Origin of the sequence: Sorangium sp. So ce381, assembly GCF_051473845.1 — a bacterium.
In the GTDB taxonomy this organism is placed as follows: Bacteria; Myxococcota_A; Polyangia; order Polyangiales; family Polyangiaceae; genus Sorangium; species Sorangium atrum.
Genome location: NZ_CP150336.1, coordinates 2821231 through 2936573 on the forward strand (window position 1 = coordinate 2821231; position 115343 = coordinate 2936573).

Consider the following 115343-nt stretch of genomic DNA (forward strand, 5'->3'; position numbering starts at 1 on the left):
TCGATCCGGACGAGCGTCGCCGCCAGTGCGGGGGAAAACCTATCGGAAGACGTCGGCGCGTCGTCTGCTGCGCCGCGGGAGGGAGAGGTCGCGATGGAAGCAAGGGAAGACGAAATGCCTGAAGAGATCTCTGTCGTGGGAGCGGACGCAGCGCTTGGTGAGGCTGCTGAGAAGGACGCTTTCCAGCACGCCAACGATGTCGCGGATGAACAGCGCGACGAGGATGAAGACGACGAAGACGAGGAGGAGGACGACGAGGACGAAGACGAGGACGACGAAGATGACGAGGAGGGCGACGAAGACGACGAAGACGAGGAGGAGGGCGACGAAGACGAGGAGGAGGACGACGAGGACGAAGATGAGGACGACGAAGCAGAGGACGACGAGGACGAGGACGAGGACGACGAAGATGATGAAGACGAGGACGACGAAGATGACGAGGACGATGACTGAACGTTCATCCTCGTCCGAGCGTTCAGCGCGTCGCCCCGTCGCTCACGGCGGTGGGGCATCCGTCGGATCGGGATAGGCCTCGGCCAGCTTCGTTGCGGCGCTCCTCAGCTCGGGGTGGGCGAGGAGCTTGCGGAAGAGCCGCCAGAGCTCGGGATCGGCGAGCATCTGGAGCGGCGAGGCGGCGACCTGTTTCCTCTTCTTGCGGGGGATCGCCTCCGGACCTCTTCGTCGCAGATCCTCCATCATTCCCACGAAGCGCTTCGTGGGGAAGAGATCTCCGTGCTCCCACGCGAGCACGGTCTCCTGCTCGATGCCCAGCGCTCCGGCGAGCTCGCGGGCCGTGCAGCCGAGCTCCTGCCGGAGCTTCTTGATGTCCTCGGGGGCCATGCGGGGCGAGGGTAGCGGCCTCGAAAAAAGAAAGCGACGTCGAGCAACCGGCCGCGAGCTCCCGCCGAACTCCGCGTCATGACCCATCGTTGCCCGATTCACCCGTCGTGGACCTCCCGCGCGTTACGCGCACTGCCGCTTGCGCTCGCGCCGCTCGTGGCCTCACCCCTGTCCTGCGCGCCGGAGCTCGTCGTCCCCCCGCAGCTCGATGAGGGCGGTGACGAAGAGGACGCCGACGTCGCTGGCCCCGCAGACGCCGGCCCGGAGCTCCAGATCGAGCCCCCCGCGCCGCTGGACGCCGCGCCTCCGGTGCTGCGGGCGCGCGTGCTCCTCCCCGGCGCCGCTCTCGAGAGCGTCGATCCCGCCCGTGCGCTGGTCGTCCGCGGCAAGCTCAGCGCGGCGCATCTCCGGCAGATTGAGCGAGGCGAGCTGTCGACGGCGCTGTCGGAGCGCGTCGTCCCCTCGATCGCCTGGCTGAACGGGACGCCCCCTGGCGACCTCTCGCTGACCGTGGCGCCGCTCGCCCCGCTCGCGCCCGGGGAGACCTACGCCATCGCGAGCGGCAGCCCTGTGTTCTCGCACCACATCCAGATCGCCACCGAGGGCTCGCCGCCCGTGCTCTCACGGCTCTGGCCGCCGCCCGACGCCGGCGCGACCCTCGGCCTGGGGGTGTGGTGCGGCGACGCGCCCCTCCCGGAGGTGGTCGCCGCGGCGACACTCGCGCCTGGCGGACCGACGGGCGAGCTGCGCCGCGGCGCCGTCGACGACATCGGCGCGCGCTGCCTGCGCTTCGAAGGGGAGCCAACCGCCACGGCGCCGCCCGACACCGACGGCCTGCGCCTCGTGGGGCCTCCGGTCGCGCTCCCGGGAGAGCCGGCGGCGGTGAGCCTCGATCCGCGTCCGTTTGTGCTGGAATCGGATCCGCTTCCAGCCATCGCGACGGTGTGCGCGCCGGACGAGCTCGCGCTCGGGCCGGGCTGTGCTCAGATCGCCGACGATCGGATCCTCGTTCGTTCGGCGGATGCGCCGCTGCTCTGGGCGATCGCGGGCGCGGGGCTCGACGAAGTCCTCGCGGTGCCGCCGGGCGAGCCGTTCGTCCTCGCTCCACTGCCGCCCTTGAGCCCCGTCGAGCTCGCCATTGCGACCGTCGACAACGCCGGGGTCGTGGAGCGCCGGACGTTCTCGGCCATGACGCTCGCCCCCATGCCCCATGTGATCATCAACGAGGTGCTGGCAAACCCCGTCGGGCCGGAGCCAGGACAGGAGTGGGTCGAGCTCTACAATGACGGTGACGTCCCTGCTGAGCTCACAGGGGTTGTACTCGCCGATGTGGGTGGTGAGACCGAATTGCCCCCTATTTCCCTCATGCCCGGCGCGTACGCTCTGGTCGTCAACGAGGACTACGTTTCTGATGATGAGCTCGACCCTCCGTCTGCTCCCGAGACGCTTCTTCTCCGCGTGCCAAAACTTGGCAACCACGGGCTGTCGAACTCGGGAGAACCGCTCAAATTGAAGGATCAAGGAGGTGCTGTCTTGTCCAGGTCGCCCGCCGCGCCCACGCCAAAGCCGGGAATGAGCCTGGCCCGCGTCGCTCCGCACGCTCCAGACGGCTCGGCTGGCTCCTTCACGACCAGCTGGCCGACGCCCGGTCGCGTGAACATAATGAACCAGGAGATCCCCTGAAGGATGGGGAGTTTGCCTCCGCGCGGGGCGAACTCGCCCCGGGGCCGAGAAAATTCGAGCAAAGCGGGTGACGGACCCGTCTATGAGAGCTAGGTTTCAATCGAGTAGACAGACGGGTGGGGGGGCCGCCACCTGAGGAGACGCTGCCGCGCTGTGAACGCGAGCTGTGCGGCAGGTGCCTTTCGCGTGGAGTTCGGCGATGGCTGGTGTTCGTGAAAAGCTGTTGACGGCATCGGACCTCGCAGCCTTGTGCGAGGTCGACTTGAAGACAATCCATAACTGGGTAGATCGAGGGAGGATTGCCCATTTCCGTACGCCGGGGAGACACTTGCGCTTCAAGGCTGCGGACGTGGCCGAGTTCCTCCGGGCATGGGGCTATTCGGTGCCCCGGGAGCTCGCCAAGGCGACCTCCAAGTCGATGATGGCCATCGGCACCAAGGATACGATGGCCCACGTGGCGCGAGCCCTCGGGGAAGGCGTGCCCATCCGGCACGCGAGCCACCCGTATGACGCGCTGATCTTCGCGGGGGCGGACCCCGCGGACGTGTACATCGTCGACGTGCGGGCGGTGTCCAGCGACGTGGACGTCCCCTCCCTCTTCGAGGCGCTCCATCGAGCGAACTCGCAGGGGACGTTCGTCGCTTTATCGGATGAGCCGATCAGCCTGCCGTCGTTCGTCGGCCGGATCGGCCGAAGCGACGCGCAGCAGCTGAAGGGCTTCCTCATGCCCGAAGCGGCCGCGCAGACGGCGACGCCGCTCCAGGCGGCGAGCGGTCCGGCGTCGGAAGAGCCGCCGCGGAGCCTCGCCGCAGGCGGGTCTTCACGCTGAGCCAGGGCCCCGGCCGTCCTACGCCCGGCAGAAGAGGCTGGGCTAGGACGGCCGGTCGCGCCCGAGGAGACTCCGCCAGGAGCCGCAGCACGGCCGTAGCAGCGCAGAGCGAGCCGCTGAGGTCAGAACCCCCCTCCCGCAGCACAACCCGGGGCCGGTTGATGGGTCGCTCGCAACCCCGCTGCAGAGTCCGCGTCGGCGTCTCCTGGAGGAAGACGCGCTCGAGGAGCATGGCTCCTCGGGCGGAGGCGCTTCAGCTTCCAGCGATGGTCATGGAGGAGACCCGGAACGTCGGCGAGCACGTCGACGTCCGGAGATCGAGGTCGTCCCCGACGGCGTCGATCCGCTGCAAGAGCTCGTCGAGGTTCAGCGAGATGGTTACCTCGCTCACGGGGTAAGCGAGCTCTCCGTTCTCGATCCAGAAGCCGGACGCACCCCGGGAGAAGTCGCCGGTCACGGCGTTGAAGCCGAAGCCCATCATCTCGGTGACGTACAGCCCGCGCGGCGTGGAACGCACGATCTCCGCCGCTGGCGTGGAGGTGGGCTGGAGGAGGAAGTTCGACGTGGACGGCCCGACCCCGCCGCCAGCGCCGCGCGAGGCGCTGGCGGTCGGCGGGCGCTTGAGCTTCCGGCCGCTGTAGCTGTCGCAGAGGTAAGTCTTCAGGACGCCTTGCTCGACCACGACGTTGCGCCGGGCGAGGAGGCCCTCGCCGTCGAACGGGCGCGAGCCGGGCGCGCGCGGGATCAGCGGATCGTCGACGATCGTGATGAGATCGCTGGCGATGCGCGTCTCCTCGCGGCCGACGAGGTAGCTCGACTTGCGCCAGATCGAGCTGCCCATGATGCAGGAGCCGAGCAACCCGAGCATCGACCGGGCGACGTCCGGGTCGAAGACGACGGGCGCCTCACAGGTCGGCACCTTGCGGGCGCCGAGCTTGCGCAGCGTCCGGCGCGCCGCCTCGCGGCCCACGGCGTCCGGGGCGTCCAGATCGGCGAGGTGGCGCCGGCCGGTGAAGTAGAAGCCGCGGCGCTTCTTGTCGCCGCTGTCGTCGGCGACCGGGGAGACAACGAGCTGCGCGTACGAGCCGGCGAAGCCGCCGCGGAACCCGCCGGACAGGACGAGGGCGAAGGCGCCCGCGCTCCGCGAGAACGTCGCGCCCTCGCTGTTCGTGATGCGCGGGTCGGCGTCGCGCGCGGCCTGCTCGCCTCGGCGCGCGATGTCGATCGCCTGCGCGGCCGTGACCTCCCCGCCGGAGGGATCGTAGAGATCGAGCGCGGGGAAGGGTCCCTTGGCGATGAGCTCCGGATCGGCGGGGCCGGCGAACGCGTCCTCCTGGGAAATGTCGGCGAGCTCCAGCGCGTCCGCCACGAAGCGATCGATGCCGCGGGGCGTGAGGTCGGACGTCGAGGTCAGCGCGACGCGCTGCTTCTTGATGATCCTCATGCCGAGGCCCTTGTGGACGGCCTCCTCGACGAGCTCGGGCTCGCCGAGGCGCACCTTGGTGGTGAGCTCGGAGCCGGAGCGGGCGATCGCCTCCGCGACGTCGGCGCCGCCCTTCCTGGCGCGCGTCACGACCTGCTCGGCGAGCTCCATGAGTTCCTCGACCTGCTGCTCCACGCGGGCTCGTTCGGACATGGGGCGACAGGGTGGTGGAGCGGGCTGGCTCCGTCAACGCGGTGACGCGGCCTCCTGCCCGCGCGGCGAGAGGCGTCTCAGCCCGGCCGGTTGGAGCGCCCTCCGCTACCGACGCCGAGCCGCCGCTGAGGGCGTGCCGAGGCGGGCCGGGGCGGAACGACCTCAGGCGCTGGCTCGCTCGGGATGGCGCGGGGGCGCGCGCCGGGGGAGGGCGCGGCCTTCGGCCCGCCGCCCGCGGGCTCGCGCCGGAGGAGGGCGCTCACGGTGACCGCGAAGCCGGCGGCCAGCATGGTGTACATCCAGAGGAGCGCATAGCCGAGCGGGCCGCCGGCGACCGGGTGGACGCCGAAGTCGCCCTCGACCTGCCGGTAGGTGCCGTCGAGCGCGAGCCGTCGCGACAGGGCTATGACGGCAAGCAGGGCGATCGACAGCGGCGCGCCGGCGAGGACGGCGAGCGCGCGGACCGCGCGCTGGGCGGTCCACCTGCCGCCAGCGCTCCCGGCGAAGCGATTCGCGGCGGCGAAGCCGGCGGGCACCGAGGCGGCATTGACGAGGACGACCACGAGGTCGACGGCGGACGGGATGCGGCGCGTGTCGACGAGGTACGCGAAGCTCCAGTCAGGGGCGAACACGAGGAAGTACGCGCAGACCGGCGCGAAGACGAGGCAAGCGAACAGGGAGACGAGCGCGAGCGGCCGAGCGCGCGCGCCCGGCGCTAGCCGAGGCTCCGCCGCGCGCAGCGCGCCCAGGCGGTGAGGGGCTGCAGCGCTGAACCAGGCGAGCAGCGCGCCGAGAGCAAAGCCGACGAGGGGAGCGACGAAGGCGGGCACGCGGCGCCGAAAGTAGTCCTGTCGCCCCCTCCTGAGCAAAGTGCCTGGACCTTTTCCTGACCAGGACGGCTCGAGCGGCCCACGCCAGGGCTCTTCCGGGCGCGGCTGGGCAGGCGGGGCGGAACGTTTGCCCTGGGGACGCCGCCGCGCTAAGCGGCTGCGCACATGGAGCCGCGCCTCGTCCGGGAGATGCTTGAGCGCGTTCGGACCGGCGAGCTTGCCGTCGAGGAGGCGCTCGATGCCCTCCGGGGGCTGCCTTTCCGGGACCTGGGCGTCGCGACCGTCGATCACCACCGCGCGCTCAGGCAGGGCGTCCCCGAGGTGATCTTCGGCGAAGGGAAGACACCCGAGCAGATCGCCCTGATCGCCGGGGAGATCTCGGGGGCAGGCCAGAACGTGCTCGTGACCCGGGTCGACGCTGCGAAGGGCGCGGCGGTCACGGCGCTCGTGCCTGCGTTCCGTTATGTGCCCCTCGCGCGGACCGGCAGCATCGAGGTCGCGCCGCCGCCGAAGCGCGCCGCCGGGACGGTCGCCGTCGTGACGGCGGGCACGAGCGATCTCCCGGTCGCCGAGGAGGCCATCGAGACGCTTCGCGCCGTGGGCCTCGAGGCGAAGCGGCTGTACGACGTGGGGGTTGCGGGGCTGCACCGCTTCCTCCATCGCGTCGAGGAGCTGCGCAAGGCGTCGGCGGTGATCGTTGTCGCGGGCATGGAAGGCGCGCTGCCGAGCGTGGTCGGCGGGCTCGTGGCGGCGCCGGTCATCGCGGTGCCGACGTCGGTCGGCTACGGCGCTGCCCTGGGCGGCTTCACCGCGCTCTTCGGCATGCTCACGTCGTGTGCCTCTGGCGTCGCCGTGGTCAACATCGACAGCGGCTTCGGCGCGGCGATGGTGGTGCATCGCATGTTGCCGAAGGAGTAGCGCGGAACGAGCGCGACCGCGGGAGCGCCGCGCCGCGAAGGCGCCCGGGGAACGGAGAAGGCGAGAGATGGGACACGGGCACGATCACGACCACGCGCACGGGGATGTGCACGGAGGCCATCACCACCACGAGCACGCGCACGGAGACGAGCACGCGCACGGAGGCCATCCCGACCACGGGCACGCGCACGGAGACGAGCACGCGCACGGAGGCCATCACCACGAGCACGCGCACGGAGACGAGCACGCGCACGGAGGCCATCACCACCACGCGCACGGAGACGAGCACGACCACGGGCACGCGCACGGAGGGCACCACCACCACGGGCACGACCATCCGCGCGCGCCGCTCCTCGAGGAGGGCGCGGGCGCGGGCAAGGTCCTGTTCTTCGACGCGTTCAGCGGGATCGCGGGCGACATGACCATCGCCGCGCTGCTCGATCTCGGGGTGCCCCTCCTCGTCATCGAGCGCGCCGTCGCCGCGCTGCCGCTCGACGGGTTCCACCTGCACCGCGGGCACGCCCATCGGAGCGGCATCGTGGCGACCTCGTTCGACGTGCACGTCGAGGCGCAGCAGCCGGAGCGCACCTACGGATCCATCGACGCCATGCTCGCCGCCGCGCCGCTCGATCCACCGGTCGCCGCGCTGGCACGCCGGATCTTCCGGCGCCTCGGCGAGGCGGAGGCCGCCGTGCACCGGATCCGCCTCGAGGACGTGCACTTCCACGAGGTCGGCGCCGTCGACGCGATCGTCGACATCGTGGGCTCCGCCGCGGCGATCGTGCACATCGGGGCGGAGGTCGTCGGATCGCCGCTGCCCATGGGGCGCGGGTTCGTGAAGGCGCGGCACGGGATCCTCCCGCTGCCGCCGCCCGCGGCGGTCGCGTGCCTCCGCGGCGTCCCGACCTACGGCGTCGAGCTCGACGCCGAGCTGGTCACGCCCACCGGCGCGGCCATCATCGCCACGCTGGCGACCCGGTTCGAGCGCTGGCCGACGTTCGCCCCCGATCGGATCGGCTTCGGCGCCGGTCAGCGCGAGCTGCCGGACCGCCCCAACCTGCTGCGGGTCGTGCTCGGGACGCGCACCGGCGGCGAGGAGAGCGTCGGCAGCGCGTCGCACGTGCTCGTCGAGGCGAACGTCGACGATCTGACGGGCGAGGTGGCAGGGCACGCGATCGAGGCGCTGTTCGCGGCGGGCGCGCTCGACGCCTGGGCGGTGCCGATCACCATGAAGAAAGGGCGCCCCGCCCTGACGATCGCCGCGCTCGCGGCCGCCCCCCAGGCCGACGCCGTCGCGACGGCGCTGCTCCGCGAGACGACCAGCATCGGGCTACGGAAGATCCCTGTCGCGCGCACCGAGCGGCCGCGGCGGATCACCACCGTGCAGACGGCGTACGGAGCCATCCGGGTGAAGATCAGCGAGGGGCCGTTCGGGCCGCCGCAGATCAAGCCGGAGTTCGACGATTGCGCCGCGGCGGCGAGGACACACGGCGTGCCGGTGCGCGAGGTCGTCTCGGCGGCGCTGTCGGCCGCCAAGGGGTAACGCCGCGCCGCGCAGGTGCCGCCGCGAGGCGCCGTGCTCGCCGAGCGGCGCAGCGTGCGGCAGCGGTCAGTCGGGGCGCTGGATCGGGAGCGCCTCGGCCTCCCACGAGAGGAAGCCGCCCTCGAGGAACGCGACGGGCACGCCCTCCTCGGCGAGCTTCGCGGCGACGTCCTTCGACTTGTCGCCGGAGCGGCAGTAGAGCACCGGCGCGCCGGCCAGCATGTGGAGCTCGGCGAGCCGGCCTTCGATCTCCTCGATCGGGATGTGCACAGCGCCCGGGATGTGGGCGCGGCCGTAGGCGGGGGTCTCGCGCGTGTCCACGGGGACCACCTGGCCCTCCCGGATCAGCTGCGCCAGCTCGGCCGCCCGGATGGCGCCCTCGGCGCGCGGGAGGAACGGATCGAGCAGCTCGCGGAGCTGCTTTCGGTTGAGGACGCCCTGCTCGGCGGCCACCGGGCGGCCTCGATGAAAGACCATGAACGTCGGGACGGCCTGGATGCGCAGCGTGGTGGCGATGCGCTTCGACCGGTCGATGTCGACCTTGACCACCTTGGCCTTGCCCTCGAGCTCGCGCGCGATGGCGTCGACCTCGGGCGCGACCGTCTTGCACGGCCCGCACCAGGTGGCGGTGAAATCGATGAGCACGGGCAACTCGCTGCGGAGCACCTCGCGCTCGAACTCCTGCTCGTTGATCTCGGGAACGGCCATGGCGGGCGAATTCATAGCGGGCCTTTCCTGCGAGATCGAGCGGCGCGAGGGCTCCGCCGCCGAGATCGCGGAGATGAAGGGGATTTCGCGCAATTTCGGCGCGCGAGAGCGCTGCACGGCCGGCGGCTGGCGCGCGGACGTACGGCCCCCGCGCCGTCAGCGCGGGACGCGCGCGCGCACGGTGCGTGCGTCGATGGAGTCGCGCAGCGCGTCGGCGATGAGGTAAGAGCCGCCGACCGTCGCCAGGAGCAGCACGCCGGGGAAGACGAGCAGCCGGATCTCGCTCGGGTGCCGCGCCGCCTGGCCCAGCGTCTCCCCCCACGAGGCGACGCGCGCGGGCGCCCCCATCCCGAGGAACGAGATCGCCGCCTCGAGCAGGACCACGGACGCCACGCCGAGCACCGAGCTCACGATCACGGGGCCGAGCGCGTTCGGGAGGATGTGGCGGTAGAAGACGCGCAGCCGGGTGCTGCCGAGCGCGCGCGCGGCCATCACGTACTCCTCGCTCGACGCGCGCAGCACCTCGGCGCGCACGAGGCGCGCGATCTCCGCCCAGCGGACGAAGGCGACCGCGAGCACCAGCGACAGCGCGGAGGGCTCGCGCTCGATCGCCCGCACGATGGCCACGACGAGGATCGCGGGGAAGGTGTCGACCGTCTCGACGAGGCGGACGAGGCCGTCGTTCCAGACGCCGCGCAGCGTGCCCGCGAGCCCGCCGAGCACGACGCCGAGGAACATGCCCACGAGCACCGCGCTGAGCGACAGGCCGAGCGCCGTGCGCGCGCCGTAGATCAGCCGCGCGGCGAGATCGCGGCTCTCGAAGTCCGTGCCGAGCGGGTGGTCGAGCGACGGCGACGCGTTCGGGCCGGCGTCGGTGCGCTGCTCCGGGCCGTAGCGGATGGGCGGCCAGATCGCGAAGCCCTCGAAGCGCACCCTGAGCTCGGCCTCGGTGAGCGAATCGAGCGTGGCGCCCTCGGTGACCGCGGGCAGGATCTCCGCGCCTTCCGGCCCGAAGCAGGCGATGGGCGCGGGGGCGGCGAGGAGCTCGGCGAAGATGGCCAGCAGGGCGAGGACGCCGAGCAGCACGGCGCCGATGGCGACGCGCTTGCTGCCGACCATCCGGCGGAGGAACGCCGTCGCGTGGGTCACGCCTCGCTCCTCCGCGAGAGCACCGCCGGGCCGAGCCGCGGATCGACGAGCACATAGGCGAGGTCGGTCGCGATCACGCCGAGCGCGGCGATGGCCGCGGCGCCGATCGAGATGGCCATGAGCCAGCTCACGTCGCGCGCCTGCACGGCGAGGAGCGTGAGCTCGCCGAGCCCGTGGAGCTCGAAGACGCGCTCGACGACGAACGCGCCGCCGAGCGCCATCGGCGGCTCGAGCATGGCGAGCGTCACGACCGGGAGCACGGCGTTGCGGAGCCCGTGGACGGCGATGGCGCGCGCGGTGCCGGCGCCGCGCGCCCGCGCGGCCCGGACGAAGTCCTGCGCGAGGATCGCGACGAGCGCGGCGCGCTGCTGCCGCGTCGGCGCGGCGACGAGCGAGAGCGCGATGAGGCCCGTCGGCAGGAGCAGGGATCGCGCGCCGCCCGAGAGGAGCACGGCGGCCACGGCCACGACGGCGGTCGGGAGGACGGCGGCGGTGAGCACGGCGGCCGCGATCGCCGAGTCGCTCCGCCGGCCCTGCGAGGCCGCGCTGAGCGCGCCGAGCGGGATCGCCACGGCGTAGGCCAGCGCGATCGCCCCGAAGACGAGCGCGAGGGTGACGGGCGCGCGCCGCGCGAGCTCGTCGAGCACCGGCTCGCCGGTCGCCGCGACGCCGAGCCGGTGGGTGACCGCGCCGAGCGCCCACTTGCCGTAGCGGGTCTCGAGCACGGTCGCCGCGAGCTGCGCCGGGCCGGTGAACACCTCGAAGTCGCTGCGGTACACGTTCCAGAACGACCTCCACCGCGTGACGCACGCGCGGGCCTCCGCGAGGTCGTCGCCCGGGGCGATCCGGTCGTCGATCTCCGCGATGTGGGCCGCGACGTCGACGAGGGCGCGCGCCTGCTCGAGCGACTCGGCGTCGCGCGGCGGCTGCAGCGCGGCGATCACCGCCTGCAGGGCGAACGTGTCGAGCTCCAGCAGCTCGGCGGCGCGCGACGCCGAGCCGTAGCGGACCAGGCGCCGCACGGCGCTCCGCACCGACGCGCTCCGGAACTCGATGCCGCGGTCGTCCCAGAAGCGCGTCCAGAACGCGACAGCGTGCGCCGGGTCCGCGGCGTCGTCGGCCCGCGGCAGGCCCATCCGCGCCGCGACGGGCGCGAGCGCGAGCGCGACGCGGGTGCGCGGCTCGGGCGCGAGCGCGTCGAGCGGCAGGATGTGCGGCAGCGCGGCGCCGCCGAGGCGACGCAGCTCGTCGGCGGCGGCCGCGGCGTCGTCGCCGCCGGCCGCGATGGCCTGCGCGGCCGCGAGGGCCCGCAGGCGCACGTCGCGCGGCTCCAGGTTGATGAAGCGCGGCAGGTCGAGGAAGCGCTCCCGGCGGAGCCGCGCGAGCTCCGCGCTGGAGAGCGAGCTGGCGAGGAGCGGGTCGTCCGTCGGATCCGGGACGAAGGAGAGCACGAAGAAGGTCAGCAGCGAGACGCCGACGAGGGTCGGCAGCGTCCAGAGGAGCCTGCGGAGCGCGTGGCGGAGCATCTCTCTCGGCCGGGAGTCAGCGCAGGATGGCGTCGAGCAGGTCGATGCGCATCCCGAACTTGTAGGGGGAGGCCTTTACCACCTCCATCTTCTGGCCAGAGATCGTCTCGTCGTTGCCCTCGAGGTAACCGCCGGCGTTGATGCCGATGACCTTGCCCTGGCCGTTGAAGATGGGGCTCCCGTTCATGCCGCTCGTGCTGCGGGCGTCGTGCTGGATCAGCCATGCCTCCGCCGCGGGCGCGGGCCGGCCGTTCGCGCCCGTGATCCGGCCGATGTTGGCGGCGAGAAACGTGGCGACGGGGTTCGCGGTGTCCGTGAGCCGCTCCGGGAAGCCGATCAGGTACACGTCGTCGCCGGCGCCCGCCGCGGCGAGCTCCTCCCGCGTCGCGAGCTCGAGCACGGCGGCCGCGCGCCCCGCGATCGTCACGGTGCCGATGTCCGGGGTGAGCTGATCCGCGCTGTCGCGGTACTGCGGGTGCGTCCGCATGCCGGTCACGGCGAAGCTTATCTGGCCCCGGCCCTCGTTCTCGAGCGCCACGATCGCGCCGCCGCGGCGCTTGGCCGCGGTGATGCAGTGGGCGTTCGTCACGAGGACGGAGGGCCGCACCGCGAACGCCGTGCAGAACCCCTCGCGCCCGGCGGCGAGCATGAAGATCCCCTTCCTGGAGCGGTCGTGGAGGTTGCGCCCGAAGTTGGCGTTCGAGGGGTGGAGCGTCCCGAGGCGGCGCTCGATCTCCTTGCGCCGGGGGTCCTCCGGCGAGAGGCCCGCGAGCTCCTCCCGCAGCTGGCTGATCTCGTCGTGGGAGGAGCGGTTGTAGACGATGAGCGCGGCGAGGCTGGCGAGCGCGATCACGAGGAGCGCGGCGAGGATGTAGGTCGTGCGCCGCTGGCCTGCCGTCGCGGCGTGCACCTCCTTGTGGAGCATGGCGTTGATCTCGACGGTGCCGCGGGGCTTCGCGCGCCCCGTGGCGGCCGCGACGGCGGAGGAGATCATCATGGCGATCGTCCGCTCGCCGACCCGCCGCGCGCCGGCCGGCGGCGCGGCCGGGACGTGTCCATGGGGGGCGGCAGCGGGCGCGGGGTACGCAGCGGGCGCGGGGTACGCGGCGGGCGCGGGGTAGCCCGCAGTCGGCACGGGGTACGCAGCGGGCGCGGGATGGCCCGTCACTTGCGCAGGGTAAGCCGCGGCGGGAGAGACGTGAGGCGCCACGGCGTGCGCCGGCGGCGGACCCGACGTGCGGCGCTCGATGAGCTCCAGCCGCACCCGCGGGCCCTTGGCGCCGAACGTGATCTCGTCGCCCGACGCGATCGGGTGCCGCTTGACCCGCTGCCCGCCCGCGTAGGTCCCGTTGCGGCTGTCGAGGTCGTAGAGCACCCAGCCCGTCGCCTCGAGGCGCGCCTCGGCGTGGTGGCTGCTCGCGTCGCGATCGTGGTTCGGGTCGAAGACGACGTCGTTGTCCGGCGCTCGACCGAAGCGCACCGCGCGCCGGTCGTGGAGCTCCACAGACCCGGCGTTGCGCCCGAAGGTGTGCACGACGCGCAGCATCACGGCGCGGGGACCCCCTTCAGCAGATCGATCCGCATCCCGATGCGGAACGGCGAGCTCTGCGTCACCGTCGCCTTCCGGCCGTCGATCGTGACGTCGTCCTCGTCGTCGATGTGCGCCGCGTGGACGCCGATGACGTGCCCGTACTGGTTGAAGATGGGGCTCCCGCTGTTGCCCCCGCGCGTGACCGCGTCATGCTGGATCAGGACGGCGCGGTCCGGCGTCGTCGCCTCCTCGTCGATGCCGGTCACGCGCCCGATGCGGCCCTGCAGGAACGTCGCCGAGGGGCTCAGCGGGTCCATCAGGCGACCAGGGAAGCCGATGACGTAGGCGTCGTCGCCCGGCCCGATGGCCCGCAGCTCGGCGTCGTTCGCGAGCTTCACCGTGTGCGTCGCCTTGCCGGCTATCCGGAGCAGGGCGACGTCCGGCGAGCCGGCGCCCGCCTGCCCCGGCTTGTACGCGGGGTGGGCCGACATCGCGACGATGGGGAAGCGGACCTTCCCCATCGAGTCGTTCTGCGTGACGATCGAGGTGCCGCCGCGGGCGCGGCAGTCGCGGACGCAGTGAGCGTTCGTCGCGAGCAGATCGGGCGCGATGGCGAACGCCGAGCAGCAACCGCCGATGCGGTTGTCCACCTTGTAGCCCATCACGTAGAGCGCCAGCCTGTTCTGCTCGAAGATGGCGCGCCCCGAGAGCACCTGCTCCGGGATCGCGCCCGACGGGCGCGCCGCGGGCGCGATCCCGAGGCCGACCTCGCGCGCCAGCGCGTCGGCCGCCCGGCGCGACCGGTACGTGACCACGGACGCCACCGCCACGGCGACGAGCGCCGCGGCGACGCCTAGCCCGAGGAGCAGGTTGTGGCGCGACACCTTGCGCCTCGCGTCGTCCGCCTTGGCGCGCACGAGCGCGAGCGCCTTCTCCTCGCGCCGCATCGCCTGCACGACGGCATCCTTGACGATGCGCTGCGCGGTCTCGACGTCGACGCGGCCGTCCGCGTCGGGGCGCCCGGGGGGCCACTCTTCCTGCGGGGCGGCCGGCGTCTGCCGGCCGCGCTTGTCGTTGCTGCGCAGCATCGCGGTGGAAGGCGCGCGCACGTGCGCCGCGCGCACCCTAACGAAGCAGGTAGTAGCCGGCGATGGTAACGCACGCGACGGCGCTCACGATCATCAAGATCACCAGCCACTGCGGCGCGCCGTCGGTCGGGATCATGATCGGCTCGTCGCCCTGGACGGGCGCGCGGGCGTTGCGCTCGTCCAGCGCGTCGTCGGCCGGCAGCGGCGAGGCGACCTGGTCGTAGTCGTCCCCGTCGTCGTCCATGTCGCTGTCGGCGCTGCTGCTGAGCCACGACTTCGGCGAGGGGGGGCGCTGCGAGATCTTCTTCTCGTCGAGCTCCTTCACCTTGCGCGCCGGCTCGGACGCGGCGGCGTTCTGCGCCAGGAGGTGCTCGGGCAGCGCGTACTTCTGGTAGCGGAGATCCTCGATGTCCTCGAGCTCCGGCGGGGCGAGCCCGTCGCCGTCGAACTTCGCGACCACCACCGTGATGTTGTCGTGCCCGCCGGCCTGGTTGGCCCGATCCGTCAGCACCTTGCAGGCCTCGATCGGATCGTCGACGGTCCGCAGCACCTCACGGATCTCCTCGTTCCGCACCATGCCCGAGAGCCCGTCGGAACAGAGCATCAGCGTGTCGCCCCGCTTGAGCTCCACGAAGGTGAGGTCGACCTGCACCGAGTCCGCGGTGCCGAGCGCCTGGAGGATGATGTTGTTGTGCTCGAAGGTCTCGGCCTCCTCCTCGGTGAGCTGGCCCGCCTCGATGAGCTGGTTCACGAGCGACTGGTCGCGCGTCACCTGCACGAGCCGATCGCCGCGGAGGACGTACGCGCGGCTGTCGCCGACCTGCCCGAGGAACAGGTGATCGTCCATGAGCGCGGCGATGGTCGAGGTGGTCCCCATCCCTCGCCGGGTCCGATCGAGCTTCGCCTCGCTGAAGATCCGGAGGCCCGCCGCCTCGATCGACTGCACCAGCCGCGCCGCGAGCTCGTCGTGGTTCTCCGGGGGACCGGCGGCGCTCATCCGCTGGTAGATGATGTCGACCGCGAGCTGGCTCGCGACCTCGCCGGCCGCGGCGCCGCCCATGCCGTCGCACACGCCGAGCAGCGCGCCCCGCTCGCCGACGACCTGGTAGCGGTCCATCTCCATCAGGCCGCGGCTCGCGTTCGTGAGATCCGCGACGATGAAGTTGTCCTCGTTGTGCTCGCGGACCTGGCCCACGTCGGTGCGGCCGAACAGCCGCAGCACGACCTCGGGGCGGCGCGGCTCGTCGGGCGGTGTCGCCGCGCCGTCCATGCCGTCGGGGCGCTGCCCGCCCTCGTCCGGCTCGCCGACCCCCGGCGCCTCGCCCGCGAAGCGCCCGGCCGCGCCGCCATGATGGGCGGCCTCCGCGGCGGGGGTCTCGTCGAGCGCGCCGTCGTACGACGCAGCCGCGAGGGAGGCGTGCGCTTGAGCGGCTGCCGGCGGCGCGTCGGGGGTCATCGCGTCTCCGAGGTCGTCCGACCGCGTCGTGCTTCCATCCGCGTCTTCCTCGCGCGACCCGCCCGCGGTGAGCCGCACCCGCGGCGGTGGAGGGAGCTTCCGCCCGACCTTCTCCGGGCTCGATGCGCTGGGCGCCTTCACGGGCTTCACGGCGATGCCAGCCTTCTGCGCGGCGTTCGCGGCCGGGCGCGTCTTGGGCGGCGGGGGCTTCCAGTTCACGGGCTTGCCTGCTTCCACAGACCCCGCCTTGCCGGACTCGAGCGACGCGGCGCCGTGCGGGGAGTCATGAAGCGCCTTGCCGGCGTGGCTGCTCGAGTCGGTTCCTGCCGACGCCGCGCCGGGGAGCCCCTCGACTTCCAGCGCCTCGGTCGGCGTTTCGCGGACGGTCTGGTCGCTCATCGGGTGAGATCCACGCGGAACAGGTGCTGCCCGATGCGCACGAAGTCGCGATCGAGGAGGCTGACGTCCTCGCGGATGGCGACGTAGGTCCCGTTCGACGAGTCCAGGTCGCTGAGCGTGAACTCCCCCGTGGCCGGGTTCCTCCGGATGGCGGCGTGGCGTCGCGAGAGGAACGGATCGGCCGTGAATACGATGTCTCCCGTCTCCCGTCCGATCACCGTCTCATCCCGGTAGAGGTGGTACACGTCCCGCATCACGCCCTCCACCGTCCGCTGGCAGAGTCTCGCCCGGCGGTGGATGGCGGGCGAGCCAAACAGCAACGTTCCATGCTGGATGGCATGGCCGAGGCCTCGCTCGCCGTCGTTCACGGTCTGAAACTGTAACACCTCGAGGCCCAGGAGGAGCAAGTCGCCATCTCGGAGGGCGTGCGTCTTCCGGATGCGAAGGTAGATGCGGTTGACGCTGCCCAGGTCACGGAGAACCCAGGACCCTTCCTGCGGAATGATCCGCGCGTGCCGCGGCGAGACGTACTGGTCGTCCTCCAGGAGGATCTCCCCCTCGGTGCGGCCGATGTCGATCTGCGGGCCGGAGAGGGGGAAGCTCTTTCCCTCGGTCCCGTCTTCGACGATCACGATGAGCTTGCCCTCGGGCGCTCGGGTCGGCTGGGTGTCAGCCCGGGTCGGCTGGGTGTCAGCCGGAACCCACGCCGGCGGGCGAGCCGAGAGGGACGCGCGCAGCGGAGCGAGCGGCTGCTGGGAGGGCGGAGGCGCGCTGCCCGTCTCGGTCGGGAGCGGCCCGGCGGGCTCGGCAGCATGCGGGGGCCGATGCGGGTCGCGCCGGGCGTCCGGGGCGAGCGCAGGCGCTGGCTGCGGGCGGTCGGTGGCGGGTCTGGCGGGGCGCTCGGAGGCGGGGCGCTCGCCCTCGAGGGGCGCGCCGCAGTACTTGCAGAACCGCGTGCCCGCCAGGCACTGACCGCGACAGCGCGCGCACTCGACCGGCGGGACGGGCGCTCGCTGCGAGGACGCGATGTCGACGACCGGCGAGCCGACGATCTTGTCGGCGCTGCTCCCGCTGGCCGCGGGCGGGGGCAGCCGCGCCGGGGGCAGGGCGACCGGTGGCAGCGGGGGCGGAGGCGGCCTGGCCGGCGCGCCGCCCCGTTGCTGCGCGTCTCCGGCGCCGGAGCGCTCGTCGCGGGCCGCCGGCGGCGCGGCCTCCGCCGGAGGTGCGTGCCGGGGCGCGGCGTTCGTGACGTGCGTGACGTGCGTGACGTGCGTGACGTCGTCGAGACCTCGCGCGGTCGTCCCGATCTCCTCGTGCGGCGGGGGCGCCATGTACGGCGCGCCAGGGGAGAGCGCGGCGCCCGGCTCGCCGCGCTCTCCCCTGGCGCGCTTCGACACCTGGCTCACCGGCTGTGGAGCGCCCGCCGCCGCTCCGACATCTTTCCTGTTCAGCGGCGCGCCGCACGTCACGCAGAAGCGGTAGCCCGGAGGGTTCTCCCCGCTGCAGTTCGGGCAGGAGAGCCCCAGGATCGCGTCGGTGATCGAGGGCGTCGCGGGAGGCGCGGGCGCGTCGCCCCGCTCGGTGACCTTCGGCGCTTGCAGGGCTGGCACCATCTGGATCGCGCTGTCCAGCGCGCCGGCAGCCGGCGTCGCGGCGCCCTCGCGCGCCGGGCGCGATGCGCCCTCCGCGCGGCCGTGCGCCGCCGGCATGGCCGGTTCCGTCCTCGCCGAGCTGAGCGGGCTGAAGGAGAACACGGGCGCCTCCGGGCGAAGGCGCCCCGGCGCGCCGCGAGGCCCCGGCGGCCTGGCGGCCTGGCGGGCGTCGTTCGCGGGCGGCGGCGTCTCGGCCTGTGCAGGCGCGGGCAGGGCCGGGAGCGACACCTGCGGCAAGCCGCTCGGCGGCGTCGGCGGGACGACCCGCGCCTCTCGAGCCTTCAGCCGCCGACCGCAATCCTGACAGAACGTCAGATCGCCAGCGTTGTCGCGACCGCACACATCGCAGATCACGCTGCCGAGGGGACCGCGGAGCGACGGTCGAGTCAAGTAGCCGGTGCGTTCTCTCGAGCGGACAGGGGAACCGCTCAGCGCCGGCCGACCTCGGTCCGCACCTCGAGGAGGAGCTCGAAGCCGACGAATTGCGCGATGGCGGTGGCCCGCTCGTAGTTGGCCGTGTCCCTCCAGCCAGCGAGCAGCACCGGCCGGTACACGCAGCTGACGCCGAGCACCGCGCGGCGCGAGACCTCCAGCTCGACCCCGACGCCGCCGAAGATGAGCGCGCCGCCCGTCTCGACGCCCCACTCGTTCCCGTAGGCGACGCCGCCGATCCCGGCGGAAAAGTACGGAGCCGCCCGGTAGCCGATGTCCGGCAGGTACCTCATCTCGGCCCGCAGCTGCTGGAAGATTCCAAGCCGGTAGAGGTTGCTCGAGTCCATCTTGGTGAACTGGTACGCGCCGCCGAAGTACCAGGGGCCCGGCGATCGGTATCCGCCGCGGATCGCGAGCCCGCCTCCGCTGCCCAGGATGCACGCGTAGAGGGGCCCCGAGCGCGGGCAGGCAGCGCCCGGATCGAGGCTCATCTCCGCCACGAGGGCGACGCCGTACTGCACGTACTCGACGTGCAGCGGCGGCGGTCGGGAGGCGAGCTCGACGCGCGGCTTGACGGCGAGCGATGGCTCCTGCTCGGCGGCGGCCTCGTCCCCCGCCGCGTCGAGCAGCGCGCTCCCGGCGGGCGCGGCGCGGCCGTCCTCGGCCCCTTCGCCCGGGCCTCCTCCCGTCCGGCCGCCGGCGGGAGCGCCCGGCGCGGCGCCGTGGAGGGCGCCCTCGGCCTGGGGGTGCGGAGGCGCGGCCCGCGCTGTCAAGGACAGCAGGGCGCCGGCCGCGATGATCGTGGCCGAGAGCGCGCCGGGCGGAGATCGCAAACGCACGAGTTGTTTGAGATACGCGAGAGATCTGCCGCCGGCAACGCTCCTCCGCCGCGCGGGCGCCGGGGGCGCGCCCGCGCCCACCTCCGACGTGGGCGCGCGCGTGGCCGCCTGGGGCAGCTCCGCGCTCCGCGGCGTCCCCGCCGCGCCCCCAAGAAAAGACGCGTGGAGGGGGGAGGCGAGCGGTCTCTTGAAGCTCGACACCATACGCCGCTTGACGGCAGCTGCGAGGGTCGCCTAAACGAAGCCACCTTCATGGAGATTCACCTCGACAAGCGTGCCGTAAAGCAGATCCGCCTCTCTGCGGCGGATGCCGTTGAGGAAGGCGACACCGAAGCGCTGCGCGAGGACGTCCTCGAGGCGTTCTCGGAGGAGCAGGTCGAAGAGATCGAGCGTCGTCTGGACAGCGGTGATTTTTTTGAGTTCTTGACCGACGTGCTCGACGAGTGGGGGGGCGACGACGTAGACGAGCTCTTCGAGCTCCTCGAGACCCAGCTCGGCGATATCGGCATCGATCTGAAGTACGAGCCGCGCGAGGATGACGACGACCTCGATGAGGCCGACGACGACGACCTCGCCGACGACGAGGACGAAGACGGCGACGACGACGACGCCGAGCTGGAGCCCGAGGACGACGAGGACGACTGAGCGCGGTCGGCGCGCCGCCGCGGCGACGCGCCGCGCGGCGTCCCCGCGTCAGGGGTCCTTCTGTTCGCCGAGCTCGCGGAGGATGTAGTCCGCGCACGGGCGAGGCGCTGCCGGGAGCGACGGACATACCGCGTGCGCGCAGCGCGCGTAGCGCGATTCTGGGAGCTCCCGGACGATCCGGGCTGCGGTGGCGCACGCCTCCTTGCTCCGGCCATCCTCGCGCCACAGCTTCGCCTCGGCCCAGAGCGCGTCGTCGCGCAGGATGGACGCGGGGTGGTCCGTATAGAGCTTGTGCAGCTCGCGGCGCGCGGCCGCGCGATCGCCGAGCGCGTCGCGGTAGAGGCGCGCGATCTCGAGCTGCGCGTCGTCGAACTTCCCGCGGTCGTAGCTGCCGGTGACGGCCGGCTCGCGCGCGGAGAGCATCTCCCTCAGGTAGCCGATGGCCTCCTCGGGGCGCCCGAGGGACGCGGCGAGCTCCGCCGCGTGGAACAGGGCGTCGTCCGTCAAGCTGCCGACGGGGTACGGGTGCGCGCGCGCGGCGGCGACGAGCGCGCGCAGCGCGGCCTCGCGATCGCCGCTCCGCTCCAGGAGGAGCGCGGTGTGGTAGGCGACGTCCTGATCGAGCTCCGTCCCGCGGAGCGCTGGGCCGCGCTGCCGCAGCCACGCGAGCGCGCCCGCCGCGCCGGCGCGCTCCTCTTCGCGCCGGATGAGCCGCTTCAGCGCGTTGCGCGCGAGCCCGTGCGACGGGTGGCGCAGCGTCGCCGTCAGCAGCATCGCGTAGCCCGCGTCCGCGTCGCCGTGCTCGATCGCGAGATCGGCGAGCTCGAACTCCGCGCGCTCCGAGCGCGGCCCGCGCGGCGAGTCGGCGAGCAGCCGCTCGTACGACGCGCGCGCCTCGCCCCAGGACTCCTCTCGCTCGAACGAGCGCGCCTGCATGAGGCGCGCCTCGTCGCGGTCCTTCACGCGCAGCGCCTGCGACGCGGCGTCGTCGAACGAGCGGGCCGCCTCGCGGTAGCGCCCCGCGTGGTAGGCGCGCTCGCCGGCGGTCATCGCGGCGAGGTAGGCGTCGCCGCGCGCCGGCGCGCACGCAGGGCCGAGCAGCGCGGCGATCGCGAGGGCGAGCGCCGGCGCGGGGGCGTTCGTGCGGCGGCGGCTCATGCGCGCGCGCCCTCGGCGCCGCGATCGCGCGGCTGCGCCAGCACCTCGGCGAGCGCCTCGGCGAGGGCGCTCGCCGCGGGCGCGACCTGCTCCGGCGCGAGATCGAGGTGGGTCACGGCGCGGACGGCGCTCCGGCCCGTCGCCCCCACGAGCACGCCGCGCCGCCGCGCGGCCTCGACGAGCCGCTCGGCCGGGATGCCGGGCGTCTCGATGTAGAGGATGTTCGTCTCGGGCTCCTCGATCGTCGCGGGCGCCACGGCGTGGCGCGCCGCTGCGCGCATCGCCTGCGCGATGGCGCGCGCGGCCTCGTGGTCCTCGGCGATGCGGCCCTGGTGGTGCGCGAGCGCGTACAGGGCGGCGGCCGCGAGCACGCCGGCCTGCCGCATGCCGCCGCCGAGCATCTTCCGGAAGCGCAGCGCGGCGCGGACCACGTCGGCGCTGCCGCACAGCGCGGAGCCGACGGGCGCGCCGAGGCCCTTCGAGAAGCAGACGCTCACCGTGTCGAACGGCGCGGCGAGCTCGGCGGGCGTCCGGCCGGCGGCGACCGCCGCATTCCAGAGGCGCGCCCCGTCGAGGTGCAGCGCGAGCCCGTGCGCACGCGCGACCGACGCGATGGCGAGCACGTCCTCCTGCGGAAAGACCCGGCCGCCCGCGCGGTTGTGGGTGTTCTCGATCGCGACGAGGCGCGTGCGCGGGAGGTAGTACTGCGGCGGCTTGATCGCGTCCTCGACGTCGGCCGCCGTGAACAGGCCGCCGCGCCCGGCGAAGGCGAACTGCACGCCGCTCCAGGCGGGGGCGGCGCCGCTCTCGTAGAACGCGCAGTGCGCGCCTTCGCCCGCGATCACCTCGTCGCCGCGCTGGGTGTGGCAGAGGAGCGCGATCTGGTTGCCCATCGTCCCGCTCGGCACGAACAGGGCGGCCTCCTTGCCCGTGAGCTCCGCGACGCGCTCCTCGAGCGCCCGCACGGTGGGGTCCTCCCGGTACACGTCGTCGCCGACCTCGGCCGCGGCCATGGCGGCGCGCATGGCCGCGGTCGGTCGGGTGACGGTGTCGGAGCGGAGATCGATCGTCGCTTGCATCCTGGAACCTCGGCTGTCGGCGTCGGCCGACGTTGTAGCACCGCGTGGCGCCGCGCCCGCTACGCGGCGCCGCGCCCCCTACGCGGGGCTCGCCGCCGCGAGCCGCGGGAACCGCTCGGCCATCCGCCACGCGATGCGCGTCGCCATCGCCATGATCGGCACCTGGGAGTTCACGCCGATGCTCGTGGGGAGGATCGAGCCGTCGGCGACGAAGAGCCCCGGCAGCGCGAAGCACTCGCCGCTCTGATCGACGATCCCGCGCCGCGGATCGTTCGCCACCCGCGCGCTCCCGAGCGGGTGGAACGCCATGCACTCGATGCGGCGCGCGTCGATCGGAGCGCGCTCGGCCGCGCGCGCGGCGTCCATCGACGTGACCGGCGGCGCGCCGAGCAGCGCCGTGTAGACCTCGCGCGCGCCGGCGGCGAGCGCCATCTCGCTGAGGATCGTGATGGAACGGCGGAGCCGCGCGAGGTCCCGCGGCGCCATCGCGTAAGAGACGAGCGGCTCCCGGCCGGGGCCGGGGCGGACGCGGCCGCCGCCCTCGTCGTGGATCATGGCGCCGAAGACGGCGCAGCGCGACAGCGCGGAGGCCCGCCGCCGCAGCGCGGGCCCGACGCCGGGCAGGCCGGCCGCGAGCACGTTCACCGCCGAGTAGACGCCGACGAGCTTGATCCCCTCGGCGTCGAAGTGGTCGGAGTAGACGCTCTGGAGCGCGCCGTCCCAGCCGTTCAGCGCGTCGTCGAACCGCGCGACCACGCGCACCGCGGGGTGCAGCGTCACGCCGTCGCCGAGCCCGGAGCTCGCCCCGAACGCGCCCGTCGCGCGGAGGAGCAGCGGCGTGTGCAGCGTGCCGCACGCGGCGACCACGGCCTTCGCGCGCACCCGGAAGCGGCGCGGCGGGGCGCCGGGCTCGCCGCCGAGCAGCCTCCCCTCGACGCCGACGGCGCGCCCGCGCTTCACGGCGATCCGCTCGACCAGCGCGTCGGCGACCACGCGCGCGCCTCGCGCGGTCGCCGACGGCAGATAGGCGACGTCGACCGAGCGCTTCGCCCCGGCGGGGCAGGTGAAGTTGCACCGGCCGTTGCCCTCGCACGCGCCGCCGGTGTTGCGGCGGAGCGGGCGCATCGGGATGCCGAGCCGCCTCGCGCCCTCGACGAGCCGCGCCGTCGAGGCGGAGCGCAGCGCCTCGGGGACCTCGCGGACCTCCAGCCGCTGCTCGACGCTCTCGTACGCCGCCTCGAGGGCGCGCTCCGAGAGCTCGTCGAGGCCGAGGTCGCGCGTCCATCGCGCGTGGACGCTGCCCGGGATGCGGAAGCAGACCCCGCCGGTCACCACCGACGATCCGCCGACGGCGCGCCCCAGGGTGAGCGAGATCATCGGCGTCTGGCCGACGCCGAGCGCGGTGAACAGGCCGGCCTCGCGGAACAGCCGCCGCACCGACTCGCTGGGCTTCCAGCGCTGGTAGTCGTCAGGGCGAACGTAGGGGCCCTCCTCCAGCACGATCACGCGCCGCCCCGCCTCGGCGAGCAGCGCCGCGACGACCGCGCCGCCGGCGCCGGAGCCGACCACGACGACGTCGCACGGCTCGTCGAACCCCGCCGGCAGGTCGCGCCCGCTGACGATCGGCTCGCTCGACGCGATGCCGCCGTTCACGCGCGGCCCCCGGCGCCGAGCCCGGGCAGCCTGCGCCGCGCCGCGGTGCTCTCGCGGTCGAAGCCCGTCAGCGCGAGCTCCGCGCCCTCCTCGAAGGCGGCCATGCACATCGGCACCTTGAAGGCGAGGAGCAGCATCGCGAGGAGCCCGGAGCGGCTCGACTCGAGCGCCTCCAGGTACGCGAGCCGCCGGCCGAGCGAGAGCCGGCTCATCCGGCCGAAGGCGCCGATCACGAAGGGCGGCAAGAGCTCGAGGCAGACGGCCAGCAGCCCGAAAGCGCGCCGGGTCTCGGGGGTGCCCTGCTCGAGCGAGAGATCCAGCGCAGCGACCGCGCGCTCGCACACCTCGGCGCCCGGCGGGGCGAGCTCCCCGCGCTCGTCCTCGTCGCAGAGCATCGCCTCGGCGGCGGCCCACGCGACGCGTCGCGCCCACGGCGAGAGCCCGCGCCCGCCGCGCTCCCACAGCTCGACCCCTCGCGCGGCGCGCTCGGGCGCGCTCCTTCCCGCGTCCTCGTGCATGGCCGCGAGAGCCTAGCCCGGATCGACGCAGCGCCGAGGCCCAAGGCGGCGCGCGGCGTGGTCGGGTGATCCCGGGCGCTTGGCTCGGCCACGCGGATGGGTTGTTCGCGTGGCATTGCAGAACGACATCCTGACGGTCCGCTGAAGGCGCGCGCCGTGTCGCGTCGAGCGCGGCGCCGCGGCGCGTAGATCGCTCTTCGCGGACGCGCGTGGGCTGGCTGTCCGCCGCGGATCCGGTTCTGGTATTGAGCAGTGCGGCCGGGGGAGCACGGAGGAACGATGGCGGAGCGATCGCTGCAGCACCGGGATCCCGAGAGCAAGGACGACGAGACGCTGAGGAGAGAGGCGCGCGTGCACCTCGCGAGCGAGCCGGCGCTGCAGCTCGTGGCCGAGCTGATCGCGCGGCTGCGCGAGCTCGACCTGCCGTGGTGGACGCCGGTCAAGCTGCGCGAGCAGTTCGGCGCGGTCGAGCGGATGGGCTGGTTCCGCGAGCGGAGCGACGTGCGCCAGCAGATCTCGACGTCCCTCACCGGCCTCTCGCCCAAGGCCGCCCGCCGCAAGACGCCCGATTTCCAGGGCGCGCTCATCGACTCCGTCATCGACGAGGGCGACATCACCCCGCGCGCGTTCGAGGACGCGTTCGATCCGCGCGATCTCGCTGTGTACGGCCCGGCCGGCGGCTACTGGCAGTTCTTCCGGGACTCGGCGCCGTGGGATCAAGACACGCCGCAGCTCCAGGAGATCGTCGCGTGGCTGCTCAAGGCGCTGCTCGCGGATCGCAGCCCGTTCGAGGGCATCGGCAGGACGCCGATCCTGACGCCGTGGGACGTGCGCACGGCGATCGACGGTCGGCTGTGGCAGACCCGCATCCCGCTCGAGATCCGCGTCGCCATCGACAACGCGCGGCTCAAGCAGGAGCGCGAGCGCCCGGGCGTGCCGTTCCACGCCGACGGTGAGCTCGCGATCGCCGGGCCGGACGTCATCGCCGCGAACATCCCGCCGCGCGACATCCTCCCCGTGGTGCAGCTCGCGCAGAAGGCGATGCGCTTCGATGGGCCGCGGGCCGCCGCGCCGAAGGCGGCGGCGCCGGTGGAGCTCTCGTCCGGCCGCGGCGGCGCGCCCGCTGCCGCGCCACCGGGCGGCGCGGCGTCCGCATCGGCGCCGGGGGCCTCCGCTCCCGTCCCATCCAACGGCGGTCCCGTGTCGAAGCCGGCGGTGTCGACGTCCGGCGGGCCCGTGTCGGCGCCGGCCCCCGTGTCGTCCGGCGGCGGGCCCGTGTCGGCGCCTGCCTCCGGCTCGCCCGGCGGCGCGCCCGACGCGGGTCAGGCCGGCAAGGCCGCGAGCGCCGCGCCCTCCGGGGCGTCCGGCTCGCCGCCCGGAGGCCTCGCAGCATCGGTGAGCAGCCCGCCGGCCGGCTCCCCCGCGGGGCCGAAGGCCGGCGGCAGCGTCACGCCGCCGAGCGCGATCGCCGCGAGGCCGCCCGCCGCTGCGGGCGCCGCCGCGGCGTCGGTGTCGCTGCAGGGGGGTGAGCCGTCGCGCAGCAGGCTCCCGAGCGACCCTGGCACCTCGTCGGCCCGCGCATCGACGCCGCCCCCTCCGGCGGTGCGCGCGTCGACGCCGCCCGCGCCCCCGGCGGTGCGCGCATCGACGCCGCCCGCGCCCCCGGCGCCGCGCGCATCGACGCCGCCTGCGCCGGGCGCCTCGCCGGCCGGGGCCAAGGTCGAGTCGCTCGACGACCTCGAAGAGGAGGAAGACGATGACGGCGGAGAAGGCGGCGCACCCGAGAGCGAGCGCACGAATCCGTGGGCGACCTCGGGCGACGGGAAATCCAAGGACGACCTCGACGACATCGGCGACGTCGAGTCGGTGAAGTAGGGCCGCCGGAGCGCGAAGCGCCGTCCGCGAGTGGATGGCGCGCCGCTCCGCACCCGCTGGGCGCGCCGCTCCGTCATGGGGCCGCGCTCCCCGCGGCGATCTTCATGCTTCTTCACACACGCTCCTGAACATCCTTCACACGCGCTGCGCAGCTTCGAGGTGTCCCGGAGCCGCGCGTCTGCGGCTCCGGTCGTTGCTGCCCGGGGCGGCGCCCGCGTTCGGACGAGCCGAAGCCGCGCGCACATGCCCCGTGCACGGATCGACGGCGGAGACGCTCACGGAGGGTACTCATCATGTTCGGATTCGTGGTTGGAACGGCCTGTCTGATAGGCCTCTTCATGACGCTGAAGCGCGGCTACAGGGGTGACTGCGGTGCGCCCTGGGGCGCTGGGCCGCGCTTCTTCGGGCGGCGTGGCTTCGGGGGGCACGGCTTCCGCCGTCGCTTCTTCCTGTCCTTCCTCTTCGATCGGCTCGGCACCACGCCGACGCAGGAGAAGGTGATCGTCGCGGCCATCGACGAGCTCCGCTCCGCCGCAGAGGCCCAGCGGAGCGAGATCCGCGGCACGCGCGCGGACGTCGCTGCGGCGATGCGGAGCCCGAGCTTCGACGAGACGCGCCTCGGCGAGCTCTTCGCGCGCCATGACACGGCCATCGAGTCGCTGCGCAAGGCCGCGGTCGGCGCGCTCGCGAAGGTCCACGCCGTGCTCGAGGACCGCCAGCGCGAGCAGCTCGCCGATCTCATCGAGATCGGGCCGGCCGCGTTCCGCGACATGTGGTCCGGCAGGGCCGGGTGGCGCGGCGACGATCCCTACAGGACCCACGGCCGGTGGGCGTGAAGGAGACGATGATGCGACGCCAGATCACCATCGCGCTGCTCGCGCTCGGCACCGTCGCCGGCTTTGCCTCCGGCTTCTCCTCGCTGCGCTGCCGGGCGGAGGCCCGCCGCGACGCCTTCCAGCGCCACGTCGCGTCCATCTGCGTGGACGCCGCCCGGGAGGCCGAGCGCTCCTGCCCGTCCTGCCCGCGGAGCGCCCCGCGCGCGGCCCACGCGCCCGCGGCGGCCGACCCCGACACCGGCGCGGGTCCCTGAGCTATACAAGGGGTGAGCGGCGGCCGGTCGCCGCCGCACCTGCCCCCCGGATCCTTCCATGGCGCTGCGGCTCCTGCTCATCGACGACGACACACGGCTCCACGCCTTGCTCGCGAGCTACCTCGAGCAGAACGGGTTCGCGGTGACCGTCGCGTGCGACGGCGCGCGCGGCCTGGCGGCGCTCGCCGCGGGCACCTTCGACGCCGTCCTGCTCGACGTGATGATGCCGGGCATGGACGGCATCGAGGTCGTCCGCCGCATCCGGCAGAAGAGCTCGATGCCGATCCTCATGCTCACCGCCCGCGGCGACGAGGCCGATCGCGTGGTCGGCCTCGAGATCGGCGCCGACGACTACATCGCGAAGCCGTTCAGCCCGCGCGAGCTGCTCGCGCGCCTCCGCGCGGTGCTCCGGCGGGCCACGCCCGACGCCGCCGGCGAGCGGATCGTGGCCGGCGACATCGCCATCGACGTGCCCGGCCGCGTCGTCACCGTCTCGGGCAAGCCCGCCGATCTCACCGGCATCGAGTTCGACATCCTCGTCGCCCTCGCGCGGCGCGCCGGCCGCGTCGTCGCCCGCGAGGCGCTCCTCGAGGAGGCCGGCCGCGGCGACGTCAACGTCGGCGGGCGGACGGTCGACGTGCACATCTCGCACCTGCGGCAGAAGCTGTCCGACGACCCGAGGTCGCCGAGGCTCATCAAGACGGTGCGCGGCGTCGGCTACGTGCTCGCCAAGGACCGCGTGTGAGGAGGCGGTACCGGTCCTGGCTCTACGAGAACGGGCGCAAGGTCTCGATCGGCCGCTTCCTGAGCGCGCGGCTGCACCGCCGGCTCTTCATGTGGTTCGGCGCGACCATCCTGGTCACCGCGCTCGCCGCGGTCGCCACGATGGGGGCCATCGATCGCGTCGGCAACTCCGGCTGGCGGCGCGAGCACGCCCGCGCCCAGTCGTTCGTGGCCCACGAGTTCGAGCGGGTATGGGCCGATCCCGCGGCCCGCGACGCCCTCGCCCGCGGGTTCGCCGAGGATCTCGAGATCGACCTGGAGCTCATCGACGCGACAGGGCGGCGGCTCGCGAGGTATGGCCAGCCCTGCCGGGCGCAGACCCTGGTCTCCCCGGTCCGCGACGAAGCAGGGCCGCTCGGCTCCGTGCTCCTCTGCCCCGCGCGCGGCCGCTCCGGCGGGTCGCTCCGGTTCGCCCTGCCGCTGCTCGCCGTGGCCATCGTCATGTGGGGGGCCTCGGGCCTCATCGCGCGCCGCCTCGCCCGCCCGCTCGTCGATCTTGCCCACGTCGCGCACGAGATCGGCGCCGGCAAGCTGTCGAGCCGCGTCCGGCTCGACTGCCACGGGCAGCAGGGCGAGGTCGGGATCGTCGCCGAGGCGGTCAACGACATGGCCGCGCGCATCGAGCGCCAGCTCGCCGACCAGAGAGAGCTCCTCGCCGCCGTGTCGCACGAGCTCCGCACGCCGCTCGCCCGCATCCGCCTGCTGACGGAGATGGCCCGCGAGGGCAACGGACCGAGCGCCTGCGTGCTCGACGACCTCGACCGCGAGGTCATGGAGATCGACGCGCTCGTCGGCGACCTCCTGGCCAGCTCGCGCCTCGATTTCGCGGCCCTCACCGTGACCCGCCTCGACCCGGCCGAGGCCGGGATCCGCGCCCTGGAGCGCGCCGGGCTGGATCCGACGCTGCTGGAGGTCGTCGAGGGGACGCCGGCGTTCCAGGCGGACGCGACGCTGCTCGCGCGCGCCCTCGCCAACTTGCTGGAGAACGCGCGCGCGCACGCCGGCGGGGCCGAGCGGTTGAGGGTCCGTCCCGGCGGCCAGCGCAGCGTCGTCTTCGAGGTCGAGGACCGCGGGCCCGGGTTCGCGGAGGGGGAGGAGACGCGCATCTTCGAGCCGTTCTTCCGGCGCGAGCGGGCGGCGGGCGGCGAGAGCGGCGCCGAGCGCGGCTCGCTCGGCCTCGGCCTGGCGCTGTGCAAGCGCATCGCGGAGGCGCACGGGGGCCGCGCGTTCGCCGAGCGCCGCGAGGGCGGCGGGGCGCGCGTCGGCATCGAGCTCGCGCTGCGTCCGCCGACCAGCGCCGCGCGCCCACAGCGACGCGACAGGGAAGCAGCCGGAGCAGGCGCAGGCGGAGCAAACGTGGCAGACCGAGCAGACACAGACGCCCGCCCTCGCCGCGCCTAGCGTTCCCGCTTGACCGCGCGATGGGGCGGGTGCAACGCTCCCCGTGCTCGCGACCATGCGAATCCTCCTCTGCGAAGATCAGGACGCGATCCGGCGCATGATCGAGGCGCTGGTCGGAGCGAGTGGTCACGAGGTGATCGGCGTGGGCACCGGCCGCGAGGCGGTGGAGCGCGCCCTGACCGAGCCCTTCGACGTGCTGCTGCTCGACCTGATGCTGCCCGGGAGCATGGATGGCTTCGAGGTCTGCGAGCGCCTCCGCGCGCACCCGGGCACCTCCAGCCTCCCCATCATCGTGATCAGCGCCCTCGACGATCACGAGGCGCGCGCCCGCGCCTTGAAGCTCGGCGCGACCGCCTACTACGCCAAGCCGTTCCGACCCCTCGAGCTCCTGGAGCACATCGGCGGGCTCAAGGCCGCGCGGCGCGCCTGAAGCGGCGGCCCCGCCTCGACGGGAGCCGTCCGTCCGGCGCGATGCGCGACGCGCGACGCGCGACGTAACGGAGCGCTGGAAGATGGCGCCCGTTTTGACTACACCCGGCCGTCATGGACACTCGGTGGCGCTGGGTCATGGCTTCGACGCTCGCGGCGGTCGCCCTCTCGGGGCTCGCGGGCTGCGAGGGGGAAAAGAGCAAGGCGCAGGTCGCCGCCGACGCCGGCGCGCTCGATGCCGGCCCGGCGCTGCCCGTCGTCGGCGGCAAGCTCGGCGCGGAGCTCGCGGAGGCGGCGTCGGGCAACACCGAGAAGCAGAGGCCAGCGGCGGGCGGCCCGGCGGATGGACCGCCGGAGAGCGGCGTGTTCTCGGCGTCCGACGCGGCCGCCGCGCTCCCGAAGGACGTGCCCTACAAGATCGAGGTCATCAGCGACGGCAGCGAGCCGCGGACCAGGCTCGCCGCGAAGCCCGACCCGAAATCCGAGCAGAAGCTCGACATCACGCTCGGGCTGCGCCTCGGCGGGCCGCAGGGGCTGCCGAACCTGGAGCTCGGCGTGAGCTTCAAGGCAGAGAAGCCGGCGGACGCGCCCAAGGAGGGCGCGGCCGCGCCAGCGGCGAGCGCGGCTCCGACGAAGGTGATCGCGAAGATCGCGTCGGCGACGCTCGCCTCGATGTCGGTCGGCGGCCCGCCGAAGCAGCTCGCGGACGCGCTCGCGAGGCTGAAGGGGAGCGCGCTGCGGTACGAGCTCTCGCCGGCGAACGTGGTCGGCAACCTCCAGTTCGAGCTCTCCAAGGACGCGGATCCAGGGCTCCAACCGCTGATCGGCGCGCTCGGGGAGGCCATCGCGCTCCTCACGCCGCCGCTCCCGGACAAGCCCGTCGGCGCAGGCGCCTACTGGATGGTCACCGATCGCGTGGTGGCGTCGGGCGCGCAGCTGCCGGTGCTGCGGTACCGGGTCTTCAAGATCGAGAAGGTGGAGGGAGGCGCGGTCTCGCTCAGCGTGGACACGCGCCAGTACGCGGAAGGGGCCGACCTCAAGCTGCCGGGCCCGAACGGGGAGATCACGATGACCATCGACCGGCTCGACTCCTCGGGCAAGGGCACGCTCACCTGGTCGCCGTCGAGCTTCGCGCCAGGCGTGGCCGACGCCTCGCAGCGGCTCCAGGCATTGCTTGTGCCGCCAGGCGCCAGCGCCCAGCAGGCCGCTCAGCGCAGCGTGGCCCAGGTGGAGCTCTCCGCGAAGTTCGCACCGCCGGCAGCGCCGTAGCGCCGGTCCGCTGGGCGAGGGCGGCAGCTCTCGCCAGCGCCACGCCCTGCCGCCCGGGGCACACGGAGCGGCTCTCGTGCATCGGGCGGTGTGAGCGCATCGCCCTGGCGGCTGTGCACTTAGGTGCGGGCGTTCGCGCCTGCATCTCCCGCCGCGCAGCCGTGCCGCCTTCCAGGACGCAGGTGTGCGTCCCGGTCGCTGCCCGCGAGCCATGGAAACCATGGCAACCACGGCCAACCCTGGAGCGGCGCCGCGGTGCAGGGGGGGTTGGCTAATCCCGTGCATGAGCGCCCGTGCGGGGAGGCGTGACGGCTGTCCGACCCGGCTGCCAGAACGGGTGAGCAGACCGAGCCACGGTGCAGACGCATGACGTACGGGTGCGAGCGGAACATGCGCGGGTGCAGCCTCGAGGCCTACATCGAGGAGCCGGGCCTCACGGAAGGACAGCGCCGGCGGCTGCGGCTGTTCCAGACGGTGGAGGAGGCCGTGAGCCGTCGCGTGGAGCGGCTGTGCACGTCCAGCGAGATCGAGGTGACGGACGCGGCGATCCTCGTCGTGTCCCCGGCCGCGCGCCGGGCGTTGTTCCGGATCGACGCGCGGGGCAGCGCGGAGGCGCCGGGCGCGAGCGTCATCGTCGACCATCGAGCGCGGCTCCACGAGTTCCTGCACGCCGTGCTGCCGCCCACGGACGAGGCGCCGTTCGATCCGTACGTCGACCTGCTCGCGCCGTCTCCGCCCCAGTGCGTCCGCGTGCTCATCGTGGACGAGGACTCGCTCACGGTCCTGAATTACGGCGCGTTCGTCGTGGTGAACCTCGACCGCAGGGAGATGCCGAAGGCCTAGCTCCCGTATCGGAGATCAGAAGCGCACGGTGAGGCGGAACGGATCGAGGGCGGCGCGCGGCGGGGGCTGCTTGCGCGGGGCGCCGGCGGGATCGCGGTCGAAGATCATCACGAGCACGCCGACGCCCGCCGCGAGGAGGCCGGCGCCCACGACGATGTCGCCCGCGAGCGCCTGGGCGCGCGCGGCGTCGGCGGCGTCCCCGTCCCGCGTCGGCGCGTCCGACGCGCTCGCGACCCCGAGCAGCCCGATGGCCGCGCCGGCCGCCGCGGTGGTCAGGCCGCCGGCGAGCAGCACGATCGGCACCACGTGGCTCTGCGCATCGTCGGGCGCGGAGCTCGGCGGGGCGCCGCGCAGGACCGGTCTGGCCGCAGCGACGCTCGCTGGAGCGCTCGCCGGAGCGCTCGTCGAGGACACCCGCGGCCCGGCGGGCGCTGCCGGCGGGACGACCTCGCGCTCGAGGCTCAGCACGACGACGGCTCGGCTCCCCGGCGCCGCCGCGACGCTCCGCTCCGCCTCGCGGTAGCCCGGCGCGCTCGCGGTGACCGTGTGATCCCCCGGGTTGACCGGGCGCGGGCGATCGAGCGCCGCCGCGGGCACCACGACGCCGTCGATCTTCACCTCGAGGCCGGCGGCGTCGCCGGGGGAGAGCCGCAGCTCGAGCGCCGCGACCTTGCGCTCGAGCTCCTGGATCGCCTGCCGCGCGAGCTTCTCGTACCCCTTCGTCGCCTGCGCGGACGGCTCGACGAGGAACGCGCGGAAGTTCTCGAGCGCCTCGACGAGCTGCCCCGTCTGCTGCTGGGCCACCCCGAGGCTGTAGAGGGTGATCGGCGCGCGCTTGATCGCGAGCGAGCGCTCGTACCGCTCCCGCGCCTGCTCCCAGCGGCCCTGCCTGGCGAGCTCGGAGGCCTCGATGAAGATCTCGCGCGCGACGGCGACGTCGGCCGCGCTCTGGGCCGCGGCGGGCGCGGGCCCGGCGAGCATCGCGGCCGCGACGAGGAGCGCCAGGACGCCCGAGAGCGCACGCGTCCGCCGCGGCGTCACGGCCTGAACCGCTCCCCCTCGGGCACCAGCGAGGGCCCATCGAGCCCGGACCACAAGATCAGCTCGGTCCCCGTCCACACGCCCACGCCGAAGGTGTGCTGCTTGCTCGCGGCCGACATGCTCGCTCCCCACGCTGCCATCATCGGATCGTACAGCTTCCCGTCTCGCCTGAACGTCAGGCCGCTCCGCCCGCCGGCGATGAGGGCGTGCGCGCCGGTCCACCCGGTCCAGCCGGTGCGCCGCTCGGCGCGGCTGCGATCCGAGGGGGCGCCCTTGTCGTCGATCCCGCGCCACGCGTCGGCCGCCGGATCGTAGATCGCGCCGCTCTTGCGGGCGTTGCCGTCCTGGTCCTGCCCGCCCCAGACGAGGAGCCGATCGCCCATCCAGACCGCGAACGCATCGGTCCTCGGGCTCGGCGCGTCGGCGCTGGGCAGCGACCGCCACACGTCGGTCGTGGGGTTGTAGGCGTACCCCTCGTTCGTTGTCGCGTCGCCGGCTCGCCCGCCGAAGACGTAGAGCTCCGTGCCCGACCAGGCCCACGCGACGCCCTCGCGCGCGGGGGCCGCGCCGGCGCTGGAGGCCGGCGTCCATGCGTCGGCGACCGGGTTGTAGAGCCCGCCGCCGGCGACGGGGGCGCCGCCCGCGGAGCCGCCCCAGATCAGGAGGCGCGTGCCGGTCCACACGCCGATCGGCATCCGCCGCGCCGCGGGGGCGTTCGTGGTGCTCATCGCGCGCCAGGTCCGCGCCGCGGGGTCGTACACGCCGCCGGTGGACAGGCCGAACAAGCTCGTGAACGAGCCGCCGCCCCAGACGAGCACCCGGGAGCCCGTCCACGCCGCGGCCGCGAGCACGCGCGGCGAGGGGGCGCCCTCGTTGCCCAGCGTCGACCACGTGTCGCGCGCCGGATCGTAGAGCGCCCCGTCGCCCACGTCCCCGGCCGACGTGCGGCCGCCCCACAGGAAGAGCGCGCTCCCGATCCAGGTCGCCGCGGCCATCTGCCGCGGCGCGGGCGCGCCGAGCCTCGTCATCGGGGCCCACTCGGGCGTGCACTTGCCGGTGCGGCACTCGCGCCCGCTCAGGCAGGCGTTCCCGCACGCGCCGCAGTGCTCGGCCGAGCCCAGGCTGACGCACTTGCCATCGCAGGCCACGAGGCCACCTCCGCACGGCGCGATGCAGGCGCCGCCGGAGCAGATGTCGCCCCCGCTGCAGTCCGCGCTGGTGCAGCACTGGCGGCACGCGACGAGGCTGCAGCACTGCTCTCCGTCGGCGCAGCCCGTGCTCTTGCACCTCGCGCCGCCGTCTTCGCACACGTCGGTGGTGCAGCCGTCGCCGTCCGAGCAGTCCTCGTCCGAGCAGCAGGCGCGGCAGGCCGCGCCGCAGTCGTGCGGCGCGAGCGCCCCGCACGCGCACGCGCCGGAGGCGCACACCGCGCCCGGCTTGCAGGCGGTGGCGCACGCGCCGCAGTGCCGCGGGTCCCTCGTGAGGTCGGACTCGCAGCCCGGGGCGACCGGGTCGCAGTCGGCGAAGCCCTCGTCGCACACCAGCTCGCCTCGGTCGCAGCGCTGGTGCGGCCCCGCGGCGACGCCGCACGCGCCGCAGTGGAACGGGCTGACCTGCGTGTCGACGCACGAGGAGTCGCACGCGGCGAGGCCCGGGGCGCAGCCGGCGGCGCACGCCGCGCCGTCGCAGTAGGCCTTGTCCGGCGCGCACCGCACGTCGCACGCTCCGCAGGTCGTCGGGTCGATGCCGATCGCCTCGCAGCCAGGCGCGCCGTCGCAGTCGAGGCGCCCGCCCGCGCAGGCGCAGCCGCTGCGGCCATCGCAGATCATGCCGGCCGCGCACGCATCCCCGCAGCTCCGGCAGTCCGCCTCTGTCCCGAGCGTGGCCTCGCAGCCGTCGTCGGGCGAGCCGTTGCAGTCGGCGTATCCCGGAGCGCACCCGCACACGCCGGCCTGACACGCCATGTTCGGCCCGCAGGTGACGCCGCAGGCGCCGCAGTTCGCGGGATCCGAGGAGCCGTCGATCTCGCACCCCGTGTCGTGGAGGTTGTCGCAGTCGAGGAGCGGCGGCGCGCAGGCGCACTGCCCCGCGGCGCAGATGGCGCCCGAGGGGCAACGGAGCGAGCAACCGCCGCAGCGCTCGGGATCGCTCGTGAGATCGACCTCGCAGCCGTTGGTGACGACGTTCCCGTCGCAGTTGTCGAAGCCGAAGACGCACTCGGACGAGCAGTGGCCGCCCACGCAGAGGGTGTTCGGGCACGCCGCGCCGCACGCGCCGCAGTGCGAGGGATCGTTCAGCACGCTGGTGCACGACCCGCCGCAGCACGACTCCCCGTCGCCGCACGCGTTGCCGCAGGCGCCGCAGTGCTCCCGGTCCGTGTCCAGCGCGACGCACGTACCGCCGCAGCAGGCGCCGTCCGGGCAGTCGGGCGCGCAGCCGCCGCCCGTCGAGGTCGCGTCCTGCCCGCCCTCGGAGGGTTTGTCGGAGAGGGCGCTCTCCGCGAGCAGCGAGCAGGCGCCGGTGAGCACGGCCAGCGCGAGCAGCAGCGGCCAGCGCGCGCCGGCCGTGGACCTTCCATGTCGCGCCTCGCGCGCGGGGCTTTCCTGGGAAGACATCGCGACGCTAGAAGTTCGGCCGGGAAGGGACCGGCAAGGCGGCGCCAGAGGTCTTCGCACCCGCCCGCGAGGGCGCGGTCCGTCGGGAGCCGGCGCTCCGGGGCGCCGGCGCGGGCTCCCGCGCGTGGGCGCTCGCGGTGGGGCCCTCCGCCGGTCCGAGGCGGGGCGCGCCGGCCGAGGGCTGCGGCTCGGCCGTGCGCGCCGGCTCGGGGCGGCTCTCGGGCGCGGGGCCCTGCGCTGTCGATGGTGCGGCGGCGGCCTGCGACGCGGCGGTCGGCGCCGCAGGCGCGGGCTCGGCGCTGCCGTCCCGCGCGTTCATGGCGCGCAGGGAGAACAGCGCGGCGCCGAGGATCAAGAGCGTCGCCAGCCCCGCCGCCGCGACGACGGCGACGCGCCGCCGGTCCCCGCTCGGGCGAGCGGCCTCGTGGTGCACAGGGTGTACAGCGGCCTCCAGGTGGTCCTCGCTGCTCCTCTGCGCCCGCACCGCCAACGCCGGCCGCTCGGAGAGGCGCCGCTGCTGCGCCCGCACCGCCGGCCGCTCGGAGAGGGGCCGCTGCTCGCCGTCGCTCAGCCAGTGCATGGCGAGCGAGGTCCCTGTCACGTCCTCCACGACGCCGTTCTCGGTCGCCCACCGCGCGAGCGCAACGCCCATCTCGCGCATGGTCCGCCACCTGTTGAAGCGCTCCTTCCCGAGGCCGCGCGCGATGATGGCCCACAGCGCCTCGTCGCCCACGCCGAGCGCGGTGATCGGCGTCGGATCCTTGACGAGGATCGCCGCGACGAGGTCGTGGTAGTTGCCGCCCTGGAACGGCTTCTGGCCGGTGATCGTCTCGTAGAGCACCACGGCGAACGCCCAGACGTCGGTCTGCCCGTCGACGTCGGTGATGCCGCGCGCCTGCTCCGGCGACATGTAATCGGGGCTGCCGAGCACCGTGCCCGCCTTGGTCATCTCGCCGCTCGCCGTCTCGCTCCACACCTTGGCGATGCCGAAGTCGACGATCTTCGGGGTGATGTCGCCGCGATCGTTCTTCACGAGGAAGATGTTCTCGGGCTTGAGATCGCGGTGGACGATCCTCCGGTCGTGCGCCGCGGCGACGGCGCTCGCGATGGGCAGGAGGATGCGGAGCGCCCCCGTGGGCGAGAAGCGCTTCTTGCGCTCGATCGCCTCGACCAGCTGCTCCCCCCGGAGCACCTCCATCACGATGTACGGGTCGCGGTGATCGGACTCCCCGAAGTCGATCACGCGGACGATCGAGGGGTGATCGATCCGCGCGGCGGCGCGCGCCTCCTGGTGGAGGCGCACCGTCGCCTCGGTCGAGTTGACCTCGCGCCGGATGAACTTGATGGCGACGTCGATGTTGAGGACGTCGTTGTGGGCCAGCCACACCATCCCCATGCCGCCCTCGCCGAGGACGTAGCGCAGGCGGTATTTGCCGCCGATCACGTCGCCCTCGCGGTAGATGCGCCGCGCCGCCCGTCCCGGAGCGGGCGACGGCGTGCTGGCCTCCGGAGGCGGTGTCACGAGGGACGGATCGATCAGCTCCGGATCGAGCGAGCCCGGAGCGCTGCCGCGCGGGAACGCCGCGGAAGCCGCGAACGAGCGGCTCGCGCTCTCGGGCCGCGGGGTCGAGTCCGTCGACGAGGCGGGCGCGGAGATGGAGCGCGGCGGCATGGAGCGATCGCAGTCTAACTTTGCTGGCCTCCCACAGCCATGGTCTCGCGCACCCGTCTGTCGTTGCCTGCCCGCGCGCCGCTGCCTGCCCGCGCGCCGGCGCGCCGGCGGCGCATGGTCAGCGCGTGATCCGTGCATGATCAGCGTACGATTCCGCAGGGATGCGCGCGCTCGCTACGGGTGCACACATCGTGCGACGCGCGCTGGGCGCGGGCGGGGCGATGGCCGGACTTGTGCTCCACGAGGATCTTCACCCGCGGGCCGATGCGCACGGTGAGCGGGCCCGCGTGCTCGTGCACGTCGCCGTCGCAGACGTAGTGGACCACGCCCGACCTGGCCTCGAGCACCGCGCGCTGGGCGATCTTCTCGAACGTGTGCGCCTCGCCCATCGGCCGCGCTCGCCAGATGTCGGGCAGCTTCCTGACGAAGCCGAGCGCGGAGGTGTGGATGCCCAGCATGTGGAAGCTCTCCGGGCGCTCGTCGTGGCGGTGGAACGGGCGGAACCCGAGGCCGATCTGGTCCACCGTGCCGGCGGCGACGGCGAGGTAGTCGCGGTCCGGGAACGCCGAGCCGCCCTCGAAGTGGACGCGGCCCTGCCAGCGCGCGGCGACCTGGGTGCCCGTGTTGAGGAGCACCGCGGCGCTCGCGCGGGCGAGGACCTTCGCGGCCCAGAGCGCGCTCCGCTCCTCGCTGCGGTTGTACTCGGCGATGAAGCCGTGGACGCAGCCGGTGCCGAAGATGAAGCCGTAGTGGGCGCCGATCTGCATCACGTGGCGCTCGACCCAGCGCAGCGGGTCCCGGCCGCGGTCGGTGTAGCGGGCGATGAGCCCCGCGAGCAGGCCGTCGGGGCGCCCGCGGGGGACGCCCACGGCGTTGGCCACGGTGTTCATCGTCCCGCCGCGCAGGAAGGCGATCGGCGGCAGCGGCTCGTTCTCGTAGACGTCGAGGAAGCCGGTGATGGTGACGTGGTTCGTGCCGTCGCCCCCGGAGATGCCGAGCACGTCGATGGAGAGCTTCCTGAAGTCCTCCGCGATGCGGGCGAGGTCCTCGCGGGAGCGCGCGGCGCGGACGACGCCGTGGTCGCCGAGCGCGCGCGCGAGCCGGACCGCCGCGCGGGGATCGCTCAGGTTCTGGCGCGAGCGGGGGTTGATGATGACGCCGATGCCGCCCATCTAGCGCCGGCCTCGCGGCGACTTCCACCGCGGGTTGAGGTGGATCCGCACCACGTCCGCCATCAGGCCGATGTGGGCGCAGTGATCGGGCTTGTCGTCGCCGGTATACCCGCGGACGTGGAAATCGCCGCGGTCGAAGCGCAGGATCATGTCGAGGCCGAGCACGTCGGCGCGGGAGGAGCCCCTCGGCTTGCCCCGCAGCTGCTGCACGATGAAGTTCGCCGTCTCCGCCGTCGACGCGTAGCCGGGCGGCAGGATGGAGGAGTGGCTCATGAACATGAACGCCTCGCCCGCCGCGGCGCGCCTCGCGAACGCGATGAACGGCTCGATCTGCGCGACCTTGAGCTTGTGCTGCTGCTCGTCGGCGTACCCGGCGTGGAGCGAGTCGAGCAGCACGAGGGCGTCGACCCGCTTGCCGGCCGGCTGCCGCAGGATCTGCTCGATCGCGCCGTAGCCCGCGCTCCACGACGACAGGCCGAGCTTGCGGATGTAGGCCTTCTTCTTGCCGGTCTTCTTGGCGACGGCGCGCTCGATGCTGTCGAGCAGGTTCTCGAAGACGTACGGCGCCGAGAACGCGCTCGAGTACGCGCCGGAGCCGATGCCGAGATCGATGCCGACGAGGACGGCGCCTTCGGCGGTCTTCACGAACTCCTTCCGGAGCGCCTCGTGGCCGTGGAAGTGGATGATGACGTCGAAGCCGCCGCGCTTCGTGACCCCGCCCCGGTGGGGCATGATCATCTGCCCGATCGAGGGCGCGCGGGACCACGGGTCGTAGACGCCCCAGCCCGGATCGGGCGTCATGCACGGGTTGATGTCCCCGCGGCGCTTTTTCGAGGGGGCGGCGCGGCTGCTCGTCGCCCCGGGCCTGTCGCGCCGCGCCGCGCTGCGCTGGCCGGCGTCCGAGGCCGCGCCGCCGGCGCCACCCGCACCGTCCGCGCCGCCCGACGGCGCACCGGCGCCGGCTGCCCCGTCCGTCGGGGGCGCGCCGCCCGCCGCCGGAGGGCTGTCGGCCTGCGGCGCTACGGCCAGCGGCGCATCGGCCTGCAGCGCGGCGGTGTGCGTCGCGGGCGGAGCGTCGTCGGCCTGCGGCGCGGCGGCCTTCGGAGCGGCCGTGTCCTGCGCCGCTGCAGGGGGCGCGGCGAGCCACCAGGTGGCGGCGAGCAGCGAGAGGAGCGCCCATCGCCCGGACGGCCGGCGAGCCTGCAGGGGGTGTCTCATGTCGGGAGCGCCTCCATTCCATGGAACGGCGTGCGGATCGAGCGCTCGGTGCAGGGCTGCCGCCGCTGTGTGTTCGCGGCGACACCCCGCGGGAGTTCTGGGGCCGTGCTGGGGGCAGGCACTCCCCCCGCGCCGGCCGGCGTCACGCTGCCGGCGTCACCCTGGCGGCGGCTTCCCCTGGGTGAGGGCGGCGCCCGCATCGGCGGCGGCGAGGATGCGCTCCTCGGCCTGGGAGGCGAGCTTCTCGACCGCCGCCGCGGCGTCGGTGGGGGGCAGCGAGCGCAGGAACTGGATGAACTCGAGCTCGAGGCCGGGCTTCACGCCGCTCAGGACGAGCACGATGGGGATGGCCGGCTTCTCGACCTCGGCGAGCTCCGTTGTGCGGGCGCGCCAGCGGCCCGCGCCGAGGGCGAGGCGGAAGGCCCACTGCGCGCCGAGGCCGATGAGGAGGCCCGCCATGACGCCGGCGACGAACAGGTCGGCGTCCCGCGGGGCGAGGAGGGCCGCGGAGAACCCGCCGATGGCCGCGCCGATCACGAGGCCGGGCTCGCCGCTGTTGTGCGCCGCGGCGGTCTTCAGGATCTCCGCGGCCTGCATGCCCGGGCGCCCGCTGCGGACCGCGTCGCGCAGCGGGAGCAGCGTCGCGAGGCGGCGCATCGAGGCGGCCCGCACGCCCAGGTAGCTGATGAAGAGGGCGCAGACCGTCAGCCCGACGCCGACGCTCACGGCCACGCGCCGCGAGAAGACGCCCTGGGGCAGCGGCTCGCGGACCATCGCGGTGAGCGCGCGCTCCCTGTCGCGCTCCGCGCTCGCCTTGAACGCGGCCTCGGCGTCCTTCGTGGCCTGCGCGACCTTGTCGGCCGGGATGTCGCCGAGGAGCGAGAGCAGCTGCTTCGCCGCCTCGAATTGCTCGGCCTCCGCGGCGCCTGGCGGCGTGATCGCGGCCGCCTTGACGATGGCCTCCCAGGCCGGGATGGCGCTCACCCGAGCCCCGAGGAGCGCCTCGGTCGCCTCGCGGCAGCCCGCCAGGGTCTTGGCCTGCTTGTAGAGCGGCTGGGCCGAGGCCCACGCGCCCTGCTTGTCCGGCTCCTTGGGCTTCGGCGGCGGCGGCGCGTTGCGCGGCGCGCGCCCCTTCGTGGTCGTCGCCGGCGGCGGCGGCGGAGCGGGGGGTGCCTGGCCCGGGTCGGGCATGCGCGCCGATTTCGCGGCCGCCTTGAACAGGTCGATCTCGACGATCAGCTTCTCGCCGGCGAGGGCGCACGCCCGCGCTGGCGCGACGCGGGCCTCGGACTCCTCGGCCTGGCGCCGCGCGCCCGGGTCGGGGACGAGCCTGCCCTCGACGGTGACGAGCCGCAGGACCGCCACGGCGATGCACAGGACGAGGATGGCCGAGGCGATGAAGGTGGCGCGGACCTCCTCGCGCCGGGTGTACTCGTTCACGCTGGCTCCCTCGGAAAGACCGGAGATGGGCAAGGCGCCGGCCGTGTCGGCGCGAGGTCGGCGCGCGCGAGCGCTGCCGCACGGCCGGAGCGGCACGAAGCGCCACGATCGGCGTCGCCGCCGTGACGGCAGGGGGACACCGAGGGAGCGTGAGCCCGTCGCATGCAGTTCACCGTTTAAACCAGATGCCGGACCGATACCACAGCGTCGCTCGCGATGGAGTCCGCTGCGTCCTCGCGGCCTCACGGCGTCGCGGCCTCACGGCGTCGCGCTTGCTTCCGCCGTCGGGCGCGGCGGTCGGGCGTCCCGGAACTTGCTCCGTCCCGGGGCGCATCGTGTAAGGGTCCGGAGAAGGCGTGGAGGCTGCCGTTACATCCCACAAGCCCGTCGAGCCCGCGGTCCCGGCGCGCGCCGCGCTGCCCGAGCAGGGAGCGGAGCCGCCGAGGCGCGGCGCCTCTTCGGAGGCGCCCGGTGAGGCCGCGTCGTCCGGCGTGGCGGCGGCGCCCGACGCCGCGGCGGGAGGGGCGGGCCGGGGCCTGTGGATCTCGTCGACCTACTTTGCCGAGGGCCTTCCCTACGCGATCGCGCACAAGGTGGCGGGGGAGTTCTTCACGGCGGCGGGGGCGAGCCTGGAGATCATCGGGCTGACGTCGCTCTACGGGCTCCCGTGGAACCTCAAGTTCCTCTGGAGCCCGCTGGTCGACCTCCACGGCAGCCCGCGGCGCTGGCTCGTCGGGGCCGAGATCGCGCTCGTCGCGATCGTCCTCGGGCTCGCCGCGGCGGCGCACAGCGGCGCGATCTGGCTCGTGGCGGCGCTGTTCGGGGCGGTCGCCGTCGCCGCGGCGACGCACGACATCGCGGTCGACGGCTTCTACCTGCAGGCGCTCGACAAGGACGCGCAGGCGGCGTTCTCCGGGCTGCGGGTCGGCGCGTACCGGCTCGCGCTGCTCGCGGGCGCGCTCCTGGTGGCGTTCGCGGGCTGGGCGTCCTTTGGCGCTGCGTTCGGCGTCGCGGCGGGCGGGCTCGCGCTGCTCGCGATCGCGCACGCCGCGGGGCTGCCGCGCCCGGCCGCGACGCCCGGAGCCGGCGCCGCGCCCGGAGCCGGCGCCGCGCCAGCAGCGACCGGGCTGCGGCGCTACATCGAGCCATTCCGCGCGTACCTCCGGCAGCCGAAGATCGCGTCGAGCCTGGCGTTCATCCTCTGCTACCGGGCAGGCGACGCGCTCATGTTCGCGATGTCGTCGCCGCTGCTGAAGAGCCTCGGCCTCGACACGGCGGCGCGCGGCAACGTGGGCGGGGTCGGGACGGTCGCCTCGATCGCCGGCTCGATCCTCGGCGGGGTGATCATCAAGCGGTGGGGGCTCTCGCGGACCATCTTCCCGATCGCGCTCGTGCAGAGCTCGGCGATCCTGCTGTACGTGGCGCTCGCGTGGGCGCGGCCGGCGCTCCCGTGGGTCGTCGCGCTCGTCACGCTCGAGCAGCTCGCCGCCGGCATCGGGACGGCGGTGCTCGCGGTGTTCCTCATGCGGCGGTGCGTGGACGGCTACAAGTCGTCGCACTTCGCGATCGGGTCGGCGCTCATGTCGGTCTCCGCGACGTTCGCCGGCAGCCTGAGCGGTTACCTGGCCGCCAGCGTGGGGTTCACGGCGTTCTTCGCGATCGCGTTCGCGGCGTCGATCCCGGGGGTCGTCCTGTCGCGTCTGGTGCCGCGAGACTAATTACCGCGGGTCGGAACCCCGCCAGGGATCTGCCTCGCGAGCGGGGAGAGAGTTCAACGCAAAGGCGCCAGGGTGCAAAGACGCAAAAATGCACATTTGTTTTTTTGCGCCTTCGCGCCTTTGCGCCTTTGCGCCTTTGCGTTGAACTCTCTGTCCGGATCCCAGGGCGGACTCCTGGCGGGTGGAACCAGGTAGATTGCACTCCTCCGCGCGATCCCGATGCAAGAGCCCTCGTCCGCCCTCTCCGAGCCGAAGGCGCGCGCCGACCGCGCGCTGAGCCTGATCTCCCTCGGCCTCCTGGCGCTCCAGGCCGCGCTCGACGCGCCCGCGTTCCCGCGCGCGACGCTCGCCGTCGCCGTGGCCGCGGTCCTCGTAGCGCTGCTCGCGGCCCGCGTGGCGCAGGGGCCGGCGCGCGCCGTCGCGGCGCTCGCGGCGTGCATCGTCGTGGCGATGCGCCTCGGCGTCGTCTGGCAGCTCGCCATGGTCCTCGCGCTCGCGGCCTACGGTGGCCTCTCGCGGCTCGCGCCCGCGCTGCGTCCGCCCGAGGGCTGGCGCGCGGCCGGCGGGCTCCCGAAGCGCTGGGCGGCGCTCGTCGGCGGCGTCACGCCGGTCGCGCTCGTCGGGTGGCTCGCGTTCGCCCGGCCCGACCTCCGCGACATCACCGGCTCGGAGCTGCTCCAGGTGTCGACGCCGGTGCTCATCGCGGGAGGCGCGGTCTTCGCCGTGCTGAACGCCACGCTGGAGGAGGTGATCTGGCGCGGGGTGCTCCAGCCCAGCCTCGCGGCGGCGTGGGGCGCGCGCGTCGCGGTGGTCCTGCAGGCCGCCTCGTTCGGCGCGCAGCACGCGCACGGGTTCCCGCGGGGGCTGCTCGGCGTCTTCCTGGCGGGCAGCTGGGCCGTGATGCTGGGCCTCCTGCGGCAGCGCTCCCGCGGGCTCCTTGCGCCCTTGCTCGCGCACATCGTCGCGGACGCGACGATCGCCGCCCTGGTGATCGGCATGCTCCGCTGAGCGCGTCAGGGCCGGAGGCCGAGCAGCTCGAACGCGCCCAGCAGCGCCGAGCGCGCCCACGCCCCCCGGCCGCTCGACGTGCGCCGCGAGGCGGGCAGATCCCAGAGCCGCTCGAAGTGCGCCGCGAACGCGGCCACGAAGGCCGGATCGCGGGTCTCGAGGTCGGTCTCGAGCCAGGCGCGCGAGAACGAGTTGGGCGTGAAGTTGGCCTGGCCGCCCACGAGCATCGGCCGAGCGCCCAGCCGCGCCGCGGTCTTGAGGTGCATCATCGCCCCGCCGCGCGAGTCGTGCACCCGCAGCGCGAAGCGGTCGGGCCACCGCGCCTCGGCCTCGATCGCGCGGGTGATCCCGTGGTGGTTGACCAGGTTGCGGATGAGCCACGCAGCCGCTGGGGGCAGCGGGAGCGCGTCGATGGAGTCGATCAGCACGCGCACCCGGGCGCCGCGCGCCGCCGCGCGCTCGAGCGCATCGAGCACCGGCAGGTCCGAGAGGTACGTCGTCGCGACGAGGAGCTCGTCGCCCGCCGCCGCGCCGTCGAACGTCTCCGCGAGGCGCGCGCGGATCGCCTCGTGCTCGACGAGCGCGCACGTCTCGTCGCCCGCGACGGTGAGCGCGCCGGGCGGGGGGAGGGGGACGCGCAGGCCGCCGGCGTACCCCGGCACCGGCGCGAGCGTTGGCGTCGGGGAGGCGACCTCCGTCCCGAGATCGTCGGGCCCGCGCGCGGCGCGCGCGGCTTCGGAGATGAGCGCGTGGAGCGCGGCGCGGCCCTCGTCGCCGATCGCCTGCGGGAGGGTGAGCGCCTCGTCGATCGCCGCCATCGCGATGCGCCAGAGCCGGCGGGCCACGGCGCCCGTGAGCCAGAATAGGTTCTCGTGCCAGTCGAACGCCGCGTCGATGAAGTTGTGCGACGTGATCGCGCCGGCGCGCCCGCCGTCGATCACCAGGTTCTTCCGGTGGTCCTCGACGTTGTGCAGCACCTGCCAGCGGTTCTGGTGCTCGACCCAGTCCTCGATCGCCACGCGCGCGTGGTCGAGGTGGAAGTTCATCCGGGGCAGGAGCCGGCGGCGCCGGTCGAACCGCGCGCCGAACAGGCAGGCGTTCAGCACGAGGACGCCCGCGTCCGCGAGGCGCCTCCGCACCAGCGCGCCGCGGCGGCGCGTCAGGGCGGGGTTCGCGGGCGTGTTGCTGTCCAGGATCACCACGATGGTCGCGTCGGGCCGCGCGCGCTTCTTGGCGATCAGCCAGTCGGCGACCGTGTCGGCGTAGGGGAACGCCCCCGGGCGCGGCAGCAGCGTGGTCTGGTCGCCGTTCGCCGCGAAGAGGTACATCTGCAGGACGACGCTCTGCTCGGCGGCCTCGATGAGGTCGCGGCACGCGGAGAGGATGCCGTGGCTGTCGCCGATGTACGCGAGCCCGGAGCTCACGCGGCGTCCGTGCGCAGCGCGCGGCGCAGCGCCCAGCAGAGCGGCCGCGCTCCCGCGAGCCCGCGGCCCTCCAGCTTGCGCGTGAAGCTCTCGGTGCCCCAGCGATCGGACTGCGTCGGGGCGCGCGCGCCGAGCCGCCGCCGCTGCGACGCGTCGAGGCCCAGCTCGCTCCCGGCCGAGGCCACGAGGCGGCGCCAGGCGTCGCCGACCACGCCGTCGACGTACACGAGGAAGGGCAGCGCGAGGGCCGTCTGGATCGCGGCGAGCCAGCGCGGACAGCGCTCGTTCAGGTGCAGGAGCACGCGCTCGTCGATGGCGACGTGCGGCGCCTCCTCGCGCGCGTGGAGCGCCATGATCTCGGCGACGAGCGCCGCGCTCTGATCGGGCCGGGCCTCGATCGCCCGCGGCACGAAGAGCGTGATCTCCTCGAAGTACCACGCGAGCAGGAAGAACGTGCCGGCCGGGGCCAGGCGCAGCGCCGCGTCGTCGCCGCGGCCCCAGCGCAGGAAGCGCGGCGGCGCCGCGTCGCTCGGGTAGAGATCCGGCCGGAGCCTGTGAAGGAGCCGGCGGAACATCTCCGCGTGCGTGCGCTCCTCGGCGACGAAGCGGGCGATGACGGGCGCGGACAGGTACGGCGCGCGGTGGGCCGACCGCTCGAGGTACCGGATCACGTAGCCCTCGAAGTGGATGAACAGCTCGCACGTGAAGCACGCGAACAGCCGGTTGATCGCGACGCGCTGGCGCTCCGTGAGGCCGAGGCCCGCGACGTCCATGTAGTGCGCCTCGGGGATCACCAGCGCATCGGCCGGGATCGGGCGCGTCCAGTCGACGCGGTCCCAGCGCCGGCGCACCGCCGCGTGGAGCCGGTCCTCGCGCGCGGCCGCCTCTCCGTCGTGGGGCGGCGTTCGAGGGCTGCCTTCGTGGCCGTGGAGCGCGGGATCGGCGGAGAGCTGGAGGCTCACGATGGGACCGTCCTCTCGATCGACGCGACCGCGCGCTCGTCTGCGGCCACGGGCGCCGGCGGCGACCACGCGGGCAGCTCGCACAGCCCGCCGCCGAGGAACAGGTGGTGCCACAGCTGCGTGGTGACCACGGCGGTGTAGCTCCCGTCGGCGACGATCCGCCGCGGGGCGAGCGCGGGAAGGATCCGCTGGAAGCGCTGCTCGCGCGCGACCTTCGCGGGCGAGAAATAGCCCGTCTTTCGCAGCGACTCGGGGCTCACGAGCTGCGCGATCCAGCGGGGCTGGGGCCCGAGCGCGCAGAGTGCGTGGGCCTTGAACATCCCCTTGGGCGGGTCGGCGACGTCGCGCGGGAGCACCCGCCGCGCCACCTCGCGCAGGAGCCACTTCTCCCGCAGCCCGCGGAGCTTGTACAGGGGCGAGAGGCCGCTGGAGAGCTCGACGAAGGCCTCGTCGAGGAACGGGTAGCGGTGCTCCACGCCCGAGCGCATCGCCGCGCGGTCGCCCTTGCCCACCAGCAGGTGTCCGGCCAGCATCAGCTTGTACTCCACGTAGAGCGACCGATTCAGCGGATCCCAGCGGCGCATCCGCGCTGGTGCGATGTCGAGCTCGGAGAACGGATCGTGGCCCGCGACGCGCTCGGCCATCGTATCCGAATAGAACAGCCAGCGCGCGCGGGAGAGCGGCTCGTACAGGTCGAGGAGGCTCGGGCGAACGTCGCCGAAATGGTCCTGGAACGTGGGCGCGGGTGTGCCGGGCGCCGCGAGCTCGGCCAGCGTTTTTCGGATCGCGCGCGGCAAGGCTGCGTGGACGCGGGCGAGGCGCTCCATGGCGCGGTGGGTCTTGTGCCAGACGTAGCCGCCCATCGCCTCGTCCGCGCCCTCGCCGGTGAGCACGACCTTGAACCCCCGGCGCGCGGCGCGCTCCGCCAGCAGGAGCACGCACCCGTCGGCCGTGTCCATCACGGGGCCCTCGGCGGCCTCCACAACACGCGGGAGGGTCTCGAGGATCTCCGCGGGCGAGGGCACCAGGGTCTCGAGCCGCGCGCCCAGGCGCGCCGCGCTGCGGGACGCGCGACGGCGCTCGTCGGGCCCGGCGCCGTCGAAGCCGACGGTGAACGACGTGATGGGCGCGTCGCCGCGGGCCTCCCGGGCGAGGCCGAGCACCAGCGTCGAGTCGAGTCCGCCGCTCAGGTACGTCGCCACCGGGCCGTCGGAGGCGAGGCGTCGCTGCACGGCGTCGCGCAGGCAGGCGCGCGTCTCCTCGATCAGCGCGTCGAGCGAGGCGACGCGCCGCTCCTCGCCCTGGGCCGGGAAATCCAGGTCCCAGTAGCGCCGCTGCTCCACCGCGCCGCCCTGCGCGCGGAGGTAGTGCCCGGGCCAGATCGAGCGCACGCCGCGGAAGCACGTCCGCTGCGTGCCCGCGGCGAACAGCGAGAAGACGTGGTCGATCCCCGCCGGATCGGCCTCGGGGCGCACGAGCCCGCTCGCAAGGATCCCCTTGATCTCCGAGGCCCAGAGGAGCCAGCCGTCCGCCACCGCGTAGTGGAGCGGGCAGATCCCGATCCGGTCGCGGCCGAGCAGCAGCGTGCGCGCCTCGCGATCCCAGAGCGCCACGGCGAACTGCCCGCGCGCGCGGGAGAAGGCGCCCTCGCCGGCGTCGAGGTAGAGCCCGGGCCACAGCTCGGTGTCGCACCGCGTGCGCTGCGCGTGCCCGCGCGCCGCGAGCTCGCGGCGCAGCTCGGCGTGGTTGAACAGCTCGCCGTTGTACGAGACCCACACGCGGCCGCCCGCGTCGGCCATCGGCTGGCGGCCGCCCGCGACGTCGACGATGGCGAGGCGCCGCGTGGCCATGGCGATCCCTGGCGCTGAAAAGGAGGCGCCGTCGTCCGGGCCGCGGTGCCGCACGCTCGCCGCCATGCGGTCGAGGCGCGCCGGATCGAACGTGCGGCGCCCGGCGAGGTCCAGCGCTCCGACGATGCCGCACATGATCGAGCGCTACCTCCCTGTGTCCCCGAGCAGATGTCGCCGGAGCCAGCGCCAGCCGAGCCGGGGGCCGAGGCGCACCGCGACGGCGCGCACGAGCGGCCGGCTCGCGCGCGCGTACGCCGCGTACCCGCGCCAGATCCGCAGCGTTGCGCGCTCGATCGCGGGCGCGTCGCCGGGCGCCGCGCAGGCGTCCATGAACCGGGTGATGGCCTCGATCGACCACGCGGTGTGGCCCGACGCCGCGTTGTCGATGGTGTTGTGCAGGTCGAAGAAGTACGGGTCGATCCGGTGGCGCCGCAGGATCGCGGCCGCCATCGCGTACCCCCGGCCGATGCCGGCCATCTCGATGGCCAGGTTGAGGCCGAGCAGCTCGGGCAAGAGCTCCATGGACCCTTGCGCGAACGCGAGCCAGAGCACGGGCATCGAGAACGCCTGCGGGAGGAAGTCGGGCCGTTCGATGAACGCGCGCGCGTCGCACGGCGGCAGCGTCACGCCCTGCTCCGCGAGCGCCCTGCGCAGCACGTTGCCGTGGTGCTGGGCGGGCACGCCCGCGCCGAGCTCGTCGCGGTAGATCCGGAGCAGGAGCGCCGCGACCGGCGTTCGGAACGCGCCGGGGGCCGTCGCGCCCTGGAGCCACGCGCCGTCGATCACGGCCGCCGGCGCGAGCTGGGTGAGCAGCCAGACGGCCTCGTCGCGCGTGAGCTCTCGCGCGATGCCCGCGTCGTCGGTGGGCTGCGTGCGCTCGCGCTCGGGGCGTCGGGCCGCATGCGGTCCCGCCGTGGACTGCGCGTGGGCGTGCCCTTCCTCGAAGATCTGCTCGCGCAGCCGCGCGTCGACCCAGCGCGAGAGCCTCGCGGCGGACCAGGGCCAGCGCCCATCCGCGGCGAGCCGGGCGGGGGACACCTCGCCGTGCACCTCTCGCAGCACCGCTTCGACGTGCGCCTGCGCGAGCTCGCCCGCGTCGCGGTCCACGTCCCCGGGCCCGCGGGCGCACAGCAGCCGGTGGTAGAGCTCCGGCAGCGGGAGCCCTGCGCGTACCTGCGCGCGAGGGGTGGATCCTCGACGATTCCCGTCGATCGAGGCCCCGTCGTGGTCGTGATCGACGCGCGGCGAGCCGGCGCGCTCGTCCCCGCCGCGCGACGCGCGGACGGGGGCCGGAGGCTCCGGCGCCTCGATCAGCGCGCGGATCCAGGCGCGCATCACGTCGACCTCGGCGTCGGTGAACACGCCGAACATCGGGCCGCCGAACTGCACGGAGCGGGTGACGAGCGGGCTCTCGTCGGGCTTCCCCGGCACGATCCACGGCGAGCGCGCGAGGCGCAGGAGGATGCCGCGCGCGTCGAGCCGCGCCGGATCGAGCGCGCCGTCCAGCGCCTGTCCGTCGAGCCGGACGCGGCCGTGAAATCCGAACGCGTGGCGCGCCTTCGCCTCGACGAGCGCCAGCATCGCCTCCCACGCGGAAGGCGCCGCGGCGGGCCGGAGCGACGCGAGCCACGCGCGCCGCGCGGCCCAGAGCGACCACGCGCCGCGCCACACGCGCGACCAGTCCGGCGCCCCGCCAGCGGCGTGCGCCTCGAGACACCGTCGCGCGAGATCGCGGGCCCGGCGGGCCGTCTCCGCGCCCTCCGCGTGCTCGGCGAAATACAGGCCGTCGCAGCGCGCGCGCGACGCGGCCCGGCGCACCGCGGCGGGCGGGCCCAGCACCGTGGCCGCCGCGTGGTGGCCCAGCGCCTCGGGCAGCCTCGCGGCCCCGAGCTGCGCAATGCGGAGCCCCGGGATCGCGAGCGCGAAGTCCGCGTCGGCGAGGCAGGCGGAGCGCTCGAATGCGGGGCTCGCGAGATCGGGCAGCGCGAGCCCCGCGGCGGCCAGCGCGGCGCCGTACAGGGCGCCGTGGTGCCGCGCCGGGTCGCCCTCGCCGCACTCCAGATGGAACGCGTCGAGGCAGGCCGCGCCGAGCGCGCCGTCCGCGTGGCGCACGCGCACCGCCGCGGCGAGCCAGCACCCGTCGAGCAGCGCGGCCGGCGCGTAGCCGAGCAGGACCCGCGCGGGGCCTTCGCCCTCGTCGCCGGGCGCGCCGCATCGCTCGTCCTCGTCGCGGAGCGCGGTCAGGGCCGCAAAGAACGCCTCGATGCCGTCGGGGGCCGCGGCCTCGAGCGCGGGCTCGCCCGCGAGATCCTCCGGGGCCGGCTCGCCGGCCCGCAGCCTGCGGTAGATCGCGCGCGGCGACGCGTCCGAGGCGCGCGACCGAGGGCTCGCCGCGCGGTCCGATGCCGGGGTGGGAAGGGCGTTCATACGACCGGACGACGCAGGCTGCCGGCGCCTACCCCCATCCGAACGACGTTATGCGTGCGCGCGACCGGCGTCCACACGGGGCACGGATCTCACGCGAGCCGCTGCAGGAGCCCCGCGAGCCCGAGCGCCACCAGCGTCCACCCGAGGCCGCGCACCAGGCGCCCGTGCCATGCGCCGAGCCGCTCCCGGTAGCGCGCCAGCAAGCGCCCGAGCGTCGCGAACCAGCTCACAACGCCCACCGCTGCGCCCACCGCGAGCGCGGCCGCGTGGGCCGGCGCGACCGCGGGCGCGAGGGCAGGGTACGCGCGGAGCACGGCGCACGACGCGATCCACGACGCCAGGAACGACGGGTTGAGCGCGACGAGCACGAACCCGGTCAGGAGCGCCGATGTCGCTCGCCCCGAGGACGGCGCCTCGGCGGCGCGCCGCGGCGCGAGCGCCAGGGCGAGGCCCATCGCCACGACGAGCGCCGCGCCGCCCGTCCGCAGGGCGCGATCGATCGCGGGGTGCGCCGCGAGGACCCACCCGAGCCCGCGGGCCGCGGCGAGCGCCCAGAGCCCCTCGGCAAAGGCCCCTCCGACGGCGAGCATCAAGGCGCGCCGGGGCTGCCCCGCGAGCGCCGCGGCCACCAGCAAGACGGCCAGCGGCCCCGCCGCCGGGATCGATCCGAGATAACCGAGCAGGAACCCCACGACGAGCGCGAGCGCCATGGTTCATCCGAAGCGAGGTGTGCGGCGGTGAGCTGCAAAGGATCGCCCGCGGCGCGCCGCGGCGAATGGGCGCGGGGGCGAGACGCGGTCGTCAGGCGGTTTCAACCCGGTCATCGCCTTAACGCAGCGCCAGCGTGAACGCGAGCCCGAGGCTCACGCGCAGATCGTGGACCGCCTGCACATCCAGGGCGGGCGGCAGCAGCCGGTACTCGCCCTCGAGCACCGCGGCGATGGGTTGATCGTCGATCGCGGCAAGGATCCTCTCGGCGTGCGCGGCCGAGCGCACAAGGACACGCCAGCGCCCTTCGCTCGTCCAGTGCGGGACGACGTCGCCCCGACCATCGAAGACCGTCAGCCCGTCGCCGCTCTGGAGGCGCAGCCGCAGCGAGCCCGCGGTCATGGGTGCGATCCGGTGGACCACCCTGGGCTCACCGAGCGTGCGGCGCGCGGGCGCGGCCCGGGGAGAGGTGGACTCGGCGTAGTAAGCGTCGACGTCGTAACGGACCCCGAGCCCGATCTCGAAGCTGCGGCCCGCCTCGCCCGTGCGCCACGGATCGAGGATCGCCGTGGCGCGCGCCACGCCGAGCCGGACCATCGGCGCCGGCGCTCCGTCGCCCCGGCGCTGCGGGATCGAGGGGATGCTCACCCGGCCCACCTCGGCTTCCACGCCGATGTCGAAGGGGAAGGGGACCGCGATGGGCGGCGACATCGGCAAGACCACCCGCGGCGACTCGTCGTGCCGCAGGAACGATGCGCCGTACAGCGCCGCGTCGAGCGCGGGCACGCCGTCGAGCGCCTGCCCCGTCGGAGACACCCGGCCGGCGAGGACGCGGTGATCCGACTGCCAGATCACGCGGCCCGGCCCGGAGCCCGTCACGCTGCGCGCGCGGTAGGACAGGCCCGCGTCGATCTCGGGCTCGATCTCGATCCCCCCGCCCGCGCCCCGGTGCAGCGCGGACGCGACGCCGAGCCACACCCGGCTCGCCGGGTCGAAGCGCACGCGGAAGCGCCGGCCCTCCTCGGAAACAGCGGTATCGCCGCCGCCGGCGCGCTCGCTCTCCTCGCGCGCCGGCTCGGCGCGGCCGGCGCGCGGGGAGAGCGACGCGGCCGCCGCCATGACGAGCAGCGCGGCGAGGCGGCGCCGAGCCGTCACGGGTCCTCGAAGACGGGCATCGGCTCGAACACCCGCGGGGGAGCCCAGAACGACACCCGCAGGCCCGCGGCGGCCTTGACCTCCACGTCGCGAACGTCGCTGTCGAGGTCGTTGCGGCTCACCCCCATCGCGGCGAGCCGCAGCGAGATGGGCTGATCGTTGATCGCGAGGAGGATGCCCTCGTAGGCGATCGTGGCCTCGATGCGGTTCATCGCCGCGCCCCTCCCGCTCCCGGCCGCGATGCTCGGGCGCCGGTAGGTGAACGCGGTCGAGAGCGCGTGGAGGCCGCCCTCGCCGAGGCTGAAGCGCGATTTGATGGCGCCCGTCGGGCCGACGTAAAGAGCGCCGGTGTCCAGGCCGTCGTCGATCTCCGATCGGTGCTCCCAGTACTCCCCCAGATCGGCGCCCGCCTCGAACCGGATATGGCTGTACATGTCGTTCGACTGCCACGGATTCCACGCGAGATGGACCTCGCCGAACTCCACGTCGAGCGTGTCGCGGCGCGCGGGAGGGCGGTCGTTCACCGACACCACCCGGAAGCCCCAGCCCATCCGCGGCGAGATCGGGTAAAGCCGCGGCTTACCGACGAAGGTGCTGAGCCAGTGGGCCGGCCGCCGGTGCAGGTGCTGGTAATCGTAGCTGAGGAGCACCCCGGAGAGCTCGAGATCGTCGAACGTGGCCGATCCCTCGAGGATGCGCAGGTCATGGCGGGCGCGGGAGCGCGTCGAGAGCACGCTCACGTGGATGCCGGCCTCTGCCCTCCCGCGGCCCAGGGGGAAGCTCGCGGGCACGGGGAGCCCGTTGTTTCCATGGAACGTGGGCAGCCAGGACGCGCCCAGGTAAAGCCGGTTCAGGAGATCGAACTTGACCTGAAAAGCCTTGCCGTCGGCCGAGCGCGCGTAGCCCGGCGGCGCCTCGGCGATCGCGGCGACGAGGCGGGCGCCGCGCGCGGTCAGGGCCCGGTAGGCCGACGCGTCTTCAACCACGTTGCACGGCTGCACCTTGTCGAGCGCGCCGCCGTCGTAGGCCAGGTGATCCGGCGCGACGAGGCAGCGCTCGCCCTCCGGGCCTGGCTCGCATTGAACGCGCACCGCGCCGCCGTCTGGCGACCGGATGCAGCGAATCGGCTTGTCCCAGGAGAGCTGCGGCGGCTCGCCGGGGCGAGCGGGCGCGGACCAGAGCATCGCCGCCGATAAGGGGGCGAGCAACGCGTGAATCCGAGGCAGACGTCGTCTCAAAGCACCCTCACGAGGCAAAGGAGCTCCAACGCGGCAAAGCCGCCCGCGCTGTACGCGAGCGATTCACCAGGCGCTTCGCGGGCGCCGGCGGCGATAAAGCACGCGTCGTGCCCTGCGACGCGCTGTCGGAGCGCGTGTCGCGCATGCCGAAAATTCCGAGAATTCAGAATGCACCGACTTCTTCGCGGGGGGCGAGGTGCGAAGCGGTCAGCGCGGCGACCGCTGCATGGGGAGCAATGCATTACCCAGGCGCGCAGGGTTCTTCACAGCAGGCTGCGGGCACTTCGCCATGGACGGTCGCGGCTCGCGTCGTTCGGGTCGAGCCGCCGGCGTCGAGGGACCGGCGACGTGGTAGTTGCCGCGCAGGTTCGAGTGGAACCTCTGATTCTTCGAGGTGTATCCGCAGTGGAACGCCCAGTTGTAGACGAGGTTGTTACTCCACTCCGTCGGCGGATCGCCCACCTGGGACCCGAAGCGAGGGTTGCGGGTCCAAGTCGACGTTCCAGCCGGCCTCCGCCCGCGAAATCCACCGGAGCGCCTCGGGCAGGACGTCGGCGACGGCGGCGAGCGCGTCGTCTCCGCCGATGCGCGCGATGAGGGGCGCGAGCTGTTCCACGCCGCCCCAGCGGCTCAGGGTCGAGACGAGCGTGACCTGCTCGGCTGCGTCCCCGAGGCTCACGGAGAACAGCTTCGCTGCGTCCGCCAGTGACATCCAGGGCGCGCAGCGCACCACGCTCTCCAGCCCGTCGGTATCTCGATCGTCGTGGTAGGCAGCGACGGCACGCGTGGCGAGCGCGGGGCGGCATGGCTCGGGGGCGGCGCGACAGAGCGCCGCGAGGGCCATGATGCGCGCGGCCTCGGAGCCACCTCCGCCTGCTCGTTCGGCGATTTCGACCGCAGCATCGAGGCCGAGCACCCGGATGGCCTCGGCTGGGTGTTCGCAGACGAGCTTCGCGGCGACCCATGCGGGATCGAGCGCAGCCACCGCCTTGCGAGCGGCTTGCACGAGGGAGCGGCCGCCCTCGGTCGCCGCGGCGCGGAGCAGCGGGCGAGCGCCGTGGATGCCGCCGCCACAGAGCTCTCGGATGACGTCGAGCGCGCGTCCCGGCGCACCGAGCTCGGCGAACCGCACGGCCAGGACGCCAGGCGGCGGGAGAGCCTCGTCTAGCAGCCTCGAGAGCTCGACTGGGCCGAGGAGGGGAACAACGGCCGCGGTGCAGGTCTCGTTCTCAATCCGCTCTGCGTCGACGTTATAGTCGACGAAGAACGCATCGAGCACCACCGAGGCAGCTCTGGCCCGCTCCTCATCGGGCAGCTTCGACAAGAGCGGTGCCAGGGCGTTTGCGCGCGACCTCGGTGCAAGGGGCATTGCCGCGCGAAAGAGGGCGAGCGCCTGGTCCTGGCGGAGCCCCTCCGCAGTGGCGAGCCGGCCGAGCGCGTATCCGGGCTTCGCGCTCGACAGCGCGCGCTCGATGGCCTGTTGGACGAGCGCCTCCGTTTCAGACGGAGGCAGGAAGCTGGCTGCGGTGAGCCACGCGTGCAAGTAGATGTCGGGCCCTTTCTCCGCACGCCATGTGGCGGAGACCGCCCAGCGCGCGCACATCGCGGCCTCGCCCCCGCATGCAGCACGCGCCGCGGTGAGCAATGCGAGCGCATCTTCCCACCCATCGCCGCGCCACGCGGCGCCGGTCCGACGTACGACGTCGAGCGCGCGCGCCTCGATGTGTGCGCGCTGCGATGGTGAGGCGTGCGCCGCGAGCGCGAAGAGCGCCACGGCGAGCGCTCGCTCCGTGTCGTTCCACGCCTCCTTGCCGGGCTCGTCCGCTTCAGGGGGCCACGCGTGGTGCAGCGTTGCGAGCGCGCCCTGCGCCAACGCGAGCCTCACAAAGCTCGATAGCGCTTCGGACGGGATTCCCATGGCGTCCGCGACGTCAACCGGCGCCGTCAGCGTGCGTCGCACGCGCCCCAGCTCCATCCGGCGCGCGGCGACATCCTCGCGGGAGCGCGGCCAGGCCCACCGCGGGTCGCATAGCCGGAGGAGATCGGCGTGCGGCGCTCTCGACGCGACGAGGTGATCGCCGGCATAGCGGCGGAGGTAGAACAGCGCGCGAGATTGGGCGTTGTCGACACCCTCCCAGGTGCGAACGAGAGCTCGGGCAGCCTCAGCGAACCGTCGCTCGGCGAGCGCCACGTGCTCCTGGTTCGCGGCTGCCCAGGCGGCGCGCAAAGCTTCGTGACGATAGCGAATCCGGTGACCCTCTTCATGCCATTCGATCACCGAATCCAGGGCGTTGCGGTGCGCATCGAGCCACCCGGTCACCTCGGGCACCTGCGCATCGAGGAGCAGAGCCAGCGCAGAGATGTCGAGCGGCGCGAACGCGCACGCGAGGATCGCCATGAGCGTCTCCAACCCCACCGCACCACGGTCGCGAAGCGAGGTCGCGATCGCTTCTACATGGGCGCGTGGACCTGGACCGTCGACCGCCGCCCAGGCGAGCTTGTCGCGGAGAGCTGGATCGATCTCATCGATGCTGAACCCGTCGACCGGAATATACGTCACGCGCTCGGTGCGGAAATTGAGGCGCTCTGCCCACCGCTCGGCGACATCGCGCGTGCCGGATACCGCCACCAGCACGCGCGCGGCGGGCCCTGGCTCGTCCAGCACAGAACGGCGCGGGTTCTCCGGCCAGTCCACGCACGCGTCAGGCGCGATGAGACCGAGCAGGAGCTGCGGCTGCCCGTCGTCGCCGTCCCAGTTCATGATCCGGTTCACGAGGCTCGTGCGGACGCCGAAGGCATGTTCGCTGAACCCTGTGCCTTCGGGCCACGGACCTGCTGAGAGCCTCGCGAGCGCTTCTTCCTCGAAGGCAGCGCCGAACACGCGTCCAGCGTGGACGACGAGCTTCAGCATTCCAGGGCCGGTGATCGAGCCGAAGAATCGCTCAACCACTGTGCTCTTCCCCGCGCCGGGCAAACCATGGACAATGCATGCCGCCGGATGGCCCGCCTCGCGCCAGGATTGCAGGGCTTCGAACGCTCTGGACTGACCTTTGCCAAAGAACCGTCGCTTCATCGGGTTCTCCTGAGAACGAATTACCATCTCGGCTTGTACGGGCCGAATTTGCCACGCTTTCCGCCCTCGCCGACGACCGCGTGGCTGATCCCGAGATCCGCGAACATTTGTTGGCACAGGTCGCAAGGGTTGACGGGCTTGCCTCCTCTGCGCTGAAATGTCTCGATTGAGAGGTTAGGGTTGTCGAACCTAGATTTTAGCCTGCGGGTTGCCTCTGCATCGATTTCCGAGTCCGACATTCTCCGAAACGGCTGTCGCCTCGTCCCCTTCTTTTTTGCGGTGTCCTGCTCCTCCGTGATATCGCGGATGATATCGTTCTTCATGCGCTGTATCGCTTGGGTTTCAGCGCACGAGTTCTTGTGGTAGTCATGGGGGATGTGCCCCCCCTCGTCTGGGGTCCTATTCCCACCCTCCCCGATGTTGTATCCCTCGTACAGCACCGTCGCCGGCCGCGTGCCGTTGTCGACGATGCGCGTATAGACGAGCCCCCACGGGTCCCCGTAATCGAACGGGTTGTTCCTGGCGTACGCGAACGCGTTGAGTCCGCCGAGCGGTCCCGCCGGATCCGGCGAGATGTACCGGCCGAGCGCGGGGTCGTAGTACCTGTAGCGGTTGTAGTGGAGCCCCGTCTCTGCGTCGGCGTACTGCCCCAGGAAACGCAGCGGCGTCGCCGCCTATGCCCCCTCCCGCATCGCGGCTGCTCCCCACGCCGTCCTCGCGATCTCGGCAAGGATCTGGCCGCCTCCGTCGACGAGCCGCTCCGGGAAACCCGCCAGATCGTTCACATAGTAGACCCACGCCCCCTCGTGGACCTCGCCGCCGCGCCGCACGATCTCCCGGTGCGCCCACGGCTCGTCGTCCGGACCGAAGTTGTAGCGCCGCTCGAAGCTCACCGTGTCGGTCTTGACGGTCTCGTGCAGCAGCGTGTTTCCGTGCCAGTAGAAGCGTGTGCGTCGGAGCAGCGCCCAGCGACCGTCGACCGCTCTCCGGTACACCTCCTTCTTGAGCCGCCGCGCGAACGCGTCGTAGGTCGACGTGACCACGCTCCCGTCGGGCAGGATCACCTCGGACAGCGTGCCCGCCTCCGCCCACCTGTAGGATGTGACGCGCTCGCCCGCGCTGGTCTGGGTGCGCCGTTCGACGAGCCTTCCGAACTCATCCCAAAGAAGCGCCGTCGCGTCCGCGCGTACGAGCACGTCTCCGCCGTGGTATTCCCGTCCCGCGTCAGTCCTGCTCGCGTCGTGCAGGTTGCCCGCTGGGTCGTATGCGAAGAGCTCGCCGCGCGCGCCGTCCGGGACCGCGGCGAGGAGCTGTCCGAGCGCGTCGTGCTGGTAGCGGGTCAATCCGAAGCGCGCGTCCCACAGGGCTGTGAGCTCGGACGCCCCGTTGTACTCCATGCGCTGATGGATGGTCGCCCCGGCCTCGGGCGCGCCCACCCACGCGGGCTGCCCTGGGCGCGCGCGTTGCTCCAGCGCCGGCGATGTCACGTACCGCTCGGCGAGCCTGCCCGCGAGATCGTAGCGCAGCAGCACACGCCCGCCGCGCGAGAGCGCGCGCTCGATCTCGCGCCCTGCGAGGTCGAGCCGCACCGCCATCTCTTCGGTCCCGTCGAGCCGCACCGTCAAGCGACGCCCTGCGTAGTCCCGCCGCCATTCCGCGCTGTGGCCGAGCGACGTCCGTAGGCGCACCGGGAGGCCGATGGTGTCGTTCTCGACGTGGACCTCGAACCCCTCGCCGTCGACGATCTGCCGCTCCTTGACGATCGCGCCCCCGGCGTCGCGCACGAACTCCACCCTCCCGGACGCATTCTCGGCGGCCAGCACGTCGTCACGGAAGTCGTACTCGAACGTCTCCTCGCTGCCGTCGGCTCGCGTCCGCTTCACGATCCGCCCGAGGCGATCGCGCTCGAGGAACACCTCGTGACCGTTCGCGAACGACACGCGTACCACGCGGCCCGCCAGGTCGTGATCGTAGCGGATCTCGCGCCCGTCGAACGTGCGCTCGCCCAGCTTCAGGCCGGTCGGTCCCAGCTCGAACGCATACGTTTCTCGGTGCGCGTTGACGATGCGAACGAGCCGCTCCTTGCGGTCGTAGCGCAGCCGGACGGTGCTCCCGTCAGGCAGCCGCGCCTCGGCGAGCGAGCCGGTACCTCCCCGCACGAGGACCGTCTGTCGCCCGCTGGGATCGACCTCCTCGATCATGTTGCCCAGACCGTCGTGCTTGAACCGCCACATGAGGCCCCCAGGCTCTTCCACCGAGAGGAGCAGCCCCTTCTCGCTGTACCGGTGGCGGGTGACCGCGCCGGCCTCATCGCGCACCGACGTGCATCGGCTGAGCTCGTCGTATGTCGCCTGCCAGAGCACCACGCCGCGCTCGTCCGAGGCCTCAACGACGTTGCCGTGGTCGTCGTACCGATAGCGCCGCCCTCGCCCGTTCGGCGCGAACGTTTCGATGGGCAACCCGCGCTTGTCGTAGCGCACCTCGAACAGCGCGCCCGTCGGTTCCTTGATGAGCAGCGCGTCTTTCAGGTACTCGACGACCGTCTCGCCGCCGTCCGGATCGAGGATCCGGGTGATGTCCCCGTTCGGCAAGCGCTCGATGCACGTCACCTGCCCGAGCGCGTCGACGACACGCGTCTCGTTGCCGAACAGATCGCGTTCCCAGCGCGTGGTCGCGCCCATCGCGTCCGTGTACGAGGTCAGGTGGCCGCGCGCGTCGTAGGTCCGGGCAAAGACGCGCCCGTTCGCTACCGCCTTGTCGGCCTTGCCGTGCTCGTTGCCGACGTACCGGAATGTGCACGCCGCGTCGGCGACCTCGCTGTAGCCGTGAGGGCCATACTCGACCTTGACGTGGTGGATGCCCTTGGCCCTGGTGCGCCGGTCGGCGAGGAACTCGGGCAGGTCGTCCGCGAGGCAGGGGTCGATGCCGCTCTCATGCTCGCACCACGACTCGACGCCGCGGCCCTCGTCGTCGTAGCGGAAGAAGAAGACCTGGCCAGTCGGCAAGCGATAGGAGACGAGGCGATGGTCGTCATCGTATATGTACGCCGTCGCGTGCCCGTCCGCGTCGGTCACCTTGGCGAGGTTTCCTGCTGGATCGTGTTCGTACGTCGCGAAGCGAACGACGCGCCCGGAGGCGCACACGACCTCGAGCGCCGCCATCCGCCCCTCGCGGGTCGTCAGGATACGGATCGTCCGGCCTACGCAGTCCACGATGCGCGACAGCGATGCCCCGCTGTAGTGGAGCTGGATCCGGTTCCGGGCGCGATCCTCGACCGCCGTGAGGCGGAGGCGCCGGCGCGCCGGGTCGACCAGGTCCGGCTCGAAGATCCGCCGCGTGCCGTCGGGCATGTCGAGCGCGAACCCCTCCTCGTGCCGGTGGAGCACCCATCCGTGCGGCCCCATCACGCCCGTATCCCGCTCGACGATGCCGAAGGGCACGTCGAGCCCGTCCTCCGTCCAGACTTTGGCGCTCCCGCCGCGGCTCAGCTCCACCTCCCACGCGAACGTGTGCGTCCAGCCGTGCCCTAGGCCGATGTCCCGTTCGCGGCTCGTCGTGGAATAGGAGCGCGCGATCTCGAGCGGCAGCGGCCCGCGCAAGTCGAGGTCTACGACGGGCGCGGTGAACACGCGGCCGGTGATCACGTCGATGGGGTCGCCGTGCGACGCCGCGCCGCTGTTCTTGCCGCCGTGGTGCTGCGGGCATCCGCCGCCATCCTTCCCTGGCGAGCCGCAGGCGCTCTTGCCGCCACCACCAGCGTCGCTGCCTCCGCCGCTGCCGTCGGAGCCTTGGCCGTTCTTCGACCCCTTGCCGCCGCCCGACCCGCTCCCGCCTCCGTTGCCCCCTCCGCCCATCACGAAAATGCCGGGGTTCATGCCGGGAATCGCGGGGATGTTGGGTACGGGAGCGGTTCGCGCCAAGGGAGCACCTCTGGTAAGGAGCTCGGAGCAGGCCCGAGCTCCTCCGAGCTGTCAAGCACACCGGTGGCCCGGCGACCCGAACGGCTGGACAACGGTAGAGGCTGTGGTTCGATGCACAGGAGTGAGGTGGCCGTGTCCCGCAGCGGTACGGCCTTGTACGCTGGCGCAGGCGTTGCCGCGTCGGCACTGGAGCTGCTGATGCGTGCCTTCAAGGTAGGGGAATGAGCACCTGGAACATTCGCTCCATGGCGGAGCAGGTCTCGCCGGGCGCTGTGGAGACCGAGGGCAAGGCGGAATCGGCCGGAGAGCTCGCGACAACCGGCGTGATGCTGGACGAGATCGTCGAGACGACGGCGGCGGTGCTCCCGGAACGGCAGGCGCCGGCGATCGCCGCCGTCGCAATGTGCACGGCGCGCGTCGTGTCGATGGAGGGCAAGACGCGGAGAGCGTCGATCCTCGCCCGGGGCACGAACACGCCCGTGCTGGCCGAGATCGCACCCGATGTCGATCTCGAGGTGATCGAGGGCGCGCGCGCCAACGGCGACGCCGTGCTCGTCGAGAGTTGCGAGGATGAGCCGCCGTTGATCATCGCCGCGCTCAGGACGCGGAGGCCGCGCGAGCTCTGCCTCCGCGGGGAGAAGATCTCGATCGAGGGCAGCAAGGAAGTGTTGCTTCGCTCGGGTTTCGGTGCGCTCCGAATCCACGAGAGCGGCGATATCGAGCTGGTCGGCGGCACCATCAACGCGGTGTCACGGGGGCTCTTCCGCCTCGTGGGGCGGCTCGTGCGGTTGAACTAGCCCATCGCCCTTCTAAGCTGCGCCTGGCCCGGTCATCAGGACAGGCTGCCCGGTCATCAGGACACGCAGCCGGCCATCAGGACAGGGCACCCGGCCATCAGGACAGGGCACCCGGCCATCAGGACACGCAGCCGGCCATCAGGACACGCACCCGGCCATCAGGACAGGCCACCCGGCCATCAGGACGCGCAGCCGGCCATCAGGACATCCCACCCCGACCCTTTCCCGTCCGGTGCACCTCGATCGCGTCCGGATCGTGCGTCTGCTCTGGACAGCGCTTCGAGCGGACTCACCTTCGCGTCTCCGCGCCGCGCCCGGAGGGGGCGAGGGACGCAGGAGGAGGGGTCGAGCAATCATCATGGCCAAGCAGGGGAAGGACTACGATCGCTGGGTCAAGGCCGCCGCCGAGCAGGGGCGGACCGATAACCCGCTGAGCCTGCCGTACGACGTCGCCGTGCGCGAGGCGGTCGCCGCCGCGGCGTTCGTGAAGAAGTACTGGGAGCCCGACGGCGATCGCCCGGGCCTCAAGCGCGTCAAGAACCGACTGCCCGCTTCGAGCAGCGACGATCTGCTCTCCATCGTCCACGCCGTGCAGGAGGCGCAGACTCGGCTGCTCCTCATCGTCGACCCCGCCGTGGCCGACGTCGGAGAGCGCGCCAGGTTCGTTGTCGATGAGCTCGAGTCGGCGCTCGAGTTCCTGCTCGACGATGACGTCGACGAGCCCGCCGACGCGCAGCTCGCGCGCATCAAGGAGTTTCACGCGCAGGACGGCCAGCGCTCCAGCGCCCTCTCCCAGGCGCTCCGCGATTACGCGGGGCTCGCGGCGTCGCTCGAGGAACGCCTGGTCGAGGCAGATGAGGAGTTCGATGTCCGCCTCATCGTCGAGGCCAGGAAGCTCGCGGAGGACCTGCAACGGCGAGCGCTGGAGACGATCCCCGACGGCGACACCTCGGCCGCCGCGAGCGCGACCCGCAATCAGCTCCTGCACCTCATGCTCGAGCGCATCGGCGCGATCCGGAAGACGGCGGCGCACGTCTTCCGCCGCCATCCGGAGATCGTCCGCGAGGTCACGAGCGCCTACGAGCGGCGCCGCCGCGCTGCAGCGCGGCGGGAAAAGGCCCGCAAGACCGCAGAGGGCAAGGTGGCCGGCAACCGGCCGGGGGCAGCGCCTCCGCCTCCGCCCGCGGCGTCCACGGCACCGGCCGGCGCTCAGCCCTCGTAAACCCCACCCTATCGCGTCCGCGTCGCACGCTCCTTCTGCATCTGTGGTGCGTTCGTGCTTCGTGACAAACTGACAACCCCACCCGTTGGCCGGGCGCGGCTCCGTATCCATGCTCCCGCCCGCTTGCGCTCCGCCCGCGACCGGCGCAACCCTCGGGCTCATGCAGACCCGCGCGCGTCACCCGCCGCTCCCGCGCTCCACCGGGCCGATCCTGGTCGCCGTGGCCGCGGCCCTCTCTCTGTCCGGGCCGAAGCCCGCACCAGCAGCTCCGCCCGAGGCCACGTCCTCACCGCCGAAGGCCGCGCCAGCCGCGGCTCCGAAGGCCGCGCCAGCCGCGGCCCCGGCGTCCGTGCCGGCCGCAGCCCCGAAGGCCGCGCCAGCCGCGGCTCCGAAGGCCGCGCCAGCCGCGGCCCCGGCGTCCGCACCCACCGCGCCTCAGTCCGCGGCCTCGCAGGCGCCGAAGCTCGACATCCCGTTCACCAAGTACACCCTCAAGAACGGCCTCACCGTGATCCTCCACGAGGACCACGCGCTGCCGATGGTCGCCCTGAACCTCATGGTCAAGGTCGGCTCGCGGTTCGAGGAGCCGGGGCGCACCGGCTTCGCGCACCTGTTCGAGCACCTCATGTTCATGGGCACCCACCGCGTCCCCACGAAGCAGTTCGACGCGTGGATGGAGGCCGAAGGCGGCTGGAACAACGCGTGGACCAGCGAGGACCGGACCGACTACCACGAGGTGGCGCCGGCCCACACGCTGCCGCTCCTGCTCTGGCTCGAGGCCGATCGGTTCTCGTCGCTCGCGGACAGCATGGACCTCCCGAAGCTCAACGCGCAGCGCGACGTCGTGCGGAACGAGCGCCGCCAGACGAGCGAGAACGAGCCCTACGGCAAGGTCGATCTCCTCATGCCCTCGCTGATGTACCCGGAGGGACACCCCTACCACCACCCCGTGATCGGCTCGCACGAGGACCTCCAGGCCGCGACCGTCGACGACGTCACGACGTTCTTCCGGCGGTGGTACGTGCCGAACAACGTCTCCCTCGTCGTGGCCGGCGACTTCGACGCGCAGAAGACGCGCGATCTCATCGAGCGGTTCTTCGGCGGCATCCCGGAGCGGCCCGTCCCCGCGGCGACGACGCCCGCGCCGGTGAAGCTGAGCGGCGTCGTGCGGAAGACGATCGAGGACAACGTGAACCTCCCCAAGGTGATCATGGCCTGGCACAGCCCCCCGCAGTACGCGCCGGGCGACGCCGATCTCGACCTCCTCGCCACGGCGCTCGAGCAGGGGAAGGCGAGCCGCCTCTACAAGGCCCTCGTCTACGACAAGCAGCTCGCCCAGGAGGTGAGCGCCGTGCAGCACTCCGGCGATCTCGGCTCGACGTTCACCGTCGAGGCGATCGCGCGGCCAGGCGTGCCGCTCGAGAAGGTCGAGGCCGCCATCGACGCGGAGCTCGCCAAGGTGCGGGACGCGAAGCTGAGCCGCGAGGAGCTCGACCGGGCCAAGAACCAGTACGAGACCGCCTTCGTGACGGCGCTCGAGTCGGTCGCCGGCCGGGCCTCGATGCTCAACCGGTACGAGACGTCGAAGGGCCAGCCCGGGTTCGTGGAGCAGGATCTGAAGCGCTACCGCGACGCGACCGCGGAGTCGCTGCAGGCGTACGCGAAGAGCACCCTGGATCCCGACGCCCGGGTGATCCTGCGGGTCGTGCCGAAGGGCAGCGAAGAGGCGAAGAAGGCGGTGACGAAATGAGAGCGACACACGCAGGCGCGATGATCGCGCTGGTCGCCGCGGCCCTCGGCTGCGAGCCGAGGACGCCGGCGCAGTCCGCTGCCCGGGCGGAGGCGCCGCGTCCGAGCGCCCCGCCGGCGGCCGCGAAGCCCGCGGACGCGCTCGGGCCCAAGCCGGAGCTGCCGAAGCCGCAGCCGTTCACGCCGCCGGCGCCGGTGGTGCTCGACGGGCCGAACGGCTCGAAGGTGTGGCTGCTCGAGCGCCACACGCTGCCGATCGTGTCCGTGGCCATCTCCGTCGCGTCGGGGGCGGCGGACGATCCGAAGGGCGCGGCGGGGCTCGCGCACATCACCGCGGACATGCTCGACGAGGGCGCGGGGACGCGGAGCGCGGTGGAGCTGTCCAGCGCGATCAACGACCTCGGCGCGACGCTCTCGGTCGGGGCGCGCGCCGACGGCAGCGTCGCGACGCTCTCCGTGCTGAAGAAGAACTTCGACAAGGCGTTCTCGCTGCTCGCCGACGTGGTCGCGCGCCCGCGGTTCGAGGCGAAGGAGTGGAAGCGCGTCAGCGAGCTCTGGCAGAACGACCTGAGGAAGCGCGGCGACGACGCGACGCGGGTCTCGGGGCTGGTCTCGATGGCCGCGCTCCACGGGCCGGGCACGCCGTACGGGCACCCCGTCGACGGCCTGGTCGCGGACGCGAAGTCGATCGGCCTCCCGGCCGTGAAGGCGTTCTACAAGGCGGCGTGGCGCCCGGACCGCGCGGTGATCACCGTGGTCGGCGACATCACCCGGGACGAGCTGCAGCAGGCGCTCTCGCGCGATCTCGGGGCGTGGTCGGCGAAGGGCGCCACGGGGAGGGCCGCTCTGGCCGCGAAGGGCGCCACGGCGATCGCCGCGCCGGCCGCGAAGGGCGTGCCGGCAGCGCAGGGCGCGGTGGCAGCGCAGGGCGCGGCGGCCGCGCCGGCGTGGAAGCCGCCGCGGCTTGTGCTCGTGGACCGCCCGGGGGCGCCGCAGTCGGTGATCGCGGCCGTGCGGGAGGGGGTCGCCGCGAGCGATCCTCGGCGGCCGCTGCTCCAGCTCGTCAACTCCGCGCTCGGCGGCTCGTTCACGTCGCGCTTGAACCAGAACCTGCGCGAGGATCACGGCTGGTCCTACGGCGCCGGCTCGGCGTTCACCGAGACGAGGCTGCCGGGCGCGTTCGTGGCGCGGGCCTCGGTCGTCACCGAGGCGACCGGACCCGCCCTGAAGGAGATGCTCGCCGAGCTCGCCAAGATGGCCGACTCCGGGCTGACCCGTGACGAGCTGGCGAAGGTGCAGGCGCAGGACCGCGCGGATCTCGTCTCCGCCTACGAGACCGTGAACCGCACCGCGCAGCGCCTCGGGACGCTGTCGCGGCTCGAGCTGCCGGAGACGTTCGACGGCGACGCGAGCAAGGCGCGGCAGGGCGCGACGCTGGCGACCCTGGCGGAGCTCGCGAGGGCCGTGGATCCGAAGGGGGCGACCGTCGTGGTCGTGGGACCGCGGCAGGAGATCCTGCCGCAGCTCCAGGCGATCGGCCTCGGCGAGCCGGAGGCGTGGGACGTCGAGGGGCAGCCGATCCAGCCGAAGAAATAGCCCCGAGCGGCGCGCGTCCTCGCCGGGCGCTCCTCCCGCCGCGCGGGCAGCGGGAGGAGCGTCAGGATCGCGCCCTCAGGGCGCGGTCGGCTTGAAGTCGATCGGGTTGCTGGGCGCGCCCTCGTGCAGGACGCCGTCGCCGAACCAGTAGACGAAGCGGGGCTCCGGCGCCCCGTCGAGGTGGGCCTCCAGCCGGACGACGGCGCCCGGGGTGGTGGCAAACGTCATCGCGTCGATGTCCGAGCCGGTCTCGGCGTGGAAATACGCGACGCCGATGTCCACGAGGCGCGTCTCGTCCGTCTTTTCGATCTCGATCCCCGCGAGGTCGATGAGCTCGGACGACGTGTCGACCGAGGCATAGAGATCGAAGCTGCAGACGACCTTGGAGGTGTTGGTGTCGCAGGTCGTCCAGAGCGTCCACGTCCCGCCCGCCGTGTACTCGACGAAGATGCCGACGCCCTCGCCCGGCTCGGTGCTCAGGGTGGCGTCCGTGTCGACGGCGACGCGCCGCACGTCGTCCGCGGGCGGCGGGGGAACGCTGCCGTCGTCGCCGTCGTCCCAGTCATCGTGGACGTGATGGCCATCGTGGTCGCCGTCCTCGTCGACGATGATGCAACCGGCCGAGGCGAGGGGCGCGGCGACGAGAAGGAACGACCACAGCCCCAGTGAACGACGCTTCACAAAGTCAGCGGAAAGAGTCATCGGATCTTCTCCTGCTCGTGGACGTCGCAAGACGTGGACCAAGCGCTACCTCGACCGCGGGCGACCGGACGCCGGCGCCGTCTTCCCCGGAGCCGGGCCCGACGGGAGGTGGATCCTGGGGCGCGGCGGCGACGACGGCGCGCTCGGGAGCGCGCGCGGCTTCGCGGGCTGCGGCGCCTGCGGCAGCGGCCGCGGCGCCGTGGCCGACGGCGATCGGTGCGGGAGGTCGCGCGTGGCGGCCGGCGTGCCGACGGGGCGCGGCGCCGGGGAGGCCGGCGTCTCCGGGGCCGGGAGGGGCGACGCCGGCGTGACCGCCGGCCGCGAGTGCCGGTGCGATGGGCTCGCGCCGGCGCGGTGCAGCGCGCCGGCGCGGTGCAGCGCGCCCGCGTCGGACACGCCCCGCGCCGGGAGGCCCGGCCTGGCGACCGGGGCCGGAGCGTCTCCGTCGGGCGTCCCCCGCGGGTGCAGCGGCGTGCGCAGCGCGGGCGCCGCGCGACGGTCGTCGCCCGCGGGCGACGCCGGACGGCGCGCCGGCGGGGCCGCGAGGCGTGCGCTTGGCGTCGTGCTCCTGCGGGCGTAAGCGAGGGCGCGAGGATCCGGCCTGTCGCGGTGCCTCGGCGCGGCCGAGGAGGGGACGCCGGCCTCCGCGAGCGACGGCGAGGCCGGCCGGTAGCCGCCAGGACGGATGCCGTGGGACGGGCTCGAGCGGCCCGCGCCCCCATCGCCCGGGCGGACGTCGGCGCGCCCGGGCCTGCCCGCGGTCGGCCGCGCCGGCCTGTAGGTGTGCGAGTGCGCGGCGATGCGCCGGACGACCTCGCGATCGCGGATGACGTGCGTGTGGACGTGGCGGTGGAAGACGTGCGTCGTCGGGCAGAAGACGTACGCGGCAGGGGGGACGGTCCACAGCGAGACCGCGACGCCGCTGCTCCAGGTGTAGGTCGGCGGCATCGGGGCCCAGCCGACGTAGCCGGCGTCACCGACGCGCCAGACGACCCACGCCGGGGCGTACGTGCGCCCCGGGATCCAGGCCCAGCCGTGGGAGGAGATCCAGACCCAGCGGCCATAGTGGAAGGGGATGTGGCCCCACGTGTAGTCGCTGACCCAGAGCCACTCGCCGTCGTCGGTCAGCGCCCAGTGGCCCGCTGTCTGGTAGGGCGCGAAATCGGCGCCGACCACGACCGCGGAGGGCACCCAGACCGTGCCGTAGCTCGGGTCGTCGACCCAGGTGCCGTACGCGGCGAGCGGCTGCTGGAACTCGACGAGGGCGCTCGGGTCGGTGTCTTCGTACTCGTCTGCCTCGATTTGCGCCTGCGCGCTCACGCGGACATCGACCTGGACCGGCGCGGCCTCTGCGGGCTGGGCGGCGGCGCTCGCGGGCGCGGCGAGGAGCGCGGCGAGCAGCGGCAGGGCGCCGCCGAGCCGGCGGAGCCGGGCCCCGGGGATGCCCGGCGCCGCGGGGGCAGGGCGCGAGAGGGAAGAGGACAGCGGGAGAGGCATCGGCAGCATGATGGGTCCTTCTGGAAGGGGGTGCCAGGGAGAGGTCGGGCTGGCCTCGGGCGCCCTCGGATCTCTTCAGACGTCCCTGCGCGCTCGACGTTGCACATCGCAGGCCACGTTCCGGAGCGCCGCTCCTCAATCGAGGTCGCTGTCGTCGAGCGCCGGCGTCTCGTCCCCCGGGGGCGGCGCTCTCCCGGGCAGCGCCGGCGGCTTCGGAAGGAGCGACAGCCGCGCGTGCGCGTCGGCCAGCTTGCGGTCGGCCTCGCGCAGGCGCCGGTTCAGCACCCGGATCACGGCGTCCGCGATCTCGGCCGTCTCCCGCACCGCCTCGTGGAAATCCTCGGCGGAGACCCGGAGCAGCTCCGCGTCCTCGGTCACCACCGCGGTCGAGGCCCTCGGCTCGCTGTCGAAGAGCGACATCTCGCCGAACACGTCGTTCGCGCCGAGGCGCGCGATCTCGCGGCCGTCCAGGGTGAGGCTCACCTCGCCCGAGATGATCGAGTAGAGCGCGCCGCCCGGCTCGCCCTGGCGGAAGATGACGTCGCCCCGGACCAGCGACACCACGAGCGAGCCGCGCGCCAGCGCCACCAGATCGTCGCCGGCCACGCGGGAGAAGAGCGGAACGCGCTGCAGGAACAGGACCTTCTCGATCGTCGTGTACATCTCGTCCTCGGGGTCGATGCCGGTGCCGCCGGTGACCGCCCAGTATCGTGCGTAACGGGCCACCGCGGGATCCTCGTCGGCCCGCAGAGCGTCCAGGCGCTCGCGGGCGCCCGGCGGCGACGTGACGGCGACTGCGATGGCGGCCGCCTCGCGGACCAGCGGGTCCGGATCGTAGGTCGCGGCGAGCGCGTCCCCGGCGGCGCCGGAGATGGAGTACCGGGCGACGGCATCGAGCGCGAGCGCGGCGCTGTAGGGGTCGCCGCGCACGATCTCGTGGCGGATCCAGGAGATGACGCCGGCCTCCGGCGGCACCGGCCTCCGGGGGAACGCGGCCGACAGCTCGAGCAGGCGCTCGACGAGGGAGACGAGGCGCTCGCGCAGCGGGCGGTCGAGGAGCGACTCCAGCACCTCGAACGCGTTGGCCCGCAGCGCGGGATCCGGGCCGAAGACGTGGGTGCGCACGAGCGCGACGACCTCGCGCGGGTACGCGAGCTCGCACAGCCGGAGCACGCGGATGAGCCCCTTCCGCAGCCGGCGGAGCAGGTGCTGATCGAGCAGCGCGCCGACGACGCGGGGGCGCACCGCGATGTACGCCTCGCGCGTGCGGACGTGCTCCACCGTCTCGTCGTCGATGCAGGCGCGGATCGCGCGGAGAGGCGCCGGCGGCGCGCGCAGCGCGAGGCGCAGGCGCGACGCCGACGCGAGCACCTTCTGGCGGAGGGCCTCGTTCGGGTCGTCGATCCGGGCGAGCAGCACGTCGAGCGCGTCGTGGCTGCAGAGCCGCGCGAGCACCCGCGGGATCGCGAGCCGCACGGCCCGCGGGGTGCCGTCGTCGCCGAGGCGCGCCGCGAGCTCCGGGATGGCGTCGTCGCCGAGCGCCTCGATGGCCCGGGCCGCGGCCGGCGCGAGGGCGCGCTCGGCGAGCGCGTCCGCGAGCAAGGGGAGCAGGCGCGGGTCGGCGACGCTCGACGACGAGCGCACGGCCGCGCGCCGCACCGCGGGGTCGGGATCGCCGATGAGCCGCGCGAGCGCGCGCTGGAGCGACGCGTGGCCGACCAGGCCGAGGATCCGGGCGGCTGCGACGCGATCGCGGGGCGACGGGCTGTCGAGCAGCGCGCGCAGCCGCGGCGCGCCCTCGAGCATGCCGTCGAGGCCGCAGTAGCGCAGGAGCGCGGCGATCGCGGCGGCCCGGAGCTCCTCGCCGCCGGCCGCGTCCGCGGCGTCGCTCTCCCGCGCGAGCGCGAGCAGCTCGTCGTGCGCGTCCTCCCGCAGCAGCGCCGCGAGCGCGGCGACGGCGGCGACGCGGACGTCGGTGTTCCGGTCGTGGATCGCGGCGCGCGCGATGCTGGCGCCCTCCTCGTGCTCGAGCTCGGCCGCGAGGCGCACCGCGAGCGCGCGCACCCTGGCCGAGCCGTGGCGCGCGAGCGCGGGCACGGCCTCGCGCACGAGGGGCGGGTCGAGCTGCTGGAGCTGCTCGACCGCGAAGAGCACCTGCATCATGGCGCGGCTGTAGAGCGCCTCCTTGAGGATCGCGCGCGTCTGGGGGCCGTACACGACGCTGTCCGGCTCGATCTGGCGGCGCATCAAGGTCCGGCGCATGGCGTCGAAGTAGCCGCGCCGCACGAGCGGGAGGAGGGCGATGGCGGCGGCGCAGAGCGGGAGGGAGTAGACGCCGATCCACGCGGCCTCCTCGACGAGCGCGGGGCCCGTCGCGGCGGTGGGCGCCACGGCGAGCAGGATCAGCGCGCCGAGCCCGTAGCCGAGGGGCTTGGCGATCGTGGAGACGAGCGTCCGCACCCGCTCCCGCAGCGCCGGCTGGAACGGGAAGAACAAGAGCTGCATCGTCGCGTCGTAGATCGTGAGCTGCAGCGCGTTGTCGCTCAGCTTGAGGATCGCGCCCCAGGCGAGCGACGGCGCCGCGAGCAGCGCGACGGTGCTGGCGGTGAACGCGGCCGGCATGGCGAGCAGCCCGCCGAGCACGCCGTGGCGCCGGAGGACCAGGGGGGTCGCGACGAGCTGCACGAGGAGGCCGACCACGCCGACGGCGCCGTAGAGGAACCCCATGAACCGGGTGAGGTCGTCGACGTGGGGGTAGGCCGTGAGGGCGATCGCCTTGAACTGGTAGTCGCCGATCGTGAGGACCGTGAAGAGGAGGAAGGTCAGGAGCGCGACGGTGAGGGCGTAGCGCGATCGCCACACTTCCAGGCGCGGAAGGCGGGCCTGGATGAGCGCTTCGTCGCCGGACGGGGGCCGCCCGAGCGGGTGGCGCCGCGCCAGCGCGCTGGTGAGCGCGGCCATGGCGAGGAGCGCCGCGATGAGCACGAACAGGAGGTTCTCGGTGCCGATCCACCGGACGACGCCGCCCGTCGCGAAGCCGCAGGCGACGGTGCCGACGACGCGCCCGCTGCCGATCAGGCCGAAGAGGCGCTTGGCGCTGCGCGGGTCGTGCAGGTCCTGGGCGACGGCCCAGACGAGGACGGCGGTGAAGTTCGCGATGATCTCCGACCAGATGTAGAAGACGAGGATCGCGGCGCGCACCTCCTGGCCGATGAGGACGCGCAGCAGCGCGAACGTGACGGCGCCGAAGAGGGCGAAGGCGACGCACAGCTGGGCGCGCGGCAGGCGGCGGGCGACGCGGTCGTACGCGAGCGCGGCGACGGCGGAGGCGACGCCGTACACGATCCACATCGGCGCGATCCAGGTGACGGGGAACCTGGTGAGGAAGAGCGCGTCGCGCGCGGAGCGGCCGACGACGAAGAGGAGGGCGGCGAGGAAGAGCAGGCAGAAGAGCAGCGCGGTCCGGTGCAGCTCGACGCGGGTGAGCGGGACGCCGAGGACGGCGGTGTCGGCGTCAGGGGCGGCGCCGCTCGGCGGCAGCCGGCTGGGCCGGGTCGAGGTCGGGCGCACCGACGGGGTGGCCCCGGACGCGAGGGACGTGGGCGCGCCTTCCGGGCGCGCGCCGGGCTGGCCGGGCTGCCCAGCGCGCGCCGGCTCCGGCGCCGTGGCGCGCTCCTTCGCGCTCGGCCCTGCCATCGAGCCCGGCTCCGGGGGAGCGGCGTCGGTCGAGTCCACCAGCTCCAAGCTAGCCGAGCTCCCTCGACGAGCGCGTGTTTCGGGCCACGCAGCGCGCACGTCGGCCCATGGCGCCGCGCGGCGGTACGCTCACCCTGCTGCTCCGCGGCGTCGATGCCAACTTGTCAGGAACGGACGGCGAACATGGCCAGCTCGTCATGCAGCGCGCCTCCGAGCCTCCGAGGTGGGGCGTCGAGGACGCCTCCAAGGACGCCTCCGACGGGACCGCAGGGGCCTCCGAGGGCGCGTTCGACGCGGTCTCCGGCGTGGGCGCACGACCGTTTTCCCCGCCGTTCGAAGGGCTGTGCGAGGCATTTGCGGCGTGGTACGAGCTGTGCTGAAAGGACGCGCCCATGGAGACGACAAGGTATCTCGTGCGGCCCCGGCCGCGAGGGCGGCGGCACCTCCCCCGGCTGTGCGCGGTGGCCCTCGCGGCGGCGGCGCTCGCCGGAGGCGCGCGACAGGCCGGCGCGACGGTGACCATCAGCACCGACGTGAAGCGCACCGAGCTGCAGCGGCCGGACGCGCAGTACCCGCTCTGGATCAGCCGCGAGGACTGCCTGACGAACAACGATCTCGAGTTCACGCTCACGCTGAGCGGCTTCTCGACGAGCGATACGCTCGCCGTCTGGGTCAGCGAGTCGCTGGACTGCCTTGCGTACTCGAACCGCGACACCGGCACGCGGTGCAAGCAGGTGTCGGCCCAGTCCAACCTGGATGACACGATGGTCGTCAAGGTGTCGGCGAAGGCGATCGCCGAGGCCCTCGGCGCGGAGGGGTGCGACAGCACGAGGGCCAGCACCGGCGCGGTCCCCCTGAACATCTATTTTCTGCGGCTCGAATCCTCGGACCAGGACAATCCGGATTCCGCCAAGTGGGATACCACCAAGATGGACCTCCAGGGCCCGAAGCCGCCGACCGGCGTGGTGGCGCACCCCGGAGATGGTCGTCTCCTCGTCGACTACACGCAGAACGAGGACGAGGACGTGCAGGGCTACTACCTCTATTGCGATGATGGAGGACAATCCGCTGCTGCGTCGAGCGGGGCAGGGGCAGCCGGGGGCGGCGACGGGGCAGGGGGATCCGGCAGCGGCGGCGGAGCCGCTGGAGGAGGCGACGGGGCAGGGGCAGCCGGCGGTGGCGCAACGAGCGGCGGCGCAACGAGCGGCGGCGGCGCAACGAGCGGCGGCGGCGCTGGGTGCCAGTCGTCGCTCCTGGTTTCGGGGGAGATCCCGGACTCCAAGTACCAGTGCGGCAGCGTGGGGAGGGCCAGCCGCGGCGAGGCCACGAAGGGCGTCGTCAACGGCAAGTCGTATGTCGTCGGCGTCGCGGCCTATGACCAGGTCGGCAATGCCGGGCCGCTGTCGGCGCTCTCCTGTGCGACCGCGACCGACGTCGACGGGTTCTTCGAGCAGTACCGAGATGCCGGCGGGCAAGCCGGCGGGGGCTTTTGCAGCATCGAAGGGCCGGTGGGGGCGGGCCGGTGGGCCGCCGCGCCGCTCGCCGCCGTCGCGGCCGGCGCGGCGCTCGGGTTGTGGCGCAGGAGCCGTCGTCGTCGACGCCACGCACACGCGCACGCGCGTTCCTTCACGCAGGAGAGCGAATGATCTGTCATCTCCGTCATCAGCTGGTCGCCGGCCTCGCCGGCGGCGCGGCGCTCCTCGCCGCCTCCGTGGCCGGCGCGCAAACGAGCCACGGGGTGGGCGACTGGCGGCAGCACGATCGGTCGAGGATCCAGCGGGAGGAGCGCTATGCGTCTCCTCAGAGCTTCGCGTTCGAGCTCCGCTTCGCCCCGTACTCTCCCCAGGTCGACGAGGAATTCTCCGGCGCGGGCCCCTACGGGAAGACATTCGGCGACGGCCAGAATTTCTATTTCGGGGTCGAGGTCGACTGGCTGCCGCTCCGGATCCCGTACGTCGGCGCGATCGGCCCAGGGCTCGGCTGGGGGTACACGTCGGCGTCGGCGAAGGCCTTCGTGGCGGGCAGCGACGCCAGGGCCGAGGCAGAGGAGACCTCGCTCACCATCATGCCGATGCACCTGTCGGCCGTCCTCCGCGCCGACGAGCTGATGCGCAAGACGGGCGTCCCGATCGTGCCTTACGCGAAGGTGGGCCTGGGGATGGGGTTATGGACCACGACGTCGGGCCCCGGCACGCCGAAGCCCGATGGCGTCCGGGGCGAGGGCATCACGTGGGGCACGCACCTCGCGTTCGGCGGGATGCTCGCGCTCAACTGGCTGGACCTCCGCTCGGCCTCCCAGCTCGATGAGACGACGGGCATCAACCACACGTACCTGTTCGGCGAGTGGATGTTCGCGAACCTCGACGGGCTGGGCTCGCGCCCGCAGATGCACGTCGGCACCTCGACGTGGGTCCTGGGGCTGGCCTTCGACATGTGAGGCGCGGCGCCGCGCGCCGCGCGACGGGCGTGCGGCGCCGGTACGCGCTTCACGGCGCGCTGCCGTCGAGCGGCGCGCCGCCGTCGTCTTCCTCGATCACCGTCGTTCCCCGCGGCCGGGCGGTCGTCGGGCGGCGCGGGGGGCTGTCGCTCGCGAAGGCCTCGACGGTATCCTTGGACGGGGCCCCGAAGATGGGCACGACGAGCTCGCGCGCGGCGCCCTCGCGCTCGTACGCGATCTTGAGCTCGCTGGCGCTGGCCAGGGCGCGATAGGCCGCGAACAGGTCGTCCGGGCGCTCCAGGGGCGTGCCGTTGACCTGGGTGACGACGTCGCCGGTCTTGAGCTCGATGCTGCTCCAGTCCGCGGGCAGCGCGAGGATCTTCCAGCCGATGAACGCGCCCGCCCGGACGACCTCCTCGACCGGCACGCGCCGCAGGATCCAGGGCGGCCCCTGCATCAGCACCCGGTCGACGTCGGCGCGGGCGAGCTGCCCGGCGGGCGCCGCCTGCTTGGACGGCGCCGCGCTGTGCGCGCGCGGCGCCGGAGCCGCTGCCGGGGCGGCCGTCTGCGGCCCGCCGCACCCTGCGAGGATGGGCAAGGAGAGGCATGCGCCGAGCAGGAGTCTTACGGGCATCGACATCGGCGGGACTATGCGCAGCGGACCCGAGGAGGCCAAGTTCGATGCGCGGCGGGTGCGTGCCGGGTGCGATGGGGACGCGCGCGGCGGTCCAGCTGAGCCGCGGGGCCGGGGCCATGGGGCTCAGCTGGACCACCGGGCTCGCGAGGGGGCGAGGATCGTCGGAGAGGGTCGGGGAGGCGGGATTTGAACCCGCGACAACGAGCACCCAAAGCTCGTGCACTACCGGACTGTGCGACTCCCCGGGCAGAGCGCGTCCGCGAGCGGGACCATAGACGAGGCGCCCTGCCGGGGCAAGACAGGTCGCATCGGTGATCGAGCGCGTCGAGCACATCGAGCGCGCCGCGCGCCCGGCGTCGGCCGATCGAGCGCCCGGCGTCGGCCGATCGAGCGCCCGGCGTCGGCCGATCGAGCGCCCGGCGTTGGCGAGGCGCCGACCGCGCGGCGCCTGCGTGGCTTTTCGGGTGCGTCGCCGCGTGAAAGGCGCTGAAATGAGAGCGCAGTATGAGCGGGACGGTAGCGTCGCTGTCGGTCCATCACCTCGCCGTGGTCGTGCGCGACCTGGCGCGGGCCGAGGCGTTCTACGCGGGCGTCCTGGGATTGCCGGTGGCGCGGCGCTGGACGGACGACGCCGGAGCGCCGCGGTCGGTGTGGCTCGATCTCGGGGGCGGCGCCTTTCTGGCCGTGGAGCGTGCGGAGGCCGCCGGGCCGACGCGCGCCGATGAGGCGCCAGGCTGGCACTGCGTCGCCCTCGGGATCGCGCCGTCCGAGCGGGAGGCGTGGCGTCGCCGGCTGGCCGCGGGGGGCGTGGTCGTCGAGCGGGAGAGCGCCTACACGATGTACGCGCGCGATCCCGACGGGAACCTGGTGGCGCTCAGCCACTACCCGCACCCGCAGGCGGGGCCGAGCTGATGGTGCGGACCGTGTGCAGCGCGCGTGGAGCGCCGTGGTGGGATGATGGAAGGTCGGGCAGCGCGACAGAGAGCTGGAAGCTGCTCGAGTGCCCGCGCGTCGAAGAGGAACGAACGAGCCGGAGGGTTTCTAGATGCCGCGTTCAACGTCCGATTCCATGTCGCCTGATGCTCCTGTGTCGCTCGTGCTCCCCTGCGGAGCGATCGGGCTCGTCGGGGGCTGGCTCACGGCCGACGTTCTCGAGATGGATGAGCTCGTGCCCCGCTTCCTGCTCGCGGGCGTGACCCCGATCGTCGCGGCGCTGCTGGGCCACTACCTGACGTCGCGGATCGGAGGCGTCCGGGGAGATGGCGCGATGGCGCTGGGCGCGGGCGAGGCGCCGATGGACGGCGCGCCGTGGGTGGACGCTCCGTGGGTGGACGCGCCGGGGAAGTGGACCCGGCGAGGGCCGTTCATGGCGGGCATGCTGGCGCTGTGGGCCATCGTGGTGGCCGGCGTCGTGAACGGGATGACCATCGGGCTCGTGGCGGGGCCGGCGGGGATGATCATCGGCGCGGCGTTCGGCGCCGTGTTCGCGCTGCCGTTCGTTCCGGCGCTCGCGGTGGTGCTGAGCGCAGCGAACCGCGTCGGGCGGGCGCGCACCGGCTCGATCGTGGCGCTCTCGGATAGGCGGGCGGTGTGGGCGGCGACGGCGGCGGTGACCGCGGTGGCGCTGCAGCTGGGGTCGGGGCTGCCCGGGGCGGCGGCGCCCGACCTCGAACGCCTCGTGGCGGCGATGGGGTTCGCCGTGGTGGCGGGGCTGTGCATGGTCGACGCGGTGGCGATGGCGAGGGTGCTGAAGCTGCCGCGGGAGCGGAGCGGGGCGGGGGACGAGGTCGCGGAGCGGATCGCAGCCGAGATCGAGGCGGGGGAGACGGGTGCGATGGCGGCGGGAGAGGACGGCGGGGCGGGGAGCGCTGCGCGGGCCGGGGGGAAGGGGATGGGGGAGAGGATCGATCTCGGCCTCGGGGACGAGGTGCAGGTCGAGGTGGTGAGGCCGATCCATGCCTACCGGGGAGCGCAGCAGATCGCCCGGGTGGTGTGGGGGGACCGCGAGCGCGCCGTGGCGGCGCTGCGGGCCGGGCTGATGCGGGGCGCGGCCGCGCTGGCGACCGGGGCGGCGCTCTGGGGCGAGGTGTGGAGGTGATCGAGGCGCGCGGAGGGCGGCGGCCGGTGGGAGAGCGCGGGCTGGCCGCCGGCGGAGGAGCGGCGGCCGCTGAGGCGCGGCGGAAGAGCGGGCTGGACGAGGGCGTGGCTGGGGATCTGGCTTGATGCGTGAGGCGAGGTGTGCCAGGGTCCGGCGCCCGTAGCGGCTGTCGCCCCTGCCCCCGTAGCTCAGTGGATAGAGCAGCGGTTTCCTAAACCGAAGGTCGCAAGTTCAATTCTTGCCGGGGGTGCCGAAGGATTTCGGGCATTTACGAGAGCTGGCCCAGATGTCATGGGCTGATCGATCGGCCCATACGCCGGACGCCCGAAGGGTCTCCCTTGCCGCTGCATCGCGGGCGGAGTCTGCGGGATGGGCGTAGCGCTGCGTGACGCTGGCGTCGGGGTGGCCGAGGAGCTCCTCGACCTCGTCCAGCGGCGCCCGCGCCTTCCGGGAGGCGCTCCCGCAGAGGCGCGAGCCGGGCGAAACGGACCGTCAACGTGAGGGGCGGCGCCCGGTTCGCAACGGCAGGTAGCGCTCACACGGTGGGCGCAAAGGGATCGAACTCGGCACCCGGATCGGCGATCATCGACGCTCGCATATAGTTGATCGGCGAGTGGTGGCCCCACGAAAATGGCAGGCGTAGCCAGCTGACGGGGAGCACGTCCTGCGTCAACCAGGCCGCGATGCCAATGATGTTGCTGACGCCGGCCGTTATCGCCCTACGCGTCGGCCTGTCCTGTAGCGCCCATCCTGTTTCGGTTGAGTGGTACTCTCGGCCAATGTGTTCGAATCGCCCCATGGTAACGGGTGGAAGGTGAGGTACGATGTCCCTTTCGTAAATATGGCGGAACAGGATGGTGCCGATGTTTTCCTTGTGCTCGTGGGCAAATGTGGAATCGCCGACCATCGGTTGTCCGTAAGTGTAAATGCCACGGACGGCGGGGCCGAACCGGGTGCTGAAGTCATCGTCTCGATGAAGTATCGCGCCAGCGAGAACCGCCAGAGCTCCCCCCAGGCTGTGTCCCGTGATGTAAATCGCGGGCGGCTTCATTTCGGGCAAAATTAATATGGGTGGCTCGTTTGGGATGATGGGGTCGTTGATGGCCGGGGCAGGCGGTCCCTCGGCTGCGGCCGATGGCTCTTCCACTGTACCTGTGGGTTCGTCGCTCGGGAACTCATGCGGCGTCGTGTCTCCGCAGGACTTTAGCCATATTCGCTTCTGGTACTCGAGCTCTTCGCAAACGGATCTCCTTTCGGCGACGGCAATGAGCAACGGCCTGAGTACAGGCCAGATCGCCCGGATGGCGCGGTGAAAGCCACCGTGGACTTCTCCAGCGGAGACGAAGGACTCTCTTCGAGCGGTTGCGTCGGTGAGCCAGTTGATCGGGCCACGGATCTTTGTTCCTCGGAAGGAGATGATCGCGGCGTCCCTGAATTGGCTTTGCAGGATGAACGCTGAAGTGTCGACGAACAGTGCGTCATTTGTGAATGTGATGGAAACGCAGTTGTTGTTCTTCAGGCCGTGGTTTGCCATCGCATACGCATATGTACTGATGTCCGAGTATGTCCATGATGACGCGAAAGCAAGAAGTTCGGCGATCTTGCGATCGTAGAATCCTCTTCTGGTCATTGTCAAGTGCTGTGTCATGGTCTGAAAAAATCCCGTGCCTGCTGTTACTCGTAGGCCTTTTAGTTCCTTGTGTGTCGTGGAGGTTGGTTTGTCTATTCTTGCGGGTATGTAATTCCCTGCGGCATGAATGCTTTCAAAGATCATTTGTTTCTCCGTTGTTTGTGGGTGCTGTGATTGCGAGCGTCGGTATGTCGGGGTCTGGCCATGAAGACCGCCTTGGCGGGTCGAGGTGCCGAGCGACGCCGTGTTGAATCTGTGTGGCGTGAGGCCACGCGTCGATGCCCGCCCAGCTCAAGGGAGCGCCGCCCTGGTCCGGGAAGTAATTCGGAATGGCTTCAGGAAAGGGGTGATACGGCGGCGCACCTGGAGGCGCGACATTTCATGTAATTCTCGCCAGCTCACCGCTGGGGCCGAGGTGGCGGCAGCCTCATTTCTGATGGATCGCGCTCGCACCGCAGTACGGCGAACACCGGCCGATCGAATGGTGGCTGGCGGGTCTGGGATGATGCGCTGCGACGCGATGGGCCTTGTCCGGCGCGCCTCGCGGTCGGAGGAACTCGGGCTCACGCGCGCCCCGTCTGCGCCCGCGGCCGGCGGCACGGCGACACCCCACCAGGTCGCGGCGGGCCGACCGAGGCACCGCAACGGGCTCGGCCGTGCGCCGGTCGCCCGCGCTTGCCTGAAGCTCGCGTGCTGGTGCGCTCTTTGCTGAAAGCCGGCTCTCCCGGAGGACATGTCATGACCGATCGCAAAGACCCCGCGAAGCTGTCGTCCAGAGACCCGGCGCCGACCGAAAAGGGCGCGGGCAGCGCGAAACAATCGATGGGCGGCCCGTCGGCGAAGCCGCGGGCGGCACGGACGAAACGCAGCCTCCTCGAGCGCGCGGCGACCGCGCTCGGCAGCGGGACGAGCAGCGATGACGCCGCTGTCCGCAACGCCGCGGCAGCCGACCGCCTCGACGCGAAGGTCGACGCCACGGAAGCGCTCGTCGCGGCGATTCCCGAGAACGTGAACAAGAGCGCCGAGTACGCGCTACGCGGCAAAATGCCACAGCCGCCGCAGGGTGCCACGGCGAAGCCCGAGAACCTCGACGCGACCGCGAGCACGATCACCGAGAGCAACGAGTCCGAGAAGAACGGCGCCAAGGCGGCGCCGGGCGAAAACCCGAACCAGGGACCTCTGCAGAAGCATCGGGTCGACTCGCTCGGTCGGGCGCTGACGACGAACCAGGGCGTGCCCGTCGGCGATAACCAGAACTCCCTTCGCGCGGGGCTGCGCGGCCCGACGCTGCTCGAGGACTTCATCCTGCGCGAGAAGATCACCCACTTCGATCACGAGCGCATCCCCGAGCGCGTCGTGCACGCGCGCGGGTCGGGCGCGCACGGCTACTTCGAGTGCACCGAAGACATCACCTCGCTCACCAAGGCCGCGCCGTTCGCCAAGGTCGGCAAGCGGACGCCGGTCTTCGTGCGCTTCTCGACCGTGGCGGGCGAGCGCGGGAGCGCCGACACGGTGCGTGACGTGCGCGGCTTCGCCGTGAAGTTCTACACCGAAGAGGGCAACTGGGATCTCGTAGGCAACAACATCCCCGTCTTCTTCATCCAGGACGCGATGAAGTTCCCGGACGTGGTGCACGCCGTCAAACCCGAGCCGCACCACCAGATGCCGCAGGCGTCGAGCGCGCACGACACCTTCTGGGACTTCATCTCGCTCATGCCCGAGTCGATGCACATGGTCCTGTGGCAGATGAGCGATCGGGCGATCCCGCGCAGCTTCCGGACGATGCAGGGCTTCGGCGTGCACACCTTCCGGCTCGTCAACGCGGCCGGCGAGGCGACGCTGGTGAAGTTCCACTGGACACCCGTGCTCGGCACGCACTCGCTCGACTGGGACGAGGCGGTGAAGATCGCGGGCGCCGACCCCGACTTCCACCGTCGCGATCTCTGGGAGGCCATCGAGGGCGGCGCGTTCCCCGAGTACCTCCTGCAGATCCAGACGTTCACGGAGGCCGAGGCCGAGCGGTGGAGCTTCGACGTGCTCGACGCGACCAAGATCGTGCCGGAGGAGCTCGCGCCCCTGCGCACCGTCGGCCGGCTCGTCCTGAACCGCAACCCCGACAACTTCTTCGCCGAGACGGAGCAGGTGGCGTTCTGCACGCAGCACATCGTGCCCGGCATCGACTTCACGAACGACCCGCTGCTGCAGGGGCGCAATTTCTCGTACCTCGACACGCAGCTCACGCGCCTCGGCGGGCCGAACTTCCATGAGATCCCGATCAACGCGCCGGTCGCCGAGGTGCACAACAACCAGCGCGACGGGTTCCACCGCCAGGCGATCAACCGCGGTCGCGTGAACTATGAGCCCAACTCGCTCGCCGGCGGCTGCCCCTTCCAGGCGGGCGCGCGCGGCTTCGCCACGGTCGCCGAGCGGCTCCTGGCGCAGCAGGCCGCCACCGAGCCGAGCAAGCTGCGCGCGAAGCCCGAGAAGTTCGCGGACCATTACACGCAGGCGAGCCTCTTCTGGGCGAGCCAGACGCCCGTCGAGCGCGCGCACATTGCGCGCGCCTTCCGCTTCGAGCTGACGCGCGTGCAGACGCAGGCCATCCGCGAGCGCATGGTCCGGATGCTGCGGAACGTGGACGAGGGGCTGGCCGCGCGCGTCGCGGCCGACCTCGGCATGCCGCTCCCCGAGCCGCTCTCGATGGTGGCGCCGCCCGTCAAGAACCCCGAGGTCGCGGCGTCGCCGGCCCTGTCGCTGTTCGCCCGGCCCGGCGATGGCCGCATCCTCGGCCGCCGCGTCGCGCTCCTCGTCGCCGACGGCATGAGCGGGGCGGCGGCGAGCGCGCTCTACGACGCATTGTTGCTGGCGGGCGCGGTGCCCCGCTACGTCGGCGCGCGCCTCGGGGTGGTGCGCACCGCCGAGGGCGACGAGCTGCCGGTCGAGGTCACGATCGAGGCGGCCCCGAGCGTCCTCTTCGACGCCGCGGCGCTGCCGCCCGGCGGGGGCGCGGCGGCGCTGGCGCGCGACGGGCTCGCTGTCGAGTTCGTCCAGCTCCAGTACCGCCACTGCAAGCCCCTGCTCGTGCCGGCGTCGGCCGCGCCGCTCGCCGAGGCCGCGGGCGTGAGGGCCGCGGCGGCCGGCGCGGACGCCGATCCGGGCCTCCTCGTCCTGCCGGACGACGCGGTGGCCGCGGCGGCGCCGGCGTTCATCAAGGCGATCGCCATGCACCGCGCGTGGCAACGCCAGACCGAGCCGCCGGCAGTCTGACCCGACCTGCCCCGCCAGCGGGTACTGGTCAAATTTGAACAGGGAGACGGGGAGGCGGGGAGAAAAACTTAGTAAATCTCCCCGTCTCCCTGTGATCTTTCTCGGGCAAAGTTGACCATCACCCGCCAGCGGGGCGGCGCGCCTCAGCGCGCGACGGGCATCGGGGAGGGATTCAATTCAGCCGGCAGGGGGCCAATGAGCTCCGGGCTCAGCGCTCCTCGACCACGACGTCGACGTCGCCCTCGACCCGCAGCACGTCGACCTCTACCGCGTCGCCCCGCTTCCTCCGGAACTCCAGATCGACGCGGCCGTCCGCCACGGCCAGCCCGCGCAGCGTGGCGCGGCGAACGAGCCGGGGCAGGACCGGACGAACGACGCGCAGGCGCCGCTCGAAGCCCTCGGGCTCGAGCCCGAGGAGCGAGGCGAGCATGTACGGGACGGCCCCGGCGGCCCACGCCTGCGGGTGACACGCGACGGGGTAGCGGACCGGAGCGCCGTGCTCGCCGCGCGGGAAGCCGCAGAAGAGCTCCGGCAGCCGGTACATTTGATAATGCATGGCGGCCCTCACGATGCCGCCGAACACGGTGCGCGCCTCGCGGTCGAGGCCGTAGCGGCGCAGCCCGGCGACGATCAGCGCGTTGTCGTGGGGCCACACGGTCCCGCGGTGATACGACATCGGATTGTAGGCCTCCTCGTCCGCCGCGAGCGTGCGGATGCCCCAGCCCGAATACATGCTCTCCGACAGCAGGCGCTCCGCGCATGTCCGCGCCCTGGACGGGTCGGCGATGCCCGCCCACAGCGCGTGTCCGGTGTTGGACGAGCACACCGCGGCGCGGCGGCCGCCGTCCACGAGCGCCAGCGCGTACACCCCTCGCTCCGGGAGCCAGAAATCGCGCTCGAAGCGCTCCTTCAGGTCCGCGGCCTCGCGCCGGAGCCGCGCGGCGATCTCCGCCTCGCCCGCGCGCTCGAACAGATCGGCCAGCCCCGACTTGGCGAGGTATACATAGGCCTGCACCTCGACGAGCGCGATCGGCGGCTCCGCGATCTGCCCCTCTTCATTGACGATCGCGTCGCCGGAGTCCTTCCATCCCTGGTTGACGAGACCCGATTTGGAGGTCGAGTCGTAAGCCAGGTAGCCGTTGATCTCCGGGTGAGCCTCGGGGCTCGACAGCCACCCGAGCGCCGCGTCGACGTTCTGCCTGAGCTCGTGGAAGACGTCGAGTCGACCTGTCCACGCCGCGTGCCGCGCCACGAGGATCAGGAACAGGGCGGTCGTGTCGACGCTCCCGTAATACGGTGTCTGGGGGATCTCGCCGACCCGCGCGAGCTCCCCGACCCGGAGCTCGTGCAGGATCTTGCCCGGCTGCTCGTCGCGCCACGGATCCCGCTCGCGCGCCTGGAACCGCGCCAGCAGCCGCAGCGTATCGACGGCGACGGTCTGCTGGTAAGGCAGCACCTCGAGCGCCGTGATCAGGCTGTCGCGGCCGAAGAGGGCCGTGTACCACGGCACGCCGGCGGCGAAGAACGTGTCGTGATCGAGCGGGGTCCGCAGGAGGAGCAGGTCGGTGAACGACCGCGCGAGGACGCGATTGACGAGCAGGCTGTCGGTCTCGACGTGGGCCCTCTCCTGCGCCTGCGCGGCGAGATGCTCCTCTCCCCGCCGCTTCGCCGCTGCGACGTCCGCCCCCGAGCACGAGGGCGCGCGCCGATGGGCGGGCGCCGCGCCCGAGGACTCCGAGAGCGAGATCACGAGGGAGATCGGCTGGCTGTGCCCGGGCGGCAGCCGGACACGGAAGAGCGCGGAGGTGCCGTCGATCGCGTCCGGCCGGCAGCCCCAGCGGATGGTCACGGCGCGCTGGAGGCCGTCGGCGCCATCGTACGAGAAGCGCAGCTCGTCGTCGTTCGCCGTGGGGGCGTGGTGCTTCCCCAGCGCCTCGGGCATGAGCCCGCGGACCGCGTAAACGTCCTCGAACTCGGCGCGGAAGGTCAGCTTCACCTCGAGGTCGACCGCCGAGCGAGCATAGTTGTGAACCGTGATGTTCTCGTAGACCGCGGTCGCATCGCCGTCGATGGCCCGCTCCCACCGGAGGCCGACGTCGTGCTCGGACATGATGTGCCCTTCGCGCATCAGGATCCGGGGGTTCGCGAGCTGGAAGACGCCTGCATGGTCTGCCTCCGCGGTCGAGGCGAGCACCTCCGGCCGGGTGTCGTCGAGCTCGACGGTATAGCCGTTCAGGAACCGGCAATCATGGTAGTAGAGGCCAAAGCCATGCTCGCCATGCAGGGGGATCGTGCCGCCCTGCTCGGTGACCAGGAAGACGCCGCCCTGCTTCAGGACGATCGCCTCCGCGATGCTCTGCGCCATCGAGGAGGTGCCCTGGGTGAGCACCTTCTTCTTGCGCTCCTGCCGTTCGCTCGGCGAACGCTCGCGCATTCCGGCGTCCGATCGCGGCCGGCGCTCGCTCCCCGGTTCAGCACGACGAGTCGACTCATGAGCTCCCATCCCAGCCCCCTTTTGCGATGGCTTGCAATTTCATTGCAATTGCTTGCGATTGTCGTAAATCGTCGAATCGAGTCGTCTTGGCGCTGGGCCTGTGGTGCGGCCCTTCCGTGCAGGCGCTCGGGGCCGGGCGCATGCAGGCGCGCGCTCGAGAGGGGGTGACATCATGAGGAAAGACCAGGGCGAATCGGGCAATGCTCGGCGGGCGAGGCGGCGGCGGGCGCCGCGCCTGCCCGGCGCCGGCGCGCTTCGCGCCGCGCTCCGGCGCGGCCGATCGAGCGATCTCGCCCGGCGCCGTCTCATCGCCGTCGCGTCCCTCGCGGGCGGCGCCAGCATGGCGGTCGTCTCGCTGTTTCAGCTCGGGATCATCGAGCACCTGCCCGATCCTCCGCTCCCAGGGTTCGACTCGGACAAGGTGACGAGCTCCGATATCGCGTTCGGGCTCACGCTGCCGGACGCGCCGCTCTCGCTCACCAGCTTCGCCTCCAACCTGGCGCTGGCCGGCTGGGGAGGCGCCGAGCGCGCCAGGGACACGCCCGGGATCCCCGTCGCCGTGGCGGCCAAGGCGGCCGTCGAAGCGGCCGTGTCCGGGTGGCTCTTCGTCCAGATGCGGAGACGGGAGAGGGCCTGGTGCGCGTACTGCCTCGTCGCCCTGACGGCCAACATGGTCGTCTTCGCGCTCTCGCTCCCGGAGGGGTGGAGGGCGCTGAGGAACGCCCGAGCGCGATCGTGACAGGGCAGCGCAGGCCGGCCCGGCCGCCGGAGCCCGGCGCGCAGGCGTTCCTCCACCCGCGCACCCGCGCGCGCCCGAGGCCCCGCCATCATCGCGGCGCCGGCGATCGCGCCCCGCGGCGCCGCGCGAGCCGCCCGAGCAGCCCCACCGCCGCGAGCGCCGCGGCCGCGACGCCCGCGGCCGGGAGCCACCGCTCGCGGCGCCGCGCCCGCCGCCGCTCGGCCGCGAGCCGGCGGCCGCCGGCCCAGAGGAGCGCCGCGCCCGCCGGCGCCGCGGCGAGCGCCGCCACCGTCGTCCGCGGCGTCACGTAGACGTCCGCGGGCCCGGGCAGGTAGGCGCGCTCGGGGTAGTCGCCCGCCGGCCCCTCGGGGCCGTGCAGCGCCGCCATGCGCACGACCTGGGCGACGTGCAGCGCCTGCCTGTCGGTCGTCTGCTTGATCTGCTCGCGGCAGCTGAAGCCGTCGGCCACGATCAGCGCGTTCGTCGGCGCCGACCGGACCGCGGGCAGGAGCACGCGCTCGCCGCACCGGATCGAGACGTCGTACTTGGCGCCCTCCTCGAAGCCGAACGCGCCTGCCATGCCGCAACAGCCCGAGTCCAGGAGCTCGACGTCGAGGCCCATGCCGTGGAGCACGTCGCGCTCGGCGTCCATCTCCAGGATCGCCTTGTGATGGCAGTGGCCGTGCACCACAGCGCGCCGATCGAGGCGCGGAAGCCCGCGCCCGCCGGGCGACGGACGGCCTGGATCGCCCCCCGCCGCCTTCTTCAGGAAGTCGCCGAACATGTGCGTCTGCTGCCGGAGCTTCGTCGCCAGCGGGTCGTCGGGGAAGAGCCCGTGGAGCTCGTCGCGGAAGACCGAGACGCAGCTCGGCTCGAGGCCGACCACCGGCACGCCCCGCTCGATCGGGTCGCGCAGCGCGCCCATCACGTCCCGCAGCAGGCGCTTGGCCGTCTTCAGGAAGCCGAAGTCGTAGAGGGGCCGGCCGCAGCAGACCTGGCGCTCCGGGACGATCACCTCGTAGCCCGCCCATTCGAGCACCTCGGTCGCGGCGATCGCCGTCTCCGGGAAGAAGTGGTCATTGAACGTATCCGGCCAGAGCACGACCTGCGGTCCGCCGGCGTTGCGCCGCGGCCGCCCCTGGAACCATTGTCTGAACGACGTCCGCGCGAACGGCGGGATGCTCCGCTCGGGCGCGATGCCCGCGATCTTCTTCGCCACCGCCGCGAGCGTGGGCGTCTGCGTCACGAGGTTCGCGAGCCCCGGCACGAGCTGCCCGAGGCGGGCCCACCAGTGGATGAGCCCCATCGTGTAGGCGGCGCGCGGCCGCAGCCGCCGCGCGTAGTAATGGGACAGGAACTCCGCCTTGTAGGTGGCCATGTCGACGTGGACCGGGCACTCGCCCTTGCACCCCTTGCAGGCGAGGCACAGGTCGAGCGACTCGCGCACCTCGCGATCGCGGAAGCCCTGGAGCTCGCTCCCCTCCAGCATCTCGAAGAGCAGGCGCGCCCGCCCGCGCGTCGTGTGCTCCTCTTCGTGCGTCACCATGTAGCTCGGGCACATCGTGCCGCCGTCGTGGCGCCGGCACTTGCCGACGCCCACGCAGCGCAGGGTCGCGCGCGTGAAGTCGCCGTCGTCGTCCGGGAAGCGGAAGTGCGTCTCCACGGCGGCGGGGCGGAAGTCGGCGCCGAGGCGGAGGTTCTCGTCGACGCGGTAGGGGTCGACGACCTTGCCCGGGTTCATGCGGAATGAAGGGTCCCACGCCGCCTTGAAGCGTCGGAACGCCTCGATGAGCTCCTCGCCGTACATCTTCGGCAGGAACTGCGCGCGCGCCTGGCCGTCGCCGTGCTCCCCGGAGAACGAGCCGCCGTAGCGGACCACGAGATCGGTCGCCTCGTCGAGGAAGCGGGTCCAGTTGCGGATGCCCTCGGGCGTCGTCACGTCGAAGTCGACGCGGCAGTGCACGCAGGCCTGCCCGAAGTGGCCGTAGAGCGCGGGCTGGTAGCCGTGGCGATCGAACAGCGCGCGCAGGTCGCGGAGGTACCCGCCCAGGTTGTCCGGGTGCACGGCCGAGTCCTCCCAGCCGGGCCACGTGTCGGGCTCGCCCGGGACGCGCGCCGTCGCGCCGAGTCCGGATTTGCGCACCTCCCAGAGCGCCTGCTCCTGGTCGGGGTCGTCGTACAGCTTCATCGACGGCGGGTTCGCCCCGCGCCCGAGGGCCTGCATGGCGTCGCGCGCCCGCGCGTCGGCCTCGTCCCGGGTGTCGCCCCCGAACTCGGCCAGCAGGAAGCCGCGGCCCTCCGGGAGGTAGCGCAGGTAGCGCTCGTGCAGCCCCTTCTTGCGCATGTCCTCGATGAGCCGGTCGTCGATCCCCTCGAGGGCGATCGGCCCGCAGCGCATCACCTCGGGGACATGGTCGCCGCTGGAGAACACGTCCGGGTAGCCGATCACGAGGAGCGAACGGAACCTGGGCCAGCCGACGAGGCGCAGGGTGGCCTCGAGCACCGTCACGCACGTCCCCTCGGTGCCGACCAGGGCGCGCGCCACGTGGAAGCCGTTCTCCGGCAAGAGCTCGTCGAGGTTGTAGCCCGACACGCGGCGCGGGATCCGCGGGTAGCGGGCGCGGATGAGATCGGCGTACCGGTCGCGGATGGCGCGCAGCTCGGCGTAGATGCTGCCGCGCCGCCCGCCCGCGCGGACGATGGCCTCGATCTCTTCCTCGCTCGTCGGCCCCACCCGTAGCCGCAGGCCGTCGTACGTCAGCACCTCCAGCTCGTGCACGTTGTCGGCGGTGCGCCCGCCGAGCACCGAGTGCACGCCGCACGAGTTGTTGCCGATCATCCCGCCGAGCGTGCAGTACTCGTGGGTCGACGGATCCGGCGCGAAGGTCAGGTCGAACTCGTTCGCGGCGTTGCGCAGGGTGTCGAGCACCGTGCCCGGCAGCACCCTGGCGCGCTTGTTCGCGGGGTCGAGCTCGAGGACGGCGCGCATGTACTTCGAGAAGTCGAGCACGACCGCGACGTTGCACGTCTGCCCGGCGAGGCTCGTGCCGCCCCCGCGCGCGAGGATGGGCGCGCCGTGCCGGCGGCACGCGGCGACGGCGGCGATCACGTCGTCCTTGTGGCGCGGCACGACGACGCCGATGGGCAGCTGCCGGTAGTTCGACCCGTCGGTCGCGTAGAGCGCCCGGTCGCCCGCGGTGAAGCGCACCTCCCCCTCGACCGTACGCGAGAGCTCGTCCGCGAGCGCCTCCACCTCGGGGCCGGCCGCGGGCGCGAGCCGCACGCGCCGCTCGCCGGGGAAGCGGATCACGCCGCGATCGATCTCGCGCTGGACGGCCTCGGCCGGCCTGCCCTCCGCCGGCGCCTTCTCTCGCTCCTGCCTCTTTTCCTGTTCGACGTGCTGCATGATCTCTCCTCACACCGCGAAGCGCTCGGCGTCGGCGCGCCGGAGCGAGATCCCCATGCCGGAGCGATCGAGGTCCGGGGCGAGCGCGCCGCCCGCGGGCGCCGCCGCGCCCTCGAAGAGCATCCGCTCGATGCGGACGTGATCGTGAAAGAACTCGATGTGCGCGAGCCGCTGCACCGCGCACGCGGGGTGCAGGTGCAGCGAGGGGGCGCAGTGGCACGACAGGTCGAGCGATCGCGCCTCGCACAGCGCCGCGGCGGCGAGGAAGCCGGTGATCCCGCAGCGGCTCGCGTCCGCCTGCAGGACGTCGACGGCGCCGGCGTCCAGCATGCGGCGGAAATAGACGAGGTCGTAGCCGTACTCGCCCGCCGCGATGTCCATGCCGGCGGGCGCCCGGTCGCGAAGGAGCCGCAGCCCGTCGAGATCGTCCGAGGTCACGGGCTCCTCGAACCAGCGCACGCCCTCGCCGGCGAACCGCTCGGCGAACGCGAGCGCCTGCTTGCGGGAGTAGGCGCCGTTGGCGTCGACGAACAGCGCGGCGTCCTGGCCGATGGCGCGGCGCGCGGCGCGAACGCGCGCCAGATCTGCCGTTGGGTCGCGCCCCACCTTCATCTTCACGCGCGGGATCCCCGCGGAGACCCAGCCGCCGAGCTGCTCAGCGAGCTCGGCCTCGGTGTACGAGGTGAACCCGCCGCTGCCGTAGATGGGCGCGCGGTCGCGCGCCATGCCGAGCAGCGTCGCGAGCGGGAGCGCGAGCAGGCGGGCCTTCAGGTCCCACAGCGCCGCGTCGACGGCGGCGATCGCCATCTGCGCGATCCCCGGCCGGCCGAGGTTGCGGACGCTGCTCACCATCGCGGCCCACGCGCCGGGGACCGCCATCGCGTCGCGCCCGCGCACGACGCCGGCCAGCCGGTCGGCCACGAGCCGCGCCGTCGCGACGTCGGCGTACGTGTAGCCGAGCCCTCGCTCTCCCCCGGCCGACGCGTGCACGACGACCAGCGTCGTCTCGCGCCACGCGAGCGTGCCGTCCGACTCCGGGCGGTCGGTCGGGACGGTGTACGCGGCCACCTCGATCCGCTCGATCGGCACCGACGCGCGCTGCTCCTCGTCGGCCATCGTCAGCCCCGGTGCGGGATCCAGCTCTCGATCATGTCGCGGTACGCCTGGCGGACGATCCCGCGCCCGCCCGGGTCGCCCCGGAGCAGCGCCGACGTGAGCATCGCGGCCTGCTTCAGGGTGATGTGCGGCGGCAGCGGCGGGACCTCCGGGTCGGTGATCGCCTCCACGACCACCGGCCGGTCGACCCGGAAGGCCTCGTCCCAGGTGCGCGCGACCTGGTCCGGGCGGTCGATCCGCACGCCGCGGAGCCCGAGCGCCTCGGCGTAGGCCGCGTACGGGAAGTCCGGCAGCGTCTGGGACGCCTCGAGCTTGGGGTCGCCGCTCATGGCGCGCAGCTCCCAGGTGACCTGGTTCAGGTCGCGGTTGTTGAGCACCAGCACGACGAGGCGCGGGTCCTTCCACTCGCGCCAGTACTTCGAGACGGTGATGAGCGCGTTGATGCCGTTCATCTGCATCGCGCCGTCGCCGACCATCGCGACGACCGGGCGGTCGGGGAAGGCGAACTTCGCCGCGACCGCGTACGGCATCGCGGGTCCCATCGTCGCCAGCGTGCCCGAGAGCGAGGCCATCATCCCCGCCCGGATCTTGATGTCGCGCGCGTACCAGTTCGCCGACGAGCCGGAGTCGGCGGTCAGGATGCAGTCGTCGGGCAGCCGCGGCGACAGCTCCCAGTAGACGCGCTGCGGGTTCAGCGGATCGGCGTCGTTCATCGCCCGCGCCTCGAGCACCTTCCACCAGTCGGCGACGCTCTCCTCGAGCTTGCGCCGCCACGAGCGGTCGGTCTTGAGCTTGAGGTAGGGGATGAGCGCCCGCAGCGTCTCGGCGCAGTCGCCGATCAGGTTGACCTCCATCGGATAGCGCAGGCCGAGCATCCGGCCGTCGATGTCGATCTGGACGCCGCGCGCCTTCCCCTCCTCCGGCAAGAACTCCGGGTAGGGGAAGTTCGAGCCGACCATGAAGAGCGTGTCGCAGTTGGCCATCATCTCCCAGCTCGGCTTGGTGCCGAGCAGGCCGATCGCGCCGGTGACCCAGGGCAGGTCGTCGGGGAGCGCCGCCTTGCCGAGCAGCGCCTTCGCGACGCCGCACCCGAGGATCTCGGCGGCGCGCATGACCTCCGGCGCGGCCCCGAGCGCGCCCTGGCCGATCAGCATCGCGACCCGCTTGCCGGCGTTGAGCACGTCGGCCGCGCGCCGCAGGTCCTCCTCCTTCGGCACGACGCGCGGCGAGGCGTAGCCGATGCCGGAGTGCACGGTCCCGTGCGCGTGCGCAGGCTGCTCGACGGCGTCGAGCTCCTGGACGTCCTTCGGGACGATGACGCACGTGACGGTGCGCTCGGCCCTGGCGATGCGCATCGCGCGGTCGATGAGGTGGCGGATCTGCGCGGGGGAGGACGCCATCTGCACGTACTCGTGCGCGACGTCCTTGAAGAGCGTCACGAGGTCGACCTCCTGCTGGTAGTGCCCGCCGAGCGCGGCGCGGTCCTGCTGGCCGACGATGGCCACGACCGGCTGATGGTCGAGCTTCGCGTCGTAGAGCCCGTTCAGGAGGTGGATCGCGCCGGGCCCCGAGGTCGCCAGGCACACGCCGACCTCGCCCGCGAACTTCGCGTGGGCGCACGCCATGAACGCGGCCATCTCCTCGTGCCGCACCTGGATGAACCGGAGGTCTGGAACGCGGTGGAACGCCCCGACGATCCCGTTGATGCCGTCGCCCGGATAGGCATAGACGCGCCGGACGCCCCACGCGACGAGGCGTCTCAGCAGGAACTCGCCGACGGTCTGGGCCATGATTCCCTCACTGCGAGCTCGTACGTGAGCTCGACCCAGCGCGGCGTGCGACAAACGTGCCGCCTCGCCGCGCCGCGCGCTGCGTGCCGCGGCTGCGCGTGCGAGCGTGCGCTATGCGCGCGGGCGCGGGCAGGGCGCGGGCAGGGCGCGGGCAGGCAGGACGGCGCTTTGCTTACGTGAGGACTTACGTGAGGAGGCGCCGCCATGGGCTCGCGCGCCGCGCGGCGGCCCGGCGCGCGCCGAACCCGACCACGGCCGCCGCGCACAGCGCGAAGGCGCCGAGCGACCCGCGATGCAGGTCGAGCCAGAGCTCCGGGCTCGAGGGCTTCGAGCGCCGGTCGAACGGGCCGTGGGCGCCGAAGTCGCCCTGCACGGGCGCCCACAGGTCGTCGGGGCGATCGGGATCGGCGGGCTCGTCGGTCAGCTGCCGCGTGTACCCGACCCGGGCGAGCCATCGATCGAGCAGCCCGGGGATCACGCGGTTTCCCCAGATCGCCTTGACCGTCGGGAGGCCGACCATGACGTCGCGGCGGTCGTGGTGCGCGGCCCAGTAGAGCGCGTCGGCGGCCACCTCGGGCTGAAAGATCGGCGGGACGGGCTGTGGCTTGTAGGGGAGGCGCGACTTCGACCAGAGGAACTGCGGCGTGTTCATCGCGGGCAGGTGCACCATGCTCACGCGCACGCGGCTCTTGTCGTGGAACAGCTCGCTGCGCAGCGACTCGGTGAAGCCCACGATCGCGTGCTTGGACGCGCAGTAGGCCGACTGGAGCGGGATGCTCCGGTGGGCGAGCGCGGAGCTCGCCTGGACGATCGCCCCGTGATCGCGGGGGAGCATCCGCGAGAGCGCCGCGAGCGTCCCGTGCACATAGCCGAGGTAGTTGACCTTCATGACGCGCTCGTACTCCTCCGGTCGCGTCTCCTTCACCGGCGAGAAGACCGACGTCATCGCGACGTTGATCCAGGCGTCGATCGGGCCGAAGCGCTCCTCGACGGCCGCGGCCGCGGCCTCGACCTGCGCGAAATCGGCGACGTCGGTCGGCAGGACGAGCGCGCTCGCCCCGGCGTCCTCTGCCTCGCGCCGCGCCCCCTCGAGCCCGTCGAGCCCGCGCGCGACGAGGCCGATGCGCGCGCCTTCGCGCGCGAACCGCCTCACCGTGGCGCGCCCGACGCCCGCCGACGCCCCCGTGATCACCACGACCTCTGGCCGCCTGCCTCCGTCCATTCCCATCGTGCTCTCACCTCGCCCGCGGCGTCAGGCAACGTGAATGCCACCCGGCGAGTCAGCGACCGCGAGGGGAGCTCACGGCCCGCACAGCTGCGGGTTCGGCGCCGGCGGCGCCGGGTACGCGTCCGTCGCCGTCTTTGCGAACTGGCACGCGAGATCGTCCGGCTGGCACCCCGCCTGGGAGATGCACGCGCCGCTCTCGTCCGTCCCCTGGCACAGGCACTCCTCATCTCGGGGGTCGCAGATCTCGACGAGCTCCATCATCCCTTCGTCCTCGTGGTTCAGCTTGTGGCAGTGCAGCACGAACTGCCCCGTGAACCTCCGGGGGTTCATGATCACGTCGCGCGGCCCGTCTTCGGCCTGGACCCACATCGTGTCCCGCCAGTGGGCGAAGTTGGGCTCCTTGTTCGATTTGTTGGGGCACACGAGGAACGGGTTGATGTGGATATGGAACGGGTGCCCGTCGAACGCGCGGATCTCCCACCGCTCCGAGCTCCCGGCGGTCATGACGCGATCGCTCCGGTAGCCGCGGGCGCGCCGCTCGTCGAACTTGCGGCAGCTGATGTTCGGATCCGGGCAGATGCACACAGGGGCGTCCGGATCGACCTCGTGCGGGTGCTCTCCCGGGTCACACGACATGAGCGCCACATCGCTGCTGAGATCGGGCGGCTTGCTCCCCGGCGTGGGCACGAGGAGCACCACCTTCTGGTGCACGGTCTCGACCGAATCGCAGCTCACCTCCATCTGCTCGCCGTCGACCGTGCCCGTCCACGAGGTGGGCGGCGCGAGCGCGGCCACGTCCGCCTCCGCGGGCAGGTTCACCTCGGTGGGCTCGCCCGCGCTCGGGTCCACGTCCACGATCGCGATCACGCTCCCCAGGAGATCGTTCGGCCGGCGCCCGACGAGGCAGAGCGTCTGCTTGCCTTCAGGCATCTTCACCATCACGTCGGCGCGGTACCCGGGAGAGACCCACACCGTGTCGCTCCTGTAGAACTGCGGGAGCGTCAGCCCGTCGCGGGCGATCTGCGTCGTCTCGATGGGCGTTTTGTCGAAATCGGAGCACGAAGCGTCCTTCGCCACGTGGAGCTTCATCCCCATCTCGTCCGGGCTGCCCGCGTAGACCATGCGCCAGCGCTCCACCTGCCCGGGCGGCGTCGTGAGCCGCGGCCTGAGCTTGCCGTTGATCAGCGTGGCCCGGAGCGACTCGACAGCGAGGAAGTCGGTCACCGACAGGCTGTCCTCGGTGCACTCCTCTCCCTCCTTCAAGGGCACCGTGTTCTCGTGATCGATGGGCACCTGCGTCATGACCATCACCCGCTCTCTGGCCTTGGCGATGCCGGGCAGCTCGTCGAGCGCGCCCTCGATGAGGAGCGCCCCGGCGGCCCCATCCATGACCTGGATGGCCGTGGAGCCGTGGATGTGCGGGTGGTACCAGTCCGTGCCCTCGTGGTGGATCCCGTCCTCGTCCAGGTCCCAGCGGTACCGCGCGCTCTCGCCCGGCCCCACCTCGTGCAGCACGTGGTCGCCGAAATACCTCCCCTCGGGCGCGCAGCCGTCCCCCTCGCACGGGTCTGCGGGATCGTCCGTCGCGAAGTTGGGCTGCACGTGAAGGCCGTGGCCGTGCAAGTTCGTCAGGTTGAAGTCGTGGCACGACCTGTTGCCATGGCCCATCATGCTCGCGATCTCGCGGAAGTCGCTCTTCGTGAAGTCGTTATGCAGGTTCACGTGGACCTTGCGACCGTCGCCCTTCGGAATGCGGATCGTGGGGCCGCTCGTCATTCCGTTGTACGCGCGGAGACAGAACCGGCGCCCGTCGATCTCGACCTCGCTCGGGCCGAAACGCAGCTCGTACGCTCCATCCGCGCCCGGCTGGAGCTCGGGGGGGTCCTCGTACGTGGACGTCGTCTGCGGCGTCGTGCTCGTCGTGCTCGTCTCCTCGCCTCCGCCGCAGCCTGCGAGCGCCGCGAGGGAGAGGGCCAGCGCCGCGAGCGAGCCTGTGCGCCTGAGCGCGTGCGAATCGTCTCGTGCCATCGACTTGTCTCCTCCTTTCGCGACACTATCGAGCGGCGCCGCATGTGGATGGCCGAAGACGGTCACCCCTGGCTAGAATGCGGACAGTGGCAGGGTGTATGGACCTCGAAGAGCTTCGCGCCTTCCTCGCCGTGGTCGAGGCCGGCTCCTTCCTGGGCGCGGCCCGCGCGCTCGGCTCGTCGCGCACGACGCTCCGGCGTCAGGTCGCGTCGCTGGAGGCGCGCGCCGGCGTCCTCCTGCTCGAGAGCGTGCGGAGCGGCGTCGTGCCGACCGAGGCCGGGCAGGTGCTCGCCCGGAAGGGGCGCGGCATGGTGCAGGAGGCCGCCGCGCTCCTCGCCTCGATCCGGGAGGTGGGCGACGCGCCCTCGGGCACCCTGCGGGTCATCCTGCCCGTGGGGCTGCCGCCGCACATGATGACGCCGCTCTTCGCCGCCGTTCGCAGCGCGTATCCGAGGCTCCACGTCCACTGCCGCTTCAGCAACGATCCGCTGGGGGAGGCGCTCACGGACATCGACATCGCTGTCCACTTCGGCGAGGACGCGCCGAGCGGACACTGGATATCGCACGTCGTCCTGCGCGTCCGCGAGTGGCTCATCGCCAGCCGCGCGTACCTGGAGAAGCGCGGCACGCCACGGACGATCGACGATCTGAAGCACCATGAGCTGTTCGCGTGGCAGGCCCCGGGCGAGGACGCGCGCACCTGGCGGACATGGCGGGGCGCGCCCTTCACCGTTCAGCCGGCCCTCATCGCGACGGACATCCACTTCATCCGGCACTGCTGCATCTCCGGCCTGGGCATCGGCCTCGTCCCCGACGCGCTCGTGCCCGATCCCGACGTGGGGCCGGACGTGCTCGTGCCGGTGCTGCCCGACGTGGTGGGGCAGGAGCGGCCGGTGCGGCTCAGCGTCCCGGGGGCGCTGTCGGAGATACCGAAGATCAAGGTGTTCATCGGGCACGTGCGCGCGTCGCTCGGGAAGCTGTAAAAATTCCCATCTTCGATGGCGGCGGACTCTGCTGGATTTTTAATGTTCTCGATCGTCGAATTTCCCTGCCGACTTGCTATTGCCGCGCACTCTCGTTGATGCCGAAGCTCCTCTTATCGAGCATGCTTCTTGATGGCGAGGAGCCCTGCCCGGCGAAGCTGGCCATCATGGAGCGTGCTCGCTCCGCACGGGCAACGAGGGCGATGGCGTTCGGAGAGTGGCGGCGCCGTGCATTCCGGTCAGCTGCTCGAAATTCTCACCATGGACCCCTCCCAGCACATTCGCGTCGTCCGAAGATGCCGCTGATGCCCGATCGCAGCCCCTTCCGTTCAGCCATCGAAGATTTCCAGCTATCGTTGCTCGCACGCCCGACTCACGGCGGGGTAGGTCCACCCGAGGAGCGGAGCAGCGGCGCGGGGCCGGCCACAAAATAGGCGACGAGGAGACCTGATCTTGGCCGACAGTCTCCTCGTCGTGCTCCGGTTCCCGTGCCCAGGAATCGAAGCGGTCGCAGTGTCGTCCAGAGCGCCATCGACATCAAGCGCTGGCAGCAGCAAACGCCGACGGTCGTCGAAGCGCGACCTGCTCGGTGCCCAGCCTGCGGCGTCGCGAGCTGCCCCCTCGGCGGCGCCATTCGCCTCCAGGGCCACGGCAAGCGCGAGCGGCAGGTCTGGGGCCCGTCAGGGCCGGATCAGCCGCCCGAGATGCTCACGGTGACCGCCCGCCGCTATCGCTGCGTCTCGTGCGGCGCCGTGCTCCTCGTGGTTCCTCGCGGCGTGCTCGGCCGGCGCCTGTACAGCGCCTCCGCCATCGGCTTCGCCCTCGCGCTCTGGGGCCTTGTGCTCGCGACCGCGGCCGAGGTCCGGCGCCGCGTGGCCCCCGCGGGGATCGTCGGCGACAGCGCCGTCACCGGCTGGACCACGCTGCGCAGATGGGTGCGCGATGTCGCGCAACGACGCCTCTTTGCTGAAGCCCCCGACCCCGTTCCAGCCGCTTCGCTCCGCCAGCGCGCAGGCCGCGCCGCGGTAGCGCTTGTGGCGAGCGCGGACCCGACGACCCGGGCGCTGCCGATCGAGCACCGCGCCTTCTTCGGCGCCGCGCACGCGGCGTGACGGCATCTGCCCCTTCGGAGCCCGAATCGTAGCGCCCACCTGAGAGGATCGCTGCCGAAAACGTCGCCGATCCCGGACAAGGACCGCGCGCCGGCAAGGCGCAGAAAGGACCCCTTGCAATGGCCCTCGGCCCCACCGATCACGCCGAGACCGTGGCGATCTATCGCGCCACGGTCATCGGCCCTCTCATGCACCGCGTGCTCACCCACGGCCAGCTCGCCGCCGAGCTGCGCGCCCTGAGCGAGCAGCGGTTTCGACCGCCGGGCGCGCACAGCACGCGCACCTACGCCGTGCCCACGCTCGAGCGCTGGCTGTATGCGTATCGCTCCGCTGGCCTCGACGGGTTACGCCCGCAGCCACGCAGCGATCGCGGCTTCGCGCAGGAGCTGTCGGAGGAGCTGCGCAGTCTGCTGCTCGACATCCGGCGCGAGCACCCCGACGCCTCGGTGCCACTCATCCTCAAGACGCTCGTCGACGAGGGGCGGCTTGAGGCGGGCAAGGTCTCCGAGCCCACCGTGCGGCGATTGTATGCGGCGTACAGCCTTCGCCGCCGCGCCGCGCGCGCCGAGGGGGAGCCCAAGACGCGGCTGCGCTGGCAAGCCGAGCGTCCCGGCGCGCTCTGGCACGGCGACGTCTGCCACGTGACGGGCTGCACCGTCGGCGGCAAAGCGATGCCGATCCGCATCCATGGGCTGCTCGACGACGCCTCTCGCTACGTCATCGCCCTCGAGGCGCACACGACCGAGAAGGAGGTCGACATGCTCGGCATGACCGTCGACGCCCTGCGCCGCCACGGCAAGCCCGACGCGCTCTACCTCGATAACGGCTCCACCTACCGCGGCGACGTCCTCAAGACCGCGTGCGCGAGGCTCGGCATCACGCTGCTGCATGCAAAGCCCTATGACCCGCAGGCGCGCGGCAAGATGGAGCGTTTCTGGCGCACGCTGCGCGAAGGGTGTCTCAACTATATCGGCGCCATGGCGTCGCTGGTCGACATCAACACGACGCTCCGCTCCTTCCTCGACAGGCGCTATCACCCGGCGCCGCACGCGGGCCTGCTCGGCAAGACCCCGGCGAAGGTCTATGCTGCTCGCCCCGCCGCAGAGGGCGTCGTCGACGAAAAGGCACTGCGCGTCGCACTCACCGAGCGCACCCGGCGCCGCGTCTCAGGTGACAACATCATCTCCGTCGACGGCGTCGCCTGGCAGCTCGATCAAGGCTACCTCGCCGGCCAGATCGTCTCCGTCGCCCGGTGCTTCGTCGCGCCCGGCGAGCCGCCGTGGGTCGAGCACGAGGGCAAGCGCCTGGTACTGCATCCGGTCGATCCGCAGCGCAATGCGCGGCGCAAGCGGCTGCCGTGCGGCGGGCCTGCGGTGGACAAGCCGACACGCCCGGTGGACTTCAACCCCGCGCGGACGCTCGGCCTGTCCACGGGCTCTGGCGAGGACACGAGCGAGCGTGGAGGTGCAACGTGAGCGAGTCTTACGTCCGCTTCTTCACCCTCTCCGCCGCCCCCTTCTCCAAGGAGATCCAGGACGGCGACCTGTGGCTGCCGCCCTCCAAGGAGCAGCTCGTCGAGGAGGTGTGCGAGGCCGTGCACGAGCACGCCCAAGTGCTGCTGGTCGGCGAGCCCGGCGCCGGCAAGACGTGTGTGCTGCGGGCCGTGCGTCATCGGCTGCCTCAGGCAGGCTTCCGGCTGACCTACTGCCACAACGCTACGCTCGGCCGCCGCGACTTCTATCGCCAGCTCTGCCACGCCCTCGGCCTCAACCCCGCTGCGACCGCAGCGGCCGTCTTCTACGCTGTCAGCGCCCATATCGAGACTCTCGGCCGCGAGCGCATCCATCCGGTATTTCTGCTGGATGAGGCGCACCTGCTCCACCAAGACACGCTCGATCATCTACACATATTGTTAAATTATGAATGGGACAGCCGCGCCCTATTGTCGCTGATCCTGGTGGGACTCTCTGACCTTCAAGACCGGCTTGAGCTGCGCAAGAATCGCTCGCTGTACTCGCGCATCGAGCGGCGTCTCTCGATCGGCGCGATGGTCCCCGACGATACCGGCGAGTATGTCCGGCTACGGATGAGCCGTGCTGGCGCCGACCGCGACGTCTTCACCGCGGACGCTCTGACGCTGCTCCACGAGGCGGCTGGCTCCAGCCTGCGCGAGATCGACCGCATGGCCACCGCCGCGCTGCGCGAGGCGGCGCGACGGAAGAAGAAACTCGTCGAGCGTGACGTGATGGCGCGCATCGTCGGCGACCTGGGGACGGACGGCAGCTGACGCTGACCGACACGACGAGCGCCCCCTCGACGCCGGCGAAGGAACACCTCGCCGGCGTCGACGGCCACGAACGACGATGGCCATTGCGAGCCGCCCTGCGGTGCGCGTCCGAGCGATGGCCATCGTCGTCCTTGACCGCAACCGTGCACGCCCGCGATGGCCATCCAGCGGCCTGCTCGGCCGACCATCAGCCAGCGTGAGCGTCAACACTTGCGAGCCGGGCGAGGGTCCTCAGTCCTTGTTGTTCTTTTGACGGCGCTCATGTACAAAATTCCCACACCACGATTGTCCTACGTGTTTGCGCATTTTTGTGGTCAGATTGCGGCTCGCGGTGCTTGACGAGAGAGATTCGAAGAGCGCCAATCGGCTTTCGTTGATGTCGACCTCGAACTCGCAGAACATGACCAGGGTCCTCTGTTTGAATGGATCCAATATCTCGCGTACGCGTTTTCCGCAGTCGCTCGACTCAAAGTCGTACTGACATTTTAGTAGGGTGTCATCCTTGCTCATGGCCCAGAACGCGTTCTTTAATTCGACCCGCACACCCCCGTATTCGGTTGCTCTTTTTTTCGGTGCTGCGAGCCAGTAAGCGTCTTTCCAGGTCTGGTGTGCATCATATGCAGTCGGGCCGAGGGGCAAGATTCCCGTCTTCCAGCTGAGGCGCCCCACGAGGTCATCAAGCTGGACTATTCTCTTTGTGTACTCGGCGAGGCATGTCTGTGTAGATGTTGTTGCCGCCTCCGTACAATTGGTCCCGAGCGTTTCGAAGGCGGTCTGAAAGTCGCTCGCTAGCGCAAGGACTTCCTGAAGCTCTTCGGTGACTCTGGCGGCCGCCGCCTGCGTCGTCTCGCGGTCGCTCTCTGTGCGCTGATAATAGGCCACTGCCGTCCATGCCATGGCGGGGACTAAAAGCACGGCCGCGAGGCGGCGGGCGACGGCGTGCCATCGATAAGAGAACTGCACTGACTCGCACTCGGTGCATACGGCCGCTTCGAATGGGATGGGCTTTCTGCAGATGGAACAAGAGTGCATGTCTGTGCTTGTTGCTGTTGGTGTGTTCGTTGCGATTTTGTCCGACATGTTGGTGTTCTCGTGTGCTGCGATCTTGGTTGTTTGAATTGAGGCGATGGTCATGGAAGCATGCAAGGAGCTTGCGAGACGGATCCCGGATTACTCGCCGCTCGCGCGCAACGATCAACTGCCGCAGAACGCGGCGGAGCCCCGGCCGCCGTCGCCGACGCGCCGAGATCTGACGGGAGCCTCGGTCTTCGAAGCGGGCCGAGATCGTCACGGGGTAGCATCCCAGGACGCGGGTTGACGCCGCCCCCGCCTCCAGTCTCGTCGGACGGGCGCAAGAGCGACAAAGGACCATGCCTATGGCGATGGTCGGGCGCTTACTCATGGCACGTCTTCGTCCCACCCAGCGCCGCGTAGGGCAGCTCTGATCTGCTCGTACGCGCGGTGGGCGCGTTGCTTGACGACGTCACCCGTCGTGCCGAGCACGCTCGCCGCCTCGGCGACGCTGAGCCCCTCCTCCCTCAAGAGGACGTAGGCGCTCCGGGTCTTCTCGGACATCCGAGCGATCTCGCGATCGATCACCAGCGCCATGGCGCGCGTGCACGCGTCGTCCTCCGGCGAGCCGTCGCGGCTCGGCAAGGAGCGGAGCGTGGTGAGCCCGCTGTCGGGGCCGTGCAGGTCCTCTGGACGTCTCTGGCGGTGACGGGCGCGGTCCAGGTGCGCGGAGCGCGCGATCGCGAAGGCCCAGTGGAGAGCCGGCCCGCCGGGAATGTAGGAGGCGCGCGCGCGGTGGAGCCGGAGGAACGCGTCCTGGAAGAGATCGTCCGCGTCGCTGCGGCTCCGCGTGAGGCGCAGGCAGAAGCGGTGCAGCCGTGGGGCGAGGGTCCGGTAGAGCTCGTCGAAGGCCCGCGCCTCGCCCTCCGCGTAACGCTGCATGATGCCGTCGAGCGATGGGGCAGAGCAAACCGTCGATGGCTCGGTCGCGCGCGCGGCGCGGCGGTCGACAGAAGAGGCGCGGAGCCTGCCCTCGACGAGCCCTGTCTCGCCCATGGTCACGTCGGCGGCCATATGCCCTCCCGGCGGGTGTGCGTCGCCGCAGTGAGCCGGCGACATTCCGGATGCGGCGGCCCGCCGCCAGCGCGGGCGTTCGTCGGGCTTCCGGCGAGCGCCCGGCGCGCAGACGGCGGGGAGCGGCTACTCGCCGTCGTCCTTGCCTCCGGCGCCTTTGCCTCCGTCGCCGCCGCCGCCTGTGGTCGAGCCGCCCGCGCCTCCGGCGCTCGAGCTCGACGCTTGGGACGACGATGACGCTGCGCGGCTCGCGCCGCACTGCTGGCTCTCGCCGTTCCTGTTCAGGAACGTCGGCGTGCGCTCCTCGCAGATGCTGTTCGCGAACTCGATGGCCTGCCGCGCCGCCGGACGAGCTTCGTCCGCCGTTCGGAAGTAGCAGGCCTCCGCGTCGAAGTTGAGCCCGCGGCAGCCGCATTCGTTGTCGACCGAGTAGAAATCGTTGCTCACGCAGCAGGTGCAAAACGGCGTGTTCTGATATGCAGGGTCCTTGCAGACGTCCTTCAGGGTCGTCTCTATCTCGCTCTTGGCATCGTCGCAGCCGCTCGGCTGGTCGCACGCAGAGGTCGCGGCGGCGAGTCCGGCGAACGTGGCGAGGGCCGCCACGAGGCGCAGTGCGAAGCGTCTCATGAATGCTCCTTCGGCGCTACAGATTGAATGTTTTGCTGAGGTTGACGAGGCCGACTGCCAATCCCACGTAGGGGTGGAGCGACCTGTCGAGCGAGGTGGTCGCGGCGCCGCCCATGCCCATCAGGGTGAGGAGGCCGATGTCGCCGGTCCCGAGGGTGACGCCCAGGTACGCGCCGAACGCGGGAGAGATCGTGGCGTCGGCCTCGCAGGGGAGCCTCTTCTCGAAGTCGCCGTTCGCGACCCGGCAGCCGTTTCGCTCGCTCGCGGCCAGATCTTTGGAGACAAGCATCGAGAGGAGGCCGAGCTCGCCCGAGAGGCGCCCCTTCGTGTCCATCGGGAGACGGATCCCCGCCGCGGGGATCGCGGCCGATACGAGCGCGTGGCTCGTCTGCCCTGCGTGGTAGTCCCCCGCCGACACCGTAGTCAGCGAGCCGCTGGCCACGAAGACTCCGACGTACAAGCACGGGTGAAACCGGACGCCGCCTCCGCACACGGCATCGATTTTCGCGGTCACGGTTTTGTCTGTCGTCGACTTTGTCACCTCCGCGACGTTCTTTTTGCGGGCCTCCTCTTCGCTTTTTGCCGGCGTGGCGGCGAGGGTCTTCGCGTCCTTGTCGAGCTCGTCTGTCGTCTTCTTTGCTTCTTCGAGTCGCCCCGCCTCTGCCTGGAGTATGGCTTTCTCCGAGTTGTTGAGTATCTTCTGCGACAATGCTTCAATTGTGGGTGGCTGGGTCGGTGTTGCGATCGGGGGCTGCGCCGTGGAGGGCTGTGCCAAGGAGGGTCGCGCTGAAGCGAGCGCTGCCAGCGCGATGAACGCGGCGGCCCATCGAGGATGTCTGAGCATGTTTCACTCCGGGGTGTGGGCGAGTTCTTGTGGATTTCTGAGGGTGCCGTTCGGCGTCGAGCGGGAAACCGGCGTCGTGTTCGCTCTCTCGAACGAGAGCTCGTTCCTCGCGGAGCGCTGCCGCTCGGCTCTGCTCGACGCCATCCGACGCGGCCCGCCGTCGCTCAGCGGCGGGGTGCTCATCCTCTCGTAATGGCAAGGAGCGTGCCTCGTCGCTGGGGGCGAAATCGCCTCCCGGCGTCGGGCAGCGGCCGGGGGGCATTGCCCGGAGCCCTCTGCGCGGAACGTCACTGACACGTCAGCCGGGAGCTGACGTGTCGGCGGCACGGCAGGGGGCCGATCGCCGGGACGGCTGGCGCCGCGCCGACGTGTCATCGACGCGTCGGCCCGCAATCGACGCGTCGGCGACGGGCCGTTGCTCCGCCGCGGGGCGGTGCGCTCCGCCGTTGTGCCCTGCTCTCACGGTCTCCCGAGGCCGTCCGGCTACCCGCTGTTGCGGACGGGCGGCGAACCGCCCTACACTCCGCGGTTGGCTCGATGGCGCATCGCACGGCCCCTGATCCCGAGACCGATCCCGCGCGCACCGTCGCTGTCGCCGCGGCTGCGCTCGACACCTGGCGTGGATCGCAAGCCGTCGACGAAGGGCTCGTCCAGCCGGTCCTGGTCCCGGCGCTGACGATCGCCTACCACCCGCTGATCGAGCGTATCGGCGCCTACGCGGTGCTGCACGAGATCGCCGCGGGCGAGCCGGTGCTGCTCTCGCGCGTCAGCCCCGCGTTCTCCTCGCGGAGCCAGCCGGACGCCGAGCCGCTCGCTGACCGGAACCTGAGCCGCGGCCCGCTCCTCCTGACGGCGAACGGGAGCGGCGTGCGGCTCGATCGCGGCGACTGCCGCACGCACGTCGCGGTCGGGGGCGAGCCGCTGCGCGGCGCGATCGAGCTCTCCGCCCACGACCTCCAGCGCGGCGTCGTGCTGGAGCTCGCTGGCAGGGTCGTCCTCCTCTTGCACCTCACCCGGGCCGCGATCGCGACCGGCACCACGTTCGTCACCCTGGGCGACGATCCGGTGCGCGCCGATCTCCTCGGCGAGAGCGCCGCCATGCAGCGGCTGCGCCAGGACATCCGTCGCGTCTCCGATCTCGACGTCCCGGTGCTCATCCGCGGGGAGACCGGGACCGGGAAGGAGCTCGTCGCCCGCGCCATCCACGGCGCGAGCCTGCGCCGCGCCGGGCCCTTCGTCGCCGTGAACCTCGCCGCCATCCCCGGCACGCTCGCGGTCTCGGAGCTCTTCGGCGCCGACCGCGGCGCGTTCACCGGGGCCGTGCGGCGTCACGCCGGCTTCTTCGCGCAGGCGCACGGCGGGACGCTGTTCCTCGACGAGGTCGGTGAGGCGCCTCAGGAGATCCAGGTCGCGCTGCTCCGCGCGCTGGAGACAGGCGAGATCCAGCCGGTGGGGGCGCAGCGCCCGCAGAAGATCGACGCGCGCCTGCTCGCCGCCACGGACGCCGATCTCGACACGAAGATCACCGAGGGCAGCTTCCGCGCGCCGCTGCTCCACCGCCTGGCTGCCTACGATATCTGGGTGCCTGCCCTGCGCGAGCGCCGTGACGATATCGGACCTCTCCTGCTGCACTTCTGCGAGCAGGAGCTCGCACACCTCGGTGAGGCGCACCGCCTCCGCTCGGCTCCGGAGCAGGGGGAGCTCTGGCTCCCCGCCTCGCTGGTCGCCCGCCTGGTCAACTACGATTGGCCGGGGAACGTCCGGCAGCTCCGCAACGTCGCGCGGCAGCTCGTCATCGGCAATCGCGGCCGGAGCCGGGTCGAGTTCGTTCCCAGCGTCGCGAGGCTCCTGCACGGTATGCACGCGAGCCCGGCCGTCGGAGCCGCGTCCGGAACGAGCCCGCCGGCCGGGGCAGCCGCGTCCGGAACGGGCCCGCCGGCCGGGGTAGCCGCGTCCGGAACGAGCCCGCCGGCCGGGATAGCCGCGCCGGTCTCCAGCCCCCCGGAGGGCGATCCTGCTGCTCCGGCCCAGCCGAGGCTCGCCGCGGGAAGCAGCGCGCCCCCGGCGCCCGCGCCGCGCGACGCCTCGTCGCCGCTCGACGCAGCGCACCCCGAAGGGCGCCGCAAGCCGGCCGAGCTGAGCGAGGACGAGGTCTCGGAGGCCCTGCGCGCGAGCCGCTGGGACCTCGCCGCTGCAGCCAGCCTGCTCCGCATCTCGCGCGCGTCGCTGTACGCCGTCATCCAGGGCAACGCGCGCTTCCGCACGGCCGGGTCCCTGTCGGCCGAGGACATCTCCCGCGCCCACGCGACATGCTCCGGCGACGTGGACCGGATGGTGGAATGGCTCGAGGTCTCCGAGAGAGGTCTGCGGAGGCGCCTGCGCGAGCTCGGACTGGAAGAGCACCCCGCCCGTGGTCCCGGCGACGACACAAGGAAATCGAAATAACGGCGCCACGGCGCAAGGATCCTCGCCGGAGTCTCCCTTCGCGATTCCGATCACGAGTGAAATTTGTGACCATTATGCCCGTCGTGGCCGTTCGACCCCACCTCCAGGAATCGGGCCCGTGCCTCTCGCAGAGCGACCCATCCCGGCGATGACACCGGCAGAGCTGATTCACTATCTGGAGGAGTGCCGCGCGCTCGCAGCGGCGGAGATCCGGCGTATCATCCCGGCGGACCGGCGCTCCGGCGGGGCGCTGTACGAGCTGATGCTCGACTACCCCCTCCGGGAAGCCAAAGGGCTCAGGCCGGCGCTCTGCATCGCGACGTGCCGCGCGCTCGGCGGCAAGCTGGAGGCGGTCGTGCGCTCGGCCGCCGTGCTCGAGCTCTACCACAACGCCTTCCTCATTCACGACGACATCGAGGACGAGTCGCTGATGCGCCGCGGGGGGATGACGCTTCACCGCGCCCACGGCGTGCCCATCGCGGTGAACGTGGGCGACGCCATGCTGGCGCTCTCGCTCCAGCCGCTCCTCGACAACGTCGGCGTCATCGGGCTGGGCCCCTCGCTGCGCATCCTCCAGACGGTGGCGAGGATGACGCGCGAGTCGGTGGAGGGGCAGGCCCTCGAGCTCGATTGGGTGCGCCGGGAGGTCTGGGACCTCTCGGACGACGATTACATCCACATGGTGGAGCAGAAGACCTGCTGGTACAGCTTCATCACGCCCGTCGTGCTCGGCGCGATTGCGGCGCGCCTCGATCCCGAGCGCACCGAGCGGATCGCCGAGTTCGCGCGCAGGCTGGGCGTCGCGTTCCAGATCCAGGACGACGTCCTGAACCTGGCCGGCGACGTGGGCGAGTACGGCAAGGAGATCGGCGGCGACCTCTGGGAAGGCAAGCGGACGCTGATGCTGCTCCACATGATGCGCCACGCGACGCCGGAGGAGCGCGCCGAGGCGGCGCGGATCCTGTCGCTGGCCCGCCCGCGCGGCGTGGAGGGGGAGCCGGCGGTGCCTCCGGCGATCGACGCGACCCTCGCGCGGCTGGTCGATCGAGGAGAGCTGACCCCGACCGGGCGCGATCAGGTGCGCGCCGCGCTCGAAGAGGCGCACCGCGGGGGCGGCGCCGTGAAGACCACCGAGCAGGTACGCTTTCTGCAGGAGCTGATCGCTCGATACGACAGCATCGAGCACGCGCGGGCGGTGGCGCGCGCCTGGGTGGAAGAGGCCCAGCGCGCGCTCGACGCCTGCAAAGGATGGCTGCTGCCGTCTGCGCACCGCGATCTCCTGGAGGCTCTGGTCTCGTATGTGCTCGATCGCGTCAGGTGAGTGATGGAAGAGATCTTTCGGATGTTCGCGGAGGCCTATCGCGCCAGCGTGGCGCAGCCGTTCCTGGGATCGTCGCTCGCGGGAGCGCCGCCTCCAGGAGCGCCGTTTGCGGGAGGGCCGCTGCCGGGAGTACCGTTTGCGGGAGGGCCGCTGCCGGGAGTGCCGTTTGCGGGAGGGCCGCTTCCTGGAGCGCTATTTCCGGGAGTACCGCTTCCGGGAGCTCCCCGCGGCGCCACGCCGCCGGGGTCGTCGGGCGGTGAGTCTGCCGTGGGCCCCCAGGTGGCGCAGGACGCCGGCGCGCCGTCGCCGGGCGCCGCCGGCAGTCCATGGTGGGTCGCGCCCGCGCCGGGACTGCCACCTTTGCCCTCGATGTTCGATTGGATCCGCATCCAGGCGCTCATCTATGAAGAGATGCGACGCATCCAGGATCTCCTTATCGAGCGCCTCGTCGCGCCGGCCATGCGCGCCTCCGCGCGAGCGCCGGACAGCGCCGGAGGGGCCGCGCCGCCCGAGGGGGCCACGGCCGATCCGCGCGAGGGCGAGATCGTCGAGGTCTTGCGCCGGGCGCAGCTCCTCCTGCTCCGGCACCCGGTCGCGGCGCAGGCCGCCTTTTCTGCCCTCATCGCCGAGGGGAGGCGGTTCGCGGCGACCCCCGAGGGCGCCGCGTGGACGGCGGCGCTCGCGTCCTCGGATCTGCTCCGCCACGGCCGGCGCGTGTGGGACGCGGTGTCGCTCAACCTGCTGGAAGAAGATCCAGAGACCATCGTCCCCTCGGCGTACCTGGAAGCGCTGCTCCGCGCCGCGAAGTCCGCCGATCTCGACGGCCTGCTGAGCGCGCTGCGGGACGCACCAGGGGAGGGCGGCCGTGCCCCTGCTCGATAGCGTCCGCGACGAGTTCGCGAACCGCAATGTGCTCCTGCACCTGCTCCTGGGCGCCATCTCGGTGGGCCGCAGGCTCGACGCGTTCCTCCCCGGGACGCCGCCGCCGCCCGAGCCGCCCGCGGACGCGCGTGAGGCGCCGGCGGATGCGCGTGAGGCGCCGGCGGACGCGCGTGAGGCACCGGCGGATTCATCACCCGAGCCGCCCGCGGACGCGCGTGAGGCGCCCACGGACGCGCCCGAGCCGCCCACGGACGCGCCCGAGGCGCGCGGCTTGCCGCCATCGGACGGCGCCCAGCGTGTCACGTCGGCGCGCGACCGCCGCGGCGCTGGCGATCAGCTCCTCTACCTGGTGCTCGGCGCGATCTCCCTCCGTCGCGCGCTGATGGCCGAGATCGAGCCGCTGCGCGCCGCGCACGCCGAGGCCGCACGGCGCGACGCCGCGGGAGCGCAGGAGCCCGCGGTCCAGGCGGCGAAGCTGCGGGATCTGCTCCGGTGATCTCCGCGCCGCCCTTCCCCGCGCCGTCGCCGGAGATCACGGCCGCGCTGCCCGGGATCGACTACTTCCGGCGCTCGCCATCGCGGCTCACCGGCAGAGCGGATCACAAGGAGTGGCAGCACTTCCTTGTCCACACCGAGGCGGCTCACCTGCTCGTGAACTTCAACCTCATCGACGATCGCTGGGCCCGCGACGCGAGGCGCGCCGAGACAGGGCGGCTCATCGTGCTCGCGCGCGTCGGGGCCGGCTGGGACGGCGACATGGACCGCTTCGAGGAGGCCGAGGTCGACGTGATCCCTGGCGGCATGAGCGCGCGCTTCGGCCGCAACGCGATGGGCTTCGAGCGCGGGCGGTACCTGCTCTCGATCGCGCTGCGCGGCCGCCCGATCGCGGCCGAGCTCGAGCTCGTGCCGACGACCTTCCCCGCGCTCTCGTCGAATCAGCCGCTCTCGCGGGACCGGTATCTCTCATGGGCGTTCGTGCCCCGCCTCGTGGCGCGCGGCACCATCTCGGTCGGCGGCCGCGCCGAGCGCATCGAGGCCGCGCCCGCGTACCACGATCACAACTGGGGGCATTTCCTCTGGGGCGACGATTTCTCGTGGGAGTGGGGCTCGGCGCTGCCGTGGGACGCAGGCAACGAGTGGAGCCTCGTCCACGTGCGGATGGCGGACCGCGGCCGCTCGGTGGCGCGTTATCAGGGGCTGTTCCTCTGGCGGGGCGCGCACCCGTTCCGGATCTTCCGCGACGACGAGATGAGCGTGACGCACGACGGCTGCTTCGATCTCACGAGGCCGCTCAAGATCCCGCGCGTCATGGCGATGCTGTCGCCCGGCACGGCGAGCGACGTGCCGCGGCGGATGGAGGTGCGCGCGCGCGGCGACGGCGACGACCTGCGGGTGCGCTTCGAGTCGGAGGACGTCGCCCAGGTGGTGATGCCGAGCGAGCACGACCTGGAAGGGGTGATCACGCTCAACGAGGTGAGCGGGCGGGTCACCGTGGAGGGCCGCGTCCGCGGCGCGCGCGTCGAGATGGAGGGCCCCGGTGTCTTCGAGTTCATCCGCGACTAGGGGCTCCGTGGCGGCGCTGCTCGACGAGTCGTTCGCGACGCTCGCCAGGGAATTGCCGGAGGCGCACGCGCGGATGTGCGCGCGGCTCGCCGGGAGAACGGTGCGGATCGAGGTGGACGGGGAGATCTTCGCGGCGGTCTTCGAGGGCGCGGCGGCGCGCGTGCGGCGGCTGGGCACGGAGGAGGACGCGCCCGCCGACGCGTCGATCACGGCGAGCCGGCGGGCCATCCGGGACGTGCTCGAGGCGCGGCGGTCGCTAGCCGACGCGGTGCTCGCCGACGAGGTGGAGGCGGTGGCGCCGGTCGACAGCCTGGTGGAGGTCCTCTCCGGGCTATCGACGTACGTGCACGGCGCTGTGCGGTGTCCGTCGTTCCCGCGGCTACTGGAGCGGTTTCAGGCGCTGCTCGCGGGCGACGAAGAGGCGTGAGGTTCGGGGAGAGAGGAGGGTGACGTGGCAAGAGAGGGACGTAAACCCAAGGTGGTCATCTTCGGGGCCAGCATCGCCGGGCTCACCGCCGCGCACGAGCTCGCGGTGCGCGGGTTCGACGTCGAGGTGATCGAGATGGCGACGGCCTTGGGCCCGGATGGCACGGAGCGCGCGCCGGCGCTGGGCGGCAAAGTCCGGACGCAGTACGTCGTTGCCGATCTCTTCTCCGATCCGGACTCCTGGGAGCCGTCGCTCCCCATCTTGACCACGACGATGCCTCCCTCCGCCCCGGGCTGGCGACCATCGATGGCCCAGGATCACGGACGCAAGACGGTCGGAAAGCCAGTCTGGATCGAATTCGAGATCCCTGCCGATCCAGATGAGAACGAGAGCGAACAGCTGCCCGACAAAAAGGCAGCGGCGCTTCTGCCCATCGTCGATTCCATCCGCAGCGTCTGCCGCGATGAGGCGAGCAACATGAAGGCAGGGGCGAATCTGGCCTGGTACTGCCTGCTCATCCAGGGATGCCAAGGCCCTGCGAGCAGGGGCAACCCCTCGATTGCCGCGAACCTGACAGCGTGGATGAACCAGGTTGAAGACGCCCTGACCAAGAGCAAGGCTTTCGACCCCCTGAAGGCTGAGTGGCTTCATCCTGCGACCGGCATCAACGTGCTGCGTCAGAGCTCTGTTCGACGAGGAGCGCCCGACGGGCGCTCTGCCTCGCCCGCAGCGGGCGGCTCCCCGGGGGTCTGCGTGAGCTTTGGGGCCATGTTTCCGATGACCATCCGCTTCGAGGCCGGAGCGGATGGCGACGCCCCACGGCTGTCCGAAGACGGCGAGCGGCAGGTCGAGGCGGTCGGGAGGACGCTCGATCGCGTCACCGTGAACTACACTAGATCCCCCTGGCTCATCGTCCGAATTCTCATCTCTGTCGCGGACGCCCGTATCCCAACCAGAAAGAAGGCCGAGCGGGGAGCGCGCCTCGTCGAGGGGCTCCTCCGTGCCAGAGCGCACCTCGTGACCACCGAGCCGCATCGTGAGCTGATCATCCTGCACACGACGGTAGAACAACCTGTCTCCGATGACGACTGTTGCGTCAGCAGGAGCGGGCAAGGTTCCTCGACGACGTCCGAGCTCGGCTTTTCCATCTCCGTCGATATCAAGCCTACACTGCCCGTTGACGTCGAGATAGACGCTGATGAGGGGACGCTGACGCCGGACAGCGCAGAAGCGCTCGACACGCTGGATGCTGCGTATCGGGTCATCATGTCGAATCCGCTGTGGCCGCGCTGGTTCAGGTGGCCCTTCGACCAGCTCGGCCTGCACGATAGCTCCTTGCACGCGGCTGTCCAAGAGTGGCTGAGGACACCGGAGACGGACGCTGAAGGGAACACGGAGATCTCGCGGAAGCGGAGCCTCACGCTCCTGAAGACAATCCTACCCGGTGAGCACCGCTTCTTCGTCGTCGCGCCGTATGAACGGCACATCATCGACACCCTCGAGCGCATTCCCTTGCGCCCGCGGCCGGGGAGGGCCGAGGACCGCGGCGCGACGGTCGCCGGCAGGCTCAAACCGCTCTTCGGACGCGGCGCCTCGGACTGGGGTGGGAGCGCCGCTCGACAGGACAGCCAGGCGATCGATCTCCGGACGCCGACCGCCTTCTTCGCGCGTCTGCGCGACGACCCCGGCAACTTCGCACAGCTCCTGCTCCGGTTGCTGCGGTACGCGCTGACTTGCCCCGCGCGCCGCGAGAAGGAGCTCGCGAGCCTGTCGTTCTGGGAGTACATCGAGGGGCGCGACAACCTGCTCGGCATTCCCAGGTACCGGTATTCGGATGCCTTTCGGCGCGACCTCTCCCTGCTGTGCCAGATCGTGACCGGCATGGACGCCGAGACCGGGGAGGCTCGCGCGTGCGCCGACATCTTCTTGCAGGTCCTCACGACCTCGATTCGCCCGAGGCCTGAGCCCTACCGGGCGTTCACGATGCCCGTGACAGAGGCATGGATCGACCCGTGGCGCGAGTACCTGAAGGAGACGCTGCACGTCCGATTCACCCATGGCCAGCTCGTGCGCCTCGATCCGGAGGGGGACACCGTCGGCGCATATTGCAAGCGGTTCGAGGGCGCGGAAGAAGAGGCGTATTGTGATGCCGACTATTACGTTGTCGCGACCAACGCGCACACCGCGCGCGAGCTTTCATGGAAGCTCGACGGAGGGGTCCCCGAGCAGCTCGCTGCCTGGCTCGACGCGGAGGAGGACGCCCCGCCGCCCGCGGGCCGGCTCAAGCCGCTGGGAGGCATACAGTATTTCTTCGTCACCGATCAGAGAGCGAAGATCGAGCCGACGTTCTTTTGCCTGCGTGATTTCGGCTGGTCCCTCACGGCTGTCACGAGCGACAAACTTTGGGAGATGCCGCCGAGCGTGCCGAGCAATGGCTTCACGGGCATGGTCAGCGTCGGCATTCACGCCTGGGATATGAAGGCGGGGGCTGGATCATTCGCGGAGCGTACGGCCTGGCAGTGCGCGCGCCATGAGCTGGCCGAGGAGGTCTGGAACCGCATCTCGCCGCACCTCCACGCTCCTGGCCTTCGCCCGCGCTGGTACCACATCGATGACGGCATGCTTTACCACGACGGTGCGCAGGCGACCGACGCCGAATCGCTCACGGCGGCGCGCAACGGGAAGACCGGACGAAGCGGTGCGGTGGTGCGCTGTGAAGCGCCGTATGCGATCCCGAAGCAGGGGGACTGGAGCAAGCGGCCCGGCGCTCTGGCGCCGGACCGTCCGTCCCACGAGCGATCGCGGCGACCGCCGGAGGTCGGCCCTGGCATCTACCGGCACAAGCTGGTGTTCGCCGGTGCCTATATGAAGACGTACACCCGGGTCCCTACGCCGGAAGCCGAGAACGAGTCGGCTCGGCACGCCGTCAACGCGATACTCCTTCATCACGAAGCGAACCGTGGGGCTACCCATGCGAGGCCCGAGCACGGAAAGGACGTCGTGTTCGAGGAGGTCTGGTCAGCATTCGGAGGGAGTTGGGAGCGCAAGGCGGGATTGCCGTTGAGCGACGTCGCACCGGCGAGCGACCTCTGCGCAATATGGAACCCAGAAGAACATGAGCTTCCGGAGCTCGCGAAGCTGAGGCGCAATGACGAGCTCTTTTTTGCGCGCGAGTCTGCGTCCATCTGGGATCTCGCTCAAGTCGAGGCGCTGCCGATGTTCATGTCATGGGTGTCCAAGATGGGTCGCCCGGGTAGCTGGGCGCGGCCTCAGGGCGAGCAGCCGCCGCCCTCGGAGCAGGTGTCACCATGGACCAGCGACGCCCTGATCCGCTTGATGATGAGCATCCGCGAGGTCATCGAACAGCGCTTGAAGGTCGACACAGGGCCGGCTGGGGACCCGACCACGTGACCCGCAGCAACACCACTCTGCTCTAGCGAGGCGACGATGACGAATGACGACCACTCCATCGGCAGCACCCCAGGCAGCGAGCAATCCGCTTCTGATGATGAGCGTGCTGGCGCGCCTACCGTGACCGTCTACGGCGCCGGCATCGCAGGGCTCACGGTCGCCCACGAGCTGGCCGAGCGTGGCTTCGCGGTCCGGGTGGTCGAGTGCGAGAGGGCTTACGACCGGCGCAGCGATCTGGCCATGGCGATCGGCGGCGTTGCCCGCACGCAGTACGCTGCGGCGAAGCCGAACGATCGTGGGTCGTCCGAAATCGTCGAATGTCGGAGCGAGCTGAGCCCGTCCGATGCGCGCCTCGATCCGAGCCGCAATCATCGAGTTCAACTGGAGGTCTACTTCTCCGAGAAGGCCACGTGGATTGAACAATCCGAGCAGGACAGAGTAGTGCGGAGCCTCGAATGGTGCTTGTCTAACCTTCAAGAGGCGCGTCAGGCGCATATCGATGTCTACCGTGCTTCGCTGGAAGAGGAGGAGAAGCGACTCGCAAACAAGCGGGAGAAGGCCGTCAAGCAGCTTCTGGGGTCGGTGTTTCGCTCGCACCCCGTCATGGCCCGTGCTCCCGAGCCGGACATCCGCGTCGATTACCGCGATCCGGAGCGCGTAAGCAGTATTGCTGCTCAAAGGCCCGAACCCCCTCCGGTTGAAATCGAGCTCTTTGCTCACGGAAAGGGCATCAAGAACGGACCAGCGGTAGAGGCATGGCTGGGCGAGTATTTTCAAGGTCAAGCCGGGCGCGCGCTGCGGCTCGTGGTCACGGCGGGGCGCGACGGCCCGCCGCCCAGGGACCCGTACCCGTATTTCCGGCGCGCGTCCGACGCGAGCTTCGTAGACAATGACGACATCGCGCGTGAACTGCGAGCACGCGGGCTCGCTGCGCGGCATCTCCGCGCAGTCAAGGAAAGCCTGTGGGCGCTTCTCACTTCGTCGGTCCACGTGCACTCAGCTCGAACCCTCCGCATCTCGGGCGAGATCGAGCTGGTGCCGGGGAACGCCGCCGCCAGCGCGCGGCTGTCCAACGCCGAGAGGGCCGCGCTTGATGGTAATGCGAGCGGGAGACCGGCCCGCCCTCCGGTCCGGGGTCGGTCCGTCGGGGCACGGGTGAGCATCCGGTTCGGACCGCTGGCCGAGCGACTGGCATCCTCGCAGGGGATGACGGGTGATTCTCCCGAACAAACCAAGTTCCAGAAATTTGCGAACGACCTCACCAGGAAGCTGGGAAGCTCTCTCTCTCTGTACGAGTTCAACGCGACATTTGAGCCGTTCATGATTCCGGGCTCGGATGAGCCTGCGGAAGGTGTCAGCGTCTTGCGTGTGCATGCGAGCTCGTGGCGCCCTGTCATGGTCGAGTTCGATGCCAGGAGCGACTCGCTGGAAACAGAGGAACAGCTGATAAAGCTGAAGAAGGGACTGGCTGATCTTTGTGCTCGCAAGAAAAGAGAAATTTATCGGGTCACGATCACGGGGTACGTAGATACCCGTAGCGATGCGGGCGATGCGGGTGATGCGGGCGATGAGCGATCGGCGAAGCCGCTTCAATTTGCTGGGATCGCGGGAGCGCGCGCCAAGGTCGTCGAAAAGATTGTTCGGGAGGTTCTGAAGGAGAATGCTTATGGCGCCGAGTTCATCGTCGAGCCGCGTTCAGCCCGACCGGGGGAGCTAGCTGCCTCGGTGCTCGACAGTCCAGCAAAACACAACCGTGTCGCTGTTGTCGATGTGCGCCGCGTCATGCTGCCCGGTGAGCACGGGTTTCGCTTCTTCCCTTCGTACTACAATCACGTGTTCGACACGATGCGCCGGATCCCGATCCTCGGCGTGGACGGGCAAGAGACCGGCCGTACGGTGTATGACAACGTGATACCGACGCCCAACCAAGGCGTCGCTCAGAATGGGCTCAGCCCGCTCATCCTCCCCCGCTCGCCCCCGGAGTCGGCCTACGAGCGCAAGGAGCGCCTTTCGGTGCTGCGCGACCTGGGTTACACGCCGCTCGACATCCTGCAGTTCATGCTGAGGACGCTTCGGTACATGAGCACCAGCTCGAAGCGGCGAGCCGCGGAGCTGGAGGCGATCTCTTGGTGGGAGTACCTCCAGGGATACGATCCCAGGACAGGCGTTTGTCGGTACAAGTACAGCGAGCGGTTCACGCGGGACATCACGACGCAGGCGCGGACCCTCGCCTCGTTCGACGCGGTCTGGGGCGACGCGCGGACGTGCGGTAACACATGGGTCCAGCTCTTTTACAATTGGCTACAGCCGGCGGCGAAGGTCGACGGCACGCTCAACGGCCCCACGAGCGAGGCGTGGTTGGAACCGTGGAAACACTACCTCACGACGCGGCTCGAGGTCGAGTTCGTGCAGGGGACCCTCGTCCGTGTCGAGTTGAAAGAGGAGAACGGCAAGCAGACCGTCGTGCCTCATGTGTGGCTGCCCAACGAGGTTGAAAACAAGCGCGGCCCCGGGCCCGACCCCAAGCCGTCTGACTACTACATCATCGCTACCGATCCGAAGACCGCAGAGGAGGTGACCCGGGATCTGGTCGCTGCGCCCGATAGCCCCGGGCGGATCGGCGTCCCGCTCGGGCTGGACGGGTTCACGACGCACGTGCGCCCGCAGCCACCCGATGAGGGGCCCGGCACGGCACGAGGCCCGTCGGGCAAATACGGGCTTGCGCACTGGGACCGGTTCCAGACCATGTCCGGCATCCAGTTCTTCTTCAAGGAGGAAGATTTC

Annotated in this window: 87 protein-coding genes, 2 tRNA genes and 1 pseudogene (2 of these 90 only partly in view); 41 read left to right on the forward strand and 49 right to left on the reverse strand. The window is 72.2% G+C overall.

Translation table 11 applies throughout. The features are described from left to right. On the forward strand, positions 1 to 453 hold the 3' portion of the coding sequence (gene scpB, locus WMF29_RS10785; RefSeq protein ID WP_437328758.1) for an SMC-Scp complex subunit ScpB. 1281 nt of this gene lie to the left of the window's left edge; the window shows 453 of its 1734 coding nt (coding positions 1282-1734); the start codon falls outside the window, past its left edge; it ends in the stop codon at positions 451 to 453. Positions 454 to 495: 42 nt separating this feature from the next. Here the strand turns inward: scpB and WMF29_RS10790 are convergent, their stop codons facing one another. Further along, positions 496 to 840 carry a helix-turn-helix domain-containing protein gene (locus WMF29_RS10790; protein WP_437328759.1) on the reverse strand — a complete coding sequence of 115 codons (345 nt, stop codon included), beginning with the start codon at positions 838 to 840 and terminating at the stop codon, positions 496 to 498. A gap of 156 nt (positions 841 to 996) precedes the next feature. Between WMF29_RS10790 and WMF29_RS10795 the strand changes: the two genes are divergently transcribed. Both WMF29_RS10795 and WMF29_RS10800 read left to right on the forward strand, forming a co-directional pair. Continuing rightward, positions 997 to 2523: a lamin tail domain-containing protein gene (locus tag WMF29_RS10795; RefSeq protein WP_437328760.1), complete on the forward strand. Its 1527-nt coding sequence runs from the start codon at positions 997 to 999 to the stop codon at positions 2521 to 2523. Positions 2524 to 2722: 199 nt separating this feature from the next. Further along, entirely contained in the window at positions 2723 to 3352 is a 630-nt protein-coding gene (locus WMF29_RS10800; RefSeq protein WP_437328761.1) for a helix-turn-helix domain-containing protein, read from the forward strand. Positions 3353 to 3605: 253 nt separating this feature from the next. Here WMF29_RS10800 and WMF29_RS10805 read toward each other — a convergent pair whose 3' ends face one another. Further along, positions 3606 to 4988 (reverse strand): TldD/PmbA family protein, encoded by a 1383-nt coding sequence (locus WMF29_RS10805; RefSeq protein ID WP_437328762.1) that lies wholly within the window; start codon positions 4986 to 4988, stop codon positions 3606 to 3608. Between the two features lie 77 nt (positions 4989 to 5065). Then, positions 5066 to 5818: a hypothetical protein gene (locus WMF29_RS10810; RefSeq protein WP_437328763.1), complete on the reverse strand. Its 753-nt coding sequence runs from the start codon at positions 5816 to 5818 to the stop codon at positions 5066 to 5068. 165 nt (positions 5819 to 5983) lie between these two features. On the opposite strand from WMF29_RS10810, the gene larB reads away from it, so the two are divergent. Continuing rightward, positions 5984 to 6736 carry a nickel pincer cofactor biosynthesis protein LarB gene (larB, locus tag WMF29_RS10815; protein ID WP_437328764.1) on the forward strand — a complete coding sequence of 251 codons (753 nt, stop codon included), beginning with the start codon at positions 5984 to 5986 and terminating at the stop codon, positions 6734 to 6736. A gap of 67 nt (positions 6737 to 6803) precedes the next feature. Beyond that, positions 6804 to 8279, forward strand: coding sequence for a nickel pincer cofactor biosynthesis protein LarC (larC, locus tag WMF29_RS10820; protein ID WP_437328765.1), 1476 nt, complete (start codon positions 6804 to 6806; stop codon positions 8277 to 8279). 66 nt (positions 8280 to 8345) lie between these two features. On the opposite strand, the gene trxA is transcribed toward larC, so the two are convergent. The 8 genes from trxA to WMF29_RS10860 all read right to left on the reverse strand — a co-directional run bounded on the left by trxA (position 8346) and on the right by WMF29_RS10860 (position 19059). Continuing rightward, positions 8346 to 8987, reverse strand: coding sequence for a thioredoxin (gene trxA / locus WMF29_RS10825; protein ID WP_044964524.1), 642 nt, complete (start codon positions 8985 to 8987; stop codon positions 8346 to 8348). A gap of 156 nt (positions 8988 to 9143) precedes the next feature. Next, on the reverse strand, positions 9144 to 10136 hold the full coding sequence (locus tag WMF29_RS10830) for an ABC transporter permease (RefSeq protein ID WP_272101718.1): 993 nt from the start codon (positions 10134 to 10136) through the stop codon (positions 9144 to 9146). Then, positions 10133 to 11662, reverse strand: a complete 1530-nt coding sequence (locus tag WMF29_RS10835; RefSeq protein ID WP_437328766.1) for an ABC transporter permease subunit — start codon at positions 11660 to 11662, stop codon at positions 10133 to 10135. Before WMF29_RS10835 ends, WMF29_RS10830 begins: the two co-directional genes overlap by 4 nt. Before the next feature lie 16 nt (positions 11663 to 11678). Next, positions 11679 to 13208, reverse strand: coding sequence for an FHA domain-containing protein (locus WMF29_RS10840; protein WP_437331102.1), 1530 nt, complete (start codon positions 13206 to 13208; stop codon positions 11679 to 11681). Beyond that, positions 13208 to 14302, reverse strand: coding sequence for a S1 family peptidase (locus WMF29_RS10845; RefSeq protein WP_437328767.1), 1095 nt, complete (start codon positions 14300 to 14302; stop codon positions 13208 to 13210). The genes WMF29_RS10840 and WMF29_RS10845 overlap by 1 nt, the downstream gene beginning before the upstream one ends. Before the next feature lie 16 nt (positions 14303 to 14318). Beyond that, positions 14319 to 16136, reverse strand: a complete 1818-nt coding sequence (locus tag WMF29_RS10850; protein WP_437328768.1) for a Stp1/IreP family PP2C-type Ser/Thr phosphatase — start codon at positions 16134 to 16136, stop codon at positions 14319 to 14321. Next, a complete protein-coding gene (locus tag WMF29_RS10855) occupies positions 16133 to 18142 on the reverse strand; it encodes an FHA domain-containing protein (RefSeq protein WP_437328769.1) in 2010 nt (669 codons plus the stop codon). The genes WMF29_RS10850 and WMF29_RS10855 overlap by 4 nt, the downstream gene beginning before the upstream one ends. A gap of 74 nt (positions 18143 to 18216) precedes the next feature. Further along, positions 18217 to 19059 (reverse strand): hypothetical protein, encoded by an 843-nt coding sequence (locus tag WMF29_RS10860; RefSeq protein WP_437328770.1) that lies wholly within the window; start codon positions 19057 to 19059, stop codon positions 18217 to 18219. 252 nt (positions 19060 to 19311) lie between these two features. Between WMF29_RS10860 and WMF29_RS10865 the strand changes: the two genes are divergently transcribed. Further along, the gene (locus WMF29_RS10865) at positions 19312 to 19704 is read left to right on the forward strand and encodes a hypothetical protein (RefSeq protein ID WP_044964534.1); all 393 of its coding nucleotides are present in this window, start codon (positions 19312 to 19314) and stop codon (positions 19702 to 19704) included. A 48-nt stretch (positions 19705 to 19752) separates the two neighbouring features. Here the strand turns inward: WMF29_RS10865 and WMF29_RS10870 are convergent, their stop codons facing one another. From WMF29_RS10870 to WMF29_RS10885, 4 genes are all read right to left on the reverse strand, one after another. Beyond that, positions 19753 to 20862, reverse strand: a complete 1110-nt coding sequence (locus WMF29_RS10870) for a tetratricopeptide repeat protein (RefSeq protein ID WP_437328771.1) — start codon at positions 20860 to 20862, stop codon at positions 19753 to 19755. Then, positions 20859 to 21941 (reverse strand): low-specificity L-threonine aldolase, encoded by a 1083-nt coding sequence (gene ltaE / locus WMF29_RS10875; RefSeq protein WP_437328772.1) that lies wholly within the window; start codon positions 21939 to 21941, stop codon positions 20859 to 20861. The genes WMF29_RS10870 and ltaE overlap by 4 nt, the downstream gene beginning before the upstream one ends. 78 nt (positions 21942 to 22019) lie before the next feature. Then, positions 22020 to 23594, reverse strand: a complete 1575-nt coding sequence (locus WMF29_RS10880) for a GMC family oxidoreductase N-terminal domain-containing protein (RefSeq protein WP_437328773.1) — start codon at positions 23592 to 23594, stop codon at positions 22020 to 22022. Continuing rightward, positions 23591 to 24112 (reverse strand): hypothetical protein, encoded by a 522-nt coding sequence (locus WMF29_RS10885; protein ID WP_437328774.1) that lies wholly within the window; start codon positions 24110 to 24112, stop codon positions 23591 to 23593. The genes WMF29_RS10880 and WMF29_RS10885 overlap by 4 nt, the downstream gene beginning before the upstream one ends. 279 nt (positions 24113 to 24391) lie before the next feature. Here WMF29_RS10885 and WMF29_RS10890 point away from each other — a divergent pair, with 279 nt between their 5' ends. From WMF29_RS10890 to WMF29_RS10925, 8 genes are all read left to right on the forward strand, one after another. Next, positions 24392 to 25987 (forward strand): hypothetical protein, encoded by a 1596-nt coding sequence (locus WMF29_RS10890; protein WP_437328775.1) that lies wholly within the window; start codon positions 24392 to 24394, stop codon positions 25985 to 25987. A 293-nt stretch (positions 25988 to 26280) separates the two neighbouring features. After that, positions 26281 to 26823 (forward strand): Spy/CpxP family protein refolding chaperone, encoded by a 543-nt coding sequence (locus tag WMF29_RS10895; protein WP_272101731.1) that lies wholly within the window; start codon positions 26281 to 26283, stop codon positions 26821 to 26823. Positions 26824 to 26831: 8 nt separating this feature from the next. Beyond that, on the forward strand, positions 26832 to 27077 hold the full coding sequence (locus tag WMF29_RS10900; protein ID WP_437328776.1) for a hypothetical protein: 246 nt from the start codon (positions 26832 to 26834) through the stop codon (positions 27075 to 27077). Between the two features lie 58 nt (positions 27078 to 27135). After that, a complete protein-coding gene (locus tag WMF29_RS10905; RefSeq protein ID WP_272101733.1) occupies positions 27136 to 27822 on the forward strand; it encodes a response regulator transcription factor in 687 nt (228 codons plus the stop codon). Next, positions 27819 to 29261: a HAMP domain-containing sensor histidine kinase gene (locus WMF29_RS10910; RefSeq protein ID WP_437328777.1), complete on the forward strand. Its 1443-nt coding sequence runs from the start codon at positions 27819 to 27821 to the stop codon at positions 29259 to 29261. The genes WMF29_RS10905 and WMF29_RS10910 overlap by 4 nt, the downstream gene beginning before the upstream one ends. A 55-nt stretch (positions 29262 to 29316) precedes the next feature. Further along, positions 29317 to 29691: a response regulator gene (locus WMF29_RS10915; protein ID WP_012234686.1), complete on the forward strand. Its 375-nt coding sequence runs from the start codon at positions 29317 to 29319 to the stop codon at positions 29689 to 29691. A gap of 137 nt (positions 29692 to 29828) precedes the next feature. Beyond that, positions 29829 to 30959, forward strand: a complete 1131-nt coding sequence (locus tag WMF29_RS10920) for a hypothetical protein (protein ID WP_437328778.1) — start codon at positions 29829 to 29831, stop codon at positions 30957 to 30959. Positions 30960 to 31325: 366 nt separating this feature from the next. After that, the gene (locus WMF29_RS10925; RefSeq protein WP_437328779.1) at positions 31326 to 31802 is read left to right on the forward strand and encodes a hypothetical protein; all 477 of its coding nucleotides are present in this window, start codon (positions 31326 to 31328) and stop codon (positions 31800 to 31802) included. Between the two features lie 15 nt (positions 31803 to 31817). Here the strand turns inward: WMF29_RS10925 and WMF29_RS10930 are convergent, their stop codons facing one another. The 6 genes from WMF29_RS10930 to WMF29_RS10955 all read right to left on the reverse strand — a co-directional run bounded on the left by WMF29_RS10930 (position 31818) and on the right by WMF29_RS10955 (position 40960). Beyond that, complete coding sequence (locus WMF29_RS10930) at positions 31818 to 32843, reverse strand: hypothetical protein (protein WP_437328780.1); 1026 nt, start codon at positions 32841 to 32843, stop codon at positions 31818 to 31820. Next, a complete protein-coding gene (locus tag WMF29_RS10935; protein ID WP_437328781.1) occupies positions 32840 to 35458 on the reverse strand; it encodes a Kelch repeat-containing protein in 2619 nt (872 codons plus the stop codon). The genes WMF29_RS10930 and WMF29_RS10935 overlap by 4 nt, the downstream gene beginning before the upstream one ends. Before the next feature lie 7 nt (positions 35459 to 35465). After that, entirely contained in the window at positions 35466 to 37130 is a 1665-nt protein-coding gene (locus tag WMF29_RS10940; RefSeq protein WP_437328782.1) for a protein kinase domain-containing protein, read from the reverse strand. Between the two features lie 140 nt (positions 37131 to 37270). After that, a complete protein-coding gene (locus WMF29_RS10945) occupies positions 37271 to 38302 on the reverse strand; it encodes a diacylglycerol/lipid kinase family protein (RefSeq protein ID WP_437328783.1) in 1032 nt (343 codons plus the stop codon). Further along, a complete protein-coding gene (locus tag WMF29_RS10950; RefSeq protein WP_437328784.1) occupies positions 38303 to 39520 on the reverse strand; it encodes a hypothetical protein in 1218 nt (405 codons plus the stop codon). Between the two features lie 156 nt (positions 39521 to 39676). Further along, positions 39677 to 40960, reverse strand: a complete 1284-nt coding sequence (locus tag WMF29_RS10955) for a hypothetical protein (protein WP_437328785.1) — start codon at positions 40958 to 40960, stop codon at positions 39677 to 39679. Between the two features lie 356 nt (positions 40961 to 41316). Between WMF29_RS10955 and WMF29_RS10960 the strand changes: the two genes are divergently transcribed. Next, on the forward strand, positions 41317 to 42678 hold the full coding sequence (locus WMF29_RS10960; protein ID WP_437328786.1) for an MFS transporter: 1362 nt from the start codon (positions 41317 to 41319) through the stop codon (positions 42676 to 42678). Between the two features lie 219 nt (positions 42679 to 42897). Continuing rightward, on the forward strand, positions 42898 to 43686 hold the full coding sequence (locus WMF29_RS10965) for a CPBP family glutamic-type intramembrane protease (protein WP_437328787.1): 789 nt from the start codon (positions 42898 to 42900) through the stop codon (positions 43684 to 43686). 5 nt (positions 43687 to 43691) lie between these two features. Here the strand turns inward: WMF29_RS10965 and WMF29_RS10970 are convergent, their stop codons facing one another. The 12 genes and pseudogenes from WMF29_RS10970 to WMF29_RS11025 form a co-directional block, all read right to left on the reverse strand. Continuing rightward, positions 43692 to 45110: a phospholipase D-like domain-containing protein gene (locus tag WMF29_RS10970; RefSeq protein ID WP_437328788.1), complete on the reverse strand. Its 1419-nt coding sequence runs from the start codon at positions 45108 to 45110 to the stop codon at positions 43692 to 43694. Further along, entirely contained in the window at positions 45107 to 46072 is a 966-nt protein-coding gene (locus WMF29_RS10975; RefSeq protein ID WP_437328789.1) for a diiron oxygenase, read from the reverse strand. Before WMF29_RS10975 ends, WMF29_RS10970 begins: the two co-directional genes overlap by 4 nt. Continuing rightward, complete coding sequence (gene asnB, locus WMF29_RS10980; RefSeq protein WP_437328790.1) at positions 46069 to 48057, reverse strand: asparagine synthase (glutamine-hydrolyzing); 1989 nt, start codon at positions 48055 to 48057, stop codon at positions 46069 to 46071. Before asnB ends, WMF29_RS10975 begins: the two co-directional genes overlap by 4 nt. Before the next feature lie 9 nt (positions 48058 to 48066). Beyond that, positions 48067 to 50349, reverse strand: a complete 2283-nt coding sequence (locus WMF29_RS10985) for an iron-containing redox enzyme family protein (protein ID WP_437328791.1) — start codon at positions 50347 to 50349, stop codon at positions 48067 to 48069. Positions 50350 to 50438: 89 nt separating this feature from the next. Beyond that, positions 50439 to 51059 (reverse strand): LysE family transporter, encoded by a 621-nt coding sequence (locus WMF29_RS10990; protein WP_437328792.1) that lies wholly within the window; start codon positions 51057 to 51059, stop codon positions 50439 to 50441. A gap of 118 nt (positions 51060 to 51177) precedes the next feature. Next, positions 51178 to 52212 carry a hypothetical protein gene (locus tag WMF29_RS10995; RefSeq protein ID WP_437328793.1) on the reverse strand — a complete coding sequence of 345 codons (1035 nt, stop codon included), beginning with the start codon at positions 52210 to 52212 and terminating at the stop codon, positions 51178 to 51180. Continuing rightward, on the reverse strand, positions 52209 to 53420 hold the full coding sequence (locus WMF29_RS11000) for a hypothetical protein (RefSeq protein WP_437328794.1): 1212 nt from the start codon (positions 53418 to 53420) through the stop codon (positions 52209 to 52211). Before WMF29_RS11000 ends, WMF29_RS10995 begins: the two co-directional genes overlap by 4 nt. 237 nt (positions 53421 to 53657) lie before the next feature. Beyond that, positions 53658 to 53912 carry a hypothetical protein gene (locus WMF29_RS11005; protein WP_437328795.1) on the reverse strand — a complete coding sequence of 85 codons (255 nt, stop codon included), beginning with the start codon at positions 53910 to 53912 and terminating at the stop codon, positions 53658 to 53660. Then, a complete protein-coding gene (locus WMF29_RS11010; RefSeq protein ID WP_437328796.1) occupies positions 53884 to 56400 on the reverse strand; it encodes a hypothetical protein in 2517 nt (838 codons plus the stop codon). Before WMF29_RS11010 ends, WMF29_RS11005 begins: the two co-directional genes overlap by 29 nt. Before the next feature lie 143 nt (positions 56401 to 56543). Beyond that, positions 56544 to 56846, reverse strand: a complete 303-nt coding sequence (locus tag WMF29_RS11015) for a hypothetical protein (protein WP_437328797.1) — start codon at positions 56844 to 56846, stop codon at positions 56544 to 56546. 171 nt (positions 56847 to 57017) lie between these two features. Then, a pseudogene (locus tag WMF29_RS11020) lies at positions 57018 to 57185 on the reverse strand (RHS repeat-associated core domain-containing protein); the annotation flags it as partial. Positions 57186 to 57197: 12 nt separating this feature from the next. After that, positions 57198 to 60398 carry a DUF6531 domain-containing protein gene (locus WMF29_RS11025; RefSeq protein ID WP_437328798.1) on the reverse strand — a complete coding sequence of 1067 codons (3201 nt, stop codon included), beginning with the start codon at positions 60396 to 60398 and terminating at the stop codon, positions 57198 to 57200. A 266-nt stretch (positions 60399 to 60664) separates the two neighbouring features. Here WMF29_RS11025 and WMF29_RS11030 point away from each other — a divergent pair, with 266 nt between their 5' ends. The 4 genes from WMF29_RS11030 (at position 60665) to WMF29_RS11045 (ending at position 65807) form a co-directional block, all read left to right on the forward strand. Continuing rightward, positions 60665 to 61240, forward strand: coding sequence for a hypothetical protein (locus WMF29_RS11030; protein ID WP_437328799.1), 576 nt, complete (start codon positions 60665 to 60667; stop codon positions 61238 to 61240). Positions 61241 to 61598: 358 nt separating this feature from the next. Continuing rightward, on the forward strand, positions 61599 to 62462 hold the full coding sequence (locus WMF29_RS11035) for a hypothetical protein (RefSeq protein WP_437328800.1): 864 nt from the start codon (positions 61599 to 61601) through the stop codon (positions 62460 to 62462). 160 nt (positions 62463 to 62622) lie between these two features. Continuing rightward, complete coding sequence (locus WMF29_RS11040) at positions 62623 to 64212, forward strand: M16 family metallopeptidase (protein WP_437328801.1); 1590 nt, start codon at positions 62623 to 62625, stop codon at positions 64210 to 64212. Then, positions 64209 to 65807, forward strand: coding sequence for a M16 family metallopeptidase (locus WMF29_RS11045; protein WP_437328802.1), 1599 nt, complete (start codon positions 64209 to 64211; stop codon positions 65805 to 65807). The genes WMF29_RS11040 and WMF29_RS11045 overlap by 4 nt, the downstream gene beginning before the upstream one ends. 75 nt (positions 65808 to 65882) lie before the next feature. Here the strand turns inward: WMF29_RS11045 and WMF29_RS11050 are convergent, their stop codons facing one another. The 3 genes from WMF29_RS11050 to WMF29_RS11060 all read right to left on the reverse strand — a co-directional run bounded on the left by WMF29_RS11050 (position 65883) and on the right by WMF29_RS11060 (position 71741). Continuing rightward, entirely contained in the window at positions 65883 to 66509 is a 627-nt protein-coding gene (locus tag WMF29_RS11050; RefSeq protein ID WP_272101757.1) for a hypothetical protein, read from the reverse strand. A 45-nt stretch (positions 66510 to 66554) separates the two neighbouring features. Next, positions 66555 to 68015, reverse strand: coding sequence for a DUF6600 domain-containing protein (locus WMF29_RS11055; RefSeq protein ID WP_437328803.1), 1461 nt, complete (start codon positions 68013 to 68015; stop codon positions 66555 to 66557). A gap of 126 nt (positions 68016 to 68141) precedes the next feature. Next, on the reverse strand, positions 68142 to 71741 hold the full coding sequence (locus tag WMF29_RS11060) for a HEAT repeat domain-containing protein (RefSeq protein WP_437328804.1): 3600 nt from the start codon (positions 71739 to 71741) through the stop codon (positions 68142 to 68144). Positions 71742 to 71809: 68 nt separating this feature from the next. Here WMF29_RS11060 and WMF29_RS11065 point away from each other — a divergent pair, with 68 nt between their 5' ends. From WMF29_RS11065 to WMF29_RS11075, 3 genes are read left to right on the forward strand one after another with little or no spacing between them, the layout of a single operon-like run. Next, entirely contained in the window at positions 71810 to 72082 is a 273-nt protein-coding gene (locus WMF29_RS11065; protein WP_437328805.1) for a hypothetical protein, read from the forward strand. Between the two features lie 12 nt (positions 72083 to 72094). Then, positions 72095 to 73348 (forward strand): hypothetical protein, encoded by a 1254-nt coding sequence (locus tag WMF29_RS11070; RefSeq protein ID WP_437328806.1) that lies wholly within the window; start codon positions 72095 to 72097, stop codon positions 73346 to 73348. Then, positions 73345 to 74139, forward strand: a complete 795-nt coding sequence (locus WMF29_RS11075; protein WP_437328807.1) for an MXAN_2562 family outer membrane beta-barrel protein — start codon at positions 73345 to 73347, stop codon at positions 74137 to 74139. Before WMF29_RS11070 ends, WMF29_RS11075 begins: the two co-directional genes overlap by 4 nt. Before the next feature lie 49 nt (positions 74140 to 74188). On the opposite strand, the gene WMF29_RS11080 is transcribed toward WMF29_RS11075, so the two are convergent. Next, positions 74189 to 74773 carry a serine protease gene (locus tag WMF29_RS11080; protein ID WP_437328808.1) on the reverse strand — a complete coding sequence of 195 codons (585 nt, stop codon included), beginning with the start codon at positions 74771 to 74773 and terminating at the stop codon, positions 74189 to 74191. A 174-nt stretch (positions 74774 to 74947) separates the two neighbouring features. Then, positions 74948 to 75021 (reverse strand) — tRNA-Pro (locus WMF29_RS11085). 259 nt (positions 75022 to 75280) lie between these two features. Here WMF29_RS11085 and WMF29_RS11090 point away from each other — a divergent pair. From WMF29_RS11090 to WMF29_RS11100, 3 genes are all read left to right on the forward strand, one after another. Beyond that, on the forward strand, positions 75281 to 75688 hold the full coding sequence (locus tag WMF29_RS11090) for a VOC family protein (RefSeq protein WP_437328809.1): 408 nt from the start codon (positions 75281 to 75283) through the stop codon (positions 75686 to 75688). Between the two features lie 157 nt (positions 75689 to 75845). Then, entirely contained in the window at positions 75846 to 76874 is a 1029-nt protein-coding gene (locus WMF29_RS11095) for a hypothetical protein (protein ID WP_437328810.1), read from the forward strand. Positions 76875 to 77051: 177 nt separating this feature from the next. After that, a tRNA-Arg gene (locus WMF29_RS11100) sits at positions 77052 to 77124 on the forward strand. A gap of 285 nt (positions 77125 to 77409) precedes the next feature. On the opposite strand, the gene WMF29_RS11105 is transcribed toward WMF29_RS11100, so the two are convergent. Beyond that, the gene (locus WMF29_RS11105; RefSeq protein ID WP_437328811.1) at positions 77410 to 78648 is read right to left on the reverse strand and encodes a lipase family protein; all 1239 of its coding nucleotides are present in this window, start codon (positions 78646 to 78648) and stop codon (positions 77410 to 77412) included. Positions 78649 to 79242: 594 nt separating this feature from the next. Here WMF29_RS11105 and WMF29_RS11110 point away from each other — a divergent pair. After that, positions 79243 to 81771: a catalase gene (locus WMF29_RS11110; RefSeq protein ID WP_437328812.1), complete on the forward strand. Its 2529-nt coding sequence runs from the start codon at positions 79243 to 79245 to the stop codon at positions 81769 to 81771. A gap of 208 nt (positions 81772 to 81979) precedes the next feature. On the opposite strand, the gene WMF29_RS11115 is transcribed toward WMF29_RS11110, so the two are convergent. Next, positions 81980 to 84205 (reverse strand): amylo-alpha-1,6-glucosidase, encoded by a 2226-nt coding sequence (locus WMF29_RS11115; RefSeq protein WP_437328813.1) that lies wholly within the window; start codon positions 84203 to 84205, stop codon positions 81980 to 81982. A gap of 232 nt (positions 84206 to 84437) precedes the next feature. On the opposite strand from WMF29_RS11115, the gene WMF29_RS11120 reads away from it, so the two are divergent. Continuing rightward, positions 84438 to 85004: a vitamin K epoxide reductase family protein gene (locus WMF29_RS11120; RefSeq protein WP_437328814.1), complete on the forward strand. Its 567-nt coding sequence runs from the start codon at positions 84438 to 84440 to the stop codon at positions 85002 to 85004. An 88-nt stretch (positions 85005 to 85092) separates the two neighbouring features. On the opposite strand, the gene WMF29_RS11125 is transcribed toward WMF29_RS11120, so the two are convergent. The 5 genes from WMF29_RS11125 to WMF29_RS11145 form a co-directional block, all read right to left on the reverse strand. Then, on the reverse strand, positions 85093 to 88410 hold the full coding sequence (locus WMF29_RS11125) for an FAD-binding and (Fe-S)-binding domain-containing protein (RefSeq protein ID WP_437328815.1): 3318 nt from the start codon (positions 88408 to 88410) through the stop codon (positions 85093 to 85095). 9 nt (positions 88411 to 88419) lie between these two features. Next, positions 88420 to 89526 carry an enolase C-terminal domain-like protein gene (locus tag WMF29_RS11130; protein ID WP_437328816.1) on the reverse strand — a complete coding sequence of 369 codons (1107 nt, stop codon included), beginning with the start codon at positions 89524 to 89526 and terminating at the stop codon, positions 88420 to 88422. Between the two features lie 2 nt (positions 89527 to 89528). Continuing rightward, a complete protein-coding gene (locus WMF29_RS11135) occupies positions 89529 to 91316 on the reverse strand; it encodes a thiamine pyrophosphate-requiring protein (RefSeq protein ID WP_437328817.1) in 1788 nt (595 codons plus the stop codon). Positions 91317 to 91500: 184 nt separating this feature from the next. Continuing rightward, positions 91501 to 92538, reverse strand: coding sequence for an SDR family oxidoreductase (locus WMF29_RS11140; RefSeq protein ID WP_437331103.1), 1038 nt, complete (start codon positions 92536 to 92538; stop codon positions 91501 to 91503). 78 nt (positions 92539 to 92616) lie between these two features. Beyond that, positions 92617 to 94572, reverse strand: coding sequence for a multicopper oxidase family protein (locus WMF29_RS11145; protein WP_437328818.1), 1956 nt, complete (start codon positions 94570 to 94572; stop codon positions 92617 to 92619). 98 nt (positions 94573 to 94670) lie between these two features. On the opposite strand from WMF29_RS11145, the gene WMF29_RS11150 reads away from it, so the two are divergent. From WMF29_RS11150 to WMF29_RS11165, 4 genes are all read left to right on the forward strand, one after another. After that, complete coding sequence (locus WMF29_RS11150; RefSeq protein WP_437328819.1) at positions 94671 to 95555, forward strand: LysR family transcriptional regulator; 885 nt, start codon at positions 94671 to 94673, stop codon at positions 95553 to 95555. A gap of 488 nt (positions 95556 to 96043) precedes the next feature. After that, entirely contained in the window at positions 96044 to 96667 is a 624-nt protein-coding gene (locus tag WMF29_RS11155; RefSeq protein ID WP_437325352.1) for a hypothetical protein, read from the forward strand. Between the two features lie 119 nt (positions 96668 to 96786). Beyond that, positions 96787 to 98142: a DDE-type integrase/transposase/recombinase gene (locus WMF29_RS11160; protein ID WP_437328820.1), complete on the forward strand. Its 1356-nt coding sequence runs from the start codon at positions 96787 to 96789 to the stop codon at positions 98140 to 98142. Further along, entirely contained in the window at positions 98139 to 98954 is an 816-nt protein-coding gene (locus tag WMF29_RS11165; RefSeq protein ID WP_012238190.1) for an ExeA family protein, read from the forward strand. The genes WMF29_RS11160 and WMF29_RS11165 overlap by 4 nt, the downstream gene beginning before the upstream one ends. 231 nt (positions 98955 to 99185) lie before the next feature. On the opposite strand, the gene WMF29_RS11170 is transcribed toward WMF29_RS11165, so the two are convergent. The 4 genes from WMF29_RS11170 to WMF29_RS11185 form a co-directional block, all read right to left on the reverse strand. After that, a complete protein-coding gene (locus tag WMF29_RS11170; protein WP_437328821.1) occupies positions 99186 to 100088 on the reverse strand; it encodes a hypothetical protein in 903 nt (300 codons plus the stop codon). 264 nt (positions 100089 to 100352) lie between these two features. Continuing rightward, positions 100353 to 101039 (reverse strand): RNA polymerase sigma factor, encoded by a 687-nt coding sequence (locus WMF29_RS11175; protein WP_437328822.1) that lies wholly within the window; start codon positions 101037 to 101039, stop codon positions 100353 to 100355. Between the two features lie 126 nt (positions 101040 to 101165). Further along, the gene (locus WMF29_RS11180; RefSeq protein WP_437328823.1) at positions 101166 to 101666 is read right to left on the reverse strand and encodes a hypothetical protein; all 501 of its coding nucleotides are present in this window, start codon (positions 101664 to 101666) and stop codon (positions 101166 to 101168) included. Between the two features lie 16 nt (positions 101667 to 101682). Then, positions 101683 to 102375: a hypothetical protein gene (locus WMF29_RS11185; RefSeq protein WP_437328824.1), complete on the reverse strand. Its 693-nt coding sequence runs from the start codon at positions 102373 to 102375 to the stop codon at positions 101683 to 101685. A 178-nt stretch (positions 102376 to 102553) separates the two neighbouring features. Between WMF29_RS11185 and WMF29_RS11190 the strand changes: the two genes are divergently transcribed. The 9 genes from WMF29_RS11190 to WMF29_RS11230 all read left to right on the forward strand — a co-directional run. Beyond that, a complete protein-coding gene (locus WMF29_RS11190) occupies positions 102554 to 102703 on the forward strand; it encodes a hypothetical protein (protein ID WP_437328825.1) in 150 nt (49 codons plus the stop codon). A 344-nt stretch (positions 102704 to 103047) separates the two neighbouring features. After that, entirely contained in the window at positions 103048 to 104955 is a 1908-nt protein-coding gene (locus WMF29_RS11195) for a sigma 54-interacting transcriptional regulator (protein ID WP_437328826.1), read from the forward strand. Between the two features lie 148 nt (positions 104956 to 105103). After that, positions 105104 to 106276, forward strand: a complete 1173-nt coding sequence (locus WMF29_RS11200; protein ID WP_437328827.1) for a polyprenyl synthetase family protein — start codon at positions 105104 to 105106, stop codon at positions 106274 to 106276. A gap of 369 nt (positions 106277 to 106645) precedes the next feature. Beyond that, entirely contained in the window at positions 106646 to 107158 is a 513-nt protein-coding gene (locus tag WMF29_RS11205; protein WP_437328828.1) for a hypothetical protein, read from the forward strand. After that, on the forward strand, positions 107142 to 107654 hold the full coding sequence (locus WMF29_RS11210) for a hypothetical protein (RefSeq protein ID WP_437328829.1): 513 nt from the start codon (positions 107142 to 107144) through the stop codon (positions 107652 to 107654). The genes WMF29_RS11205 and WMF29_RS11210 overlap by 17 nt, the downstream gene beginning before the upstream one ends. After that, the gene (locus WMF29_RS11215) at positions 107651 to 108721 is read left to right on the forward strand and encodes a hypothetical protein (RefSeq protein ID WP_437328830.1); all 1071 of its coding nucleotides are present in this window, start codon (positions 107651 to 107653) and stop codon (positions 108719 to 108721) included. Before WMF29_RS11210 ends, WMF29_RS11215 begins: the two co-directional genes overlap by 4 nt. Before the next feature lie 7 nt (positions 108722 to 108728). Then, the gene (locus tag WMF29_RS11220) at positions 108729 to 109148 is read left to right on the forward strand and encodes a sterol-binding-like protein (RefSeq protein ID WP_437328831.1); all 420 of its coding nucleotides are present in this window, start codon (positions 108729 to 108731) and stop codon (positions 109146 to 109148) included. Positions 109149 to 109172: 24 nt separating this feature from the next. After that, positions 109173 to 112559 (forward strand): NAD(P)-binding protein, encoded by a 3387-nt coding sequence (locus WMF29_RS11225; protein ID WP_437328832.1) that lies wholly within the window; start codon positions 109173 to 109175, stop codon positions 112557 to 112559. A 36-nt stretch (positions 112560 to 112595) separates the two neighbouring features. After that, on the forward strand, positions 112596 to 115343 hold the 5' portion of the coding sequence (locus WMF29_RS11230) for a hypothetical protein (RefSeq protein ID WP_437328833.1). It continues 1149 nt past the right edge of the window; the window shows 2748 of its 3897 coding nt (coding positions 1-2748); the start codon lies at positions 112596 to 112598; its stop codon lies beyond the right edge, outside the window.

Coding starts and splice junctions, on each gene's coding strand:
- WMF29_RS11055 (WP_437328803.1), bottom strand. CDS start 68,015: ATGCTGCCGATGCCTCTCCCGCTGTCCTCTTCCCTCTCGCGCCCTGCC.
- WMF29_RS11170 (WP_437328821.1), bottom strand. CDS start 100,088: ATGACCATCGCCTCAATTCAAACAACCAAGATCGCAGCACACGAGAAC.
- ltaE (WP_437328772.1), bottom strand. CDS start 21,941: ATGCAAGCGACGATCGATCTCCGCTCCGACACCGTCACCCGACCGACC.
- WMF29_RS10840 (WP_437331102.1), bottom strand. CDS start 13,208: ATGCTGCGCGTCGTGCACACCTTCGGGCGCAACGCCGGGTCTGTGGAG.
- WMF29_RS11110 (WP_437328812.1), top strand. CDS start 79,243: ATGACCGATCGCAAAGACCCCGCGAAGCTGTCGTCCAGAGACCCGGCG.
- WMF29_RS11195 (WP_437328826.1), top strand. CDS start 103,048: ATGGCGCATCGCACGGCCCCTGATCCCGAGACCGATCCCGCGCGCACC.
- WMF29_RS11065 (WP_437328805.1), top strand. CDS start 71,810: ATGGCGCCGCGCGGCGGTACGCTCACCCTGCTGCTCCGCGGCGTCGAT.
- WMF29_RS10895 (WP_272101731.1), top strand. CDS start 26,281: ATGTTCGGATTCGTGGTTGGAACGGCCTGTCTGATAGGCCTCTTCATG.
- WMF29_RS10870 (WP_437328771.1), bottom strand. CDS start 20,862: ATGAGCCGCCGCCGCACGAACGCCCCCGCGCCGGCGCTCGCCCTCGCG.
- WMF29_RS11200 (WP_437328827.1), top strand. CDS start 105,104: ATGACACCGGCAGAGCTGATTCACTATCTGGAGGAGTGCCGCGCGCTC.
- asnB (WP_437328790.1), bottom strand. CDS start 48,057: ATGTGCGGCATCGTCGGAGCGCTGGACCTCGCCGGGCGCCGCACGTTC.
- WMF29_RS10900 (WP_437328776.1), top strand. CDS start 26,832: ATGATGCGACGCCAGATCACCATCGCGCTGCTCGCGCTCGGCACCGTC.
- WMF29_RS10950 (WP_437328784.1), bottom strand. CDS start 39,520: ATGAGACACCCCCTGCAGGCTCGCCGGCCGTCCGGGCGATGGGCGCTC.
- WMF29_RS11080 (WP_437328808.1), bottom strand. CDS start 74,773: ATGCCCGTAAGACTCCTGCTCGGCGCATGCCTCTCCTTGCCCATCCTC.
- WMF29_RS10865 (WP_044964534.1), top strand. CDS start 19,312: ATGGAGATTCACCTCGACAAGCGTGCCGTAAAGCAGATCCGCCTCTCT.
- WMF29_RS10885 (WP_437328774.1), bottom strand. CDS start 24,112: ATGCACGAGGACGCGGGAAGGAGCGCGCCCGAGCGCGCCGCGCGAGGG.
- WMF29_RS10915 (WP_012234686.1), top strand. CDS start 29,317: ATGCGAATCCTCCTCTGCGAAGATCAGGACGCGATCCGGCGCATGATC.
- WMF29_RS11160 (WP_437328820.1), top strand. CDS start 96,787: ATGGCCCTCGGCCCCACCGATCACGCCGAGACCGTGGCGATCTATCGC.
- WMF29_RS11040 (WP_437328801.1), top strand. CDS start 62,623: ATGCAGACCCGCGCGCGTCACCCGCCGCTCCCGCGCTCCACCGGGCCG.
- WMF29_RS11105 (WP_437328811.1), bottom strand. CDS start 78,648: ATGATCTTTGAAAGCATTCATGCCGCAGGGAATTACATACCCGCAAGA.
- larC (WP_437328765.1), top strand. CDS start 6,804: ATGGGACACGGGCACGATCACGACCACGCGCACGGGGATGTGCACGGA.
- WMF29_RS11175 (WP_437328822.1), bottom strand. CDS start 101,039: ATGGCCGCCGACGTGACCATGGGCGAGACAGGGCTCGTCGAGGGCAGG.
- WMF29_RS10920 (WP_437328778.1), top strand. CDS start 29,829: ATGGCTTCGACGCTCGCGGCGGTCGCCCTCTCGGGGCTCGCGGGCTGC.
- WMF29_RS10940 (WP_437328782.1), bottom strand. CDS start 37,130: ATGCCGCCGCGCTCCATCTCCGCGCCCGCCTCGTCGACGGACTCGACC.
- WMF29_RS10890 (WP_437328775.1), top strand. CDS start 24,392: ATGGCGGAGCGATCGCTGCAGCACCGGGATCCCGAGAGCAAGGACGAC.
- WMF29_RS10790 (WP_437328759.1), bottom strand. CDS start 840: ATGGCCCCCGAGGACATCAAGAAGCTCCGGCAGGAGCTCGGCTGCACG.
- WMF29_RS10985 (WP_437328791.1), bottom strand. CDS start 50,349: ATGAACGCCCTTCCCACCCCGGCATCGGACCGCGCGGCGAGCCCTCGG.
- WMF29_RS10835 (WP_437328766.1), bottom strand. CDS start 11,662: ATGCTCCGCCACGCGCTCCGCAGGCTCCTCTGGACGCTGCCGACCCTC.
- WMF29_RS11025 (WP_437328798.1), bottom strand. CDS start 60,398: ATGAACCCCGGCATTTTCGTGATGGGCGGAGGGGGCAACGGAGGCGGG.
- WMF29_RS11125 (WP_437328815.1), bottom strand. CDS start 88,410: ATGCAGCACGTCGAACAGGAAAAGAGGCAGGAGCGAGAGAAGGCGCCG.
- WMF29_RS10945 (WP_437328783.1), bottom strand. CDS start 38,302: ATGGGCGGCATCGGCGTCATCATCAACCCCCGCTCGCGCCAGAACCTG.
- WMF29_RS11140 (WP_437331103.1), bottom strand. CDS start 92,538: ATGGACGGAGGCAGGCGGCCAGAGGTCGTGGTGATCACGGGGGCGTCG.
- WMF29_RS10925 (WP_437328779.1), top strand. CDS start 31,326: ATGACGTACGGGTGCGAGCGGAACATGCGCGGGTGCAGCCTCGAGGCC.
- WMF29_RS11130 (WP_437328816.1), bottom strand. CDS start 89,526: ATGGCCGACGAGGAGCAGCGCGCGTCGGTGCCGATCGAGCGGATCGAG.
- WMF29_RS10800 (WP_437328761.1), top strand. CDS start 2,723: ATGGCTGGTGTTCGTGAAAAGCTGTTGACGGCATCGGACCTCGCAGCC.
- WMF29_RS11035 (WP_437328800.1), top strand. CDS start 61,599: ATGGCCAAGCAGGGGAAGGACTACGATCGCTGGGTCAAGGCCGCCGCC.
- WMF29_RS11180 (WP_437328823.1), bottom strand. CDS start 101,666: ATGAGACGCTTCGCACTGCGCCTCGTGGCGGCCCTCGCCACGTTCGCC.
- WMF29_RS11070 (WP_437328806.1), top strand. CDS start 72,095: ATGGAGACGACAAGGTATCTCGTGCGGCCCCGGCCGCGAGGGCGGCGG.
- WMF29_RS10935 (WP_437328781.1), bottom strand. CDS start 35,458: ATGTCTTCCCAGGAAAGCCCCGCGCGCGAGGCGCGACATGGAAGGTCC.
- WMF29_RS11135 (WP_437328817.1), bottom strand. CDS start 91,316: ATGGCCCAGACCGTCGGCGAGTTCCTGCTGAGACGCCTCGTCGCGTGG.
- WMF29_RS11205 (WP_437328828.1), top strand. CDS start 106,646: ATGTTCGATTGGATCCGCATCCAGGCGCTCATCTATGAAGAGATGCGA.
- WMF29_RS11090 (WP_437328809.1), top strand. CDS start 75,281: ATGAGCGGGACGGTAGCGTCGCTGTCGGTCCATCACCTCGCCGTGGTC.
- WMF29_RS10850 (WP_437328768.1), bottom strand. CDS start 16,136: ATGAGCGACCAGACCGTCCGCGAAACGCCGACCGAGGCGCTGGAAGTC.
- WMF29_RS11015 (WP_437328797.1), bottom strand. CDS start 56,846: ATGAAGAACGATATCATCCGCGATATCACGGAGGAGCAGGACACCGCA.
- WMF29_RS10905 (WP_272101733.1), top strand. CDS start 27,136: ATGGCGCTGCGGCTCCTGCTCATCGACGACGACACACGGCTCCACGCC.
- WMF29_RS11075 (WP_437328807.1), top strand. CDS start 73,345: ATGATCTGTCATCTCCGTCATCAGCTGGTCGCCGGCCTCGCCGGCGGC.
- WMF29_RS11120 (WP_437328814.1), top strand. CDS start 84,438: ATGAGGAAAGACCAGGGCGAATCGGGCAATGCTCGGCGGGCGAGGCGG.
- WMF29_RS10805 (WP_437328762.1), bottom strand. CDS start 4,988: ATGTCCGAACGAGCCCGCGTGGAGCAGCAGGTCGAGGAACTCATGGAG.
- WMF29_RS11150 (WP_437328819.1), top strand. CDS start 94,671: ATGGACCTCGAAGAGCTTCGCGCCTTCCTCGCCGTGGTCGAGGCCGGC.
- WMF29_RS10965 (WP_437328787.1), top strand. CDS start 42,898: ATGCAAGAGCCCTCGTCCGCCCTCTCCGAGCCGAAGGCGCGCGCCGAC.
- larB (WP_437328764.1), top strand. CDS start 5,984: ATGGAGCCGCGCCTCGTCCGGGAGATGCTTGAGCGCGTTCGGACCGGC.
- WMF29_RS10990 (WP_437328792.1), bottom strand. CDS start 51,059: ATGGCGCTCGCGCTCGTCGTGGGGTTCCTGCTCGGTTATCTCGGATCG.
- WMF29_RS11145 (WP_437328818.1), bottom strand. CDS start 94,572: ATGGCACGAGACGATTCGCACGCGCTCAGGCGCACAGGCTCGCTCGCG.
- WMF29_RS11115 (WP_437328813.1), bottom strand. CDS start 84,205: ATGCGCGAGCGTTCGCCGAGCGAACGGCAGGAGCGCAAGAAGAAGGTG.
- WMF29_RS11095 (WP_437328810.1), top strand. CDS start 75,846: ATGTCGCCTGATGCTCCTGTGTCGCTCGTGCTCCCCTGCGGAGCGATC.
- WMF29_RS11050 (WP_272101757.1), bottom strand. CDS start 66,509: ATGACTCTTTCCGCTGACTTTGTGAAGCGTCGTTCACTGGGGCTGTGG.
- trxA (WP_044964524.1), bottom strand. CDS start 8,987: ATGGCCGTTCCCGAGATCAACGAGCAGGAGTTCGAGCGCGAGGTGCTC.
- WMF29_RS11030 (WP_437328799.1), top strand. CDS start 60,665: ATGAGCACCTGGAACATTCGCTCCATGGCGGAGCAGGTCTCGCCGGGC.
- WMF29_RS11045 (WP_437328802.1), top strand. CDS start 64,209: ATGAGAGCGACACACGCAGGCGCGATGATCGCGCTGGTCGCCGCGGCC.